This window comes from Arthrobacter sp. Z1-15 (assembly GCF_054792395.1).
Map to the genome: position 1 here is coordinate 3,768,283 of NZ_CP096454.1, position 113,620 is coordinate 3,881,902.

The window sequence follows — 113,620 nt, forward strand, 5'->3', positions numbered from 1 at the left end:
CCATCGTCAGGGTGGTCGCGCCGTCGCCCTCTGCAGCCGTGAGGGTGACCTGGATGCCGCCGGTCTCCTGCAGCGACGCCGCGTGGGTGCCGCCGCAGGGAATGCTCACCGTGCCCTCCGGCAGGTCCACGCTCCACCGCCGGAGATCCGTCAGCCGGCCGCCGTCGCACTCGATACGGACTTCCGCCCCCGTTGCCGTCCAGTCGGCCAGGAGCGCATTGATACCCGCCTCCACCGCCGGGAGGTCTTCCAGCAGCACCTCCGGCCGGAAACCCTTGCGGCGCAGCGACTTGCCGAGCCGGTAGACGTCAACGGAACCGTGCTCCGTAATCGTGGAGGTCTCGATCGCCAGCGCGTCGAAGTTCGGATTGCCGGCCGCATCCGGCAGGACATCTTTTTTCCAGGCTCCGGCCAGCTGCCGGTTCAGTGCAAGGGAAGCGAGGTGGCACGCGGTGTGCCCGGCGGAAAGCGCGGCCCGGTACGCCGGATCCACTTCGATCCGCACCGGGTCCCCTTCCTGCACTGCCGCTCCGGCCGGCAGCACATGCGCAACCGCGAAAATCCATCCCTCCGTACCCTTCTTCACCGGGATATCGGCTCCCAGGAACAGAGACGTTCCGTCGGTGGCGGCCACGACGGCGTCCTGCACGTCGTACGCACTGCCCGCGGCTGTTTGCAGCACGGCGCGGTCGGCGCCCTGGTCCGGCCAGGCGGCATCCACGGGATGGACCGCCGTGGTGTCCAGCAGGACCGCCCGGGTACCGTCGGGAAGGTCCTGAACGTGCAGGACCTCACCGGTGGATTCCACGGCTCCGGAGGGATAGGTAACTGTTGTATCTTCGGTAGGAAGGCTCACAAGCCCACCCTACCCACTGATTCCGACCTGGCATCGTGACGGCCGTCACTGGATTCTTCATCCGGGCCCACATGGGGGTACAGTTCTAAGTACGACGCGGGGTGGAGCAGTTCGGTAGCTCGCTGGGCTCATAACCCAGAGGTCGCAAGTTCAAATCTTGCCCCCGCAACTCAAATGAAATCCCGATCCGGGTCACCGGATCGGGATTTTTTGTGTTCGCGCATCGATCATCCCCGCGCTCGGCCGGCTCCGTGTAGCCTGTGGCCATGAGTCTCAAACGCCGCGCCCTCCTGCTTGCCGGCATACCGGTCCTTGTGATGACGGCCATCGGCAGTGCGCTGTATGCCCAGGGCGATCCCGACGACGGCCGCAGCACCATAGCCGCGGGTGTGATCATCGGAGCCGTGGCCGGAGCGAGCACCATCTACCAGTTGGAGCGCTGGCCGCTGTGGCGGCAGTCCGCAGTCCACTTCGCCCTGATGGCCGTGACGGTGCTGCCGGCGCTGTTCCTCAGCGGCTGGTTTCCGGTGGGCGGGCCCGCAGACGCACTGAAGGTAGTCGGCATGTTCCTCACCGTCGGAGCGGTCCTGTGGAGCGCCCTGTTCCTGATCATCCGCCAGCTGGAGCGCCGGGCTGCGGCGAACACTGCCAAGGCCCCGGCCTCAGCGCCTTGAATGCGGCGATACTCCCGCGCAGGGGTGGATTTCACTCCCGCCCACCCCTGAGGATGGTCATCTGAACAGTGCGAGGAGGAAACATGAAATCTGTTGCCGATCAGAGCGTCGCCGAGCTGGGTGGACGCCTCAGCGTCCTCTCCCGTCAGAAGAGCGACCATGTGCAGTTGGACGGCCTGCTGCACCGCTTGCGTACGTCCTCGCACGAGGAGCAGCTGCCCGTGCTCATCGACCTCTACCGCCTCGTCTTCCCCCATGCGTTCGCCGAGGAGTCGGTGCTCTGGCCGGTGATGCGCCGCGTGCTGCCCGACGGTGAGGAGCTGACCCTCCAAGTGGAGCAGGAGCATCAGGAGGTGAATGAGCTCGTCACCGCCCTCGAGCGGCTCGAACTCGACTCGCAGGAGCGCCAAGCCGCGCTCGAGAGGTTGGACGAGGTGCTCCGGGAAGACGTCAGGGACGAGGAGGATGAGCTCTTCCCGCGTCTCCAGGAGCGGGTATCTGTGATCCGGCTCAGGCTCCTCGGGCTCGCGTGGGAGCTGGTGAGCCGGATCGCTCCGACGAGGGCACATCCCGTCGTTGCCCGGCGTCCGCCGGGCAACGTGATCGCCGCCCTGCCGCTGTCAATTCTCGACCGAACCCGGGACCGCCTCGACGTGATCCGGATGCGCGGTGGCGGCCCGGCGGAGGGCGCACTGCACACCGCCACCGTTGCTTTGACGCGGGCCGCTCACGCCGTCGAGCACCACCCCGCGATGCGCCGGGGTGAGGACCCGTCGACGCGCGTTCTTTCAAAACCGCGCATGCCGTGGGGCCTGCTTGGCGCGGGGGTACTGGTCGTTGTCGCGGTCTCCATCGCTTTGGCCCGCCGACGGCGCTGCTGAGTTACCCGTGCCTCCTTAGGCCGGGATGGCATGGTGCTGTAGCCACATTTCCAGGACTCCGAGTTGCCACAGCAGGTTGTTTCCGCCGGGGCTGAAATTCGTGTTGGGTGCTGCGAGCAGACTCTCCACATAGTCCGGACGAAAGAGCCCGCGCTGCTTGGCTTCGGGCGCGTGGAGTGCATCGCCGACGGCCGACAGCAGGGGCTCGGCAAGATATTTCAGCGGCGGCACCGGAAAGTACCCCTTCGGGCGGTCAATAATGGAGGGCGGCAGCACCTTCCGGGCAATATCCTTGAGGATGCCCTTTCCACCCTGAGTTGCCTTCAGCTCCGGAGGGCACTGTGCGGCCAGTTCGACGACGTCCTGATCGAGGAACGGGACGCGGGCTTCCAGCCCCCATGCCATTGTCATGCTGTCCACCCGTTTCACGGGATCATCAACCAGCAGCAGGTGTGTGTCGAGCCTCAGCACGGCGTCAAGCGCCGTTTCGGCTCCCGGCGCAGCCATATGTGCTTCGAGCAGGGAACGGCTGACATCCGAATCGCAGAGCCATTCCGGCTCGACGATGTCGGACATCTGGTCATGCGTGCGGTCGAGAAACGCCCCTTGGAAAGTCTCGAGGGCGCTGGCCCGGGCGGCAGAGCCGGCTGGCAGGTGATAGGCATACCCGGCGAAAACCTCGTCGGCACCCTGCCCCGACTGCACTGTTTTGACATGCTCAGACACCGCTTTCGACAACAGATAGAAGCCCGTAACGTCCTGCGTGCCCATCGGCTCCGTCATGGCGCCGATGGTGTCGCCCACCGCCGGCACGATCTCGTTGCTGTCGATCCGGATGCGGCGGTGATCGGTTCCGTAGGCGGCAGCCACAAGATTTGAATACCGGAATTCGTCCCCCTCTTCCCCGCCTGCACTGTCGAAGCCGATGCTAAACGTGCTCACAGGCTGCTGCCCGAGTTCGGCGAGCAGAGCCACGATCAGGCTGGAGTCGACTCCGCCCGACAGCAGGACCCCTACCGGAACATCGGACACGAGCCGGCGCCGGACCGCGGTCCTCAACGCTGCGTGAATCGCATCCTGCCAGTCCTCGGCCGCCCACCCCGCGGTGGCCGGCGTACGGATATAGTCGGGCTTCCAGTACACCCGGTCACGCCTGCTGCCGTCAGGGGCGATCACGCTCACGGTTGCCGGGGGCAACTTGCGGATTCCCCGCAGGATGGTGCGGGGAGCGGGCACGATCGAATGCCAGCTCAGATAATGATGGAGAGCAACTTCGTCTACGGCGGTGTCGATTCCACCGCCGGCCACAAGGGCAGGGAGGGTGGAAGCGAACCGCAGGCGGCCTGGAAGTTCAGCCAGATACAACGGCTTGATGCCGAGCCGGTCTCTGGCCAGGACGACGCGGCCGTGCTGCTCATCGACGATGGCGACGGCGAACATTCCGACCAGGTGGTCCACGAAGTCCTCGCCCCAGCGTGCGTAGGCCTTCAGGATCACCTCGGTGTCACTGGTGGAGGAAAAGGCATAGTCCGCACCCAGTTCCGCACGCAGCTCGGGGTAGTTGTAGATGCACCCGTTGAAGACGATGGTGAGACCACGTTGCGGATCATGCATGGGCTGAGCCCCGGCGTCCGAGAGATCAATAACCGTCAGGCGGCGGTGGCCAAGGGCAGTCCAGCCATTGGTCCAGCCCCCTCCGCCGTCGGGCCCCCTCGGCTCCATAACCTCGGTCATCCGCGCTACCGGACCCCGGTCAGCCTCATACCCGTGGAAGGCTATCTCTCCGGCAATTCCACACATCCGCTGCACTTCCTTTCGCCGGGTGCGCGGGTGCGCACCGAGTGTTTGCCGTGCTGCCGTACCCGGTCTGTCAGCCTGGCTGCCGGCCTGCCCGGGCACTGGGCTTCCGGGCGAGTCAGGACCAATCACTGTAGTTATGGGCGATGCGGGCCAACGGCTGCGGGCGGACATCCCTCGGCGCTGCCTCAGGGAACTCCGCGATGCTGCCCCTGGCCAGGTTCGTGATGCGCACGGCATCGCTGACCACGTCACTGAGGTCCCCGCACTGCAGTGAGGCCCGTTGCCTGTGGCATCCCGTTCCACGGGCAATGACCTGACGCAGGAGGGATTCGGTGATCTCCGCGTCACCCATGTCGGCGAGGGCAGGGCGGACGTACCGGAGCAATGCCAAGGCGACAGTCGAGGCATCCTGAGGAACATCAGTGACCGGATGAAGGAGATTGTCATCCATGCCGAACCTGCTGGCACGCCAGTATGCCAGGCGCAGCTTTGCCGCCGGCATCGGCCGCGGCGGAATGCCCCGGCGCCACTCACGTGCGGCCGTCTCCACCAGTCCGCGCGTCAGAAGCGCCAAGAGAACGGCGTCATCCGAGTAAAGGCAGACGTCGCCGACTCGAATCTCCACTGTCGGATGGTTATGGCTCAACCGCGCGTCAAAATATATCTGGCCGAGGTCGAGAGGAACCGCACAATCAAGAAGGCTCTCGACGAGCGCATGGTAGTTCTCGGCAGTGCCGAAGACCTCCGACGGCCCTGCCATGGGCCACCGGCTCCACGCCTGCCACCTGTAACTGGAGTAACCGGTGTCAGTCCCGTTCCAGAAAGGGGAGTTGCTGGAGAGGGCGATCAGCACGGGCAGCCACACACGGATCCTGTCGAGAACTGCCACTCCTTCGTCATCGTCTTCAACGCTGACATGGACGTGGCAGCCACAGGTCAGCTGTTCCTTCGAGGTGATCGCGAACCGGAGGTCCATCTCCTCGTAACGGGTACCTCTTGTGCAAGCTGGCAGGGCGGGCCGGGGCGACGTGGCAAGTGCCGCTGCCCTCGCTCCCGCGCGCATGGCCGCATTGTCGGTCATCGCCCTGCAGTGCGCCACATCCAAGGCGAGGTCGCGGGCGTTGTCGTGCGGTCGGGTACCGGTCTCGATCTGCTCCTGCTTGATCTCGCGGGTTATGCGGTCATCGACTCCCAGGTCGAACACCGCCTGACCGAGGGGAAGCGGCGTACCGTCCGCTGGATCTACCAGGAGGAACTCCTCCTCAACTCCGAAAGTCCTCATAGCAAGGCCTCGCGGTCCGCGGGCAAAAGACATTCTCCGGTGCAGGCCGATTGGTGAATAGGAGTGATCATCAGTAGCTCCTAGATGAAACTGACACTGGCTGCTGCTTAACCGAGGTGCCGTCCTGTAATACTAAGCCTGCTTATTACCCTAGGCAAACGTTACCTGCGCCCGAAAGGGGTCTGTGTAAGAACAGACCCAGCACCTGGCGCGAGTGGGTTGCCCGGCGGTGACTCGCTCTGGCTCTTCGTCAAGAATGTGGCACCCTTCGCTGCAGGAGCTTGAGTCTAAAGTGGCCGCGCTGCTCGCACCGGTCTCAGCTCAGAACACCCTTCAACGGGGTCGGCGAGCCGGTTACGGTGCGGGCGGGAAGCCGTCTCTGGGCCACCAGACCGGCAGCAGGTGGCGCAGCGAGCCCAAACGCGCCTCGACGTCGTCGTCAGCGCTCGCCACCCACTCCCCGAACCAGGAAGCGTAGCCGCCGCCGAGGAAGGCGGCTGTGGCGTCAAAGTCCAGGGGCACCGGCGGCACACCGTGAGCGTGCCAAACGTGCAGCGCCAACAGGATCCGCACCTTCAGCTGGTCGGCCAGGATCCCCAGGAAGGCCTCGGTGGCAAAAAGCGTCCGGTAGACACGTTCCTCGGCCTTGGTGTGCTGCAGGATCTGCCGGATGGACTCGACGTACAGGTCTCCGATCTCCGCGACGGTCCGGCCCGTTCCGCGCTGGTCCAGCTCCACAGTGCCCAGCCGGTCCACGACGCCGGCGTACACCGATGCGGCAAAGTCAAAGATGTTGCGGTAATGACCGTAGAAGGTGGTGCGGTGCACCTCAGCCTGCCTGCACAGTGCTGCCACGCTGATCTCCGCCAAGTCGTGCTCCCGCAGCAGTTCCCAGAGTCCGGCCTCCAGAGCTTCCCGGGTACGGGCCGTCCGCGGCTCATCAGGGGGTGAGCGCCGCAGGGGCGTAGTTTTGTCCGTTCCAGGCATGGAACTCATCTTCTCAGATACACGGAAGGGCCCCGCCGAAGCGAAGCCCTTCCGTGCTGCGGCGCCGGGGGACGCCGCAAACTTACAGATGTAGCTGGCCCTAGTGGTTGGCCAGGCCGGCTGTTTCGCCTCCGTCAACAATGAATTCGGCGCCGGTGGAGAAGCTGGAATCGTCACTGGCCAGGAAGAGGACGGTCCGGGAGACTTCCTGCGCCTCGCCCATGCGGTGCAGGGCGACGTGGTTCATGGGGTTTTCCATGCCTTCGGTCATCGGAGTCTTGATGACGCCGGGGTGGACCGAGTTGACGCGGATGCCGTACTTGCCCAGATCCAGGGCAACGGACTTGGTCAGCCCGCGGACGGCGTACTTGGTGGCGGTGTAGCCCGGCAGCTCCACAAATCCCTGCAGGCCGGCGGTGGAGGAAATGTTGATGATCGAACCGCCCTTGGATTCCTTCAGCGCCGGGATGGCGGCCTTGATGCCCAGGAACACGCCGTTGAGGTTGATGTTCACAATGCTGTTCCACTGCTCGAACGTGTAGTCCTCAATGTGCCCGAAGTTGGCGATGCCGGCATTGTTGACCAGCACGTCCAGCCCGCCGAACTCGGTGACTGCGGTCTGCACAGCGGCGTTCCAGTCCTCGGCCCTGGTGACGTCCAGGTGTACGTAGCGGGCGTTGTCGCCGAGCTCCTCGGCGGTCTTCCTGCCGTCTTCATCGAGAATGTCGCCGATGACGACCTTGGCACCTTCGGCCACCAGCAGCCGGGCATGCGAGGCGCCCATGCCCCGTGCGCCGCCGCTGATTAGTGCCACTTTGCCGCTTACGCGTTCCATACCGCTTCTCCTTCAGATAAGTATGATCCTGACTTATTCAACACCTGTAGAAGAAGTATCGATGCCCCGAAAGCCATAAATGTGACGGGAGAGACAGTTGCTGGATTTCACGGCCCTCGCCCGGGCGGGGCGGTCATGCGGCACCGGGAAAGCCGTCACGCGGCCACCACGGCGGAAGGAGATGCGGCAGCGACGCCAGCTGCGCTTCGACGTCGTCATCCTCGCCGGCAGCCCACTGCTCGAACCAGGAAGCGTAGGCGCCGCCCAAAAAGGCCGCCACGGTATCCAGGTCAAGGCCGGGCACCAGCCCGTGCGCGTCCCACACGTCCAGAGCCAGGCGGAACCGGCACCTGAGCCCGTCCGCGAGCACTCCCGGAAAGGAGCCGGTGGAAAACAAGGCCCGGTAGACCCGCTGTTCGGACCGGATGTGCCGCAGAATGTGGCGGACAGCGTCGACGTAAAGGATGCCCACCTCTTCTCGGCTGAGCCCGTCCCCGTCAAGATCGACGTCAACCGCACCCAGCTTGTCCACAGCCCCCGCGTAGAAGGAAGCCGCGAAATCGAAGATGCTGCGGTGGTGGCCGTAAAACGTAGTGCGGTGCACTCCCGCCCTGCGGCAGAGCGCAGCAACACTGATGTCCGACAACTCATGGTCGCGCAGCAGTTCCCAAAGCCCGGATTCCAAGGCTTCCCGTGTGCGTACAGTCCGCGGTTCCCCGTCCGCGGGACGGTCCGTTCGGAACGGCGTTTCCGGTGCTGGCATGGGTTCCATCCTCTCAGATACACGGAAGGGCCCCGCCGAAGCGGAGCCCTTCCATGCCGCGGCGCTGGGGGACGCCGCGGGGATGGTGTTCTTGGTTATTCAACACCTGTAGAAGAGACTCTAGCGGAGAATACCCTTCGGAGCACAAACCGCTGCCGGGGCGTGTCGCCGTGAGCTGCGGTCAGCCTGCTTCAGCGGGCCTCGCCCGGTGCCGCGGAGGCAGCGGAATGATGGGCGAAGTCCGCTGCTGATACTGCAGATAGCCCGGATGCCGGGCCCGGGAAATACTCTCGGTAAAAACCGTGGATCCGGCAAAGAGCAGGGTCAGCAGCACGGCACCCAGGACGGTCCAGTGGAACCAGTTCCCGGTGGCCGCAACGGCAAAGCCGTAAAATAGCCACCACTGCGCCTGCTCAAAGAAGAAATTGGGATGACGGGAAAAGCGGAAGAGCCCGGTCTGCAGGAAATCGGGGCGCGGAGTGCGGCCCGCCCTGCGCTCGGCGGCCTTCCACTGGTGAAAGTCCCATTGCTGCTGGTCGGCAACGCTCTCGCCCGCCAGAGCGACGGCAAACAGGACGGCCAGGATCCAGTCCCCCGTGTTCAGCGGGCCGGGATTCCGGTAGACCGTGAGGGCCGGAAGCGTCATCAGGAAGATGATGACGTTCTGATAGACGCTGATAAACAGGAGATTGAAGAGGGCGAACTGCCACGGTTTCAGCCGTTTTTTCAGGATCCCCCACCGGTAATCCTCGCCGCCGGGCGCATAACCGCCCTTTCGCGCAAAGTTAAAGGTCAGCCGGGCTCCCCAAAGCGTCACCAGCACGGCCATCAGCACCGGGCGCCCCTCAAAACCCGCCGCTGCCGCGAAAACCCACACATAGGCCACGGGCGCCACCGACCAGATGCGGTCGGTCCAGGAGTACTCGCGGGTGACGAGGGACAGCACCCACGTTCCGGCGGTGACGGCGGCGAAAATCCACAGGCAGACCATGACCGGGTTCATGTTTGGAGAATACGCGCGCGGGACACGGCGGGGAAAGCTGCAGGACCCGTGGACCCGTGAACCGCCGCAACCTCAAACCTTCCCTGCGGGCGCGCCTGCTAGCCTAGCCGGACCGGCAGTTGGGGGCTGCAGGCGCATCTGGCCCCGCCGCCGCTTCAATGCAGCGAAAGGGATCAGCATGCAGTCAGGACGCCGTCGACCTCGTCAGGACCCGTTGAGCCGGCGACCCCTGCGGCCCGGAGCAAAGCGGTCCGGCACAAAGCGGCCCGGCAGGCCGCATCCCGCGGCGGCTGCGGCCGCCGCCTTGCTGATCGTTCTGACCGCCTGCAGCGGTGCCGGCGCGCAGGAGGACGCCGCAGCAGACCCGACCGGCACCGCAGGCACCACCGCCCCGGCCACCCTGCCTTCCGCCGTCGCGCTGCCTGACACCCCGGTGGGACTTCAGGCGCAGTGGGTCCTGGACCTGATTAATGCCGAAACGGCGGTGGAAGGCGACGGATTCGAGGCAAACTTCGCCGCAGTTATTCTGCAGGACCTGCCCGCCGGGGAACTGGCGAAAGTTCTGGAGCAGGTGCGTTCGGAGGGACCGTGGACTCCGGCGAAGGTGGACGCAGTCGCCGGGCAGGGCGTTTTCACGCTGAGCGGCAGCACCGGTGAGCTGGTGGACCTGCAGCTGTCCGTTGATGAGGCCGGCCTGATCAACGGTATTTTCTTCGGTCCCGGCACTCCCGCCCGCACACCGGCTGCCGGCTGGGAGGAGTTGAAGTCCAGTGTTTCCGCGCTGCCGGAGGGCACCGGGCTGGCGGTCTTCCGCGTGGCGGACGGTTCCGCAGTTGTGGACATCGATTCAGCGGCAAGCAAGCCGCTGGGCTCGATCTTCAAGCTCTATGTGCTGACCGCGGTCACGGACGCCGTGGCTGCGGGCACCCTGGGCTGGGACAGCCCGCTCACGGTCACCGATGACCTGCGCAGCCTGCCTTCCGGGGACCTTCAGGACGCTCCCGCCGGCACCGCAGTCACTGTCCGCGAAGCGGCCCTGAAGATGATTTCCATCAGCGACAACACGGCCACGGATCTGCTGATCAACGCAGTGGGCCGCGATGCGGTGGAGCAGGCGCTCTTCGACACGGGCCATTCCGACCCGGACCGCAACCGGCCGTTCCTCACCACCCGGGAGCTGTTCCAGCTTGGCTGGGGCGTGGAGGAGTCACTGCGCGGGCAGTGGGCGGAAGCCGACGTCGAGGGTCGCCGGGCGCTGCTGGAGAACCTCCCGAAGGGGGTGCTGGATATTCCTGCCGAGGCGGTCTCGACGGCGGTCTGGCAGCAGGGCCTGGACTGGTTTGGCACAGCTGATGACGTGATGCGGGTGCATTTGGCCCTGCAGGAGCGGGCCGGGACGGAAGCCGGAGCACCGCTGCGCGAGATTCTTGGTACCAACAACGGTCTGGGACTGGAGGTCGGCGGCGACTTGAGTTACATCGCGTTCAAGGGCGGCAGCGCCCCGGGTGTGATGGCAGGATCCTGGTACCTGGAGCGCAGTGACGGTGAACGGTTTGTCGTGGTGCAGCAGGGAGTCAGCGATACGCCGGAAGACGTGGCCAATGCCGGGGCTTTTTTTGGTCCGGCGCAGGACGCCGTCACCCTGCTGGCAGCCGAGGCCGGCAAGTGAGCCGGGGCCGGGGCTTACCGACGGCGGCCGGAAGCGCCGGCGGGTGACTTCCGTACTGCTGCGGCCCTGGCAGCAGGCCGACGCCGGAGCCCTGGCGGCCGCTTACCGGGACAGTGCCGATTTGGAGCGGCAATTGCGTGCGGACGCCGCAACAGCCGACGGCGCGGAGCGCATCATCCGGAAGGATCTGGGCTGGGATCCGCAGACCGCGTGCAATCTGGCCATCCTGTGGGACGGCACGGCCGTGGGTAATGCCGGCATCAGCAGCATCGACGTCCGGCACGGCACCGCCTGGACGTACTACTGGCTGGCCGGGGCGGCGCGGGGCAGGGGGCTAGCGGCGCGGGCCGTTGCGTCCCTGGCGCACTGGGCGTTCGCCGAACTGCAGCTGCACCGCCTGGAGCTGGGCCACCGGACCAACAACCCGGCGTCCTGCAAGGTGGCGGAATCCGCCGGTTTTGCTGCAGAAGGAATCCAGCGCGAAAAGCTGCGGTACGGCACCGGCCGCTTCGATGTGGAAATCCACGCTCGGCTGGCCACCGACCCGGTTCCGGAGCTGCAGCGGATCGACCTGCAGCTTCCCTGAGCAGGGAGCTGCAGCCCTGCGCCGCGCTGCCCGCGGCAGCGGCAGCGGGCCCTGCGCCCCCAGGACAGCGCGGCAGTACGGGCTAGTGGTTCGCCGTGTTCCGGGCAGCAAGCGCGTTGAAGAGCGAGGCGGCCGTCGCAGCATGTCCAACCGTGACTGTCAGGCTCTTCCCGCCGCAACCGTGTACCCGGAGCGCTTCGCCGTTGCGGAAGATCAGACCAACGGAGCCCGCTCCGCCAACCCGGATCCCCCACCCGAGAAACTCCGCGGGACCGCGCACAGTAATCACCTCGGCAGTTGCCCCCCGGCCGGCCGGAACATGGAACCGCCCCAGGCCGAGCAGCGTGGTGCAGGTCAGCCCGCGGCTATCGACCGTAACAGTCCACCGTCCGGTGACGATCCCGAGCGCCAGAAGGACCGCTCCGGGAACAGCCAGGAACCAGAGCGGCGTAGCCAGCCCGAGGATGAGCAGGGCCAAACCCGGAATGCCTCCGCCCAATAGGCACACCCAGGCGGTGGCTGCGGTGGTCCAGACGGCGCGCTCCCCCGGAGCCAGATCCAGCGCCGGTACCGGAACACCGGCAGAATCCGGTGCTGCCAGCGGCCGGCTGCCGGCGACGACGGCGGCCAGCAGGCCGTAGGCGAGGCTCAGGAGAGCAACAAGTGCCGTCGAGGAACGCGGATCCGGCGCCTGCAGCGGATCGGCAAGGCCCACCTGGCCGCTGAGCATCGCGGGGAGGGCTGCGGCAAGGAAGACGGCGACACCGGACAGAACACCAACGGACAGCCGGCGGCCCCACCCGGCCAACCTGCCGGACCACTTCAGCACCGCCAAGACGAACAACACCGCTGCAGCCGGAACGGCCAGGGACAGCATGCTGAGCCATAAAGGACTGACCGTAGTGACCCCGCCCGTGGACCAGTTCCACTGCTGGGCCACATCCGCGGGAAGCCGTGTGCTCCATCCTGCGACCACTGCGAGCGCACCCAGCAGCACGGCTGCGCTCGGCAGGAAAACCCCCAGCCAGAACCGGGGGTCCGGGTCTTCCTGCATGCGGGGGCCGGAAAGGTGGGTCGTCATACGGCGGTTTCCTTTTCAAGGCGTTGGCGGAAGAGAGCAAGGATCGTTTCGGCGGACAGTCCAAGTCCGGCCAGCTGTGAAGCGGCGTCATCGAGGATGTGCAGCGCGTGGTCCCGGACGGCAGGGGCGGGGGCAATGACAACCGCTCCCCGTCCCCGCCGCAGCTCAATAAGTCCCTGGCTGCGCAGGTCCTGGTACGCATGCAGGACGGTATGCAGGCTTACTCCCAGTGACTCCCCGAGAGCTTTCGCGGCGGGCAGCCGTTCGCCGTTGGCGAGCGAGCCGTCCAAGATGCCCTGCCGAACGGCTAACGCACCATCCGGAGAACGGGAATATCGTGCGCCGTCGGGCTGCCGGCCACCTGCGCACCGTCGGGGCGGAACCCGTTGCGCCGGTAAAAGGCCTGTGCCCGCGGGTTCTCGGCTGCCACCCACAGCTGTGCGGGGCCCTCCCCCGCCACCGCCTCCAGAAGCGCCTGCCCGACGCCGGTGCCGTGGTGCGAAGCCAGGACGTAGAGCATGAACAACTGCCGTTCCCGCACCGGGGGAAAGGCCGAATGTTCCTGTACCGAGGAAGGCCCGGCCATGGCCAGGCCGACCAGCTCCCCGCCGGCCTCCGCCAGCGCGCTGCTTCGCAGCGGGGAGTCCCCGGCTGAGATACGCTCCCACAGCGGAACGAGCGACGCAGCGGTGAAACCGTCCCAGAAACTGCCGTCCACCTGTCCGGTGTACGTTTCCGTCCAGCAGCGGTGGTGCACACCTGCGAGCGCGGGCGCGTCAGCGGCTGTCGGCGTCCTCAGGGTGAAGTTCATGGGCGGAAGCCTACCGGGATCCTCAGGGCCGGGCTTCGGGAGCGCCGGGACCGCTTTCGTCCTCCGGGTCCTGCATCAGGTCCACGGCCAGGGACGCGAGCGCTACAGCGAGGGCCATCCAGTATCGGGGTGCGGGTACGCGGTGCTTCAGCAGCCAGCGTTCCAGCCGCTCGTCCAGGCGAAGTGACAGCACCTGGATGCCGCATACGACAACTCCGGCACCCACGGCAATCAGGGCGCGCACCGCAGGCGGACGGGCGAAAAGCGGACCCTTTTCCGCGCCGGCGGAACCGCCGTCGCCCACTGTAATCAGGCCGCGCACCGCGGGCGGCTGAACGAAAAGCGAGTCCGGCTCCGCGCCGGAGGAACCGTCGTCGCCGGCTCCGGTGCCGGCTGCGGTGCCGTGCAGGTTCCGGCCGGCCGGCCGGAACAGCACGGCAGCCAGTCCGCCAACAGCGAGGGTCCCCGGGACCACAACAAAGGCACGGCGAAGCTGCGGAGACCAGTCAGCCGGTCGAAGGAGCGTGAAGGCTCCGGAAATTGCGGACACGGTCAGCGACAGGGGCAGGTTCTTCATGCCCCCACGGTACTGGACCCGGTCTCCGGGCCGGCGGACGGCAGCAGCTCGACATCCCGGCACACGGACAGCCTGCCGGCGGCAGCTGCCGTCCCGACACTGAGACCAACAAGGGCTCCGAACGCGTCGAACCCGAAGACCGCCCACAACAGTGCGGAGGGCACCGCGAAAAACACGGCCATATGAATCCATTGCCGGCGCACGGGGCGCAGCAGCAGCCCCAGCACCAGGCCCACGGGAATACCTACCAGCAGCGAAAGCCCGCCAAACATGGTCATCGCAAACAGCCACATACCGAAGGGGTTGACCTCCGATCCCGATTGTTTCGGTTCCTGCAGGAGCAGGACCACGTACAGCACCGTCCAGGCCGCCAGCCACAGCCCTGCGGCAACGGCCAGTCCTTTAAACAGGCCGTAGTTGCCCAGCACCACCCGGACTTTTCCGGCCGACCCCGTCGGTTGCTCCTGCATTCCGCCCCCCCTTGCCCTGCACCGAGCCTAGCCGCACCCTGTTCTGCGCTGTTCTGCGCTGTTCTCCGCTGTTCTCCGCTGTTCCGTGCTGTTCCGTGCTGTTCCGCCACCCTCCGCCCCCTCAGCCCCCGCCCGCGGTCATGCTTCCGGCGCGCCGGCCCGCGGCCCGGGATCGTAAAGGGTGCCGCTGCGGAACCGGTCGCTGAAGTTGCCCAGTGCAAATTCGCGCAGGTCGTAATCACCGGTCAAATGTCCGGCGGCGGCCACCTGCAGGGACAGGGACGCCCGGTGCAGCTGCGCACGCGCCACAAGTTCGGCGTCGGCAATGTCCGCGACGGCGGCTGCACCGAACGCACCGACCAGCGGGGCCAGGTCCATGGCCGGATCCCCCAGGCAGGCGTTGTCAAAATCCACCAGACCGGAGATTTCCGAGCCGGCCCAGAGCACGTTGTGCAGACCGAAATCTCCATGCACGACGCCGGGCGGCACCAGTGCTTCCGCCGCCAGGACCTCCGCGACCACCCGGGTTGCCGCTCGGATTTCGCGGGGAGCCAATCCCGCCGTGATTCCCGCGACGACGGCCGGCCAGTTCCCCGCGCCGCACCACTGCCGCACCGGAGGGAGCACGCCCCCGGAGGGTGGAACCGCGGCGGCCAGGGCCGCGAGCACCTGCTGCAACGGAACCCGCACTGTTTCCCAGCGTTCCAGGGGCCGGTGCTCCCCCGGAACAAAGCCGTTGAACTGCGCTGACCAGCCCTCCCCGTGGAATGGTTCACGCAGCACGGCAGGGATTCGGAACGGCAGTGCCGCCGCGGTGAAGGCCGCCAGGTTAGCCGTTTCGGTGCGGGTTCTCTCCGCGTGCCCGGTCCCGAACGCCACACGCACGACGGCGGAGTCCCCCAGCACCGCGACGCGGTGGAACGCCCCGCTCCGGAACTCCGCCCTGTTCCAGTCCAGGTCCGGCCAGAGGGACTGCAGCCCGGCCCAAAACTCGGCCACCGGGTCTTTTCCGTCCCCGATGCCGGCGGCAGCGACCGGTTACTCCTGCTCGCCGGTGAGGCTGACCTCAAGCCGGCCGTTCACAACCCTGGTGCGGAAGGCAGGCTGCGGAGCAGTTGCCGGCCCGTGCACCACTTCGCCGCTGCGTACGGAGAAGGTGCTGCCGTGCCAGGGACAGACCACGCACAGCTCTCCCTTGGCTTCCTGAAGATGGCCCTCGTGCAGGGGACCGCCCAAATGGGAGCAGGTATCTGCCAGCACGGAGATGTCCGGCGGCAATCCGCCGTCGGCCTGCCGGAGAACCAACAGGGGAACGCTGCCAAGCGCGGCTGACTTCAGCTGGCCCGGCGGGAAACTCTCCACCGGCCCCAGGGAGTGCCACCCCTCGGGGACTTCCTCCGGCAGGTCCTCATTGCGGTTGACTCCGGCACCCTGCCGGTAGGAGAGGTGTCCGCCCAGGAACCCGCCAACCCCCGAAATGCCGAGTCCGGTGAAGGCCAGGATCTTACCCCGGCCGTGATGCCCGCCTTTGCGGGCCAGCCACGACCCCAGGAACAAGGCGGTGGCAACCGCGTTGGCGCCCTGGTGCACGACGCCGGTCCGCTGCTCCATGGTGTCGAGCTGGGAAAAGTCGGTGACTCCGGTCAGGGCAGTGGGCACCGCGGTCACCACCCCCAGTCCCACGAGGGTTTGGGCTGCGCGCTGATTGCCGGGCAGCACGTCCAGGACCGCGGCGGAGACCCAGGCTCCCAGCGGCACAATCACCATGAGGGGATGCAGCGGATGTCCCAGCGGCACGCCGTGCAGCGCATCTTTTACCTGCGGCCACGGCAGCGCCTTGCGTACCAGACGGGACACCGTTCCGGCGGCGGGATCGAGCCACGCTGCCCTCTCGAGCTTGTCGGCGACGGTGACCAAAGGCAGACGTGGCATGGCGCTCTCCTCAGACGGGCTGCTGGTGCTCACCAGAGTAGCCATGCTCCCGCACAGGCACCACAGTAAAGGCCGCCGCTGCTTCCGGCGCGGAGTCCTTTGGCGGGGCGGGAGCGGAGACGGCCGGCCCGGCCCGGCATACTGGCCACCAGCCGGTATCGGCAAAAGGGCGGTGCGGGTGCTGCCGGAAACAAGCAGTCAGGAGCAGAAATGGGACATGTGGGTTCGTATGTGTGGGAACTGCGCCAAAAAGTGGGCTCCCGACAGCTGCTGCTGCCCGGGGCCCAGGTCCTGGTCCTGCGGGCTGACGGCGCCGCACTCCTGCAGCGCCGGGCCGACAACGGAGTCTGGGAGCTTCCCGCCGGGGCCTGCGAACCCGGCCAGAGCTTCGCCGGAGCCGCTGCTGCCGAGCTGTTCGAAGAGACGGGCATCCGGGCGGATCCCGCCGAGCTGGTGGCCTTCGCGAGTCTTTCCGATCCTCAGCTGCATCAGTTGGAGTATCCCAACGGTGACCGGGTGCATGCGTTCGCCCTGTGCTTCGTTCTGGAGGGGTGGCAAGGAACGGTGAGACCGGAGGAAGCCGAAGTCGACGAGATCGGTTTCTTTCCCCTGACACGGGTTCCGGCGCCCACCCATCCGCCGACGCTCGAAGTGCTCCGGCTGTTTGAGTTGTTCCGGCAGACGGGCGCATTCCAGGCCCGGTGAGAGTCAGTAGCGGCTGTGCGGCTGTGCGGCGGGAGGGCCGGGAGGGTAAGGCAGACTGGGGGCATGACTTCGGGGGACGAGACAACAACCATGTTCCGCACTCGCATGCCGGTCCGGTACCGGCTGATCCTGGGCCTTCTGGGACTGATCAGCGCAGCCGGAACAGTTGCTGCAGCCCTGGACGCGGACCCGGCGGTCCTCTGGGTTGGCGCCTTCATAGTGCTCATTTTCGTGCCCGTCCTGCTGATGACCGCCAGGATTACCGTGGGTGGGAAGGGCATGGAAATCCGGGTGGCCGGAATGTTCTCCACGGAGATTCCCTACCGGGAGATCACCGCCGTCTCCGCCGGGCCGGACACCGGGATCCGGGAGGGCATGGGACTGCGCATCCTTCCGGACGGAACCGGATATCTGGTGGGCGGGCCGTCGGTGCGGATCGACTGCGGTTACACGGCCGTTCTGGTCTCCTGCCGTGAGGCTGAGCGGCTCCTCGCCTGCCTGGCACCGCACGTGAATTCCGTTCCCGGGCGCTAGCGGGAGACACGCACTTAACCGGCGGTGCCGCCCTCCTCCGCAGCGGAGAAGGACGGCACCAGAGCGTTCAGCGGGCCCAGCCGGGATCAGCGGGTGGCGGCGCCGTCGTGCGCACCGCGGGCAGTTCCCGCAGGCGGTGCAGCCGCCGTGCCGGAATCGCCGTCGGCGTCCGCACCCTCGACATGCGGGTGGCGGCGCTCCAGCGACGCGCCCTCCACATCGACGTCGGGCAGGATCTTGTCCAGCCACTTCGGCAGCCACCAGGCTTTGTCGCCGGCCAGGTGCATCAGCGCGGGGATCAGCAGCATGCGCACCACGAAGGCATCCAGGAGGACGCCGAAGGCCAGCGCAAAGCCGATGGGCCGGATCATGGTGCTGTGCGAGAAGATGAAACCGCCAAACACTGCGGCCATAATGATCGCCGCGGCCGTGACCACCGAGCGGCCCGCACGGACGCCCTGGGCGACGGCGAGCCGTGCCGGCGCCCCGTGGGCGTAGGCCTCGCGCATTCCCGAGCCCAGGAAGAGCATGTAGTCCATGGCCAGCCCGAAGAGGATACCCACCAGGATGGTCGGCAGGAAGCTCAGGATCGGGCCGGGGGTCTCCACACCGAAGACGGCGGAGAGCCAGCCCCACTGGTAGATCGCGACCACTCCGCCGAGGGCGGCGAAGTAGGACAGGATGAAGCCGAGCGTGGCAATGACCGGAACAAAGATGGACCGGAAGACCAGGATCAGGATGAGCAGCGAGAGTCCCACCACCACGCCGAGGTAGACCGGCAGCGCGTCGGACAGCTTGTCCGAGATGTCGATGTTTCCGCTGGCGGAGCCGGCTACGCCGATCTCGTACTCACCGTTCAGCGGAGACATATCCCGGAGCGTATGCACGAGGGTCTCGGTGGATTCGCTGGTGGGGCCTTCCTTGGGGATGACCTGGAAGGCGGATACGGTCCAGTCCTCGGAGGATCCGATGGGAGCAACCGCAGCCACGTCCTCCTGGTCGAAGATGGTGCGGGCAATCTCGGCCTGGGCGGCCAGTGATTCCTCTTCGGTGGAGGCATCGGGTACCTCCGCCACCACCAGCAGCGTGCCGTTCTGGCCCTCGCCGAACTTCTCGGAGACGGCAGCGTAGGCCTGGTACTGGCTGGAGTCGTGTGCTTCGGCGGAGCCGTCCGGCAGGTTCTGGCGCAGGTCCAGCGCCGGGATGGCGATCAGCAGCAGACCGGCGATTGCGGCAACCACGGTCAGGACCGCACGGCCCGTGCCCATGGCCTTGGCCTTTACGGTCTCCGGGCGTCCGGTGCCTGCTGCGGCAGCTTCGGTGTGAGCGTCAAGGGCAGCACGTTCCTTGCGGCTGAGCACGCGCATGCCGGCGATCTTCAGCAGTGCCGGGGTGAGGGTGACGGCGATCAGCACGGCGACGGCAACGCAGGCGGCGCCCACGGTGCCCATCAGGCCCAGGAAGGGGATGCCCGTGATGTTCAGGGCCAGCAGGGCGATGAACACGGTGGCGCCGGCAAAAACCACGGCATTGCCGGAGGTGCCGTTCGCCAGCGCGATGGATTCCTGCAGGCTGTACCCGGCCTTGAGCTGGCGCCGGTGCCGGTTGACGATGAACAGCGCATAGTCGATCCCCACGGCGAGGCCGAGCATCAGCCCGAGGATGGGGGTGATCGAAGCCATCTCGACGACGCCGGAGAAGGCCAGCGCGCCCAGCGCGCCGATACCGACGCCGATCAGCGCGGTCAGCAGGGGCAGGCCGGCAGCAACCAGGCTGCCGAGCATGACCACCAGGACGACGGCGGCGACCACCAGACCAACGACCTCGCCGATTCCGAAGAGGTTCGGGACGGCGGCGGAGATGTCGGCGGAGTAGTTCACCTTCACTCCGTCAATCGGCGAGTCTTCGAAGGCTGCCACGAGGGCGTCCTTGGTTTCCTGCGTGATTTCCATCTGGGTTTCGCTGAAGACCACGTTCAGTACAGCGGCGCTGCCGTCTTCGGAGACGGTGCGGATCTCCTTGGCCATCTCCAGCAGCTCGGCACCCTGCTCCGCGGGCAGAGCCTGCGCCTCTAGGTCCTCGGCTCCTGCATCGAGTTCGGCGCGGCCGGCGTCCAGCTGTGCCTGCCGGGCATCCAGCTCAGCGAGCATCTGGGCCGGCGCTCCGGCAGCCTCAGCCTGCGCGCGGGCCTCATCCAACTGGGCCTGGCCGGCGTCGAGCTGGGCCCGGGCCTCCTCCAGCTGGGCGCGGCCGGCGTCAATCTGTGCCTGGCCTTCGGCCAGCTGCTGTGCCTGCGCAGCCCGCTCCGCCTCGGTGGCAAACGGGTCGACGACGGCTTCCACGCCGTCGAGCTCCGCGGCCTTGGTGACCAGCGCGGAGATTTCCTGCTGCTGCTCGGGCGTGAAGCTCGAGCCGTCCTCGGTCTGGACTATGACTGACCCCGACCCGCCGGAGGCCTGCGGGAGTTTCTCCTGCAGGCGCTCGGTGACCTGGGTGGTGGGGGTATCCGGGATGGAGAACGCGGTTGCGAGCGTGCCGCCGAAGAGCGCGAAGGCTCCTCCACAAAGCACGAGCACTGCGATCCAGGCCGCAAGCACGGTGCGCGCCCTGCGCGCAGCCGCCCGACCTAGTCGGTAGAGGAATTCAGCCATGAGAGTCCTAACAGGGGGTGGGGAGGGAAATTTAAGGTGGCGGAGCTAGGCGGTATCCCGGGCGGGAAGTTCGGCGCAGTGTCCGTACCGGACGGCTTCAATCAGCCTCTCCAGCTGGCGGGACCAGACCTGCCGGGACTCGGGCGTGTCCACGGCGCCCGTTTCGGCGGCCCAGTGGTGGTAGAGGACCCCGACGCCGCCGGCGAGGGAGCCGACCAGCAGGTGCAGGTCCAGCTTGTCGGCGTCCGGGCGGCGGAGGAGGACGGCGGCGAGCAGGAGGTTGCTCACTTCGGTGAACACCCGCAGCGTCATCAGCGCCTGTCGGGGCGACGGCTGCGCGGCGGGGCGGCCAAGCACCCGGGTCAGGTAGGCCAGCGGCGCAACGAGGTCCGCCGCGCGGAGCACAGCCGCCATTTCGTCCATCATCGAGGCATTCGTGCCGTCACCGACGGGAACGTCCGCCAGTCCTTCTATGACGGATCCGAGGGCGTCACTGCACACTTCGACAACCACGTCGTCCAGGGAGGAGAAGTGGTTGAAGACGGTACGGCGTGACACGTCTGCCCGTTCGGCCAGCTCCTCGACGGTGAAGTCGGTGCCGGACCGTTCGTCCATCAGCGCGGCTGCGGCATCCACGATGGCCTGCCGGTGGCGGTTTTTGAGGGCAGCGCGTCGGTCGGTGGCGGGTTCTGGAAGCACACTCCTACACTAAGTGCACTGATGCACTTAGTGCAATTTGGTTTCCGGTCCGTCCGGAAGCAGGACGGTAAAGACGGACCCCTCCCCCAGGCTGCTGCGGAATGTCAGGCTCCCGCCGTGCAGTTCCACAATGTTCTTCGTAATGGCCAGGCCCAGGCCGGCCCCCGGCACGGCGGCAGTAAGCGCACTGCGGGAGCGGAAGAACTTGGTGAAGACCTTTTCCTGCTCCTCGGGCGACATTCCCCTGCCGGTATCCTCCACTTCCAGCAGGAGAGACAGCCCGTCGCGCCGCAGCCGGACCATTATGGTCCCGCCGTCGGGCGAATACTTCACCGCGTTGGACAACAGGTTCTCAACCACCTCCCCCATCCGCCGGGGGTCCACCTCTGCGGGAGCGGAATCGGGAACATCAAGGGAGATCTTCACGCCGCCGGCAGCCGCGCGCGGAGCAGCGGAGAGAACGCCCGCGCGCACAATCGCCGCCACATCAACATTCTTCCGTTCCAGTTTCTTGGTTCCCGACGCCACGGACAGCAGATCGGACACCAGCCCCAAAAGACGTTCGGCGTTACGCATTGCCACGGAGAGCGAGGCGCTCACATGCTCCGGCAGGTCGTCAGTGTCCAGGGCCAGGTCAAGGTAGCCCAGGATGGAGGTCAGCGGCGTGCGCAGTTCGTGGGATACGTTCGCCACGAACTCATCCTGCGCTGCGACGGCACGCACGAGCCGGGTGACGTCGGAAAAGGACAGGACAGAGCCGGAGACTCCGCGCGCTCCGCCCACCGGCCGGGCCGAGACGCTCACCGCCATCTGGTGCTCTCCCGTCCCAATCCACAACACTTCATCCGTGAAGGTTTCGCCGGCGGCTGCGCGCCGGATTGGCAGTTTCTCCGGCGGCAGGGGCGTGACGCGGTCCGCGCCGAATGCGGCCAGCGCGTCCAAATTTCCCGGTCCGCCGGCAATCCTCTGCCAGCTGCCGGCCAGATGCGAGTTCATCAAAATCGTGGTGCCCTCTCCGTCCACGACCAACAGCCCGACGTCGGCGGTGTTGAGCACCGTTTCCAGCAGTGCCTCCCGTTCCCGGCTCAGCAGGAGGTTCTCCTGCAGGATCCGGTCCTTGGCCTCCAGCGCGTGCTGCTTCTGCCGCAGCCGCTCCTCCGCTGCGGCCCGGGCAGCTTCTGCCGCCTCAGCTTTGCGCAGGGCAGCGGTCAGCTCGCGTTCGAACCGGGTGCGCTTGGGTGCACTGAAAAACGTGAGGCGGTCGAGGCAGGCGCCCTCGCCGTCCGCTGTGCTGTCCCGGGTGCTGTCCCGGACGCCGGACACCAGCATCGGAAGAAGATCACCGCCGGCGCCGGTGAGGGTAAGGGCCATTTCGTCGAAGCAGCCGGTCACTTCTAGCTGCACCATCGCGAATGATGTGTAGAGCACCCGGTCGGCCGCGGGCATCAGTTCGAGCAGGCTTGTACCGATGATCTCTTTACGGGAGAGCTGAAGCCAGCGGGCCAGGGTCTCGTTGACGTCCAGGACGGTGCCGTCCGTCCCGGTGACGAGATAGCCCGACGGTGCGGCGTGGAAGTGCGCCGCATAGTCCTGCGTGCCGGCTGGCCGGGTGCCGCCGTTGTCCGGGGTATCGTGACTGTGCATTTCAGGGAAGGACATGGGTGGAGCGGAACAGGTAGTGAAGAACGGCCTCGGCGGTTTCCCGGGGTGCACTGACGTGGGGCATGTTGCCTTTGGCATTGAGGTGGACGAGTACGCTGCTGGCCAGGTTCTCGTGGAGGTAGCGGGAGGCGGCGGCCGGGGTCAGCGGATCTCCCGGTGTTTGCAGCAGCAGGACGGGGATCTGCACCGCGGGCAGCAAATGGCGGATATCGGTTTCCAGGGACAACTGCAGGAAGTCCCGGACATACTCCGGATGGAGCCGGCAGATTGCGGCGGTGAGCTCTTCGGCCAGGACCGATCCGGGCGCCTGTCCCGTCATGGGCGGTGCCATGGCCGCCGCCCACAGCGGAAAGTTCAGGGTGACAGCTTCGAGGATTTTTTCAATGTCTCCGGCTGACAGGCCGCCGGCGTACCTGTCACCCGGTATGTTGCGGTAACACGCGGAAGCTCCAATGAGCGCCAGCCGCGTGATCCTGGCGTTACCGGCGGCCGCGGCCGCGATGCCCATCATCCCCGCCACTGTGTGGCCCACCAGCGTGACTTCCCGCAGGTCCAGGGCGTCCAAGATGCCGGTCAAATCTTCCAAGTAGCCGTCCAGGGACGAGTATTTTTCGGCTGAATACGCGGATATATCTGCACCTCCGGTCCCCGCATGATCGAAGAGGACAAGCCGGCACTCCTGCAGAAACGGGAGAATCCGGTGCCACACCACTTGATCGCACCCGAATCCCTGGGCCAGCATCAGTACCGGACCGTCGGACGGGCCCACGAGGCGGACATTGTTTCTGGCCAGGATATTGTCGCGCTCCACGGCCTTCAGTTGCCGGATCCGGTTGCGGTGCCGCGGCGGCTCGCGCCCGGAACTGCCGGGATACGGAAACGAGGGAAAAGGGAAGGTGAATAAGCACTGTAGAACATAAGGGAGACCTTTGGTGCAGAGAAAGGACGAACAGGCATTTACCGGTTCCGGCGGAACGAAGGCTACGGCGTTGTGCGGCTCCAATCGAAATCTAACAGAAAAGGAACCAGCCAGAAGACAGGGCTGCTGCTCCGGAGACTTCCCGCAGAAGCTTTTCCTGCTTTCCGGTGCAGATGAATGTCAGGCATTACGCGTCCTATCAGGGACGACGCACCTGACCTGATGAATTCGCGGAAGCCGGAAGTCCCGGCAAGAATGCATTTGGGTGATTAACGGCACCTCTTTCCCTCCGGGCAGCGGTGCCTAGGAATAAAAGTCCGCAGATAGAGCACGGAATGGCAGCGGGGACCGGTGTCGAACCGTGCCGCCCTTTCAGCGGAGCAGTTCCAGTCCGAGAAGAAAGATATCCGCGGATTTGGCGTGCGCTGCCCGCATCACCTGTGCAAGGGTGGGAAGAAGCAGAAGACTCACCCCTGAGGGGTGAGTCTTGCCACCGGCGTCCGCCGACGTCCGCCATCGACAGGAGCAGCACATGAGTGACCAGGACCAGAGCGTCAACCCCGGCTCCGATGCAATGACCAACAATCTTGCCGGGACACGGGACGAGTTCAATGACGAAGTGACAGCCCGCCTTGTCGAGGAAGCCAAGTCCGAGAAACGCGAGGAAGAGCGCGAGGAGCAGCCGGCCCTGAAGGTGGACGAGGACAGCCCGGCCTCCGACGCCGAGGCCTCCTCCTAACAGCCCCGCGGAAAACCGCTTCCCGGAAAGCAGTCCCGGCCGAATACTTACTAAGCGCACTGTCCTTTTGGGCCCGGCCTTCTTATTCTGGGATTAACCGAAGCGGGTTAATTCCCAAGCGAAGGAGACTCCCATGAGCACCAGCGCAGGAGCAGCCGGCCAGCCGGCCCGCAGGCCAAACCGGGGGGCCGCAGGGCAGCCCGGACAACGGGCTGACAACACCGGCGGACGTGACGGCACGGAGAGCCGTGAGCAGATTGTCGGCCGGGAGAAGGACCAGTTCGGCGGGGTGAAGATTGGTTCGGCGTTTTTTGGCTGGCTCGCCGCCGCGGGAACCACGGTTCTCCTGAGTGCGATTGCCACCGCCTTTGGTGCCGCCCTCATCGCCAATAACGTGGACGTGGCCGGGGAGGCCACGGCGAATCCGGAAGGTGCCGGCATTACGGGCGTCATCATCCTGATGGTGATCCTTTTTGTCGCCTATTTCTGCGGCGGGTACGTAGCAGGACGAATGGCCCGGTTCAACGGAGTCAAGCAGGGTGTCGCCGTGTGGGCCTGGGGTATTGTCATCGCCGTCGTGCTGGCGCTCATCGGTGCCATCGCCGGCAGCCAGCTGAACATCAACGCACAGCTCAACACCTATCCGCAGCTTTCCGGGGACAATACCGCGGCTGCCATCATCTCCGCCGTCATTGCTGCGCTGGTGGCACTCGGCGGTGCCATTTTGGGAGGGCTGGCAGGCATGCGCTTCCACCGGCGTGTTGATAAGGCCGGGCTCGGCACCTAACCGGCATGCGCACCCCTTCGAACCTGCACCGCACTCGGCCCCCGGCTGCCCTCCCTGCGGTCAGGCTCCCGTGAAGGCACGCTCCCTCCCGCCCTGGGTGAGGCGGACCGGCATCGAGGTTGCCGGGTGGATGCTGATCGTCCTCGGACTGGCAGCTCTTGTCCTGCCCGGCCCGGGGCTCCTGGCCCTCGTTGCCGGGCTGGCGGTGCTCTCGCTTCGCTACCGGTGGGCCAGCCGCTTTCTGCGCCCTGTTCGAGCCAAAGCCTTTGAAACGGCAGAAAAAGGCGTGGAGACCTGGCCGCGTATCAGCGCCAGCGTGATCGGAGCGCTCTCCCTCATGGCGGTCGGAATTGTCTGGGGAGTCTGGGCCAGGACGCCGGACTGGTGGCCCTACAGCGACGCACTGTGGCTGCCCGGCGGCTGGGGTACCGGAGCCGGACTGATCATCTCAGGGCTGATTGCCTTGGGCATGATTGTTTACAGCTGCCGCAAATTCAGGGGAAAGGCCAGCCGAGTTCCGCAAAGAGAGGGATCCCCGGTAAGACGATTCAGTGTGATCAGGCGCTCTGGCCGGACCTCAGGACGGCATTGAGCGACTGCAGCGCCGAAGCGGCAGCATCCAGTGCCCTGCCTTCTTCGTCACTCAACCCGGCGAGACCGCTCCGAATCGGCCCGGCCCAGGCGTCTTCGATCGCTTCATCCTGGGCCAGCGCCTCGTCGGTTGGAACCAGCCGGCTGATCCGCCGGTCGGCGGGACTGCTTTCCCTCGTGACGAGACCGCGCTCCGTCAGGACGCGGACGGCGGCACTGGTGTTGCTCTGCTTAAGAGCCATGCGGCGCGAGAGTTCAGTGACCGTCAGTCCGGGTGCCTCCAGAATGTGCTTCAGCACCGCCAGTTCCGTAGAGGCCAGCGGATCGATGCCCGTGACGTCGGGGATGCGCCGGTGAATGGTCCAGGCAAGGTCGCGAAGCAGCACGGCCACTTCACGCTGTCGGGCCGCGGTATCGCTCTCATCCTTCATGGGCTCATCCTAACGCATATGTTGACATATATATGTCCGCATATGTATAGTGAACGGCTCCCGAACCGTCTAGGAAAGTTCCCATGCCCGATTCCACCGCCACTCCCCCTTCCATCGTGCGCCGCACCAGCGGACAACTCATCCTCCTCCTGGCCCTGCTGACCGCCGTCGGCCCCCTGTCGATTGACCTCTACCTGCCCGCGTTCCCGGGCATGGCTGGAGACCTCAACACCACCGCCGCGGGCATTCAGCTCACCATGACCACCTTCCTGGTGGGCCTGGGCCTCGGTCAGCTGTTTATTGGCCCGCTGTCAGACGGCATCGGACGCCGTAAACCTTTGCTGATCGGCACCTTTGTCTGTGCCGCAGCCAGCGCCTTCTGTGCAGTTGCCCCCACGGTTGAGATGCTCGCCTCGGCGCGCTTCCTCCAGGGGCTCGGCGGCGCCGCCGGCGTCGTTCTTGCCCGCGCCATTGTTTCGGACACCGCCCGCGGCGCCGCAGCTGCCAAGCTGCTGGGCGTTTTGACCATCATTTGTGTCATTGCCCCCGTCATCGCACCGCTGGCCGGCGGCGCAATCATCGCGGCTGCCGGCTGGCGCGCTGTGTTCTGGATCCTGGCCGTGCTTGTACTGGTCCTCTTCATCTGGGGCATTTTCGGCGCCAAAGAAACCATGGCACCGGAAGACCGCAACCACGGAGGCATCAAGACGACGCTGCACGTGGCCAAAGAAGTCCTGAGCAACCGGAACTACACCGGATATCTGCTGACCTTCTGCTTTGCCTTTGCCGGACTGTTCGCTTACATCTCCGCATCTCCGTTTGTCATCCAAAACATCATGGGACTATCCGAAACCCGGTTCTCACTGATTTTTGCGATGAACGCCCTGTGCATCACCATCGTGAGCGTTATCGCTGCGGCGCTTGCGGGCAAGGTTTCCTACCGCCGAATGATTGCCATCGGCTTGGTTGTCGCCGTGCTGGCCGCCGCCGGACTGCTCATTTTCGCCCTCAACGACACCCCGATGGTTCCCATGCTGGTCCTGTTCGCCGTGTTCCAGGGCTCACTCGGGTTCATCTTCGGCAACGCCACGGCACTGGCCCTCGATGAAGCCGGCCACCACGCCGGTACGGGTTCCGCCTTCCTGGGGTGCCTGCAGTACGTGCTGGCGGCCGCCGTCGCACCGATTGTCGGCCTGGGCGGAGAGGACACTGCCGTCCCCATGGGCATAGCCATGGTTGTCTTTGCGGTCCTGGCAGCGATTTCCTACCTGACCCTGACTCGGAAATCCACGGCCGTTCCCGTCGGCACGGAGCACGACAGCCGCTTGCGTGAAGAGACCCCACAGCCGGTTTCCCGCGCCTAGCAGCAACCGGCACAACCGGGAAATATCCGCGCCTCAGCCGCGGCCGCACCGCCTTCTGCTTCCGGACGCCCCGCATCCGGAAGCAGAGGCACCCACGGCTCAGGTGCCTCTCCGGAACCGTTTCTACGCATCGCCGCTAGGCGCACAAAGCGCAGGTGCATGGATGCACAGGCTGTATGCCGACGGCTCTTCCGAGACTAAAGCTGGTCGCTTCAAAGAGCAGGTCCAGGAACTCGGGAACTGTGCCCGCCCGCGGGCAGTAGCGCGAAGATGCGAGGATCGGAGGAAGGGGGTAGACCCGATCCGCATCGAGGTCCCGGAAGTCCAGTGCCATATCGGCGGCCAGCGCCTTGGACAGTATGTCTTCGGCGGCCGGACTCATGGTCCTCCGGTTGGAAACGCGGTCAATTTTGGGCTGGATCCGGGTGCCCCATGCGTCCAGATGGACGCGCAGCACGAATTCCAGCGCCAGCATATCCACTTCATGCAGCGACGGGCCGTCCGTCCACGACACATCGATGGTTGCAATGTCGTAGGCAACCATCGGCACCGCTTGGAACTGCACGCCGGGGAAGGCCTCCGCCAGGAAGGCGCGAAGGTGCTCCGCGACGTCACATGGCCACGGGTGTTCCATCATGTGCCCTTCCCTGACCGCGCGCGGTCATTGGGACAGGTGCGGTCCCGGGTCGGTCCTGTCCGCCCGGACTATCATTTGCCGCGGTCCGCAACGGGATTGTCGCCGACCACAACGAATCAGACTCTATGTCCATCGGAGTGCGTTCCGCCAGAGTGCAGCCGGGGTTATTTTGCTCCCGTCGCACGGTGTCCCGGGGCGCCCCCTGTTCTCCACTTAATACCCGAAATTCCTGCAGGTGCAACTAGTAACTCGGTTTCCGAAGGGTTTTACCGGGACCTCTGGTATTCACGGCGTGTCTGCTGGAAGTATATGAGCCTGACGGCATCACCCAGACGTCGGAAGAAAATCAGCATCCACACCGCACCTTCTACAGTCTTCACCTTCACGGGGGCAGCCTTCCAGATCCCCACGCTGCAGAGGCTGCCGATACATGAACTATTCCCCCCAAACACCCAGTCTTCCCGCTTCCGCCGCAGCAGATTCCACCGGCGGTTCGCGGCAGCGAGGGCAGCACAGTACTTCGGTTTTCACTTCTTCATGGCCGGATGTCATCGGCCGGCCTGACCCCAACGGGAGGGACCTCGTATGAGCCAGTTAGCTGCGGCACAACCCACCAAGCCGCTAACGCCAGGAGCCGAATGGTGGTCTCTGACCATCCAACCCACTGAAAAAGATGTTTGTGATGCTGTCATCGGAGAGGTCGTTACTCCGCTGGCAGCGCAGGCCCGATCGTGGGGTGCACAGCGATGGTTCCATACCCGCTGCATGGACCCGGCTCATCCCTATATACAGGTCCGCATCCTCGGTGCGCCGCGGGTCCTGGACCGCCTGGAATCTCTGATGCGCGCACTGGTGGACCAGTCGGCTCCCAATCTGGGAGAGCTCCAGACCTCGGAGTACCGCGAAGAGCCCATTCCCAGCCGCTGGGATTACGGTCAGGTTTCCGCAAGGGCTGAGTCTGATCTGGCGAAATACGGCGGAGCGGACGGTTTGGCGCTGGCAGAGGAAGTCTTCGAGCTGTCCTCCGATCTGGCCGCCTGGGCCACGTCCCGGTTCCCCAAGGCGAACAGCCGTTCCTCGCTGGCAGCGCTTCTCCTTTTTGATGCCAGCTATGCCATGATGCGCGGACCGCGGTCGCCGGTCTGGGCGGACCGGAGGGCCATCTCGTGGGATTACTACTGGGACAGCCATCTCCGCAGCTGCACCGCGGCTTCCGGCCCGCAAGCGGCGCACATGCGCAATGCACTGACCTCGCAGTTGGCGCCACGTATTCTGCCCGCACACCGGCTGATGGCCGCCACCGCCTCGGAACCGGCTGTGGATAACTGGCGCAAACGCTGGTCCCGTGCCATCGACACGTATTTGTACCGGGCAGACAAAGTCCGGGCCAGCCGCAGCGCCCAACAGCTCACGGTTTACCAAAGCCGCCTGATGCTGAATCGTTTGGGCATTTCCGTCCGGGGCGAGGCCGGTTTGGGGCTGTACGCGCGATCCTGGAGCAAGGAACGGGAAGCTGACTTCCTGAAGATGGCGCCGTAGGGCTTCCTGCACAGGTTCCACACCCGGCGCGGGTGCGGAACCTGTGCAGGAAAACTGCACGCGGGTGCATGTCCCATGGCTTCGGCGGGCGGTGATGACATTGCCCGCCGGGAAACCCGTTTAACCGCGTCAATCACGCCTACACTCGGTTAATGGCGGCAATCCTCAGCGGAACCTCAGTGGCTTCAGAGCTTCAGCAGCTCATCCTTGAGACTGAAAGCATGGAGCAGTTCCTGGAGGCCTTCGCCCAACACGCGGCCGGGCTGTTCAGCGATGCGGCCCTCCTTCTGTGCGGCGTCACCCTCAAACGCGGAAGACATGCGGCAACCGTGGCCAGCAGCAGCGCTGCGGCCAAGGAGCTTGACGAAGTCCAATACGGTTTCGGTCAGGGTCCCTGCCTGCACACGGCGTTGACGGGAGACACCACGCTGGTGGCTGACACGCGGACCGATCCCCGCTGGCCGGCGTACTTCGATGCAATTCAAGACCGGGGCTACTACTCTATTCTGGCCGTCCCCCTTGTCGTGGGCGACGACGGCGGAGCTGCACTTGATTTGTACGCCCGGGAAACCGGGGTGTTCGACGACGAAATGACGCGCCGCGTCCAGGATTACGCCGCCGAGGCCACTGCCACCCTGCAGGTCGCTGTTCAAATTGCCGCCTACCGGGAAATTAATGAGGACCTGCGCGCGGCCATGCGGTCCCGGACGGCAATCGACGTCGCGGTCGGCATTGTCGCCGGCCAGAACCGCTGCACCCAGGAGCAGGCCTTTTCCATACTCCGCCGCGCCTCCAGCAACCAGAATTTGAAGCTCCGCAGCCTGGCTGAACGTGTGGTGGAGTCGGTCACCGCCGCCAAGGTCAAAACTCACTTCATCGAGTAAGCCGGGTGCCGCCCGATCCGCTGCCGGCCCGGCCTTCAGCGTCCTTTCAGGTGGATTGGTAATACTAATAGGGCAACGCGAGGGGCGCTTCCGGAAGTGAGACCACCGGAGGCGCCCCGCTTTGTTGATCCGGCCGTCGCTGCTGCAACATCTTTTACCGGCAACCCGGGGTGCCGGCGGGTTTCGCTAGGACGCAGAATCCGGTGCCGGGACCGCTGCCGGGACCGGCTGCGGCAGCTCCCGGTCCTCCCCGGACGGCGGCGCGAATCCGTTGTCCGCTTCCGGTTCTTTTCCGGAAACAGCGGCGTTGGCCGAGGTCAGCGACTGATCCCGCAGGTACCGCAGCACCACAATGGTGACGGCGGTTGCCGGAACCGCCAGGAAGGCCCCCACGATTCCGAAAAGGGTGCTGCCCACCGTAACGGACCCGAGGACGACGGCGGGGTGGAGTTTCAGTGTCTTGCCCACGAGGAAGGGCTGCAGGATGTTTGACTCCAACTGCTGAACCACCAGGACGATGCCCAGCACGACGAGCGCGGTTACCCACCCGTGGGAGACCAGGGTCACGAGTGTTGCCAGGATTCCGGTTGCCACCGCCCCGACGATGGGGATGAAGCTGGCGAAGAAGATCAGGACCATCAGTGCCAGCGCGAGCGGAACATCCAGCAGCAGCAGTGCCAGCCCAATGAACACGGCGTCGGCCAGTGCCACGGTGGCTTGAGCCAGGATATAGGCCGACAGGGTCTGCCATGCCTCCTCGGACACCCGGACCGCGTGGACAAACGCCCGGTTGTTGGTCCAGCGGCTGGCCCAGGGCAGGAATTTGTCCCCGTCCTTCAGGCAGAAGAACGTGAACACCAGGGTCAGCAGGAATACCACGGTGATTGAGGTGACAGTTCCCAGCCCTGCGGTAATTCCCGAGACAATATCGCTGCTGTGCTCGCGGATCTGGGCAACGCCGGCGTCGAGCAGTTCATTGAAATCGACGGTTTGGACGGCGAAGGGCAGGCCGGCGACAAAATCCGTCAGATCTTCCAGATTCCGCCCGGCCATCCGCGCGAGTTCCTTCGAACCTGACGAGATGGAGGGCAGCACCAGCACGGTCACAGCGGCAATGGCGGCCAGCAGCCCCAGCAGCGACAGAAGGGCGGCCAGCGCCTTGGGAAGCACCTTGCGGAGCACCCGGTTGACGGGCCAGAGGATGGATGAAAGGAGGAGTGCCAGCAGCCCCGGAAGCGCAACCGACCACAGCGAGCGGATGGTGAACCAGAGCACCACCAGGCCGGCCAGGACAATCAGTCCGCGGGCTACCCACACGGACGATGCAACCAGTCCCCGGGCAAAGGTTCCGCGCGGCTTGAGGCCTGCCGCCCTTCCGGACGTACCTGCCTCCGCGGAGGAACGGTCGGTGGAGCCGGCCGCTGCCGGTGAGGATATGGAATCGGTCGTGTTCACCGTTCCATCTTGCCTCACCGGGGCAGGTAACTATTCAGCGAACTGCGGCTGCCCTTCGATGAACACCCAGTCCCGCTCCTCGAGGATGGGTTCCATCACAGGCCCGCCGGCCTCGGCTATCCGGTCCTGTATTTTTCCCGGAATCCCTTCGTCCCGGAGATTCTCCCGTAGCCACGTCTTGGCCGATCCGTCGAGATACGGCCACCAGCGCTCAATCTGGATGGGTTGCATAACGCCCCCTTTAATCTGCGGTAGATCCACGGTGCCACCGCTGTCCGGACGGCGCAAGGGGGCTACGGAGTACCGGCGGCAGCAGACCCCTAGGGCATGGTGGTGATGCTGTCGATCGCCGTGCGGGCCTGCTCCGCCAGGGTTGCCGGGATCGGGGCGCTCTTGGCGGCGTCCTCCGAGGCGGCCTGGCCCTCGTCGCTGACCACATAATTTCCGAAGGTCTTTACCAGTTCAACGGTGCTCGGATCCTCGTAGGCGCTGCAGAAAATCTGGTAGGAAACCAGGACCAGCGGGTAGGCTCCGGGGACCGTGGTGGTTCGGTCCAGATGGAGGGCAATGTCATTGGGCGCGCGGTCCGGAACGCGTTTCGCCTGCTCGACGGCGATCGAGGCCCCGTCCGCACTAATCGGAACGTACTCCTCGCCCACCAGGAGGTTGACGGTGCCCATGGAGTCATCGATGACCGAATCGTCGGCATAGGTCACGGCGCCTTCGGTGCGGGTCACGGTGCTGACGACGCCGGAGTTGCCCTGCGCATTTTCACCCGCCAGGCCGCCGGGCCAGGTTCCCGACGGACCGTCCGGCCAAGCCTCCGGAGCCGCTTCATGCAGGTACTCCGTGAAATTCTCGGTGGTGCCGGAATCATCGGCGCGGCTCACCGGCGTGACCGGCGTGTCCGGGAGCTCGATTCCGGGATTCTGGTTGGCGATGGCCGGATCATTCCAGGTCTTGACCTCGCCGCGGAAAATCGCGGCAATGGTTGCTGCGTCCAGGTTCAGGGAATCGATGCCCGGCAGATTGAAGGCGACGGCGATGGGCGAGATGTAGGCAGGTATATCCAGGGCCCCGCCCGGACCGCACACTTCCTTGGCTTCCGCGATTTCTTCGTCCTGGAGATAGGCGTCAGAGCCGGCGAAGTTGACCGCCCCGGCCAGCAGGGCGCTGCGCCCGGCACCGGAACCGTCCGGCGAGTACTGCAGCTGGACGTTCGGATGCAGAATCCCGAATCCCGCGATCCAGGCGTCCATCGCCGGACCCTGGGCGCTGGAACCGGAACCGGAGAGAATGCCGGACAGGGTGGAGGTGCTGTTCTCCGCAGCCTCGCGCTGCTCAGCCCCCAGCGGATAATCGGAGCCGCAGGCAGACAATGCCAGGGCGGCGGCGGCAACCAGTGCAAGGGCACGGACGGGACGGGGTTTGGGCACGGAGGCGGTCCTTCCGGGGACTGTGGCTGGTGGGCACTTCGGGCTGCCCGCGGGCTCCGGAGAACACCGGTTGCCCCTTCAAGGCTAGCCGCCGTTCCCGGTCCTCCGCCAACTCAAAGCTCCGCCCGGCCTTGGCCGGGTGCACCCGAGGTGAAAGGATGGGCCCCACCCGGTGCATAAGGAGTAATTGTGCTCATCACTGCCGCCGTTTTCGCCGTCGTTGCTGCGGGCATCCACCTGTATATCTTCGTCTTGGAGTCCCTGCGGTGGACCGCTCCGTCCACCATGGCCGTGTTCCGGGTTGCCTCCCCGCAGGATGCTGCGGCTACGCAGGCACTGGCCTACAACCAGGGGTTCTACAACCTGTTCCTGGCTGTCGGCATTCTGCTGGGAGTTGTCCTGCTCGGTGCCGGCAGCAGAGTGGCGGGGCTTACCCTGATGAGTTTCGCGTCAGCCTCAATGGTGCTGGCGGCACTGGTCCTGGTTGCCAGCAACCGCAGCATGATCCGTCCGGCGCTGATCCAGGGCGTTGCGCCCGCAGTCTGCCTCGCGTTTACCCTGCTCGGCGCTTAACGCATTGCTAGGCCATTCCGGTCATCCGCAGCGTGATGTTGATCCTGCCGCCGGCCAGTCCGCACTCCGGATCGGCGGTGCCGGGCAAGGTCTTGGGCACGCCGTGGTAAGCGAACCGGGACGGGCCGCCGAAAACGAACAGATCACCGGAATTGAGCTCAATATCGGTGTAGGGACGGGTCCGGGTTGAAGTATTCCCAAAACGGAATATGCAGCTGTCGCCAATACTCAGCGACACTACGGGGGCGCTGGACTTCTCATCCTTGTCCTGATGCATTCCCATGCGGGCACCGTGCGCGTAGTAGTTGATCAGCGCGGTGTCGGGGGTGTAGTCCTCGGGTTGCCAAAGGTCCGGCGCATAGCCCGGCTCGCCCTCCTTGGCATATGCCTCGGCCACGGCGCGCCGGCCCAGCCGGATCAGCCAGTCCGGGACGTCGGCAACCCTCCCGCCACCGGCGTCGTCCGCGGTGCGCGTGTATTTGTAGGGCTGCCAGTGCCAGCCCAGGCACACTGTCTGCACGGACATTGGATGTCCGCCCGGCAGAACCGCCGCCCGCATCGGGACCGGACCGACGGCCCACTGCCGGCAGGCGGCCACGATTTCGCGCTGCGCCGCCGGGTCAAGCCACCCGGGAACGTGCACTGCCCCGGGTCCGGGCTCCGTCCGGTTCGGCGGAAAAAGCGTCCCGGTCATGCGGCGGCCTCCAGATCCAGGAGCAGGCGTTTGGCGTCGGATCCCCCGCGGTAGTTCCCCGTGGTTCCATCCGAACGCACTACTCGGTGGCAGGGCACGACGACGGGCAGCGGGTTCAGCGCACAGGCCGTCCCCACTGCCCGGACCGCTCCCGGGCTCCCCGCCAGGGAGGCGAGCGCGGAGTAGGTGGCGGTGGAGCCGTACCCGATATCCGGCAGATGCTCGACGACGGACCGGCGGAAGCCGGCGGTCAGCTGCAGGTCCAGCGGAAGGTCGAAGGAGCGGCGGGTGCCGGAAAAGTATTCCCCGATCTGGGCGGCGGCGTCCTGCAGCCGCCCGGGGGCGTTCAGGATCCGCGGGCTGATACGCGCGGCAAGCGTAGCGAGCACCGCGCTGTGGTCCTCGCAGGCAAAGGCCACCCGGACCAAGCCGGCCGGGGTGGCGGCCAGGAGCAGCTCGCCCACCGGCGTGCCGATCACGGTGTAGGCCACGTCCAGGATTCCGGCCCCGGCCGCAGCAGCGGCCAGCCGGGCCTGCAGCCGCAGCAGCGTATCGCCGTCGGCCGGCGCGGGCGGCAGCAGCAGGTCCGGCGGAAGGGTTCGTTCCGGCGGCAGGGTTCGTTCCAGAGGCAGGGTCATCGGGAATCCTCCAGGTTCAGGGCTCGCAGTTTTTTCATGCCGTCCGCCGCCGACCGGCGGCAGGCTGCCTCGGTGCCGCCGAGGAGCACAGCCACCTGTGCATAGGGCAGTCCGCCCAGATGGTGGTACGCCAAGGCTTCGCGCTGGCGCTGCGGCAGCGTTTTCAGCGCCGCCCAGAGCGGGTCGTTCTCATCGATGCTGCCGCTGGCTTCCCGGCCGTCACGGTGCGCCGCGCGGTCCGGTCCGCCCCTCTCCCCCCGTGCCGGCAGCTCTGCGACCGGAACCGGCCGGCGCGCGGCCGCACGGTGCAGGTCGATCGCCTTGCGCTTGGCGATGGTGACCAGCCAGGCCTGGACGTTGGCATCCGGGGCCAGGCCGGGGTAGGCGCGCAGGGCCGCCAGGAAAGTCTCGGACCAGGCGTCTTCCGCGTCCTGCGGCCCCAGCACGGCGCGGCACACCCGCAGCACGGCCGGCCCGTGTTCCCTGACAATGGCTTCGAACGGTTTCACTTCCACACCCGGTAGACGTTTCCGGGAGCGGTTTTGTGAGCTCCCGGCTTTCGCTCCCATGCTCTCACCCGAAGGGGCCGGCTGCCCGGCCCCGGGCCGGAGTCTTCCCCGCCGGCGGATGCCCCGGGCAGTCTGCCCTCAGAACAGGGCGGCCTGGGCCCGGCGCGGATCCTCCAGCCCCAGCAGGAAGTGCTTGCGGTCCAGTCCGCCGGCGTATCCGGTGAGCGCGCCCGCTGCTCCCACCACCCGGTGGCAGGGAATGATAATCGAGACCGGGTTCCTGGCGTTGGCCGCCCCCACCGCCTGCGCGAGGTTCCGGTCCCCCAGCTGCCGCGCCAGGTCGCCGTAGGAACGCGTTTGTCCGTATGGGATCTCCTGCAGGAGCGCCCAGACCCGCTGCCGGAAGGGATTGCCCGCCGGCGCGAGGGGCACATCGAACTCCCGGCGCTCCCCGGCAAAGTACTCGCCCAGCTGGACCTGGGCCCGGGCAAGGACGGCGGCGGTGACGCTGCCGCCGCCGGGCTCCACCCGGGCGCCGAGCAGCTCCACCGCCGGAGCGCGTTTGTGCTTTTCCATGTAGACCGCGGTGAGCTCCCCGCCGTCGGCCACCAGTGTCAGGAGGCCGATCGGCGAGGCAATTACGGTGTGCGCGGCGGTCATGGTCCCGAGCGTAACCCGTTCAGCCCCCGAGCTGTCCGCTGAGGCGGGAGCGGATCGCGTCGGAGGAGTCGTTCAGTCCGGTGATCCGAACCGTCTTGCCGTGGGTCCGGTATTTCTCGGTAATGGAATCCAGGGCCGCCACGGTGGAGGCATCCCAGACATGGGATCCGCTCATGTCGATCAGTACCTGCTCCGGATCCAGCGCGTAGTCGAACTGCGTGTACAGGTCATTGGAGGAGGCAAAAAACAGCTCGCCCTCCACCGCGTAGGTGACCGCGGCGCCGTCGTCGTCCACTGTGCGCCGGACGGTGACAAAGTGCGCCACCCGGCGGGCGAAGAGCACCATCGCCGCCAGCACGCCCACTGCGACGCCGATTGCCAGGTTGTGCGTCATCACCACCACGGCCACGGTGATCACCATGACCGAGGTTTCGGACTTGGGCATGCGCTTCAGCGTGGACGGGCGGATGCTGTGCCAGTCGAACGTCGCGATGGAAACGTAGATCATCACAGCGACCAGCGCCGCCATCGGAATCAGCGCCACCACATCCCCGAGGACGACCACGAGCAGCAGCAGGAAAACGCCGGCCAGGAAGGTGGAGATCCGGGTCCGGGCACCGGAGGCCTTCACATTCATCATGGTCTGCCCGACGACGGCGCAGCCGCCCATGCCGCCGAAGAAACCGGTGACGATGTTCGCCACGCCCTGGCCCCAGGACTCGCGCACCTTGGAGGACCGGGTGTCCGTGATGTCATCCACGAGCTTGGCGGTCAGCAGTGATTCCAGCAGGCCCACAAAGGCCATGGCCACCGCATACGGCGCGATAATCCGAAGGGTCTCCAGCGTCAGCGGAACGTCCGGAAACAGCAGGGACGGCAGGGACTGGGGCAGCTCGCCCTTGTCCCCCACCGTCGGCACATTCCAGCCCATGAGCACTGCCGCGGCGGTCAGGACGACGATCGCCACCAGCGGGGCGGGCACCGCCGTCGTCAGCCTGGGCAGGCCGAAGACAATGAACAGCCCGACGGCGGTGATCGGGTACACCAGCCAGGGCACGCCCAGCAGTTCGGGAACCTGGGAGGAGAACACCAGGATGGCCAGCGCATTGACGAAGCCGACCATGACCGAGCGGGGGATGAAGCGCATCAGCTTTGCCACCCCGGCCACGGCCAGCAGGATCTGGAAGATGCCTGCAAGGATCACGGTGGGGACCAGGTACTGCGCGCCGTATTCGGCCACCACCGGGGCGATGACGAGCGCGACGGCGCCCGTAGCCGCGGAGATCATGGCGGGGCGTCCGCCCACGAACGCAATGGTGACGGCCATCGTGAAGGAGGCGAACAGCCCCACCCGCGGGTCCACGCCGGCGATGACGGAAAACGCGATGGCTTCCGGAATCAGGGCAAGGGCTACAACCAGACCGGCCAGCGCCTCCGTCTTGAGGCGGCGCGGAGACTTCAGGGTGCCCAGCACTGACTGCCGGGCGGCAGGGGTCAGGACAGGTGCCGGGGAAGAAGGCATGGAGGTTTCCTTAAGATTTTTCGATGGTGGGTCCGTACCGCCGGGTGGAACACCGGGGCGTCATACGGCTCCGGTTCCAGATTACTCCCGGCAATTCGGCGCGGCTGCCCACGCGGTCTCCTCCTTTAGCCCCTAGACCATAAACAGGCTCAGGACCCACACCGCGGCAAATCCGGCAACACCCTGGACGGCCGTGGCCGGGGTAAGCGTCCGGTAGGCCGTCGCCGTCGGGATCCGGCTGAACTGGGACACCACCCAGAAATACGAATCATTGGCGTGCGAGACGACCATGGCGCCGGCGCCGATCGCCAGCACCGCCAGCACAGGGCCGGCGCCCGATGCCAGGCCGAGCGGCTCCAGCAGCGGCAGCAGCATGGCCGACGTCGTGACCATCGCCACGGTGGAGGATCCCTGCGCCGTTTTCAGGGCCGCCGAAATCAGGAACGGCACCGCGATGCCCAGCCCCAGGGTGGCCAGGTTGTCGGAGAGGAAGCCGGTGATGGCACTCTTGCCCAGGACGCCGCCGAAGGCCGCACCGGCGCTGGTGATGAGGAGGATCGGTGCCGCCAGCAGGATCGAGTCGGAAATCTGGGTGTTGAAAGAGGCGAGCTTGCCCTTGCCGCGCAGCAGGAACACTGCCGCCACGAGGCCCAGTGCCAGTGCCACGACGGGAGTACCAATGAAGACCACTGTCTCCGCGAAGCCGCCTTCCCCGAAAGGCTCGCCGGGAAGCTTGGCGATCGATGACAGGCAGATGAGCAGAATCGGCAGCAGGATCGGCAGGAAGGCCATGAAGCCGCTCGGCAGCTTTCCGTACGCAGCCCGCAATTCCTCGTAGCTGACTTCCGCTTCCTCCGCGGGAACCGGAAGCAGCTCGACGTCCTTCTTCAGGAACCTGTTCGCATAAAGCAGGGCGGCGCCGGCTGAAACTGCCGCCACCACAAGGCCCAGGCCGATCAACAGCCCCAGATCATTGACGACGTTCAGGTTTGACGCCGCAGCAAGCGGTCCGGGCGTAGGCGGGACCATGGTGTGCGTGGCGTACAGGCCGGTCATCAGCGCTATGGACATGGCGACCAGCGATACCTTGGCGCGTTCTGCCATGGCCTTTTTGAGCGAGTTCAGAATGATGTACCCGGAATCGCAGAAGACGGGAATGGAGACAATGTAGCCAATAATGCTCATGGTCAGCGTCGGGAACCGAGTTCCCAGTATTTTGATCAGGGCGTCTGCCATGGAGATTGCCCCGCCGGACCGCTCCAGGATCACGCCGATCATTGTGCCGAAGAGAATCACCAGGCCAATGTTGCCCATGGTGTTGCCAAACGCCGTCGTGATTGTCGGGATAATCTCCCCGACCGGCAGGCGGAAAGCGAAGGCGCCGATAAAGGCGGCCCCCAGAAGAGCGAGGAACGGGGAAATTTTGAACTTGGCAGTGACGGCAACGATGCCGGCCACAAGCAGCAGCAATATGAGCAGGTCGATCATGGTTTTCCTTTAAGGGAGAAATTCCGCTGTTTCCGGCCGGGCAAATCATAGAGAATCACGGATTCCCTTTATCGCGAAAAACCCGCACCGGCTCATTGACCAATAAGGCGCCGCCGACCGCGGTTCCGGGTGAAACTGCCCGGCACATTTCCGGCGCCCGGTCGCAGGCCTGCTCCCGGCTCCGCCGTTTCCGGAGCCGGAGGGCGAAGAAAAAAGCGAGCGTCCACGGTGCCCGCTGCGCCTTCCGCCGGGCTACACTGCTCACATACCGCTCAGTATGTGATGCTGCTCACTCTCCGGCCGCTGCCGGTGCGCACTGCTGCCCGCACGTTCCAGGTCTGATCAAAGGAGATCTTCATGCAAAACCTCGCCGGCATTCTGACCGAGACGGCCGCCCGGCTTCCGGACAGCACGGTCCTGAAACTGGACGACACAAAAATTACCTACGGGGCCCTGGACGCCATGAGCGCACGGGTGGCGGGGGTGCTCCGCGACCACGGCATTGCACGGGGAGAACGGGTGGCGCTGATCATGCCCAACATCCCGCAGATGGCGTTCGTCTATTACGGAGTGCTCCGCTACGGCGCCGTGGTGGTGCCGATGAACCCGCTGCTGAAGGCCCGGGAAGTTGCCTACCACCTCTCCGATTCCGGGGCGCGGCTGGTTTTCGCGTGGGAGGGCATCCTGTCCGAAGCACTGGGCGGCGCCGAAGAAGCCGGCGGTGTTCCCGTCATTCCCGTGGACGGCGGAGCATTCATGCAACTGCTTGCCGAAACGGACCCGGAGCCCGGGGTGGAGGAGGTGGACGGCGAGGATGTCGCCGTCATTCTCTACACCTCGGGCACTACCGGGCGCCCAAAGGGCGCAGCGCTGACCCACAACAATCTGCGCAGCAACGCAGATATCTCGCGGAAGCTGCTGCACACCCTGGAATCCGACGTGATCTTCGGCGGCCTGCCGTTCTTCCACGTGTTCGGCCAGACGTCGGCTCTGAACTCCGCGGTGATGGTCGGAGCCTCGATCAGCCTGCTGCCGCGGTTCGACGCGGGCAAGGCCCTGGAAATCATCCAACGCGACGGCGTGACCATCTTCGAGGGCGTGCCGACGATGTACGTGGGCATGCTGCGCCATCCGGACCTGGCCGCCACCGACGTGTCCACGCTCCGCGGCGCCATTACGGGCGGCTCAGCCATGCCGCTGGAAGTGCTGCACGAGTTTGAGCGGGTTTTCAAGACCCAGCTGCTGGAAGGCTACGGCTTGTCCGAAACATCACCGGTGGTCTCCTTCAACCTGCCGGGGCCGGGCCGCATGGCCGGTTCCATCGGCAAGCCGGTGGAGGGCATGGAAGTGCGGATCGTGGATCCGGAGGGCGCGGAGGTTCCGACGGGCGACGTCGGCGAGCTCGCCGTGCGCGGCACGGGCGTCATGAAGGGGTACTGGAACAACCCGGAAGCGACGCAGGCCGCCATTCCGGACGGCTGGTTCCGCAGCGGGGATCTGGCCCGCGCCGACGAGGCGGGCAACCTGTACATCGTGGACCGCAAGAAGGACGTCATCCTGCGCGGCGGCTACAACGTGTATCCGCGGGAGGTCGAGGAAGTCCTGTACGAGCATCCGGCCGTTGCCGAGGCAGCGGTGATCGGGGTGCCTGATGAACTCCACGGCGAGGAAATCGTTGCAGTGGTGGGCCTGAAGGAGGACATCCTGCCGGGTGACGGCGCCGGCCGCGAGTCGCTGCTGCAGGAAATTCGCGACTTCGCCAAGGAGCGGCTGGCGGCCTACAAGTATCCGCGCCGCGTCGTCCTCACCGACGCCCTCCCCAAGGGCCCGACCGGAAAAATCCTCAAGCGCGAAATCCGCGTGGATGCCTCACCGAGCGAGGAGGCACCTGCGGACCGGGTGGAACAGACCGAGCCGCAGGGCTAGGACCGCGGTCCGGGCCGGCAGCGTCCCGGACCGCTCAGGCGGGTAAGGCCGCAGCCGGCGTCGCTTAGGCGGCGTCGCTTAGGCGGCGTCGCTTAGGCGGCGTCGCTTAGGCGGCGTCGCTTAGGCGGTGGGGCCGGGCTCGCCGGGGACTTCGCCCGGCAGCCCGGCCCGTTTGTCGGCGCGCACCAGGACCAGGCCCAGAACAATCAGTGCGCCTCCGACCAGCTGGATCGGGCGCGGCAGTTCCGCCAGCAGCAGCCAGGCCCAGAGGACGGCGAAGAGCACCTCGGTCAGGGACACAAAGGACGCCACCCTTGAGCCGAGCCTGCGGGCCGCCACGATTCCGGTGACGTAGGCGAGAACCGTGGAAAACAGCACGAGTCCGGCCAGCGGCACCCACCAGGAGGTGACCCTGCCGGCCAGCACAACGTCGTCGGTGCTGAAACCGGTGGGCAGCACCCCGGCGACACCGAGCACCAGCATGGTCACTGCCCCCACCAGCATCCCGCCGGTGGCCAGTACCAGCGGGGGCAGGGAATCGTTCTGGCGGGCAGTAATAAAGAAGTAGATGGCCAGGCAGACCGCGGCCGCCAAGCCCCACATCACGCCGATCGGATCCACCCGCACGTCCCCGGTCACGTCGAGCACGAGCACCAGGCCGGCGATGGCGGCAACCGCACCCCCGACCGTCTTCCCTCCGGGCCGGCGCCTTGTGGACACCCAGATCCACAGCACCATCAGCACCGGCGCCAGGAATTCCAGCAGCAGGGCGACTCCAACGGACAGGCGCTCCACGGCATTGAAGTAGAAGAACTGACAGCCGGCCACTCCAATAAAGCCGAACGCCAGCAGGGTTTTCCAGTTGTCCCTCACCTGGTGCCAGCGCCCGTGCAGCGCCACCACGGCGGGAACCAGCAGCACCAGGGCGGCGCCTCCCATACGCACTGCAACGGCAGTGGTGGAGGTCCAGCCGGTTTCCAGCAGGGACTTGGCGAAGGAGCCGGAGAGTCCAAAAACCGCCGACGAGAAAAGTGCCACGGCCAGTGCGGACGTTCCCCGTCCGGCATGACCGCTGGATCTCCCGACCGGGCGAACCTGCCTGGGTACGGAGCGACTCATGGCACCTCCAAGGACCGTCATTGCCTGTCCCGCAGGACCTGTCAGGTTCATTCTGCGCCAACGGACCTTACACTGGGAAGACCGAAGGAAAAGATGTCAGGGGTCACCATGGCTTTTACACATGACACGGAGATTGCCCTGCAGGCAGTTGCCGGCTTAATCAACACCGGAGTGGACCACGTGGATCGGCTGCTCACTGTCGCGGATCTCGATGACTTCCTGACGGAGCAGGGCTTCAGCGGCTCGCGCACCCACACCACGGGTGAACTCCGGGCAGTGCGCCACCTGCGCTCCCGCCTGCACCAGCTCTGGACGGCAGACGAGGAAGGGCTTGCGGCCGGAGCAAACCAGCTCCTGCGCAACGCACGCGCCTTCCCGCAGGTGGTCCGTCATGACGGATGGGACTGGCATCTGCACTGCACCTCGCCGGCGGCGCCGCTTGAGGACCGGATGGCCACCGAAGCAGCCATGGCCTTTGCCGATGCCCTCCGCGGCGGCGAGCTTGACCGGCTGGGGACCTGTGCTGCGCCGGATTGCGACGCCGTCCTCCTGGACCTGACGAGAAACCGGTCCAAGCGCTACTGCGACACGGGTAACTGCGCCAATCGGGAACATGTCCGCTCCTACCGCAGCAGGCAGGCGGAGTTGCGGCATCCGGACGGCAAAACTCCTAAGCCCTCTTGTTAGTTACCTCACCTGCCGTTATGCTCTGGGAGAGTTTCGTCTGCCTTCTCGGCGGACGGCCATTCCACTCAGTCTCGACTCTGCATGTTCCGGCCCAGGTCTACACCTGTGCCCTCTGCGGGGATGGGGTCTGTGCCAGTACATAAATGGGGGTTTCAATGCAGGACAACACAAGCGCGTTTTACAAACGCGTTGGCGCGCTAGGCGCCGCAACAGCACTGGCGGTGAGCGGAGCATTCATTGCTTCCCCGGCCATCGCTTCACCGACAGGAGAGCCGGACGCCACGTCCGCAGATGCTCCCGTCACCACAGCCACTGAGGCCCCGGCCAGCGAACCCGCCGTTGACGAAACTGTCACCGGGGAAGCCACCGAAGAAGCCGGCACGCTTCCTCCCGGCCTGGCTGAAGCACTCCTCCGCGACCTGGGCATGACGGTCGAAGAGTTTGAGGCAGCCGGAGAACTTGGCAAGAAGGCAGCGGATGCCCTTCCCGAGCTCCAGGCCACCGAAGGCTTCGTTGGCATCGCCATTGAAGACGCACAGATTGTCATCACCGGTTCCGGTGAGGCCCTCGAGGCCCTGGCCCTGAAGCTGGACGCCACTCTGGTGGCTCCCGCCGAAGAGGCGGAGGTCACGGAGGCTCCCGCCGACGAAGCCACCGACGCTCCGAGCGCCGAGGCAACCGAAGCCGCCGAGAAGCCGGCAGCAGAGGAAGAAACTGCCGCTCCGATGGCACTCCCCTCCAACCACGGCGACGCAATTGCCGCCATCCGCGCCGACTACATCGCGAACGTGGGTGTACAGGGTCTGCAGTCCATTCTCTGGGACGGCAACAGCTACGTCATCAGCGTGGACCAGACTGCAACCATCGGTGATTCGGTACTGGCCAAGAGCCTGGCCGACGTGACCGGAACTCCGGCCCAAGCCATCGCGGACAAGTACCAGGGCGTTCGGATTGCGAACTCCTCGGGCACGCCCACGTCCGTCGAGGACGTTGTCAGTGGCCAGGGTTATGCCAGCCCGATGGGCGGCGGTTCCTACGCCCTTTGCTCCATCGGTTTCAACGGCTTCAACGCAGCGGGAGATCCCGCTGTCATCACCGCGGGCCACTGCGCGCAGGACGGCGCCGTCAAGGAGGCCGTGCTGACGGACCCCTCGGGCGACGAAGCCAGCGGCAGCGACAACTTCGACCTGGGGAATGACCTGGGAACATGGGGCTTCTCGCAGTTTGGCGGACCGAACAACACCCCGGTCAATCTCGAGACAGGTGAAAACGTCGGCACCGATATCGCTGCCATCGACGGAATCAACTCTGAGCTGGACCTGCTGCCCGAGGTTACGCAGTGGGCTGACGCCACGGACCTCACCGCAACCACCACCAAGATCACCGGAACCGTCGACGCAGTCGTCGGTGCCCCGGTCTGCAAGTCCGGCCGCACCACCGGCTGGAGCTGCGGCGAGGTCACCGGAATCGGCGAATTCCCCGTCGGCGGCCACAACATGGCAACTAATCCCGACGATGTCCGCGGTGTGAAGGGCTTCGAGTCCACTCTGACCGTAAACGCTGCATCGGGTGACTCCGGCGGACCCACGATCTCCGGAAGCAGCGCCATGGGCATCAACAGCGCCGTTGGCGACCGCGAGGGCGTTGCCCGTATGTTCTCCACCTCTCTGTCTGACGGCCTGGGCTACTTGGGCGGTTACTCCGTTGCAGTCTTCGTTGATGCTCCGCAGCTGACCTCGCACGAGGACAAGGGCACCGTCCTGACGGACGCAGCCATCACCGGAACGGCCCCCGCCGGCAGCATCGTCAAGCTCACCCGCGGCGATGACACCATTGACCTGGACGTTGTCGACGGTGCCTGGAGCTTCCCCGCTCCCACCACTGTTCCTGAAGACGGAAAGCTTGCGTTCACGGTTCAGGCTGTCAACGGCTACAACAAGTCCACGGCTGCTTCCTACGAGCTGACCGTCAAGAATGCTCCGCTGGCCGCTCCGGTCATCACAACTCCTGCCAACGGTGCAGCCATTGCTGATTCAGTTGCAGCCATCACGGGCACCGGCGCCGTGGATGCAGACGTCAAGCTGAGCGTCACGGGAACGGCCTCGGGCTCTGCCGTTGACGAAGTAGCGATCAATGAGACCGTCACGGTCAACGCCGACGGAACCTGGGAACTCAAGCTCAACGACGCCCTCACCTACGGCACCTACACCGTAACCGCTGTGCAGGACGGCATTGCCGGCAAGGAGGCCTCCCCCGAGGCGGTTTCCACGTTCTCCGTCATCCTCGAGAAGGCCGTCATCACCTCGATCACCGAGGGACAGGACTTCGCTGAGGGCGAGAACCCGCGCGACATCTCCGGTACCGGCACCGCCGGCGCCAAGGTTGCTGTCACCATCGGTGAGACCACCCTTTCCGCAACCGTTGGTGACAACGGCGACTGGAAGGTCACTGGCGTCCCGGTCCTGGCACCCGGAGCCTTCACTGTCTCGGCCGTGCAGACCCTCGACGGTGCAACCTCTGAGGCAACCGTTATGAACTTCACGGTTACCGCGGTAGTCGTTGAAGAGGCGGCTCCTCCCGTAGTGCCCCCGGCCCCGGCCCCGGACAACAACGGTGACGGCCTGCCCGACACCGGTGCTGCCGGCATGGGTCTGTTCGCCGGAGCAGGTGCCCTGCTCACCGCCGGCGGAATCAGCGCCCTGCTGATCAACCGCCGCCGCCAGCTGCAGGACGCGTAATCTGCAGTTAGCTGAACATCACTGAAGCGGGTCCTGGTCTTGTACCGGGGCCCGCTTTGGTATTACGTGCATACTGGATCGATATTCAGGAGGCTCCATGTCCCCGCTACTCCGACCAAACAGCCGTACCGCCGAAAAATCGTCACTTCCGTTCCTGCCCCGGGCGAGACGTGCTGCGGCCCCCGAGGCGATCACGGCTCTTTCCCTGGCCGCCCTGCTGGCCGTCAGCGGCTGCGGACAGGACGCCCAGTCACCGGGAGCCCAGTCGCCGGACGCCGGTTCCTCTTCATCAGCCGAAACGCCGGGTGCAGCCGTAACAAGCCCGCCGGACACCCAAACCGGTCCCGGAAGCGCACCGACAAACGAGGGAGCAGCGACGCCGTCGGCTCCGGACCCGGCATCACTATCGGAGGACCGCATGACCGAACTCCTACAGCTCCACACCCAGTTGAGAGCCGACCTCGGCGCCGCCTACTCCGACGCATGGATCGAGGGCGGCCAGCTCCACGTCGCCGTCACCACGCCGGAGGCCGAAGCAGTAGTCTCCGGAGCGGGCGCCGTTCCGGCCAAGACCCAGTTCAGTGAGCAGCAGCTCCGCGAGGCAGCCGATGCCTTTAAGGCCTGGCTCGGTACCGATGCGGCTCCGCAGGTGCAGCTGCACTGGCTCGGAACGAGCGGGCGCACCGGAAGCATCACCGTCCGGGTACCCCCCGAGCAGGTCCAGCCGCTGACCGATGCCGTAGCGCAGCAGCGGCCCACCGGGGATGTGCTGGTCATTGTGGAAGAATCCAGCGGTCCGGCAACCCCCCTCGGAACAAACGCCCCCTAAAGGGTCCGCAACGGGCCAGGAGCTGTCCGGGCTTCGGGTGCGCTGCCTAGACTTGGGGGCGTCGAGCAGACGGCACACCGGCCTCTCCCCAGGACCCGCCCATGGACCAGAAGCTGCAGAACCTCCTGTATTCCCTGCCAACCCGGACCGCCTGGATCATTGCCGGCAGCTGCGCCGCCTTCTGGCTCCTGTGCCTGACCGGCGTCCTGACCCCGCCGATCTCCGCGCCGCCGAACATCACGCTGTTCTGGTTCTACGCCATGCTCATGCTGGTGCTGGCCTCCGGCCTTGCCGTGATCGGTGCCGCCGCCGTCCTGGTGCTGAAGCGCGGCGGCAGGGCCGGAGCCGGCGCCCATGCACACATGCCGGCTGCGGCTGCCGGCCCGGCTGCTGCGGCCGCGGCACCAGATCCGGGGTCGGTGCCCGGTGCTGAGTCCGTTCGCGCACCCGGCCGCATCCCGGCGGAAACCGACGACGGCGGTGCGGACCAGCTTGCCGGGCTTAGCCGCATACTCGATGACCCGGGGAACCTTGCAGGACGGGAGGCCCAAGTTGCCGCGGCTTCCGCCCCGGCCCCTGAACCGGCTGCTTCAGAGCCGGCACCTTCCCCGGGATCTCCCGCGCCCCGTCGTCCCGCCCAGGTGCAGGCTGCCACCAAGCGCAAGCGCCGCAAACGGCGCTGACTTCTCCGGCAGCTGCGCCGCCGGATCCCACGCCCGGCTTCCGGAAGAAGCCGCGTATACCTTCTGCTCAGCCGAGAAGTAAAGCCCTTCTTTTGAGATTTCTCACCACAACTCTTGATAACTACAGGTGCTTCTGTTTTCCTGAGGTAGCGGTCCAGCAGGGGGCTACGTAGGAACGACGAAATGCTGCCCCATGACGCCTCCTGAGTCCGATGCCCTAGCCCATTTCACCAAAGCCCGCAGTGCCCGCGGCGATCTGCAGCAGGCCCTCCACAATGAACTGGTGCTGCAGCACCGCGACCTCGCAGACAGCGTCGCCGCCGCCTACAGCGGCCCGGGCCGCGACCGCGCAGACCTCCGGCAGGTGGCCTACATCGGGCTCATCAAAGCCGTAAAGCGGTTTGATCCAGCCGTCGGGCGGCACTTTCCCGCATTCGCCGTCCCCACTATCCACGGGGAAATCAAACGCTACCTGCGGGACCTGTCCTGGGTGGTGCGCCCGCCGCGCGAGGTGCAGGACCTGCGCACCACCATCGCCAAGGTCTATCCGTCCCTGACCCAGCGGCTGGTGCGCGAACCCTCCCTGCCGGAACTTGCCCGGGAGCTCGGGCATGACGAAAAAACGGTGTCGGAAGCGTTGAACTGCCAAAGCAGCCTGCAGCCGGACTCCCTCGATGCTCCCTTTGAGGGCGGCTACCTGGCCGATGTCCACGGAAGCATCGACAACCGGCTCGAGCAGGCGGAGAACCTGGTAATCCTCGCAGAAGCCATCCGCACGCTGGATGACAGCGAAAAGGACCTGCTCACCCGCCGTTACTTTCATGAGGAGCCCCAACACGTCATCGGCGAGCGCCTGGGGATGACCCAGATGCAGGTGTCCCGCAGACTGGCCAAAATCCTCGTCAAGCTCCAGCACGAAATCCTTGGCCGGCCCGTCCCGGCCAAGGCCGCGGCCAAATCCCGGGCGGGGTCGGGGCTGACCTCGTCCGGAGCCGGACCCGAGGCAGTGAGTGCCTAGGTGGAATCCCCTGACCGCCTAGAGAACCTCCAGCTTTTCGGCGGCCGCGAGCACATCCTCCACCGACACAGCCAGCAGTGCGGGGTCCGGCTCAACGGCAAAGGTGTCCCCCAGACGCCGGCTCTCATCCGTCAGGGTTATGTGCGGGCCTTCCGGAGGACCCCACTCCGCCACGGGTGCCGGACCGAAAATCACCACGGACGGACGCGCATAGGCCGAGGCCAGGTGCGCTGCCCCGGTATCGGCGGACACAACCAGGGAGGCCCCTGCGACGGCGGCCGCAAACTCATCCAGTCCCAGCTGCCCTGCGGCCACGGCAGCGGCCGGAAGGCCAGCCAGCTCCGCAACGGCCAGCGCCCGGGGGCGTTCACCGCCGCTGCCGGTAAACAGCACCTCATGCCCGGCCCGGTGCAGCTCGGCGGCTACTGCGGCAAACCGTTCCACCGGCCAGAGCCGGCTGCCGTAGGCGGCACCCACGTGAATGACGGCCGCTCCCGGTGCCGGGCTGGGCGAGGCCGGAGGCAGCAGCAGATAGTCCAGCGGGTCCGCCGGAACGCCGTGCCAGGTCATCAGGTCCGCCCAGCGTTCCCGCTCGTGGACCCCGTCCCGCCAGCAGGGTCCGGGCAGCCCCGGGGCGGCATGGCCGAGCAGGCGGCGCGGCATCAGGGCCTCCAGCCGCCCGGTGCTTTCCGGACCGCTGCCGTGCAGGTTCACCGCCACGTCAATCCGTCCCGGCTCCAGCGGAATCGGAACGTCCAGGCCGTGCAGCGGCAGCAGCGCATCCACGCTGCCCACCAGCTTCACCACCGGCAGCAGCCACTCCTGGGCCGCGTAGAAGATGAAATGGTCCGGAAAGGCCCTGCGCAGCGCCCGCAGCGCCGGAACCGCCACCAGCAGGTCCCCCAGTTTCAGGGCCCGCAGGGCCAGGAGTTCCGGCTGCCCTTTGTTTGCGCTGCCCTGTTCCATTCCAGTCCTCCCGCCGGTGCCTCGCCCCGCCGTCCGGAACGAATGGACATCATCCTGCCAGAGAGCCGCCTTCAGGCTAAGCGAAGCGCGGAGAAGGAGAAGAAGTACGGGCAAAAGTGTTTAGGTCCGATACGGATGGGGAACAAGTTCCGTATGGGACCTCTGAATTCCGACGCACCGCGCGCCGTGCTCTTTGACCGGGACGGCACGCTGGTCCGTGATGTCCCGTACAACGGCAACCCCGACCTGGTGGATCCGTTTCCGCAGGCAGCGGACGTCCTGAGGCAGCTGCGCCGCAACGGCATCCGCACCGGAGTCATCACCAACCAGTCCGGCGTGGCCCGCGGGCTGCTTACCCCTTCCCAGGTGGCGGCCGTCAACTCCCGGATCCAGCAGCTGCTCGGCCGGTTCGATGTCTGGGAGATCTGCCCGCACGGGCCCGGGGACGGATGCTCCTGCCGCAAGCCGCAGCCGGGCATGATTCACAGTGCCTGTGCCCGCCTGGGCCTGCAGCCCAACGAGGTGGCCGTGATCGGGGACATCGGAGCGGACATGGAGGCGGCGGAAGCGGCCGGCGCTCGATCCGTACTCGTACCGACGCCCGTCACCCGCCCCGAGGAAACTGCCGCCGCGCCGCTGGTGGCCCGGGACTTGGCCGGCGCCGTCGCGCTGCTGCTGGAGGGCTCGTGAGCCGCGGGGTCCTGGTGGCCCGCCTGGACAGCGCAGGAGACGTCCTGCTCGCCGGTCCGGCGGTTCGCGCCGTTGCCGCGGACCCGCAGACCCGGGTCACCCTGCTGTGCGGGCCGCAGGGCGCCGACGCCGGGCGCCTCCTGCCCGGTGCCGACGACGTCCTGACGTGGACGGCCCCCTGGATTACCCACCCGGCCCCTCCGGTGACCGCCGCGGCCCTCGCAAGCCTGGAGCAAGACGTGCGCAGCGCAGGGATTGACGAAGCCGTGATCCTCACGTCCTTCCACCAGTCCCCGCTGCCGCTGGCCCTGGTGCTGCGCCTGGCCGGCGTGCCCCGGATCACCGGGGCCTCCGTCGACTATGCCGGTTCGCTCCTGGACATCCGCCTGCGGCCCGGCGAGGACTTCCCGGAAGACCAGCCCGAGGCCGAGCGCGCCCTGCAGATCGCGGCGGCGGCCGGGTACCGGCTTCCCGACGACGACGACGGACGCCTGCGCCTGCGCGGCACCGCCGACGTCGGGCATCTGGTGGGCGACGGGCCCTACGTTGTGGTGCATCCCGGCGCCGCTGTTCAGGCCCGGGCCTGGCCGGCCCTGCACCATACGGCCGCAGTGGAGCTCCTGACCGCCGCCGGTCACCGGGTTCTCGTGACCGGCGGTCCGGGCGAAACCCGGCTGACGGCCACCGTTGCCGGCGTTGCCGGCGTGGATCTGGGCGGACGCACCGACCTGCGCTCCCTGGCCGGCGTGCTGGCCGGGGCCTCCGCCGTCGTCGTCGGGAACACCGGCCCGGCGCACCTGGCGGCGGCGGTCGGAACCCCAGTGGTCAGCCTCTTTGCCCCGGTGGTTCCGGCCGTCCGGTGGGCGCCGTACCGGGTGCCCCTGGAGCTGCTGGGCGACCAGAACGCACCCTGCCGGCTCAGCCGGGCCCGCGACTGCCCCGTGCCGGGACACCCCTGCCTTTCCGGCGTAACGCCGGAACAGGTTGTGGAGGCCGTGCACCGCTTAACCACCGGCGTTGCTTCTTTGGGAACGCGCAGAGAAACGAGGACTGCATGAGGATCCTGCTTTGGCATGTGCACGGCGGCTGGATGGAAGCCTTCGTCCGCGGGCCGCATGAGTACATTCTTCCGGTGATGCCGGAGGGCGGCCCGTGGGGGCTGGGCAGGGGCGGGCGGAACTGGCCGGCTTCGGCCGTCGAATGTGCCCCCGGGGACCTGCGCGACGCCGGAATCGACGCCGTCGTGCTCCAGCGCCCGGAGGAACTCGCCGCCTGCGAGCGCCTGCTCGGACGGCGCCCGGGCCGCGATCTGCCGGCCGTGTACCTGGAACACAACACTCCGCGCGGCAGTGTGCCTTCCGCCACCCATCCGCTGGGTTCCCAGAGCAGCATCCCCATTGTCCACGTCAGCCATTTCAACGAGCTCTTCTGGGACAGCGGCCGCGCTCCCGTGCGGGTCATCGAGCACGGCATCCCGGACCCGGGCTACCGGTACACCGGTGAACGCGACCAGCTGGGCGTTGTCATCAACGAGCCGGTGCGCCGCTGGCGGGTCACCGGCACCGATTTGCTGCCGCGCTTCGCCCGCGCCGCCCGGCTGGAAGTGTTCGGCATGGGGACCGAGGGACTAGCCGCGGCCACCGGCCTGGGCCCGGATGAACTTACTGCCCGGGGAGACCTGCCGGCGGACGTCCTGCATTCCGAGCTGAGCAGGTGCCGTGCCTACGTCCATCCCATGCGCTGGACGTCGCTGGGACTGTCCCTGCTCGAAGCCATGCACCTGGGCCTGCCGGTCCTGGCCCTGGCCGCCACCGAAGCCGTGCGGGCTGTTCCCCCGGAGGCCGGCGCAATCTCGACCAGTGTCGATGAGCTGGTGCAAACTGCAGCGGACCTGCTCAGCGACCCCGCGGAAGCGCGGAAGCGGGGCCGGGCGGCGCGGGAATTCGCCCTGCAGCATTACGGCCTCGCAGCCTTCCTGGCCGCGTGGGACACCACGCTCTCGGACATCACCACCCGGAGCAGCAGGGTTCCCGTGCTGAGCCATCCGGTAACCACCGGAGAACTGCCGCTGCAGCGGCGAACAGAACTGTCAGGAGCTGCCGGAGGGGGAATGCAGTGAAAATCTCAATGGTGTCCGAGCACGCCAGTCCGCTGGCCGCACTGGGCGGCGTGGATGCCGGCGGGCAGAACGTGCACGTTGCGGCGCTGTCGGTGGCGCTGGCCCGCCGCGGGCATTCCGTGCGCGTCTATACCCGCCGCGATGATCCGGGCCTGCCCGCGGTGGTTCCGGTGCGCGACGGGCTGGAGGTGGTGCACGTGGACGCAGGACCGGCCCGGGCACTGCCCAAGGATGTCCTGCTGCCCTACATGCGGGAACTGGCCGAAGGCATCTCCGCCGACTGGGGGACGGCACCCCCGGACGTGGTGCACGCGCACTTCTGGATGTCGGGAGTCGCGGCCCTGGAGGCGGCCCGCCGGGTCGAGGCGCCGGGGTACCCCGTTCCGGTGCTGCAAACCTTCCATGCCCTGGGCACCGTGAAGAAACGCCACCAGGGAACCGAAGACACCAGCCCGCCGCAGCGCACCTGGCTGGAACCTTCCGTGGGGCGCACCGCGGACCGGGTGATCGCCACCTGCTCGGATGAGGTGTTTGAACTCAAGGCGATGGGCGTGCCCGGGAACCGGATTTCCGTGGCGCCCTGCGGCGTGGACCTGGACCTCTTCGGTTCCGGCGGACCCGCGGAGCCGAAAGGACGGCGTTTCCGGATTGCCGCCGTCGGCCGGCTGGTTCCGCGCAAAGGCGTGGATTTGGCGGTGCAGGCACTGGCGCTGCTGGCCGAAGGCGGCCTCAGCGACGTCGAGCTCCTGATCGTGGGCGGCGCCTCGGACTCCGCCGGGCTCGCCTCGGATCCGGAAGCCCAGCGGCTGCTGGCGCTGGCCCGCATCCTCGGTGTGGCGGACCGCGTGGTGCTGCGCGGGCAGGTCCCGCGGGAACAAATGCCGGCGGTGCTGAGAAGCGCCGATGCCGTGGTGTGCGCCCCCTGGTACGAACCGTTCGGGATAGTCCCGCTCGAGGCCATGGCCTGCGGCGTGCCGGTGGTGGCTTCCGCGGTCGGCGGGCTGATTGACACGGTGGTTCACGGCAAAACCGGCCTGCACGTGCCTCCCCGCGATCCGGTGGCCCTGGCCGCGGCACTGGCGGAGCTGCTGCGCAACCCGGAGTATTCCCGCCGTCTTGGTGCTGCCGGCCGGCAGCGGGCCCGGGCGCGGTATTCGTGGGACCGGGTGGCAGCAGACACTGAAAAGGCCTACCAGGTGGCGGTGGACCGCATGGCACCTGCCCGGCAGGGCAGCCTGCAGCCGCTGGGAGGGAAGGCGCTGTGAAACCCAAACCTCCGGAAGCCGCAGCCGGAACTCTGCTGGCAGACGTGCAGCCCGCCCCCGCTCCCCCGGCACAGGCAACCCGGCAGCCAACCCCGCCAACCCCGCCGGCGCCGACGCAGCCAGCACAGTCAGCGGCGTCAGCGGCGTCAGCGGCGTCAGCGGCGTCAGCGGCGTCAGCACAGCAGTCAGCCCACCGGGCGGTCCTTGCGCACCTGTCCGATCTGCGGCCGGCGGTCGCCTCGCTCGAGGCGCAGGCACCGAGGCTCACCGGCTGGGGCGTGGAGCTCGCCGTCCGCCTCCTGGCCGGACACCGGCTGCTTGCCGCCGGCAACGGCGGCTCGGCGGCGGAGGCCCAGCATTTAACGGCGGAGCTGGTGGGCAGGTTCGACGGCGAACGGCGGCCGTTCTCCGCCATTGCCCTGCACGCGGAAACGTCAGCGGTGACGGCCATTGCCAATGACTACGGGTTTGACCAGCTCTACGCGCGGCAGGTGCTGGGCCACGGACGCCGCGGCGACGTGCTGATCCTGCTCTCCACAAGCGGCAGGAGCCCCAATTTGCTGCGCGCCGCGGAGACGGCGCGCACCGAGGGCATCACCACCTGGGCCCTGACCGGCCGCGGACCGAATCCGCTCAGCGAGGCCTGCGACGACGCCGTCAGTATCGACGCGCAGGCGGCCAACGCGCAGGAGGCCCACCTCATTGCCCTGCACGCCGTGTGCCGGGCCTTCGACGCCGAGGTTTTCCGCCGCGGCGGAAAGGAGCAACCGTGAAAATCGTGGTGGTTGGCGACGTTCTGCTGGACACTGACATCACCGGCAGCGCGCAGCGGCTCTCCCCTGACGCCCCGGTTCCGGTGGTTGATGTGGACAGCATCCGCAAGCGCGCCGGCGGGGCTGGCCTGGTGGCCCGGATGCTGGCCCGCGACGGCCTCGATGTGGCCCTGGTGACGGTACTGTCCGACGACGGCGCTGCCGCGGATCTGCGCGGTGCCCTCACCGGCATAACCGTAACCGCCGGCCCCTCCGGAGCACCCACACCGGTGAAGACCCGGATCCGCGCCGATGCCCAGGCCGTAGTGCGCTTCGACGAAGGCTGCTCCCCTCCGCCGGCACCTGCGGTGACCCCTGAGATGCTGTCCGTCCTGTCCGGCGCCGATGCGGTGGTCGTGGCGGATTACGGCCGCGGGCTGACCGGCAATCCGGAGCTGCGCAGCGCCCTGGAGGCGCTGGCGGGGCGGGTGCCGGTGGTCTGGGACCCGCACCCGGCCGGCGCCGACCCGGTGCCCGGCGTTGCCGCCGTGACCCCGAACCTGCCGGAAGCGCTGAGCAGCGGCGGCGGGGGCGGGACAGGCGGAATTCCGGCAGCCCTGCACGCCGCGGAAGTGCTGCTGGGGCGCTGGCGGAGCCGGTCAGTGGTGGTGACCCTCGGTTCCCTCGGGGCGCTCGTCCTGCCCGCCGACGGCCTGCCGCAGGTGATCCCCGCTCCGGAGGTGCCCGCCGGAGATGCCTGCGGCGCCGGTGACCGGTTCGCCGCAACCCTGGCCCTGGCCCTGGCCCGCGGAACCGCACTGGAGCCCGCCGCGGAACAGGCGGTGCAGGCAGCCGCCGGTTTCCTCGCCGCCGGCGGAGTGGCCGCCCTGCACCGGGAAAAAGCGCCCGTGCAGCTGCACAGCGGCAGCCTCGATGCCCTCTCGGCCGCCCGCACGGTGCGCGAGCGCGGCGGAACAGTGGTGGCCACCGGCGGATGTTTCGACCTGCTCCACGCCGGGCACGCCCGAACATTGTCCGCCGCCCGCAGGCTGGGCGACTGCCTGATCGTGGTCCTGAATTCCGACAGCTCCGTCCGGCGGCTCAAGGGCGAGCAGCGTCCCATCATTGGCCAGGCGGACCGCGCTGAACTGCTGCTGTCGCTGGGCTGCGTGGACGGTGTCCTGGTCTTCGAGGAAGATACCCCCGAGGCGGCGCTGGAGCGGCTCCGGCCGGACATCTGGGTCAAGGGCGGGGACTACCGCGAAGACCAGCTGCCGGAGGCCCGGGTGATCAAGGCCTGGGGCGGAGAGACCGTCACCGTCCCGTACCACCCCGCCCGTTCCACCACTGCGCTGGCCGCGGCCCTGGCCCGGGTCGGCTAGCCAGGGTGGGCAAGGCCAGGGTTGGCAAGGCCAGGGTTAGCAAGGCCAGCCCGGCCGGCAGCACCACAGCTTCGGTCCCGGAACGCCGTGGACCCGGACGTACAACCAAAGATGTACAACGAAAGGAAAGACCCATGTCTCTGCAGCTTTCCAACCCTGGACGGGTGCTCATCACCGGCGGCGGCTCCGGCTTAGGCGCCGCCGTTGTCCGGGCGGTAACCGACGCCGGCGGCACCGCCGTCGTACTGGACCGGAACATCAGCACGGTCAGTGCCGCCAAAGCCATTGAAGTGGACGTCTCAGACCGCGCGGCCGTGGAAGCGGCGGTCACCGAGGCCGCCGAATCCCTGGGCGGGCTGGACGCCGTGGTGACCGCGGCGGGCATTGACCGCTGCGGCCGGCTGGAGGACGTTGCGGCCGAAGAATGGGAGAAGGTCATCGGAGTGAACCTGCTCGGCACCGTTTCCGTGGTGCGCGCCGCCCTCCCCTACCTGCTCGAGAGCCACGGCCGGGCAGTGACTGTGGCTTCAAGCCTGGGCATCAAGGCCGTTTCAGACGCCACTGCCTACTGCGCCTCGAAGTTCGGCGTAGTGGGTTTCAGCCGTGCCCTTGCCGCCGAAACCCGCGGCCGGATGGGGGTCACCACCATGATCCCTTCCGGGATGAAGACGAATTTTTTCGACGACCGCACGGAGCAGTACAAGCCGCAGGACGATTCCCGGCTCAACGATCCGATGCGCGTGGCCGAGGCAATTCTCTTCGCCCTGCACCAGCCCCGCGGATGCGAGATCCGCGAGATGGTTATCTGCCACGAGGAGGAGGATTCCTGGCCCTGATCCGGTGATGGCCCGCCCGGCGCCCCGGACACTCTGCTAGGCGGGCGGCGCCGCCCGCAGCTCGGCCACGTCTGCGTACACGGCCTCCGGGTCAACAGCGGCCACAAACGAATCATCATGGGGGCAGCGTTCCGCCGTCCAGCCGACCTGGGTGACATCGGCTCCGCAAACCGGGCAGGCGGAAACCCAGGACATGTGCACCCGGTGGCGGGTGCGGCCCATGGCGCCGGCATTGATCGCATTTCCGAACCAGTAGATACCCACTGTCGGCGTGCCCACAGCCTGGGCCAGGTGCCGGGGTCCGCTGTCATTCCCGATCATCACGGCGCTCGCCTTGAGCAGGGCCGCCAGGGTGCCGATATCCAGCTTTCCGGCCACTGAGCCGATGTCGGCCCCGGGCCCGGCGGCCGCCAGGCCCAGCGCGGTAATGTGTTCGGCGAGCTCCCGGTCGCCGTCGTCGCCCACCACCAGAACCCGGCAACCGTCGGCGGCGGCCCGCACCGCCAGTGCTGCAAAGGCCGACGCCGGCCAGCGGCGGCGGGGATCGGTGGCGCCCGGGTGGAGGGTCACCAGGTCCCGGTCCGGGGCCACAAAGGCCGCGGCCTTCTCTTCCTCCGCGGAGAGGACCTCCAGCTGCGGCTCCAGGGAGACGGGAACCGCCCCCGCCAGGCCCGCCACTTCCAGCGCCCGCAGAATCTCGTGCTGGTAGTAAACGTACGGAATGGTGCGTTCCAGGGGTGCCGCGTCGGGAGTCCGGGTGCCAACCGTATGGGCCGCACCCAGTTGCAGGAGGAAAGGATTGGAATTGCGGCCGCCTCCGTGCACCTGGACGGCCAGGTCGAAGCTGCGGGCACGCATGGAATCCATAAACGCCGCCAGCGCTGCAGGATCCTCCGGGCCCGGCCGGATGCCCGGGGCGACAGGCAGCACCTCCACGCGGTGCACCGGGCCCGGCCGTCCCGCCAGCAGCGCCGCATGCAGCGGCGTGCCCAGCAGCGTGATCTCGGCCTCCGGGTAGGCGGCGGCAAGAGCGTCCAGCGCCGGCATGGCAAACATCAGGTCCCCCAGTCCGCCGCCGCGCAGCACAACGATCCGGGCCACTCCCGGAAACTGCTCCAGCACCGGCCCGACACCGCGGCGCACGCCCCGTTCCTCCGGCAAGCCGTTCCCAGTTCCTCTTTCCACCATTTACAGTCCCTTCCCGGATCTCGTCGGAGCGCCTTTGCCATGCCGCCGCAGCCCCGGCCGGCCGTTGCGGCCGCTGCGGCGAGCTGCCGCCACCCTGCCGGCGGCTGTTTCTCTGGCCCCACCCTAGGGCCTGGCCCGGCCGATCCCAACCGCAGGACGCGAGGAAAAATCTTCCGCTGCCGATCCGTGTGAACCGCGGCCAAACGGGTAGGAACCCTACACACGAAGTTGCCGCGTATCCGATCCCGAGGAGTTCCATGTCAGCCAGCGTCGCCTCCGCCCCTTCCTCCGTCAGCACGGATTCCCCGGTTGGCCGGGTGGCAGTGCGCAATCCTTCCGACGGCACACTGGTGGGGGAATTGGACGCGGCGGGCCTGGAGGAGGTCCGCGCTGCCGTCCGGGCAGCCCGGGCGGCCTGTCCCGGGTGGGCAGCCACCGACCCGGCCGTGCGCGGCCAGGCCCTGCGGGCAGCGGCGGCCGCCGTGGCTGCGCATGCCAGCGAGCTCGCGGACCTGAACAACCGCGAAACCGGAAAGCCCGTGGAGGAAGCGCTCGGCGGCGTGGCCGCCGGCGTCGCCACCCTGGAGCAGTACGCCGAACTGGGACCGGTGCACCGCGGGCTGAGCCTGCGCGGCTCGGTGCTGGCAGCGGACTACACCGTCACCGAACCGCGCGGCGTTGCAGTGCTGCTCACCCCGTGGAATGACCCGGTGGCGGTGGCGGCCGGCCTGATCGGCGCGGCGCTGGTGACCGGAAACGCCGTCATCCACAAGCCCAGCGAACGTTCCCCGCATACCGGGGCGCTGCTCGGGTACCTGCTCTCGCCGTTTTTCCCGCCGGGTGTCATGGCCACCCTCACCGGCGGCGCCGAAACAGGTTCCCTGCTGAGCATGGAGACCGGCGTCGATGTGCTGGCCCATGTGGGTTCCAGTTCCTCCGGAGCGCGGATCGCCCGTGCCGGCGCGCTCACCGGGGCGCACGTGATCCGGGAAAACGGCGGCAATGATCCGCTCCTGATTGATGCCGGAGTGGACCCGGAATGGGCAGCCGGGCAGGCGGCCCTCGGGGCGTTCAGCAACAGCGGCCAGATCTGCACCGCCGTCGAGCGCATCTATGTGCACCGCGACGTCGCCGATGCGTTTTGCGAGGCCCTGGTCGGCGAGGCCCGCCGCCGCAACCTGGACGCCGCGCAGGCGCCGCTGGTGGATGAACGGCTGCGGACCGCGGTGCATGCGCAGGTCACCGAAGCCGTCCGCGACGGCGCGGTGCTGGCCGAAGGAGGCGTCGTCCCGCCCGGGCCCGGCGCCCACTACCCGGCCACCGTGCTGTTGAACTGCACGCAGCAGATGGCGGTGTTCACGGAGGAGACTTTCGGCCCGGTTGCGCCCGTGCAGGTGGTGGACAGCTTCGACGAAGGGCTGGCACTGGCGGCCGGGGACAGATTCGGTTTGGCCGCCACGGTCCTCACACCGCTCATCGATTCCGCGCACCGCGCCGTGGCTGCCCTGCCGGTGGGAACGGTAAAAATCAACGCGGTGTTCGGCGGCGCACCGGGCGGCTCGGCGCAGCCCCGCGGGGAGAGCGGCAGCGGATTCGGGTACGGTCCGGAACTGCTGGACGAATTCAGTCTGGTCAAGGTTGTCCACGTGGGCATCCCGCAGATGCCGGGGCAAAAGTGAGGAGCCCGCAGGACCTGGCGGGGCTGCGCAGCCTGGCGCCGTGGCTGCCCGGCCTCCTTGCCGGGAAAGCACCGCGCATCGCCGTGGTCGGGGACGTCATGCTGGACGGCTGGTGGTCCGGAACCACGGACCGGTTCTGCCGCGAAGCACCCGCGCCGGTGGTGGACATCGAACGCCGGGACTACTCCCCGGGCGGAGCAGCCAACACTGCAATGAACCTGCAATCCCTCGGCGCCCGGGTACGGTTGGCCGGGCTGGTGGGCGAGGACGAACCCGGACGGCGGCTGCGGGGCCTCCTCGCCGCCGCCGGCATCGACCTGCAGCACCTGCAGTCCCATCCGGCCGCCCGCACCGCCACCAAATACCGCGTCCAGGCCGGCGAGCAGGTCCTGCTGCGGATGGACGACGGCGGGAGTCCGGTTCCGGCCGAGGCGGAGGAACACCTGGCGGGATCCCTGGATGCATGGCTGGAGGACACGGACGCCGTGGTGGTCTGCGACTACGGGACGGGCCTGCTGCACGGGATGCTGCGGGACGCACTGGTTGCCGCACGCGGCAGCAGGTTCACCGTGGTCGACGCGCACGATCCGGCTCTCTGGGCCGGGCTGGCCGCCGACGTCGTCACCCCCAACGCGCAGGAAGCGGCCCGGCTGCTGGACATCACGCTGCAGCCGGAGGCGGACCGCGCCGAACAGTTCATGGGGCGCGGCCGGGAGCTGCTGCACGCTGCCGGCGCCGGATCCGCCGTCGTTACCCTGGACCGCGAGGGCACTGTCCTTCTCGCGGGGGACGGCACTGTGCACCGGACCTGGGCCCGCCCGGCCGCGGAGAAACACGCGTCCGGGGCAGGCGACACCTTTGTGGCATGCCTGACCCTGGCCCGGGCAGCCGGGCTCCCGCTGAGCACGGCAGCGGATTTGGCGCAGAATGCCGCCGACATTGTGGTTCAGCGCGCCGGAACCTCCGTCTGCACCACGGCGGACCTGACGCTGCATCTCACCGCCCTGGCCGACACGGCGCTGCCGCCGGGGGAACTGGGTGAACGCGTGGCTGCGGACCGGGCAGCCGGCAAGCGGATAGTGCTCACCAACGGCTGCTTTGACGTGCTGCACCGCGGGCACACCCGCTATCTGCAGCAGGCCAAGGCCCTGGGTGACGTCCTCGTGGTCGCACTGAACGGCGATGATTCGGTGACCCGCCTGAAGGGGCCGGACCGGCCGATCAATCCGGTCCATGACCGCGCCGGAGTCATCGCTGCGCTGAGCTGCGTCGATTACGTAACCGTCTTCGACACCGACACTCCAATTCCGCTGATTGAGGCACTGCGCCCGGACATCTATGCCAAGGGCGGCGACTACTCCCCCGAAATGCTGCAGGAAACTCCGGTGGTGAGGGCGCTTGGCGGCCAGGTGCGGATCCTGGACTATGTGGCGGACCATTCCACCAGCGCCGTCGTGCAGCGGATCCAGGCATCGTCGCTGCGGCCGGGCAACCCCCGGCAGCAGGTGGACGCTGAGCAGGCAGTGGGCCGCGGTCCCGCCGCAACCGCCGGCCAGGAGGAAGCGGGGGGCGGGCCGTGAGCCGGAAATGGTCCGGTGAATGGGGGCTGGACGACGACGGCGGCGACGTTGACGGTGTCGGGTCGGGCGAGTCGGTTGGGTCGGTTGGGTCGGTTGGGCACGCCGCTGACAAGGGAACGGGCGGCCGGCAGGTTTCCCTGCAGGTCCTGATCCCGACCCGGGACCGCGCGGCGGAATTGGCCGTTACCCTGGCCGGGCTCGCAGCCCAGGACGGTCCCTCTTTCGGTGTTGTGGTCAGCGACCAAAGTCCCGGACCGCCGTCCTGGGAGCATCCGGCGGCGGCCGCAATGGTTCGGGTGCTCCGTGCCCAGGGACGCCCGGTGCGGCTGGAGCGGAACCTGCCGGCGCGCGGCCTGGCACAGCAGCGCCAGCATTTGCTGGACCTGGCCGAAGCGCCGCTGGTGCTCTACCTGGACAACGACGTGTGGCTGGAGCCGGATATGCTGCGGCGGATGGCCGGGGCGCTGGCGGAGGCGGGCTGCGGGTTTGTCGGCGCAGCAGTACAGGGCCTGTCCTACCTGCGGGACCGACGGCCCCGCGAGCAGGAATCCTTTGAGCCGTGGTCCGGGCCGGTCCTGCCGGAGCGGATCCGCCGCGGCGGGCCGGGATTCAACCGCTGGCCGCTGCACAACGCCGCGAACCTTACCCACCTCGCCGCGCGCCTGGATGTTCCTGCCGGTTCCTGGCAGCTCTACAAGGTGGCCTGGGTGGGGGCCTGCGTGCTCTTTGACCGCCGGAAACTCGTGGACTGCGGAGGATTCGAGTTTTGGCAGGACCTGCCGCCGGGGCATTCCGGCGAAGATGTTGCCGCGCAATGGCAGGTCATGGAGAAGTACGGCGGTGCGGGTTTGGTTCCGTCCGGCGCCGTGCACCTGGAATCGCCCACAACGGTCCGGGACCGTTCCACAGACGCTGCCGAGCAGATGTTCGGACAGTGAGCAAAGCTGCATACAACACCAAACCGAAGGAGCATCATGGCTGACAAACCAAGCCCGATCGACATTCAGAAGGCATTGGGCGGAATGGATTACCCGGCGTCCAAGGACGAGATCGTGAAGAAGGCCCAGGACTCCAAGGCTGATTCCTCGGTGCTGGATGCGCTGGAAGGCCTGCCCGAACGCCAGTATGACGCCCCGACCGACGTCAGCAAGGAAATCTTCGACTGATGCCGCGGCAGCTGCTGCCCTGCGGACCGGCTGCTTAGGCCGTCGGGTCCGTGGGGCGGGAGTCCGTGGTGCGGGGGTCACTGTCGGCTGCGCCGGGAGCAGTACCGTCCGCGTCAGGCGTGGCACCGGGGCCGCCCACGCTGCCCGCGCCGCCGGGAATCTTGGCCGAGCTGCGGTTGACTCCGGACCCTTCGCTGAGGTGGTCCGGATTGGGCTTTTCCGTCATCAGCAGCAGTGAGCACACCAGCAGCGAGACGATAAAGGCGATGCCGGCGGCGGTAAAGGCCAGGTCCAGCCGCAGTTCTTTGTCCGCGCCGCCTGTGGCGAAGATCATGGTGGCGACGCCCGCAACGACAGCCAGGACGGCTGAAAAAATGAGCGGGGCCTTCACGGAGTTCCGCTTTTGCGGCCCACCGGATGAGCTGTTCGCCACTGTCTTTCCTCCTGCTGCGTTGGTGTTCACGGGTTCTACAGTACGTAGAACCCGGAGTTGTTCAGTTTACGGCTTTTCCCGGGCTCCCGCTGCCGGGTGTGATCCCGCCTGCGACCGGGCGTCCCAGCGGGCACCCAGTCCGGAGGTGGCCAGCACTACGGCAATAATGATTGCCGAGCCGCCGGAGACGCCCAGCATCGCGTGCGCGCCCAGGCCCATGACCTGCACGGCGACGAGAATGGCGGCGGTTCCCAGGCTCACCGCTCCGGTGATCAGCCAGTCCCGCGCGGGGAGGAAGGCACTCCGGGCCTTTGCCCAGAGGAAGAGCTCCACGGCCCCTCCCACCAGCAGCGCGGCTCCGGCCGCGGCGCAGAAGGCCTCAACCGAGCGGAGCGCGAGGACGGCGAGGCCGGCCACGGCGTACACGCCGGCTTCAAGGAGCTGCAGGGTGCGCACCCGGGCCTGGGCACGGATGCCGGCCAGCACGGCCATCCGCCATACGGCGGCGGCGGTAAACAGCAGATAGAGTCCGCCCGCGAACGAGAGCACGTTCAAGCCCGGAGACTGCCAGAAGACGGTCAGGATGCCGAAGGCTGCCGCTGCGGCCGAGCGCAGGAGGATGGGTACCCACGGGGTTCCGTGGTTCGAATCTCCCACTGCTGAGCCTCCGCTTTTCGATAACGAGTTGTCTGGCCGGTTGGCCACCAACCAGCTTAGTCGCTTGCGGCGCCCGGCGCCGCCCCGGTGACCATCCAGGCATCCTGCCTGATCCGCAAGGTCAGCGTGACCGCCCGCGCACTCATGTAGCCGAGGGCAAAGGCCGCCCACAGCCAGGCAATACCCTCCGGGCCGGCCAGGTCAGAGACCCGGACCCACCACAGCAGCGGAAGGTAGGCCAGCAGGTTCAGCACTCCGGTGAGGGCCAGATAGCGGGCATCGCCGGCGCCGATGAGCACCCCGTCCAGCACAAACACCAGCCCGCAGATCGGCTGCGAGGCTGCCAGCACCCACAGGCCGGCGGTCAGCGCGGACTGGACACCGGCGTCGGGCGTGAAGATCCAGCCGGCGAAGGGCGCAGCCGCGGCCAGCAGCAGGCCGGTGATGACCCCGAAGCCCACACCCCACCGGACCATCCGCCGGGTCAGTTCTCTGGCCAGCGACCGGTTTCCCGCGCCCAGTTCCTTGCCGATAAGTGCCTGCGCGGCGATCGCCAGGGCATCCAGGGCGAAGGCCAGGAACGTGAAGACTGTCATCACCAGCTGGTGGGCGGCCAGGGACTGCGGACCCTGCGCCGTGGCAACCAGCACCGCGGCCAGCACGGCCACGCGCAGGCTCAGCGTGCGCAGCATGAGCCAGGAGCCAACATGCGCGGTGGCGAGGATCCCCGCCGGAGAAGGGCGCAGCGTCACTCCGGCCCGCCGGGCCATCCGACCCACCAGCACCAGATAGACCGCCGCCATCCCCCACTGCGTGATGCTGGTGCCCAGTGCGGAGCCGGCCACGGACAGGTTGAAGCCGTAGACCAGCAGGTAGTTCAGGCCAATGTTCACGCCAAAGCCGATCCCGGCCACGGCCAGCGGGGTGCGCGTGTCCTGCAGCCCGCGCAGCACCCCGGTCGCGGCCAGGACCACCAGCATGGCGGTCAGCCCCGGCATCGAATACTGCAGGTAGTCCACCGCATACCGGTGCACCTCTCCGGTGGCCCCCAGGGCGGACGCCAGCCACGGTGCGGAGAGGATGCCGGCTGTGGAGAGCAGCACGCCCAGGATCAGCGCCAGGCCAATCCCGTCGCGGCCGGCTGCCACCGCCTCCCGGTGCCGGTCACCGCCCAGGAATCGCGCCACGGTCCCGGTGGTCGAATAGGCAAGGAACACCATGAGGCCGACGGCGGTCTGCAGCACGGTGGATGCCAGCCCCACTCCGGCGAGCTGGTTGACGCCCAGATGTCCCACAATGGCGGAATCAGCGATCAGGAACAGCGGTTCGGCGATGAGCGCACCCAGCGCCGGAACGGCCAGTGCCAGGATGCGGCGGCCCAGGGCCGGGCTGGAAGTCTGCGATGAAGAAGTGCCCACGGTTCCAGCCTACGGTTTTTCGAGCGCGGGACTGGCCGGGGCGGCACCGGACTCCGGAGTGAGCACCGCGGCGGCTGCGGCTGCGGCCGCCGCCAGCAGCAGTCCCACAAAGGCGCTGAGCCCGGCCCAGCCCCATAGCTGGAAGAAAAAGCCTCCGGTCCAGCCGAGCACGCTGGAGCCCGCGTAATAGAACAGGTTGTACAGGGATGAGGCCTGGGCGCGGCCCTCGGTGGCCAGGAAGGGCGCCCAGCCGGACGCGATGGAGTGCGCGGCGAAAAAGCCTCCGGTGAACACCACCAGTCCGGTTATCACGGCCGGAAGCCAGGGAGCCAGCGTCAGCGCCAGCCCGGCGGCCATGACTGCTGTTGAACCCAGCAGGACGGTCCGGCGACCGCCGTGGGCGGAGAGCCGGCCGGCGAGGGTTCCGGCCGCCCGGGAGGACCAGGTGCCGGCGAGATACGCCAGGAACAGGAAGCCGGCAACGCTCTGCGGCAGTGAAAACGGTGCCTCACCCAGCCGGAATCCCAGATAGTTGTACACGGCCACGAACCCGCCCATCAACAGGAATGCCTGCAGGTACAGGCCTGCCTGCCGCGGATCGCGCAGCTGGGCCAGCAGCCGCCCGCCGAGGCCCGGGCCGGGATCGGAGCGCCGCAGCGGCGAGAACCCCTGCTGCTTTGGTGCCGTCAGCAGAAACACCACGGCGGCCGCTGCGGCGAGGAGACTGACAACGCCGACGCCGATCCGCCAGTTGGCGACCTCGCTCATCGGAGCAGCCACGATGCGCCCCGCCAGGCCCCCGATGGTGGTGCCCGATACGTAGCTTCCCGCGGCGACGGCGGCATGTACCCGGGAGACCTCCTCGCTCAGGTAGGCCAGGGCGACGGCGGGGATTCCGCCCATCGCGGCGCCCTCGATAAAGCGCAGCACCAGCAGCGCGGGCAGGCTGGGGCTGAACGGAACCGCCAGGCCCAGGACGACGGCGGCCAGGATCGCCAGCCGCATCACCGGAAGCCGGCCAAAGCGGTCAGCGGCGGCAGACCAGGGAATCACCGCCGCGGCCAGGCCCAGTGTGGCCGCGGAAACCGTCAGGGCTGCGGAGGAGGCGGAGATCTCCAGGTCCGCAGCGAGACCGGGCAGTACCCCCTGCAGTGAATACAGCTGGGCGAAGGTGGCCATGCCGGCGGCGGCCAGGCCGATGAGCACGCCGCGGTACCCGCGGCTGCCTTTGGCATGCCCGGTCCACGGCTCCCCGCTGCTGTTCACCCCTGCTCTCCCGTACGCACAGTAGAACTCTAGGGCGTCCTCCCGGCTTTCCCGGAGTCGGCGCCGGGATCGGCGGCGGGATTGCCGGCGGGATTGCCGGCGGGATTGCCGGCGGCCGCAGCGAGCTCCGACTCCAGATTCCGCCGTGCCGGTTCTTCCCAGCGCGCCCGGGCTGCGGCAGTGGAGAAGATGGGTTCCAGGGCAAGCAGCCCGCGAACCACCCGCCGTCGCCCGGACGCGAACTGCGCATCATCCAGGTGCCGGTACTCGCGGCGAACGTCGGACAGGTAGCGTGCATAGGCTGCCGGTTCCCGGGCCAGCACGGCCAGGTCCGCATCGCACAACACCTGGGCGGCGGAGTCACCGGCCGCGGGATCATGCCCCGCCGTCACCCGGATCAGCCGCTGCACTTCGCGGATTTCCGACACCGGAACCCCCGCCTCGGCCAGCAGGGCTGCGGCCAGGCGGGCCGATTGTTCCTCGTCGTCGGGAGCGCCCCGGTACACGGCGTCGTGGAACCAGGCGGCGAGGAGGAGCGGGCGCGGCGGCGGTCCGTCCCACAGCAGTTCCACCGCTTCCAGGACCGCGAGCAGGTGCCGCCGGTCATGGTACCGGCGGTCCGGTTCGCCCCAGCGGTTCAAAAGCTCCGCGCCCAGCTCCCGGTTCCCCGGCAGCAGAGCCTCCCACCGGGTGAGCAGCGGATGCACCAGCGAAGCGCTGCGCTCCCGGGCCTTGATCCGCAAACCGCTGCGGATCAGCAGGCGCACCAGGGTGCCGCCGTCGACCTCCACGGCTCCCCGGGCCACCAGATCCCGGTAGCGGCGGGCCGGAACGTCGTAATGGTCCAGATCAAACGCACGGAAAGCTATTCCGGCATCCGCAGCGAAGCTGTGCAGCTCGGCCAGCGAGGTGTCGGACACCAAGTGGGAGAACACGGTGTTGTGCGCCGGCCACCGCGGCGGGTCAATGTAAATCATCGGGCAGGTCCCCGGTGCAGCAGGAAAGACATTCCTTATACCTACCGGAGAGAAGGAAGTATTTCCATGCGGCTCCGGCAACGGGGCCTTGTCCGCAGGCGCGGGGCGTGGTCGAATGTTCGCATGAAAAACGGGGACACCGCGGTCCTGGCCATCGGCACCAAGAAGGGCCTGTGGCTGGCCGAGAGCGCCGACCGCCAAGCATGGAATGTCACCGGTCCGCACTTCCTGATGGACGAGGTCGCCTCCCTGGCGATCGACACGCGCGGCGGTACGCCCCGGATCCTGGCCGGCATCATGAACTGGCACTGGGGCCCCTGCGTGGTGCACTCCGATGACCGCGGCGCCACCTGGAGCGAACCGGAGGACGGCGCCGTCAGGTTCCCCGAGGACACCGGCGAGGCACTGGCCCGGGTCTGGCAGCTGCAGCCCGACAGCGACGCGCGGCCCGGGGTGGTGTGGGCCGGTGCCGAGCCCATCTCCGTGTGGAAGTCCACGGACGGCGGCGAACACTTCGAAATGAACCGGCCGTTCTGGGACCACCCGCACCGGAGCGAGTGGGGCGCCGGCTTCGGCGGCGCGGCTGCCCACACGGTGCTGCCGAGCCCGGCGGACGACAGCGTGCACGTCGCCATCAGCGCGGCAGGGGTGTACCGCACGGACGACGGCGGCGCCTCCTGGGCGCCCCGCAACAACGGCATCAGCGCCTACTTCCTGCCCGATCCCCATCCTGAGTTTGGCCAGTGCGTGCACAAGGCAGCCCGTGACGCCGGCGACCCCCGCCGGCTCTACGCGCAGAATCACCACGGCGTGTACCGCTCCGACGACTCCGGAGACTCCTGGGTTTCGATTGCCGAAGGGCTACCGGCCGACTTCGGCTTTGTCATGCTGGCCCACCCCACCCGGCCCGGCACCATCTGGACCATTCCCCTGAAGGCCGACGGCGAGCGGATCCCGCCGGACGGCCATCCGGCGGTCTACCGAAGCACCGATGCCGGCGGAACCTGGACACGGCTGGACCGCGGCCTGCCCGAGACGGACTTCAACGCCGTGCTCCGCGATGCAGCCGCCGTAGATAACGGGGAACCTGCGGGCGTGTACTTCGGCACCCGCGGAGGCCAGGTGTTCGCCAGTGCCGACGAGGGCGACACCTTCTCGCTGGTGGCGGGAAACCTGCCGGATGTGCTGTGCGTCCGGGCCGGAATTGTTTCCGCGGAGCCGGAGCCGGCCTGATGACTGCGCAACCCGTGCGCCTGGTGCTGCCGGCGGCGCTGTCCACCGCCGCAGAAGGGCACCGCGAGCTGCACCGCGCCGCCGGGACAGGCCTCACCGCAGCCGGGCTGCTGGACGGCCTTGCGGTGGACTACCCGCGTCTGGAGCGCCGCATCCGGGACGAGGCCGGCCAGCTGCGCCGCTACGTCAACGTTTACATCGACGGCGAGGAACTGCGTGCCCTCGACGGGCTGGCAAGCACGGTGCCCCCGGGAGCCGAAGTCCTGATCCTGCAATCCATTGCCGGAGGGTAGCCCTCTCCGAAGCCGGTCCGTCAGGCGCCTGCCCCGGGATGCGCGGGCGAAGGATAAGCACGGCAGGGGTTAACGACACAACAGGCACTAAGACACAGCAGACATTAAAAACAGCAGGCACCCCGCCGGTCAGCGGGACGCCTGCTGTTCACGGAACCCGCGGTTCGGCGGGACTCCTCTGTTGTCTTTCCTGATCCGGTGGTTAGGCCGGCAGCTGCAGCACGTGGCCGGTGAAGATCAGGTCGGGGTGGATGACCGTGTCGGCGTTGGCGTTGTACAGCGCCTCCCAGCCACCCTCGATGCCCAGCTTCTCGGCGATGATGGACAGGGTGTCACCGGACTGGATGGTGTAGGTTTCACCGCTCAGCGCCGGGGCCGGGGTCTGTACCGGAGCCGGAGTCTGCACCGGTGCCGGTGCAGCAACCTGGGCCTCAGGCAGGACCTGGGTCTGCGGCACTACGGCTTCCGGAGCAGCCTGGGGCTGCGGTGCGGCGTAGGTCTCGGCCGGGACAGTTTCCTGGACCGGTGCTTCCGGGACGTACTGCTGCGTCGTTTCCGGTGCCACATATTCCTGAGCGGCCGGCGGTGCGACGTATTCCTGGGTGGCCTGCGGGGTCACCGTCTGGCTCTGGGCGCTCACCGAACCGGCACCGCCGGACAGGCCCAGCTTGGCGGAGCAGGCGGGCCAGGCTCCCCAGCCCTGGCCGGCAAGTACGCGTTCGGCCACGGCGATCTGCTGTTCACGGCTGGCGGACGTGGGATCGCCCTGCCCGCCAAAGGCGGCCCAGGTGCTCGGCGTGAACTGCAGTCCGCCGGAGAACCCGTTTCCGGTATTGATGCTCCAGTTACCACCGCTTTCGCACTGTGCCAGTGCATCCCATGTACTCGCGTCGGCAGCCTGGGACGGTACTGCGGTCAGGGCGAGGCCTGCACCTGAGATGGCTGCAACAGCAAGTCCCCGGCGCACGTTTCGGCTGATCTTAGACTTGGTCATTAGTGTGGCTGCTCCCAGGGTCCACCGGCGTTCCACCCCTCCCGGGGCTTCTCTACGCTGCCGCCAACCCATGAAATATCGAGGGCATGGTTACGGTGCCTGACGAAGTGGCGACATCTGGTGGCTCGCGGCACCGAGCGTGCGGCTGCACCTGGAACGGCGCCAGCCTGGTCGCCGGACATCTATTTGGTCCGGCCGGGGGTCCGGTCTTTCCCGAACCGTTAACCACGGTAAGGGACGTCTTGCCTACACTCCAAACGAATCCAAATTGGTATCTATCACACTCAATCGTTACCGTTTCGATACCCGCGGGAACAAGCCAATCTGCTATAAGGCCGGCGGCCGGCTGTGCGAAAGCTCATCTCCGGTGCCGCCCCGCCTTGTGGACAGCCGCTGACGCCGGGTCTAGGGTTTGTCCACGTGCTCACATTCTTCAATGCGTTAAAGCGCATTCTTGTCGGGCGTCCGTACGGCAATGAACGGCTCTCGCGCACTCTCCTGCCCAAGCGCATCGCCCTTCCCGTATATGCGTCCGATGCCCTGTCATCAGCGGCTTACGCTCCTGATGAAATCCTGCTGACCCTGGCACTGGCCGGAGTGACCGCCGTAACCCTCTCACCCTGGGTTGGCCTGGCGGTCATTGTGGTCCTCCTGACGGTCGTGGCCTCCTATCGGCAGAATGTGCATGCGTATCCGTCCGGCGGCGGAGATTATGAGATTGCCAGCAGCAATCTCGGCAAGCCGGCGGGATTGACGGTGGCATCCGCCCTGCTGGTCGACTACGTCCTCACGGTCGCGGTATCCATGTCCTCGGCCTCCCACTACCTCATAACGGCGGTACCCGCGCTCAACGGCATGCAGGCACCAATAGCAGCCGTCGGCGTCGCCGTCCTGGTCCTGGTGAATCTGCGGGGCATCCGTGAAGCCGGCGCATTGTTTGCCGTGCCCACTTACCTGTTCATGGCCTCGGTGCTCGGCATGTGCGCCTTCGGAGCATTCCAGGCAGCCGCCGGAACCCTGGGCGATTCGCCCTCCGCTGCTTTTGACCTCGTTCCCGAGTCCGGGCTGGACAGCGGGCTGGTGGGCCTGGCCGGAGCGTTCCTGCTGCTGCGCGCCTTCTCCTCGGGTGCCGCGGCGCTGACCGGGGTGGAGGCCATCAGCAACGGCGTGCCGACGTTCCGCAAACCCAAGAGCACCAATGCGGCTACAACGCTGCTGCTGCTGGGCGTCGTGTCCGCGTCCATGCTGGCCGGGATCCTGTCCCTGGCCAGCGCCACCGAGGTCCGGGTGGTCCAGGACCCGGAAACCCAGCTGACCCTGAACGGCAGCCCTGTGGGTCAGGACTACGTGCAGCACCCGGTTATCAGCCAGCTGGCGGAAACTGTCTTCGGCGACGGGAGCATTCCCTTCTACATTGTGGTGGCAGCCACCGGGCTGATCCTGGTGTTCGCCTCGAACACTGCATTCAACGGTTTCCCGGTACTCGCCTCCATCCTGGCGAAGGACGGTTTCCTGCCCCGGCAGATGCGCACCCGCGGCGACCGCCTGGCGTTCAGCAACGGCATCATTGCCCTGGGGCTGGGAGCCCTGGCGCTGATATTCGTCTTCGACGCCGATGTCACCCGGCTGATCCAGCTCTACATCGTTGGTGTCTTCGTGTCCTTCACCGCCAGCCAGCTGGGAATGATCCGGCACTGGACCGGCAAGCTGCGGACCGAACGCAGCCGTGAAGTCCGGCACCGGATGCAGCGGTCACGGGCCATCAACGCCGTCGGTTTTGGCATGACCGCACTGGTGCTGCTGATCGTCCTCGTCACCAAGTTCACCCACGGAGCGTGGATAGCCCTGCTGGCGATGGGCGGGCTGTACCTGCTGATGTTCACCATCAGGGCACATTACGACTCCGTGGCCCGGGAGCTCTCCGTCGAGGACGACCACCGCGGGCTGGCCCTCCCTTCCCGGGTGAACGCGGTCATCCTGGTGTCAAAGGTGCACAAGCCTGCCCTGCGGGCGCTGGCCTACGCCAGGGCGTCCCGGCCCTCCAGCCTCAACGCCATCATCGTGGACATCGACCCGGAGGACACCGAGCGCGTGATGGAAGAGTGGGAGCGGATGCAGATCCCGGTGCCGCTGACCGTGCTGTCCTCGCCCTACCGGGAGACCGTCTCCCCCGTTCTCGACTATTTGCGCGAGGCCCGGCGCACTGCCCCGCGCGAACTGTTTGTGGTCTACATCCCCGAGTACGTCGTCGGGCGCTGGTGGGAGCAGCTGGTGCACAACCAAACGGCGCTGCGGATCAAGGCGCGGCTGCACTTTGAGCCCGGCATCATGGTCGCCAGCGTTCCCTGGCAGCTTGCCTCCAGCCGCGACCGCGACGCCGCCCCGACGCCGGGCTCCGGGCTCTGACCCGCGATTTCACTCCGGCGTGCAGCGCCGACCGCCGGCAGACCGCTAGAGACTGAACCGCCGGCCGCCCCACCGCCGGCGAAACCACCGGTCGTGGCTGGCCACCACCACCGTTCCGGGGTACGAGTCGATGGCCTGCTCCAGCTCCTCGGCGAGGGACAGCGCCAGGTGGTTGGTCGGCTCGTCGAGCAGCAGCAGCTGCGGCGGTTCGGCCACCAGCGCAGCCAGGGCCACGCGGCGCCGCTGGCCCGGCGACAGCTCTCCCATGGGCTGTTCCTCCTCGTCCGGGCGCAGCAGCCCGAGTTCGGCCAGCGGAGGCGCCTCCTCCGGGCGGGCCAGCCGGGAGCGGTAGGCAGCCGCGGCCGGGAGTGCCGGATCAGGCCAGCGGTCCTCCTGCAGGAGCAGGCCAACGCTGAGCGCCGGCGCATGCCGGACATCACCGGTGTCAGCCGCGAGCGAGCCGGCCAGCACCGCGAGCAGCGTCGATTTGCCTGCCCCGTTGCGGCCTTCCACGAGGATCCGCTCCCCGCTCTCCACGACCAGGTCGACCGGACACAGCCGTCCGTCCACCCCTGCGCCCCTCAGGACCAGGATCTGCGTTCCGTCTGTAACCGGGGAAAATCCGTCCACTGCGCGGGCGGAGGGGAGTCCACGGAAAACCAGCGGCTGCCGGGGCTCCGGAACCGCCGTCCGGTCCAGCTCCGCCAGTCCCCGCAGCGCCGACCGCACCCGCCCTCCCACGGTCTTCGCAGCCCTGTCGCTGTAGAACTTTTTGGCACCCCGGATCTCGGTTCCGGGAATCGTGGTGTGAAAAATGTTCCGCCCGTCGACGTCGGCGATGCGCCGCAGCCTCTCCCGCTCCGCTTCCTGCGTTTCCCACGCTTCACGCCAGCGCCCGCGGGCAGCGGACCGTGCGGCCAGGTAGTCCGTGTACCCGCCGGTGTAGCGCCGGCCCTGCACTGACGGGCCGGCGTAGCTCTCCGCTCCGGATGCAGGATCAAGGTCAACCAGTTCAGTGGCAACGGCATCCAGGAACCATCGGTCGTGGCTGGCCATCAGCAGCGGGCCCTGCCGGGCGCGGAGTTCGGCGGCCAGGTAGGCGACGGCGTCGTCGTCGAGGTGGTTTGTAGGTTCATCCAAAAGCAGCGCAGCCGGGCGCCCGAGCAACAGTGCAGCCAGGGCCAGACGGCGCCGCTGGCCGCCGGACAGGCTGTGCACCGGCCGGTCCCGTTCCAGACCGGCCAGGCTCAGGCCCGCGAGGACCTCGCTGATCCGGGCGTCCAGTGCCCAGAGGCCGGAGTGTTCGGCCTCCGTCAGGGCGGCGTCGTAAGCATCGGCGACCGACACATCCTCCGGCACCACGGCGAGCCGGCCGCCCAGGTCCTCCAGGAGGATGCCGAGCCCGCGGACGGGAGCGACGGCCGCCTCAAGCACGTCAGCCAGCGTTGCCCCGGGCACGGGAAGGAGTTCCTGCCGCAGGAAGCCAAGCGATGCAGGCCGGACAACGGACCCCGCGTCCGGGGTCAGCACCCCGGCGGCGATCAGCAGCAGGGTTGATTTTCCGGATCCGTTTTCCCCAATCAGAGCGGTGCGGTTTCCTGGGGAAACGGAAAACGTGACGTCCGTGAGCACCCGGCGGCCTGGGTAGCCGAGGCTGACCGCTTCAAGCCGCAGGTGGCTGCCGCTCGCGGCACGCGGGACGGAACCCGGCCTGGAATCAGTTCGCGGCGGGAAACCGGGAGCCGCGGAATCTGCGCGGGAGGGGGTGCGGGAAGGGGTGGGGCGTGAGGCGGCCATGGGAATCCTACTGTCCTGGAAGCTGCCGCCCGCCGGGCACGTCGGGCACCGCCGGCCCGCACGCGTACAGGGGGGCGGTGCCAGCCTCTGGCGGGCGCGGAACAATCAGGAAATCAGCATGGGTCCGATGCTAGTTTTTCCGGTCCGCAACGGCAACCCGGGTCGACCGCAGCCGACCGCACGCCGGCCCGGCTCAGGCCCCGGGCTGTTCCGGAACGGGCAGTCCCCGCCCGGCGAGGACGGACCGGTAGGCATACTCGGTCAGGCGGCCTTCACCGCGGGCCTGTTCCACGGCGTCGAAGGACCGCGGCCCGGGGCCGTCGCTGTAGGGGAAGTGGATCAGCTCGGCAACGAGTTCCCATTCTTCGGCAATGCTGTCGATCAGCTCGCCGGGTGTTTCATCCTGGCCAGGGCCTCCGCCCAGCACGGTCCATGAGTCTTGGGGAACGCGGTAGGCCTCCAGCCGGTCCAGATCCGCTTCGAGTTCTTCAAGGGTGCTGTATTCCGTTTGCGCCTCGGGCGGAACTGACCCGTCCGCCGTCGCGAGCTGGCTGACGAATCCGGTTTCCAGGGGGTAGACGGAGGTTGGCACCGGTTCGCCTTCCTCCAGGTAGGCGGGCAGCTGCGAGGGCATCCAGTACCAGGCATCGCCCTGGTCTGCGCCGCCGGGCTGGCTCCGCTCGCTGATCCAGCCGCGGACCGTGAGCAGCGCTTCCCCCTCGTCGCTGACAAACGCGGGGGTGTTGCCGAAGAGCAGATTTGTTTCGTGCTCCGTGCGGCGGGCCTGCTTCTTCTTGGCTGCTGCCTTCTTGCGGGGCTTGGACTTGGGCACGGAATACTCCTCGGGACGAGCTGGTCAGGGGGCGGCTGGCGAAGAACCCTGGGGTGCAGACCGGCACTGACAATTCTAGTCGCCAGGCCCGGGGCGTCCCGCAGCCTCCCCCGGCAGCGGGACTAGAAGCCTGAGCCGCCTTCAACCGCCATGTTGGAGAAGCGGGAGTAATGGCCCTGGAAACCCACGGTAATGGTCTTGGTGGGGCCGTTACGGTGCTTGGCGACGATCACGTCGGCTTCACCGGCACGCGGGGATTCCTTGTCGTAGATGTCCTCGCGGTGCAGCAGGATCACCATGTCGGCGTCCTGCTCGATCGAGCCGGATTCACGAAGGTCCGAAATCATCGGCTTCTTATCGGTTCGCTGCTCGGACCCGCGGTTCAGCTGGGACAGGGCGATGACGGGGACTTCGAGTTCCTTGGCCAGCAGCTTCAGGGCACGGGAGAACTCGGACACTTCCTGCTGGCGTGATTCGACTTTCTTGCCGGAGGACATCAGCTGAAGGTAGTCGAGGACCACGAGCTTCAGGTCGTGCCGCTGCTTCAGCCGCCGGCACTTGGCGCGGATTTCCATCAGGGACATGTTCGGGCTGTCATCGATGAACAGCGGCGCCTCGTTCATCCGACCCATGGTGGTGGCAATCTTGCCCCACTGCTCATCCTTGATGGTTCCCTTGCGCAGGTCCTGCAGCGCGATCGTGGCCTCGGCGGAGAGCAGGCGCATGGCAATTTCGTTGCGGCCCATTTCCAGCGAGAAGAAGACCGTGGTCATGTTGTTCCTAATGGCGGCGGAGCGGGCGAAGTCCAGGGCGAAGGTGGACTTGCCGACGGCGGGCCGGGCGGCGATGACGATCATCTGACCCGGGTGGAGTCCCTGGGTCAGTTCATCGAGTTCATAGAAGCCGGTGGGCACGCCGGTCATGCCCTCGCCCTTGTGCTGGGCGGCTTCGATTTCATCTACGGTGCCCTCGATGATGTCCTTCAGGGGAACGTAGTCTTCAGCGGTGCGGCGCTCCGCGACGGCGAAAACCTCGGCCTGGGCGGCGTTCACGATGTCGTCGACCTCCATGCCGTCGCCCGAGTACCCCAGCTGCACAATCTTGGTGCCTGCATCAACCAGGCGGCGCAGCACGGCCCGCTCGCGCACGATCTCCGCGTAGAAGCCGGCATTGGCCGCCGTAGGCACCGACTGGATCAGCGTGTGAAGGTAGGCAGGCCCGCCGATGCGGCCGATCTCGCCGCGTTTGGTGAGCTCATCGGAGATGGTGACGGCGTCAGCCGGCTCGCCGCGGCCGTACAGGTCAATAATGGCTTCAAAAATGGATTCGTGCGCGGGGCGGTAGAAGTCGACCCCGCGGAGAACCTCGACCACGTCTGCGATTGCATCCTTGGAGAGCATCATGCCGCCCAGGACTGACTGCTCGGCAACCAAATCCTGCGGCGGAGTGCGCGCGAAGTCGGAGCCCGAACTGGATGCCGGCGCGTCAGTATGCGTGAGCGACACTGTGTAACCCTTTCCCAAGGTACTGCTGTGGTGCGATCCCTGCCCGGTGGCAGCTGATTCAGGTCTATCCCGCCGCGGTGACACTTTGGGTGCGGCGGCTGCCGTTGAAGTGCGGCACCGTCCCAGTGACGGGCATGGAGTCGATTAGAAGGGATTCACCCGCAACCGTAGCCCTCAAACTCCCTGCCCCCAAACGAGTTATCCACAGGCCTTGTGGACAAGGTGTTCATAACTGGGCGTGTCTTGTGCACAGGTTGGGCATAAGGGTGTGGATAAACTATTATTTTCTAGGCAAACAGCGCTCTGACTAGGGGAAACATTTTTCCACACCTGTGTATAGAGACTATTTTTTTCCAACATTCACCCCCTGCTTGCAGGTTGACAGATGGCTGCAGGGCGCCTATGGGGGCTAGTTATCCCCGATTTCCACAGCTGATATCCACAGCGGCCCGGAGAGGGGTGTGGATAATGCGGATCGGACCTGCCCCGGGTCCGCCGGACCCGGGAATCCTGCTCATACACCCCTGTGCGGGACGTGGAGCACGCAAAAGCGCCCTCCGCCTATAACGGCGAAGGGCGCTTCTTACACGCCGGGAGGCGTGCAGGTGTCCGTACTAGCTGGCTACGACGTTGAGGTCGATGACAGCAGCTACGTCGTCGTGCAGACGAACGTTGGCCTGGAAGGAACCAACCGACTTGATGTGCGTCGGCAGTTCAACCTTGCGCTTGTCGATGGTGCCGAGACCGGCAGCTTCGACGGCAGCAGCAACATCGGCGGCCTTGACGGTTCCGAAGAGGCGTCCGGACTCGCCGGCCTTGACGGTCAGCGTGACCGGCTTGGCGGAGAGTGCAGCTGCCTGCTTCTGAGCATCTTCCAGGGAAGCGTGCTCGCGGGCGGCGCGGGCAGCCTTGATGGACTCAACCTGCTTCTCGCCACCCTTGGTCCAGGTCAGTGCGAAGCCGCGGGGCAGAAGGAAGTTACGTGCGTAACCGTCCTTTACCTCGATGACGTCGCCGGCAGCGCCGAGACCGGTTACTTCGTGGGTCAGAATGAGCTTTGCCATGAGTTAGGGTTCCTTTCCTTAGCCGCGGCCAGCGCCGGAGTACGGCAGGAGAGCAACTTCACGGGCATTCTTGATTGCCTGTGCAATTTTGCGCTGTTCCTGCACGGTTACGCCAGTTACGCGACGGGCGCGGATCTTTCCGCGGTCGGAAATGAACTTGCGCAGCAATGCTACGTCCTTGTAGTCGATGACAGTGATGTCAGCGGCCTTCAAGGGATTGGACTTTGGTTTGGGCTTGCGAAGTTCAGCCTTAGCCATCGTGGAGCTCCTTATGTCTAGTGGAGCCCGTGGATCATTCCACGGGATGGGCTCGACGGCGAATGCCGTCTGAGGTTGCGCCCGAAGGCGCAGGGGTGGAGAGAAGCACGTTCCCCGCAGGGGAGGCGCCGCTCTCCGGTCGAGATTTAGAAGGGCGGATCGTTGGAATCCGGTCCGTTGCCCCAGCCGCCGGCGTTTCCGCCGCCTGCGGGAGCACCCCAGGGGTCATTGGCCGGTGCAGCCTGAGGCTGCTGCTGGCCTCCGCCCCATGCAGGGTTGGAATTGCCGCCGAAGCCGCTGTTTCCGGAGTTTCCGCTGTTGCCGCCAAAGCCGCCGCCGCCACCGCCGGAGCGCTGGGTGCGGGTGACCTTCGCGGAAGCGTACCGAAGCGAGGGGCCGATCTCGTCGACCTCAAGCTCCATGACGGTGCGCTTTTCGCCCTCTTTGGTTTCATACGAACGCGACTTCAGGCGGCCCTGGCAAACAACACGCGTCCCCTTGGTCAGGGATTCGGCCACGTTCTCAGCGGCTTCGCGCCAGACAGATGCCCGGAGGAACAGCGTTTCGCCGTCTTTCCAGTCATTTGACGTGCGGTCGAAGGTCCGCGGAGTCGAGGCAATGGTGAAATTGGCCACTGCCGAACCTGACGGCGTGAACCGGAGTTCCGGATCATTCGTTAGGTTGCCGACGACGGTAATAGTTGTCTCGCCTGCCATGTTGCCTCCTGATATCGGTTTGGTTTGCAGAAATTACTCTGCGGAAACCTTTGCAGCTTCAGCCTTAGCGGCCTTCTTGGCATCCTTCTTCGAGATCTTCTGCTCTTCCGGGCGGATGATCTTGGTGCGCATGATGGTCTCGTTCAGGCTCAGCTGGCGGTCAAGCTCAGCGGCAGCTGCAGGCGTCGCGGTGAAGTTAACCACTGCGTAGATGCCTTCAGCCTTCTTCTGGATTTCGTAGGCGAGGCGGCGACGGCCCCAGATGTCGACCTTGTCGATGGTTCCACCATCGTTGCGGACAACATTGAGGAACTTATCGAGCGAAGGCTCGACTGTACGCTCTTCTACCTCGGGGTCGATGATAACCATCAGTTCATAAGCACGCATTTGTGAACCCACCTCCTTTGGGCTATACGGTCACGGCATTTCCGTAACAGGAGGTTCTTTTGCGTTGTCGTCCCGCGGGATCTGGGTGACCAGGCAGCGGGAAAGCCGTCGACATTGCCGACAGCACAGACTTAGCTAGTCTACCGGACGCTGGAAGGTGCTCCGGACAGGGTGGAACCCGAAACCGGGACGCAGCCCGCAGTGGCCGGCCCGTCCCGGTCCTCTTCTCGTGCCCGCCCGCCCGGGTCACCCGGTGAAAAACACTTCGCTCACCTTCGCCAGATGGTAGGGATCCTGCACCCCAGCCATTTCGCGGGCTGAATGCATGGACAGCAGGGGAATGCCGACGTCGACGGTGCGGATGCCCAGCCGGGTGGCGGTCAGGGGTCCGATCGTGGAGCCGCACGGCATCGAGTTGTGCGAGACAAACTGCTGGTACGGAATGTTGGCCTGCCGGCACAGCCCGGCCCAGCGTGCGGCACCGGGTGCGTCGGTGGTGTAGCGCTGGTTGGCGTTGATCTTCAGCAGCGGTCCGCCGTTGAGGACGGGGTGGTTCGCCGGGTCGTGGCGCTCGGCGTAGTTCGGATGCACGGCGTGCCCGGCGTCGGCGGAAATGCAGAACGAGCCTGCGAACGCCCGCTGCCGGTCCAGGGCGGATCCGCCCAGGCCGCCGGAAATCCGGTTCAGTACATCCTCCAGGAACGGTCCGGCCGCTCCGGAGCGGCTGCCGCTGCCAACCTCCTCATGGTCGAAGGCTGCCAGCACCGCGATGGAGCCGTCCGTCTTCGTTTCGGCCGCCGCAATCAATGCCGCCAGTCCGGCATGCACCGAGGAGAGGTTGTCGAGCCTGCCGGAGGCGAAGAATTCATTGTCGGCGCCGAAGGTCCGGGGTTCCTGCGTATCCGCCGCCACGATGTCATATCCGCCCACCTGGTCGGCCGACAGGCCGGCGCGTGCAGCCAGCAGCTCCAGCAGGTCAGCGGTGGAGGGGTCACCGAGCCCCCAGACCGGGTTCATGTGCTGCTGCTTGTCGAGTTTCAGGCCCTCGTTGACCGCCCGGTCCAGGTGGATGGCCAGCTGCGGAAAGCGCAGCAGCGGACCGGTTTCCACCAGGTGCTCCTCGCCGTCCATGGTGACCAGGCGACCGGCGAGCTGCAGTTCACGGTCAAGCCAGGAGTTGAGCAGGGGTCCGCCGTAAACTTCGACGCCAGCCTGGAGCCATCCCAGCCGGCCGGTGGTGGGCCGCGGCTTGAGTTTGAAGGACGGCGAGTCGGTGTGCGTGCCCAGAATCGAGAACCCGGTTCCGGGGCCGGCCCCCTGCGGAACAATCCACGCGATCAGGGCGCCGTCCCGCACCACATGGTATTTTCCGGGCTCCGCCGGCCAGTCCAGGCTTTCGTCGAGTTCTGTAAACCCGGCGGCAGCGAGACGGCGCGCGCCCTCGCGGGCCGCGTGGAAGCTGGAGGGAGAGGCGCTGACGAAAGCACCGAGGTCGTGGATGTGATCCGTTGCATCAGACATACTCCGATTCAACCAGAGCCGGCTCCGCGCACGTAATAGCTGCCCGGAACCCGGGACAACCGGAGTGTTAAACGCGGAAACTCCCCGCTGTGGAGGAGTTTCCGCCCCGTAACGGGTGTCCGGCAAAGGAGGCTGCGGCCGTTCTTCCGCCGCCTCCTTCACCGAAGAATGGAGTCCCTAGACGTCGCGGCGTTTGGCCACGAGCAGGGAGATGATGAGCAGCGCCACGGCCCAGGCAGCCATGACCAGGCCGCCCTCCAGCGGATTGAGCTGCCCGGCGGTCTCGGCCGGGAACATCAGCATTCGATCCCCGGCGTTGGTGGGCAGGAAGCGGGCGGCATCAGGAATCCAGTCAGCGAGCCCCTGAATGAGGTTCACGATGATGACGGGAAAGACGAAGAACAGTCCGATGGCCGTCACGACGCCGCCGGCGGTGTTGCGCAGGAGCGTGCCGATGGCCATGGAGATCACGGCAATGAACGCCAGATAGGTTCCGGTGTTCAGGATGGAGCGCAGTACGCCCTCGTTAGTCAGTGCAAAGTCCAGATCTTCGGCACCAAGGATTGGCTGGGCAATGAAGTAGGAGATGAACGCCGCGCCGGCACCGAGGATAAACGCGATCAGGGCAATGACCAGGTTCTTGGCCAGCAGGGCAGGGATCCGGGTGGGCACGGCAACCATGGTGGACCGGATCATGCCGGTGCCCCACTCCGAGGCGATCAGGACAACCGCCAGCGAGGCGATGAGCAGCTGGCCGAAGATGTACCCGCTGGCAGGTGCCATCAGCGCCTGTTCACGAAGCATCTCCATGCCGCCGCCCATCTGGGCCTGCATCTCCGGGGAAGCATCCGCCATGAAGTCGACCGACACTGCTATCTGCCAGGCATAGAGGGCGCTGAGCCCCACCATGACAATGAGGGTGATGGCCAGGAGGATCACGGTAGAGGGAACGGTGGTGACCTTGATCCATTCCGAACGCAGAATTCGTCCGAAGCTCAGGCCCGAACCGTCCCGGCTCCGGGTGGGAGCCGGTGTTGGTGCTGTCTGGATGCTCATGCTGACTTTCCTCCGCCGCTGGTCAAGGTGGCTTCGGCTGCGGGGGCCGGTGCCTGGGGCTGTTCGATGGCCTGTGACTGGTATTCGACCTGGTCCCGGGTCAGCTCCATGTACGCCTCTTCAAGCGAGGACTGGCGGGGAGTCAGTTCATAGATCAGGATCTGCCGGGCCAGGGCGGCCTCGGCAATGCTGCGTGGTTCCCGGCCGGTGATTTCCAGTAGGTCCGGTTCCAGCTGTGTAAACGAGGTTTCCCGGTTTTCGAGTGCCCGGCGCAGTTCCTCCGGCTGGTCCGTGCGCACAAGCGTGCGGATCTTGTCCTGTCCGGCAATAATCTCGCTGATCGGTGCGTCTGCAATGATCCGGCCCCGCCCAATCACGATCAGGTGGTCCGCAGTGACGGCCATTTCGCTCATCAGGTGCGAGGAGAGGAAAACGGTGCGTCCCTCCGATGCCAGGCCCTTGGCCAGGTTGCGGACCCAGAGGACTCCCTCCGGATCCAGTCCGTTGACCGGTTCGTCGAAGATCAGCGTCTGAGGGTCCCCCAGAAGTGCGACGGCGATACCCAGCCGCTGCCCCATGCCCAGGGAGAAGCCGCCGACCCGCCGCTTCGCCACGGGACCCAGCCCGGTCAGTTCGATGACCTCGTTGACCCGCTTGTTGGAGATGCCGTGGGTGGCGGCCAGCGCGCGCAGGTGGTTGTACGCAGAGCGCTTGGTGTGCACGGCCTTTGCATCGAGCAGTGCACCGACTTCATGCAGGGGTGCCTTGTGCTGTTTGTAGGGTTTTCCGTTGACAGTGACGGCACCGCCTGTGGGCCGGTCCAGGCCCACGATCATGCGCATGGTGGTTGATTTTCCGGCGCCGTTTGGGCCAAGAAAGCCGGTGACCTTGCCCGGCTGGACAGTAAAGGAAACGTCGTCAACGGCAATTTTGGCGCCGTAGCGTTTCGAGAGGCCGTGTGCCTCGATCATGGTGATCCTTACATTTGGGCGGACGTGAAACCTGGGGGGCTTCCTCCACCCTAGGGGAGAGCACGATCGCAGACACCGTCCCAGAGGATGAGTTCGGTACTTTTCCGGGTCCTCCCCCAGGATGACTCAGGGATGACCCTGACTCTGTTCAGGCGTGCGCCGCCACGGTCAGATGTCCCGCTTCTTGAGAACGACGACGGCGCCTGCCAGCAGCACCACGGCCCAGCCGGCAAGAATGAGACCGCCTTCGGCCTGGTTGAATGCCTCCGGGGCTACTCGGGTGGCCACCAGTGCGGAAGAGGCGCTGCTGGGCAGGAAGCGTTCGGCGTCCACCACCCAATCCGCCAGGCCTGAAAGCAGCCCGGTAATAATCGGCAGCACAAAAAGCGCTCCAACCAGGGTCACCACTCCCCCGGCCGTGCTGCGCAGCAGGGCACCGATGGCCACGCCCATGACCGCGATCAGTGCCAGCACCGTGCCGGTATTGATGATGGAGGGCAGCACCCCCTCCGCATCCAGCCCGAAATCAAGATCGGACCCGGACAGTATCGGCTGCGCCACCAGATAAGTGACGAAGGCTGCCAGGACGCCCAGGATGAAGGAAATGACCGCAATCACCAGGGTCTTGGCCAGCAGCGCCGGCGTGCGGGTGGGTACGGCCACCATGGTGGAGCGGATCATGCCGGTGGTGTACTCGGATCCAATCAGCACCACCGCCAGCGCGGCGATCAGCAGCTGGCCGAAGGGCAGCCCGGATGCCGGGATGTCATAGGCCAGGCTCTGCGCTGATGTGCCGAAACCTCCGGGCGGGCCAGCCGCCGGGTCATTCACCAGCTGTACCGTTCCCCAGGCAACCAGGGCGCCCAGCCCAACCATCACCGCGAAGCTCACTGCCAGCAGGATGACGGTGGAGGGCACGGTGGCGGTCTTGATCAATTCGGAGCGCAGCACGCGCGGAAAGGTGATCCGACGGGATCCGGAAGTGCGGGGCTCCTGCGCGGCGGGGGCTGCTGCTGCACTCATGCCTGTTGTCCTTCCTCGGCCGGGAGGGAATCGGATGATGGGTTGATGTGGCGTGACTGGTACTCGACCTCTCCGCCGGTCAACTCCATGTAGGCGTCCTCCAAGGAGACCTGCTGCGGGGTGAGTTCCGTCAGGAGGATTCCAAGGGAACTTGCTGTTTCCGCAATGCTCCTGGACGTCAGGCCCAGAATCTCCAGCTGATCCGCCGCCGGTCGGCGCACTTCCACTCCGGGCGAGCCGACGGCGGCAGCCAAGCCGGCGGCGTCGTCGGTGCGCACCAGGACACGCTCCTGCTGGCTCCCGGCCAGCACTTCCCCGATGGGGGCATCGGCCAGAACCCGGCCGCGGCCGATTACGATCAGGTGATCGGCGGTCACCGCCATCTCGCTCATCAGATGGGAGGAGATGAAGACGGTACGGCCTTCAGCTGCCAGTCCCCGGACCAGGAAGCGTACCCATTTCACGCCTTCCGGATCCAGTCCGTTGACGGGCTCATCCAGGATCAGGGTGTGCGGGTCCCCCAGCAGTGCGACGGCGATGCCCAGCCGCTGCCCCATGCCCAGCGAATACCCGCCGACCCTTTTCCGCGCCGCCGATCCAAGGCCCGTGAGTTCGATGACTTCGTTGACGCGGGCGGAGGAAATGCCTTCGGTGGCGGCGAGTGCCCGCAGATGGTTGTAGGCAGTGCGTTTGGGGTGGACTGCCTTCGCCTCCAGCAGGGCACCCACCTCGTGCAGGGGGGACCGGTGCCCGGCATACGGTTTTCCGTTGACCGTCACCGTCCCGCCGGTGGGATGGTCCAGCCCAACGATCATCCTCATGGTCGTTGATTTTCCGGCACCGTTCGGTCCAAGGAATCCGGTGACCTTGCCCGGCGGGACCGAAAAGGTAACGCCGTCGACGGCGGTTTTCTCGCCAAAGCGTTTGGTGAGTTCGCGTGCCTCAATCATGGTGTGTCCTCACACTTGGTGTCTCCATCTTGGGGCCTGGGGTTCCTAGCGGGAACTCACCGACTCGAATTTGCGCACCGCCAGCGGAACAAACACCAGCAGCATCACCACCGATCCGATCAGCACGGTTGCCACCGCATGCTGCATGGGCCAGGTGTCCGGAACAGGAGTGTTGCCGAGGTTGCCGAACAGCTCCCGTGCCGCCTGGACCAGGGCAGAGACCGGGTTCCACTCGGCAAAGATCCGCAGCGGCGTCGGCAGCGTGGAGCTCTGAACAAACGCGTTGGAGATGAAGGTGATGGGAAACAGGATCATGAAGGAGGCATTGTTGATCGTTTCCGGAGTCCGCACGGTCATGCCAAGCAGCGCCATCACCCAGCTGAACGCGTAGGAGAAGAGCAGCAGCAGCCCCACCGCCGCCAGGAAGGAGGCAAAGGAGGTGTTGACCCGCCACCCCACCAGCAGTCCCGTGGCCATCATGATGAGCATGGAAATGGCGTTGAGCACCAGGTCCGAGTTGGTCCGTCCGATCAGCACCGCCGACGGGCTCATGGGCAGGGTGCGGAACCGGTCCACAATCCCCTCCTTCAGGTCCTGGGCCATTGCCGCACCGGAGAACGTGGAACCGAACACCACGGTCTGGGCAAAGATGCCTGCCATCAGGTACTGCGTATAGTCCGTGCCGGCCACGGAGATCGATCCTCCGTACACCTGGCTGAACAGCAGCACGAACATGATCGGCTGCAGGACGGCAAAAATGATCATGTCCGGCGAGCGCTTGATCTTGATCAGGTTCCGCCAGGTCACGGTCCAGCCGTCGGCGGCCCAGTTTGCTGCGGCTGCCCTGCCGCCGGTCCTTACGGCGGGCAGCCGGGTGGTTGCGGCGCTCATCGGCGGGCTCCTTCCCTGTCCTGTGCGCCTTCCGGGGCGCCGGACGCCGGTTCCTCTTCGGCCGGACGGCCGGTGAGCTGCAGGAAGACATCATCGAGCGTGGGACGGCGGATGCCGGCGTCGTGCAGCGCAATGTCCCGGGACTGCAGGTCCGCGAGGACAAGCTGCAGCGACGCCGGTCCGTTCTGGACCGTTACCTCCAGGCTCCGGCCGTCATCGGCGGTGTGCGGCTGGCCGGCGCCGTGGCGGGCCAGGACGGCCCTGGCCGCGGCGGCGTCGCTGGCATCCACCAGTGCCACGGCGACGCTGTGGCCGCCGATCAGCGACTTGAGCTGGTCCGAGGTGCCTTCGGCAATGACGGCCCCGCGGTCGATAACGGCAACGGTGTCCGCCAGCTGGTCGGCTTCCTCCAGATACTGGGTGGTCAGCAGCAGCGTGGTGCCCGCCGCCACGAGGTCCTTGATGACCTGCCACAGGGCCAGGCGGCTGCGGGGGTCAAGGCCGGTGGTCGGCTCGTCCAGGAACAGGACCCGGGGACTGTTCACCAGCGCTCCGGCCAGGTCCAGGCGCCTGCGCATGCCGCCGGAATAGCCCTTGACCGGCCGGTTTCCGGCATCGGTCAGCTCGAACATGTCAATGAGCTCGGCGGCACGTTCCCGGGCCTGCCGGTCCGGGAGGTGGTACAGCCGTCCCACCATCCGCAGGTTTTCCGTGCCGGTCAGGTTCTCGTCCACTGCCGCGTACTGGCCGGAAACGCCGATGATCCGGCGGACTTCCTTGGGGCTGTCCAGCACGTCGATGCCGTCAATGGTGAGGACGCCGGCGTCGGGCTTGATCAGGGTGGTGAGGACCTTGACGGCGGTGGTTTTCCCGGCGCCGTTGGGGCCCAGCAGGGCCATGACCGTGCCTTCGGGGACCGCGATGTCCAAGCCGTCCAGTGCGTGCACCGGCCCGGACTTCGATTTGTAGGTCTTGCTGACTCCGTGCGCCTCAATCAGCGGTGAACCGGAACCGCGGCTGCGGGCAGGAGGGGTTGGGGAAGTGAACATTGGTCGAAGATAGACCCGGCACTCCTGCTCCGGTACCCCTATTGCGGACACATGCGGTCCGCTGGTTGTGCTCCCGGGTGAGTGGCCCGGCTATTGCCGCCGGCTGTTGCCGCCGGCGCTACGGAGCGGCCTCCGGAACCTTTTTCTGCTCGGCGGCAGCGGGGGCCACCAGGATGGACAGCAGCATGGCGGCTCCCACCAGCAGGAGCGCATTGCGGACGCCCCACAGCTCGCCGACGAAACCCAGCACCGGCGGGCCCACGAAGAAGGCCATGTAGCCGATCGTGGAAACGACCGAGACGCGGCTGGCCGCGCGGGCCGGGTCCTCGCCGGCGGCGGACATGCCCATCGGGAAGCCCAGGGCCGCCCCGATTCCCCACAGGACGGCGCCGATGCCGGCGAGCACCAGGTTCGGCGCCAGGACAAAGAGCAGGAGCCCGGCCAGTGACGCACTCATGCAGATCCTCAGTGCAGGCACCCGGCCCAGCCGGTCGATCAGGCGCGCGCCGAACCAGCGGGTGGCGGTCATCGCGGCCACAAAAACGCCGAACATGACGGCTCCGGCGGTTTCGCTCGCGCCGAGACCGTCAACGGTGGCTTTCGCCACCCAGTCGTTGGCGGCTCCTTCGGTCAGGGCGGCACCCAGGACCACCACCCCGATCAGCAGCGTGCGGCCTTCCTTCCAGGCAGCGAAGCGCGACGGCGGAGCAGCGGCGCCGCCGCCGTCGTCGTGCACGGGCACCGGATCCGGCAGGAAGTTCCGCGGCACGGCCAGGACCAGCACCGTAGCGATCACCAGGATGCCCACCAGATGCAGGGACAGGGAGATGCCGGCCGCCGAAAGCACCGCCCCAACCATCGCGCCCACAAAAGCCCCGCCGCTGAAGGCGGCATGGAACTTGGGCATCACCGTACGGCGGAGGTGGCGCTCCACCTCGGCACCCTCCAGGTTCATGGCCACGTCCCACAGCCCGATCCCGGCGCCGAACAGCAGCAGTCCGCCGGCTGCCAGGGGAATGTTGGGCCACCACAGGGATGCCGCAATAATCAGTGACGCGGCCGACGTCATCAGTCCGCCGGCGCGCACGGCGCCGTCGGTGCCGATCCGCTGCGCCACGGACCCGGCCAGCGGAAGGGAGCACACTGATCCCACGGCGGAAAAGAGCAGCAGCACTCCGACGCCGGCAGCGCCGATGCCGAGGGATTCGGCTGCCGCGGGAATCCGCGCGGCCCAGCTGGCGAAAATGAGGCCGTTGAGGCCGAAGATGACGAAGACGGATATCAGGGCACGGTCCAGGGAGCTCTTCACGCCTCCAGTTTGCAGGGATTGGCCCCGCAAAGGGAAACCTGGCCCGGTCACACTGGCGCCGGACGAAATGCGCAGCGGCCTACCGGGCGCGGACCACCCTTTTCTCGTCCCAGACCGGGGTCTCGGATTCGTAGACCTTGCCGTCGGAGCCGAACACCAGGAACCGGTCGAAGCTGCGGGCGAACCAGCGGTCGTGGGTGACAGCCAGCACCGTTCCTTCAAACGCGTCGATGGCCTTTTCCAGGGCTTCGGCCGAATGCAGGTCCAGGTTGTCGGTTGGTTCATCCAGCAGCAGCAGGGTGGCGCCGGAGAGCTCCAGCAGCAGGATCTGCAGGCGGGCCTGCTGTCCGCCGGAAAGCGAATCGTATTTCTGCTCCGAGGAGGCAGCCAGCCCGTAGCGGTCCAGGGCCCCGGCCGCAGCTTCGCGGCCCAGCCCGGAGCGGTGGTCATCACCGCGGTGCAGAATGTCCAGCAGGGTTTTGCCAAGCAGGTCCGGACGCATCATGGTTTGCGCGAAGAACCCCGGGCGGATCCGGGCGCCGAGCTTCACCGAGCCCTCATGCGGCACCGGGGCTTTTTCCACCTCGGAGACGGGCTCGTGTTCCTTTTCCGGATCCGTACCGCCCGCGGCCAGCAGCCGCAGGAAGTGGGACTTGCCGGAACCGTTGGACCCGAGCACGCCCACCCGGTCGCCGAACCAGATTTCAGTGCTGAAGGGCTTCATCAAGCCTGTCAGTTCCAGCTTCTGCGCGACGACGGCGCGCTTGGCGGTCCGCCCGCCGCGCAGCCGCATCTTCACGTTCTGCTCGATCGGCAGCGCCTCGGGCGGACCGGCCTCGAGGAACTTCGCCAGCCGGGTCTGCGCGGCCTGGTAGCGGTTGGCCATGTCGGAGCGGAACGCAGCCTTGTTCTTGTACATGTTGACGAGTTCCTTGAGCTTCAGGTGCTCCTCGTCCCAGCGCCGGCGCAGTTCCTCGAACCGGGCGTTGCGGTCCTCGCGGGCCGTGACGTAGCTGCTGAAACCCCCGCCGTGGATCCAGGCCGAGGCCCCGTTAATGCCCGGCTCCAGGGTGACGATGCGGGTGGCGGCGTTGTCCAGCAGCTCCCGGTCGTGGCTGACGAACAGCACCGACTTCTTGGATTCGGCCAGCTTGCCTTCCAGCCAGCGCTTGCCCGGAACGTCCAGATAGTTGTCCGGCTCATCCAGCAGCAGCAGGTCATCGGGGCCCGAGAAGAGGGCCTCCAGAACCAGGCGCTTCTGCTCGCCGCCGGAGAGGGTGGAGGCCTTGCGGTACTGGGCGCGGTCAAAGGGCATGCCGAGCGCGGCCATGGTGACCTCGTCCCACACGGTTTCCTGCTCATACCCGCCGGCGTCGCCCCAGTCGGCAATGGCCGTGGCGTAGCGCATCTGGGTGGGCTCGTCGTCGTGCTCCATCATGGCCAGCTCGGCGTCGTCCACCGCCTTGGCCGCGGCGGCGAGCGCGGGCGGCGCGGCGGAAACCAGCAGGTCCCGCACCGTGCTGTCATCGCGGACCTGGCCTACGAACTGCCGCATGATGCCCATGGATCCGGACTTGGCCACGGTGCCCTCATCGGCCTTGATGTCCTCGGCAATAATCCGCAGCAGCGTGGTCTTTCCGGTGCCGTTGGGGCCGATCAGGGCAGTCTTGTGCCCCTCTCCCACCTTGAAGCTGACGCCGTTGAGCAGCTGCCGGCCGTCGGAAAGGAAATAGTCAATGTTGGATACGTCGAGGTGAGCCACCCTCCCATCCTCCCATCCGCCGGCGGCGCCGCAGCCGTCCGCATGGACACAGGGCGCGCACGTCTGCCTACGATGAAGGTCCGCAATCACGGGTCCAACCATCAGGAGCACAGATGATCTTTATTACCGTCAAGTTCAACGTCAAGCCCGAATGGGTCGACCGCTGGCCGGAGCTGACCGCTGATTTCACCGCCGCCACCCGTGCCGAGCCGGGCAACCTGTGGTTCGACTGGTCGCGCAGCCTGGAGAACCCCAACGAATTTGTCCTGGTCGAAGCCTTCAAGGACGACGCCGCTGCCGCCCACGTCCAGAGCGACCACTTCCAGCAGGCCATGAAGGACATGGTGCAGGCGCTGGTGGAGACTCCCAAGATCATCAACACGACGATCGACGGCGAAGAGTGGTCCCGGATGGGCGAGCTGACCGTCGACTAGTTTGCCGGCAGCTCACCGGCCGGCCTTCACGGGCCGGCCGGGCGCTACTTGGTGTCGAGGCTGTACCCGGCGCGGGTCAGGATCTCCCGCAGGTCCACCACGGTCTGCTCGTCGATGTCCTTCCCCCGGGGCGGCTCAAGGATATCGGTCTGGCCGGCGAGCGTGACTTCGTATTTGCCGTTGTGTTCCCGGGTGGTGTCAGCCACCGCCTCCAGCAGGGACACCACGTTCTTCCATTCGATGTTTGAGCTCGTGGGATGGCGCAGGATCTTTTCCAGCGTGTCCCGGTGGTGATTGTTCAGGTGTTCGGTCATAACAAACCTCCTGAACCCAGTTCCCCATGCCGGAGCCGGGAGCGCAAGGGACGAAGGCTCCCGCTCCCGGCCGGGGCGCTCAGTTGCCGGCAGGACGCAGGAACGCCGCTATCCGCGCGGGCACCAGATGTTCCACGTGCCCTGCCATCGTGCGGGATCCCGCCTCAATCAGCAGCCCCCACGCCGCCATCACCAGGAAGGTCCAGGGAGCGGGTCCAACGGTGCCGAAGCCGGTTCCGCCCCCGCCGCCGGCGGATGTCTGGCCGGCCAGCACGACGCCGAGAACGGATACGGCTGCCCCGGCGAGACCGAAGACCAGCGGCAGGGTCAGCCAGGAGGTGCGCCGGCCCGCCGGGTCCGGCAGCCGATCCCGGTCCCGGTCCCGTGCGAGGAACCAGGCCACGGACGCCGCGGCGGCCAGCAGAAGGGTCAGGACGCCCGCTGCCGCGCTGGCCCACATGGGCAGGTCACCGATGGACCCGGGAAGGTTGGCGGCCGCCGGCAGCCCCTGTTCCGTCACGGTGGAGAGATGGCCCAGGCCGTAGGACCACGCCGCCGCGGTGGGCAGCCACAGCGGTGATGCGAAAGCCACGGCTGTGCCGCCCTTGACCAGGGCCGTGACCACCAGTGCCGTTCCGGTGACTGCCGTATAAACCAGGTAATGGCCGGCGGCCACCCGCAGCGCCGGCCGGACTCCGGGCAGGGACCGTTCCGTCCGGGTGATCCAGCGCGGGACCGTTCCGGTCCCGTGTTTCCGCCCGGCCCAGCCGGCAAAGGTGCCGAGCAGCACCGCACCTGCCACGAGGCTCGGTGAAGCCGCGGTCAGGAACATAGCCCCGGCTTCGGTGTCCTCCCGCAGCGAGACCAGCAGGCTCAACAGGACTGAAACGGCAGCCAGGCTCAGCCCGGTCAGGGCGGAATACAGCCACCGGTGCCATTCCGAGCTCAGGGGCTGCCTTCGTTCGGCCCGGCGGCCCAGCTGCCACAGGGAAGCAGCCGCCACCGCGGTGAGGAGCAGGGGAAGAGCACCGGCCCAGAGGCTGACCAGCGGGGCGGGAAGGTCCGCGTACCCGGCCGCCGAGACGGTCAGGACCGGGGTTCCGCCCAGAGCCATGGCAGCCAGGAAAAACGGATAGATCAACAGCGCTGACGGACCGTCCAGCCGGGCGCCCATGTTGCCGGCGGAATCGTTCATGCCGTTGAGCGCTCCGGTCCCGCCCAGGAAGAATCCCAGGACCAGCAGTGCCATCGTCACCAGCGCGGCGCCCAGCGTCAGCCCGTAGGCATACAGCGCCGACTGCACCGCCAGCAACCACTGCGGGTGCTGGCGGCCGCGCTCGGCAGGCGGAGCAAGGGTGTCCGGGTGCCCCGGAAACCCCTTGTCCTGGTTTTCCATGTGTCCATTCCCCCTGCAGAGCGTTGGCTGCTGTGCGCCGGACTTAAACATACAAGGTGCCGGCCCCCTCGCCTGCGCCCACGCATGGAGGTGACGTCCCCTAACCGCGGGTCAGCTGCCCGGGCTCAGGTCCGGCACCTCCATGCCGTGATCCCGGCGCAGGGCCAGTTCGGCCGCATGCCGGCCGCCCATGCCGTGGACGCCGGGTCCGGGCGGGGTGGACGCGGAACAGAGGTAGACGCCCGGAAGCGGCGTCTGCCAGGGGTTCACCGCGGGCACTGGCCGCGCCGCCATTTGCCGCAGGTTCACGGCGCCGCCGCCGAAGTCGCCGCCCACATAGTTTTCGTTGTAGCGCTCCAGGCCCGCCGCCGTCGTCACCTGCGAGCGCACGACGGCGTCCCGGAACCCCGGGGCGAAGCGTTCGATCTGCGCGGTGACGGCCTCGGTCATGTCCGTGTCGGAGCCGGCGGGGACATGGCAGTAAGTCCAGAGGACGTGGCGGCCCGCGGGCGCCCGGGAAGAATCAAAGCTGCTGGGCTGGGAGAGGAGCACGTAGGGCCGGTCCGGATGACGCCCTGCGGCCACCTGGGCTTCGGCCCGTGCCAGCTCGGCGCGGGTCCCGCCCAGGTGGACCGTGCCTGCCCCGCCAACCTCCCCGTTGGCCCACGGCACCGGCCCGGAAAGAATGAAGTCCACCTTGCAGGCAGCGTTGCCGTAGCGGAAGCGCTCCAGGGCCCGGGCATACGGGCGCGGCAGCTCCGGCCCGGCCAGGTCCAGCAGGGTGGCCGGGGAAACGTCGAGCAGGACGGTCTTCGAATCGCGCAGTTCCTTCAGGGAAGCCACCCGGTGCCCGGTCACCAGTTCACCGCCGTGGGCCTGCAGGTCCGCGACCATGGCATCGGCTATCGCCTGCGAGCCTCCCTCGGGAATCGGCCAGCCCACGGTGTGCGCCAGCAGCGACAGCAGCAGCCCGCCGCCGGCCGAAGGCAGCGAAGGCATCCGCCCCACCGGGTGCGCGGCAACACCGGTCAGGAGAGCCGGGGCTTTCTCACCGGAGAACCGCCGGTTCCACAACCGGGTGCCCTGCTCCAGGGCTGCACGTCCGAAGGCCAGCGCCGCCGCCGGTTCGCGGTACCCGCGGACGAGCGGAGACATCAGCAGCTTCGTGATGTCTTCGCTGCGCTCCGTCAGGGGCAGCATCAGCCGGCGGAAAGCCGGGCCGTCAGCACCCAGGCCCTCCGCGGTGCGGTCCAAATCCCGGTAGGCCAGGCCCGCCTCGCCGCCGTCGAGGGGGTGGGCATAGGAAACATCCGGAACAGTGAGCCGGATCCGGTCCCCCAACCCAAACTCGCGGAAAAAGGGCGAAGCAAGAGCCATGGGATGAACGGCTGAACAGACGTCGTACCGGTAGCCCGGTTCCAGCAGTTCCTTGGTCCGGCTCCCGCCGCCGGCCGTGGGGCCTGCTTCAAAGACCCGCACCGACAACCCGGCACGGGCCATGATGACCGCCGCTGCCAGTCCGTTGGGTCCCGCTCCTACCACCGAAACGTCCGTCATGAATCTCCTGCTTTCTGGGCCGCCGCCTGCGCCGCGGGCGGAGCGGAAACAGCCCGCCCGTGCCTGCGGCCAAGCCGGAACCGGTCCGGTGCGTGGTCAAAGGGTCCGCCCTGGGGATCGTCCACGTCGAGCCGGCGGACCGGATCCCGTGCGGGGGTCAGGATATCGGAGACCACCCGCGCCATCAGCCAGGCGGTGGCCGCCATGTGTCCGGCCACGGCCCAGACGTAATATGCCGCGTCGATGTTGTTGCGGGGGTCTCCCCCTGAGGTCAGGGCCCCCAGATACATCCATACCGCCCACCAGTGCATCACCTCGAAGAACTGCCAGACCAAAAAGTCCGTCCATCGCGGCCGGGCGAGGGCCGCCAGCGGAATCAGCCACAGGACAAACTGGGGCGAGTACACCTTGTTGGTGAGCACAAACGCCGCCACGATCAGGAAGGCCAGCTGTGCCAGCCGGGGCCGGCGGGGTGCCGCGAGCGCCAGCACGGCTATTCCGGCGCAGGCGGCGGCGAAAAGGAAATACGCCCCGAAATTGATGAACTCCGGTCCCGCCTCGGCGCGTCCGGTCCGTTCGGCAATCAGGTTCCAGGCAAACCACCCCGAGGAGAACCCCGCCGGACGCTCGCCGGTGAAGGCGAGGAAGTATTTCCAGCCGGTGAAGTCGGTGATCATGAAGGGAACGTTGACAACAAGCCAGGCTGCGGCCGCCCCGGCGAAGGCCTGGCCGGCCGGCCGCAGCCGCATCGTCCGCAGGGCCAGGACCAGCACCGCGCCCAGGATCAGCACCGGATACAGTTTCAGCGCCGTGCCCAGTCCCAGGAAGACTCCGGCCAGGACGGGACGGCTGCGGGCAAAGGCGAGCATGCCAAGGGTGGCCAGGAGCACGGCCCAGATGTCCCAGTTGATATAGACGGAGAGGATCATCGCCGGGGCCAGCGCCACCATTGCCGCGTCCCAGGGCCGCCGGTTGGTCATGCGCAGCGTCGCCGCCACGGTGGCGATCCAGGCCAGGGCAGCGAGCGCGGCGTTAATGTCGAAGTAGGCCAGCGCCCGTTCCGGCGCGGCGCCTCCGCCCGGGACCAGCAACGCCACTGCTCCGGCCAGCAGTCCCAGCAGGACCGGATATTCAAAGGGGGCGCCCGGTGTCAGGAAGGGAAACACCCCGTCGGCCAGGCCCCGCGTGTCAAACAGCACCGGCCAGTCCGAATAGCAGGCCCGGCAGAAGTGCTCCGGCGTGGACCAGCCGCCGACGCGGCAGGGGTTTTTCACGACCAGGGCCAGCAAAGCCGCGGCGGTCGTAAGAAGAATCAGTACCCGCTCCACGGTGAAAAACCCCGGCGTCACGATCCCCGGGGCCGTGTGCCGGCCCAGCGGGCCGCCGATGGCTGCGGTCAGGTTCCTGAGCAGCGGATCGTTGCGGCTGGGGACCACTATGCGCAGTGGCCGCCGTCGGGGCTTGGGCTCCATGCTTACCAGTATGACGCGGCGATCGCGAGGGCTGCCTCCGCCCGCGCGGCGTTCCTGTGATGGTTCACACAGACACGGCACGTTGAGGCCGTAGACTGGGCCGGTCTTGCCGCGTCCGGCGCGGCAACGGAAAAATGTTTGTCTTCAAAGGAGAACCGTGGCAAAGAACCCCATTCGGGTCGCAATCGTCGGTGTTGGAAACTGCGCAGCGTCGCTGGTCCAGGGCGTCCAGTACTACCGCGACGCCGACCCGGACCTGACCGTTCCGGGCCTGATGCACGTGAAGTTCGGCGACTACCACGTCAATGACGTGCAGTTCGTGGCGGCCTTCGACGTGGACGGCAAAAAAGTCGGGCTGGACCTGGCCGAGGCCATCGGAGCCAGCGAGAACAACACCATCAAGATTGCCGACGTCCCGGAAACGGGTGTCACCGTACAGCGCGGCCACACCCTGGACGGACTGGGCAAGTACTACCGGGAAACCATCGTTGAGTCCGACGCGGAGCCGGTGGACATTGTCGCCGCGCTGCGGGACAACAAGGTCGATGTCATGGTCTGCTACCTGCCCGTGGGCTCCGAGCAGGCCGCGAAGTTCTACGCCCAGTGCGCCATCGACGCCGGGGTCGGCTTCGTCAACGCCCTGCCGGTGTTCATTGCCGGCACCAAGGAATGGGCCGATAAATTCACGGCCGCCGGAGTTCCCATCATCGGCGACGACATCAAGAGCCAGATCGGCGCCACCATCACCCACCGGGTGATGGCCAAGCTGTTCGAGGACCGCGGCGTCATCCTGGACCGCACCTACCAGCTCAACGTCGGCGGGAACATGGACTTCAAGAACATGCTCGAGCGCGAGCGGCTGGAGTCCAAGAAGATTTCCAAGACCCAGGCCGTCACCTCCAACACTTCGGCGGACCTGAAGGCCGACGACGTCCACATTGGTCCCTCCGACTACGTGGCCTGGCTGGATGACCGCAAGTGGGCCTTCGTCCGCCTCGAGGGACGCAACTTCGGCGACGCTCCGGTGTCGCTGGAATACAAGCTCGAAGTGTGGGACTCCCCCAACTCCGCCGGAGTGATCATCGACGCGATCCGCGCCGCCAAGATCGCCCTGGACCGCGGCGTCGGCGGGCCGATCCTCTCGGCTTCAAGCTATTTCATGAAGTCTCCGCCGGAGCAGTACAACGATGACATTGCCAAGGAAAAGGTGGAGCAGTTCATCCGCGGCGAGGTAGAGCGCTAACCTCCCCTCCCCTCCCCCGCGAGACGGCAGAAAGTGCGCTTCCCAGACCCGGGAAGGGCACTTTCTGCCATCTCGGCAACGGGGCAGGCCGGGGCTCCGTGGAGCGGGGACCGCCGGCAGCTTAGGACAGGCCCTGCGGCGTGCCGTCCGCCGCGACATCCATGCGCATGGCTGCGGGAACTTTCGGCAGCCCGGGCATGGTCATTACCGCCCCGGTGAGCGCGACGACGAAGCCGGCGCCGGTTTTGAGGATCAGGTCCCGCACGTGCACGGTGAAACCCGTCGGCGCGCCGAGCAGCGAAGCGTTGTCGGAGAACGAGTACTGGGTCTTGGCCATGCACACCGGCAGGCCGTCCCAGCCCCCGGCCTTGATCTCCTGAAGCCGGCGCAGCGCCGGAAGTGAGAATTCGACGTCGTCCGCTCCGTAGATTTCCCGGACCACGGTCCGGATTTTCTCCTCCACCGGCAGCTCCAGCGAATACAGGTACCGGAAGTCCGAGGGCTTTTCCAGTGCGGTGCGGACCGCAGCTGCCAGCGCATCTCCGCCGGATCCTCCTCCGCCCTGCGCCCAGACGTCAGCGGCGGCGGCGGCCACGCCCTGGGCTGCGCACCAGTCCAGCAGCCACTGGATTTCCTCCGGTGTGTCAGTGCTGAAGACGTTGACGGCCACCACCGGATCCAGGCCGAATTTCCTGATGTTCCCGATGTGCCGGCGCAGGTTGGCCGTCCCTGCCTCCAGCGCTTCCGGATTCGCCTTGTCCAGCTCGTCCCGGGGTACCCCGCCGTGCATTTTCAGGGCGCGGACCGTGGCCACCAGGACGACGGCGTCGGGCGCCACATCCGCGGCCCGTGCCGCAATGTCCATGTACTTTTCGGCTCCCAGATCCGCACCGAATCCCGCCTCGGTGACCACCACGTCTGCGACGTTCCGCGCCAGGTCGGTGGCAATGACGGAGTTGCAGCCGTGGGCAATGTTGGCGAACGGACCGCCGTGAATCAGGGCCGGCGTGCCGGCGATGGTCTGCACCAGATTCGGCTTGATCGCGTCCCTGAGCAGCAGCGCCAGCGCCCCCTGAACGCCGAGGTCCCGCACCGTCACCGGCTGCCGGTCATAGGTGTACCCCACGGTAATCCGGGCCAGCCGCTCCTTGAGGTCGGGGAGGTCGCGGGCGAGGCAGAACACGGCCATGATCTCGGACGCAACCGTGATGTCGAAGCCGTCCTGGCGCGGGGTGCCCTCCGCCGGTCCGCCCAGGCCAATCACGATGTTCCGCAGCGAGCGGTCGTTCATGTCCATCACCCGGCGGAAGATGATCCTGCGCGGGTCGATGCCCAGCTCATTGCCCTGGTAAATGGAGTTGTCCAGCAGCGCCGTCAGGGCGTTGTTGGCCGTGGTGATCGCATGGAAATCCCCGGTGAAGTGAAGGTTGATGTCTTCCATCGGCACCACCTGGGAGTAACCGCCGCCGGTGGCACCGCCCTTCAGCCCCAGCACGGGTCCCAGGGAGGGCTCCCGCAGTGCAATAACCGTGCTGACTCCCGCTTTGGCCAGCGCATCGCCGAGGCCGACAGTGACGGTGGACTTGCCTTCACCGGCAGGAGTGGGACTCATCGCGGTAACCAGCACCACCCTGCCCCGGGTGCTGCGGGGAGGTACAAGCAGCGGATCAACCTTGGCCTTGTAGCGCCCGTACAGTTCCAGGGCCTCTTCGGGAATGCCGGCGGCGCGCGCCACCTCGGTGACGGGTTTCATCACCGCCCGGCGGGAAATCTCCAAATCGCTGGACATGTCTGCGGCTGTGCGCATCTCTGCAATCCTTCCGGGGCCCCTCGCCGGTATCCCGTCGGCTCCGGCGGGATACCGTCCAAGCTATCAGCGGACGGAGTGCACCGAGAACTGTTCAGCGGCCTGCAGGTAGCTCTGCGCGGTAAGCGAGGCCGTGCGCTTCCAGCCGAAGGCCGAGGCATGCACGGCGGCGCCGTAGCCCAGGGCCCGCCGCAGACCGGCGTCGTCGTACAGCCGCTCCAGTTCCGCCGCCCAGCGGCCGCCGTCGTGCCCGTCCACCAGCAGCCCGGTGCGTCCGTGCCCAACCGCCTTGGGCAGGCCGCCGACGTTGGCAGCCAGCACGGGTGTCCCGCAGGCCTGCGCTTCCAGCGCAACCAGACCGAAGGACTCGCTGAAGGAGGGCACGGCAACGACGTCGGCTGCGCGGAACCAGTCGGCCAGCTCTGCGGCGCCTACGGGCGGATGCAGTGCTACCTGGGCATGCAGCCCCAGGGAATCGATGAGCGGCTGCAGGTTCAGCACCTCGGACCCGCTGCCGGCCCCGAGAATGCTGATCCTCAGGGGAATGTCCGGGCGGCGGGCATGCAGTTCCGCCGCTGCGCGCACCAATACCTGGGGGCCCTTCATCCGCTGAATGCGCCCGGCGAAGACCACGTGGAAGACCTCCCGGGGCACGCCCAGGCGCGCACGGGCGGCCTTGGAATTCCGGTTGGAGAAAATTTGCAGGTCCACGCCCGGAGCCACTACGTCCACCTCGCGGAGATCGGCTCCGTACAGTGTTTCCAGCTCCCCGGCCTCGGTGCTCGTATTGGCAATGAGGCGGGTGGCGCCGTCCACAATTTCCTGCTCCCCGTCAATCCGCACTCGGGGTTCGGGTTTTTCGCCGGGCTGGAGCCGGAGGTTCTTGACCCGCGCCATGGTGTGCATGGTGTGCACCAGCGGCACGTTCCAGGCCCGGGCGACCGCCAGCCCTGCTGTCCCCGACACCCAGTAGTGCGAATGGATGACGTCGAAGCGGCGGCCGGTGGAAAGGGGATGGAGATCGGTAACCCCCTGTGCCAGCTCTGCGGCCAGGCCGGGCAGCGCTTCCTTGGCGATCCGGCGGCGCGGTCCCGCGGCAACATGGCGCACAGTGACACCGGGGACAACTTCCACGGCAGGCTTCTGCAGGGAATCCGAGGCGCGGGTAAAGATCTCGACTTCGACGCCGGCCCGGGCAAGTTCAACTGCCACTGAGCGGACGTAGACGTTCATTCCGCCGGCGTCGCCGGAGCCCGGCTGCTCCAGGGGTGACGTATGCAGCGAGAGCATAGCCACGCGCTTTACCTGAAGCAACAGCACTCCCTTCTTGGCCCGCCGCAGTCCTAGTCCCTTAAGACTTTATAACGCCGCGGGGCAGACCATGGTTTCGGGGCCCGGTTGCCCTGATCACTTCTGCGGCGGCACGCCAAAAGGGGAGTTCGCACAGTACAGCACGAACTCCCCCGGTTTTGTTCCCTGCAGGCAGGGGCTACTTGACGGAACAGGCGTAACGGGCCAGCAGGTGCCACTCCGGGCCCGTCAAGCACGCGTCCAGGCGGGATTGGTGGACCGCCTCGGAACGGGCGAACGAAGCCTGCAGGCGGCTGAGGGCGGCAAACACCCTCCGGGTTTTGGACAGTCCCGGGGCCGCGGGAGCGGACGACGGCGGATGGTTTGACGGTGGATGGTCCGACGGTGGATGGTCCGACAGTGCGGGGCGCAGGGCCGGTGCGGCGGGTTGCGGAAGCGCCGGCGCGTCACGGAAAGGGGACGCGGGCAGGTTGAAAGAAGGCACGATAAACTCCGAAAGAATGGCGCACCTGATTTTGGGTGCACGAAAGTGAGGTAAAAGAAATGAGGCACAAGGTCCCGGCGCAGGAAAGGCGGCACTTATCGCGGCTGCATTATCTTTCCTAAGCAGGCGTGCGGAATCAGCCAATTAGTGCGCGGAATTAATGCGCCGGCATTGACGGGATGTACGCAAAGAGGAAAGAACGCCGAGGTGTGCCGGCAGGACCCCGTCCGGCACCGCCGCCCACATCCGGCACCGAATCCGGTGCGCGGAAGACCGCCGCGGGAATCGCTTCGTGATCCCGGGGGGCTTTAAGGGTATTGGAGGACGTCGGGATGCCGGCCGGCAGAAGCAGCCGCCGAACCAGGCCGCAGAACAGCCGGAGCGGCAGCCGGGCTAGATACCTAGGTGTTGGTGACTAGGTCTCCGGCGACTGGACCTCTAAGTGCCGCTAGGCGCGGCCGGGGCCAAACGCGTAGCCGGTACGTAGTGCCCGCTTGCCCGGCCAGCCGGCCGCAGCGGCCATCCGACGTCCGGTTGGCCGGATTGCCGGCCGTGCAGTCGAAGGGATGGACGTGCGGGCCTGCGGGCAGGCAACCGTCGCGGCAGTGAGGAATACGTGGTTCATAATTACCCCCACCTCCCTTTCTTGAGTGCGTGGACTTGCGGATGAGCCGGCGTGCGGGGAGCACGGGACCGGCGTGGTTTTTCAGTGGTTATTCAGTGGCTCTTCAGTGGTTCTTGAAGGGCTGGTGCGGCCCTGCCGATAAGAATGCCGGGCCGCACTAAAAACATACAACAGGTTTCAGTTCCCTGCCAAGGTTTTTTCTAAACTTCTTTTAATTCTTTTCGTACTAATAGTTCCAGCGCACTATCGCCGGCGTATGTTTGTCCCAGCCCAGGGTGCAGACAGCAGCCGTGCCAAGCACAAAATGCCGGCCCTGGTCAGCCGGAAGCCCGAGCCAGCGGGCAGCAAGGATCCGCAGGAAGTGGCCGTGCGCCACGAGCAGGACCTTCTCCACCGGAGCTGCCTCCGGATCCCGGTCCATCGGTGTTCCGCAGCCGGCCTGCACCTGTGAAATGATCCGGTCGGCCCGCTCCGCCACCTGGTCCAGGGTTTCGCCGTTGGGGACCCCGTTGTTCCAGATGATGTACCCGGGGTTCTCCGCCCGCACCTGGGTGCTCTTGCGGCCCTCGTTGTCTCCGTAATCCCACTCATGGGCATGGGGCAGGATCTGCGGGTTCGGGTGTCCCACCAGCTCGGCGGTCCGCCGGGCGCGGATCAGCGGTGAGGACAGCACGAGGTCAAAGTCGACCTGTCCGATTTTTTCCTTCGCGGCGATGGCCTGCGCCTCGCCCTCCGCGGTCAGGGGAATATCCGTCAGACCGGTGTAGTTTCCCTCGCGGGACCACTCCGTTTCGCCGTGGCGCAGCAGCCACAGGCGCGGCAGCCGCGTTCCTGCCGGCGTCGTATCCGGAACCGCCGGACCGAAGTCCTCAGCGTCGCTCATTTACTTCCTTCCGCTGGTGTGGACGGGTTTTCGTCCGTTCCCATTTTGTCACCGCTGCCAAGGGCTGCTTCATCGCGGCTTTCGGGCTGGTCCGCCCACCAGCTGCGGAGCAGGGCCGCTGCTTCCTCCTGGGAGGAGGGTCCGTTCTCCATGCGTTCTTCCAGCAGGAACCGGTACGCGCGCCCCACCACCGGACCCGGCCGGATGCCCAGCAGCGCCATGATGGCCTCGCCGTCCAGATCCGGGCGGATGGCTGCCAGCTCCTCCTGCTCGGCCAGTGCGGTGATGCGCGCTTCCAGGTCGTCGTAGGCAAAGGCCAGGCGTCCGGCCTTGCGCCGGTTCCGGGTGGTCACGTCGGACCGGGTCAGGCGGTGCAGCCGCTGCAGCAGCGGGCCGGCGTCGTTGACGTAGCGGCGGACGGCGGAATCGGTCCAGCCGGCGTCTCCATACCCGTAGAAGCGCATGTGCAGTTCCACCAGGCGGGACACTGCCTTGATGGTGTCGTTGTCGAAGCGCAGGGCCTTCATCCGTTTGGCCGTGAGCTTGGACCCGACGGCGTCGTGGTGGAGGAAACTCACGGAACCGTTGGGCTCAAAGCGGCGGGTGGCGGGCTTTCCGACGTCGTGCATCAGTGCCGCAAACCGCAGGACGAAGTCCGGGGCGGGAACATCGCCGTCGGGACCGGTCTCGTGGCCGCAGGCCTGGCGGAGTACCGTCAGCGAGTGCTGATAGACGTCCTTGTGCCGGTGGTGCTCGTCAATTTCCAGCTTCAGGGCGGAGACCTCGGGAAGCACGTGCTCGGCGAGGCCGCTTTCCACGAGCAGGTCGATGCCGGTCCAGGGCGCCTTGCCGTTGATCAGCTTGACCAGCTCGTCGCGGACCCGTTCGGCCGAGATGATGGTGATGCGGCCGGCCATGTCCTTCATGGCCGCGAGCACCTCGGGCGCCACCTCCACTTCCAGCTGGGAGGCGAAGCGGGCGGCGCGCATCATCCGCAGCGGATCATCGGAGAACGACGTCGACGGCGCGCCGGGGGTGCGGACGAGCCCCGCCTGCAGGTCCTGCAGCCCGCCGAAGGGATCCACCAGTTCCATGGAGGGCAGCCGCAGGGCCATGGCATTCATGGTGAAGTCACGGCGGAACAGATCGTCTTCGAGCCTGTCCCCGAAGGCCACTTCCGGCTTCCGTGAATCCGGGTCATAGGCGTCCGCCCGGTACGTGGTGATCTCGATCTGGAAGCCGGCCTTGCGCATGCCGATGGTGCCGAAGGCGCGGCCGATTTCCCAGTAGGTGTCACACCAGCGGCGGATGACGGTGATGATGTCGTCCGGCCGGGCGTTGGTGGTGAAATCCAGGTCCGGAGACACGCGTCCGAGAAAGAGGTCGCGCACGGGACCGCCGACGAGCGAGAGCTCGAAGCCGGCGTCCCGGAACAGAGTGCCGAGCTCGCCGACAACAGAGGGAAGGGGAGTCTTCAGAGCCGAACTATCAAAAAGGTGCGCCATAGTGCTTTAAGCCTGCCAGATAAAAAGGTCCGCGGACGCACAGCAGGTCCCCGCCGGGGTCCGGACACGCCGAGGGTTGCCGCGTCCTCTCCGGGCCTCCCTCTGACAGTCATCATCCCCGGACAAAGATCGTTAGAGTGGTCCTATGGCCCATCCCGTACCAAGCGCACCCAAGCGAACCCCGTTGACGGCGTCAACGGGCGGAGCCGGTGCGCATCCGGTACATGCCGCGCTGCCGACAGTGGAAGAGGTTTCCGCCGGTGGAATCGTGGTGGACACTTCCTCCTCCGACCTGCCGGTGGCGATCATTGCCCGGCTCAACCGCGGCGGCCGGCTTGAATGGTGCCTTCCCAAGGGCCACCCCGAGAACGAAGAAGACAGCCGCGAGGCGGCCATCCGGGAAATCGCCGAAGAAACAGGAATCGACGGGCGGATCCTGACCGCCCTGGGCAGCATCGACTATTGGTTTACGGTCAGCGGCCACCGGGTGCACAAAACGGTGCACCATTTTCTGCTCGCCGCCACCGGCGGACACCTCACGATCGAAAACGATCCGGACCATGAGGCCGTGGATGTCGCCTGGGTCCCGCTTGCCGAACTCGGCAAGAAGCTCTCCTTCCCGAACGAACGGCGCATTGCCGACCTCGCCCGGGAGATCCTCCCCCGGTACCTCTAGCTCCCTGCCGCACCGCCTGGTTTAAGCCCCGCGCGCTTGAAGTGAGAACATAGGGACACGATGGCCGAAAACACTATTGCCCCCAGCACGGCGCGTTCAAGCGCCATCATGGCAGCTGGCACCCTGTTGTCCCGCATTCTTGGCCTTGTCCGGACTGCCCTCCTGGCAGTAGCCATCGGAAATGCCGGGCTGGTCACGGACATCTTCAGCTCCGCGAACGTGCTGCCCAACTTCATCTACCTGCTGCTGGCCGGCGGCGTGTTCAATGCCGTCCTGGTTCCGCAGATTATCAAGGCGAGCAAGCGGCCGGACCGGGGCCGGGAGTACATCTCCTCGATCATGACCCTGAGCCTGGTCGGGCTTGCGGCCATTACCCTGCTGGTCACACTGGCGGCTCCGTGGATCCTTCCCCTGGTGACCTTCCTGAACGAGTCCCAGCTTTCCCTGGCCACCACGTTTGCCTACTGGCTCTTCCCGCAGATCTTCTTCTACGGTGCCTACGCGGTTATCGGCCAAACGCTGAACGCCAACGGCCGTTTTGGCGCCTATATGTGGGCTCCGGTGCTCAACAACGTGGTGGCCATTGCCGGCCTGATTGTTTTCATCACGGTGATCGGCCGCCAGGAAACCAACAATTTCTCGCCGGAAAACTGGACATCGTCCGCGACGCTGGTCCTGGCCGGCAGCACCACGCTGGGCATCGTCCTGCAGGCTGTGGTGCTGCTGATCCCGCTGCGGCAGCTGGGATTGGGGCTGCGCCCCAACTTCCGCCTGCGCGGCACCGGCCTGCGGCAGACCGGCAAGGTGGCCAAGTGGACCATCATCACCATGCTGGTGGGCAACGGCGCCTACCTGGTCTACACCAAGGTCGCCACCATCGCCACGGACGCGCGTCCGGACTACGCCGCAATGAATCCGCCGGAGGTCATTGCGGGGCACATGAACCTGGAGACCGCGTCCATGTTCTACATGATTCCGCACTCCGTCATCACGCTCTCCCTGGCCACCGTGCTGTTCAACCAGATGTCCCATGCGTTCACTGAAGGCAACCTGGCCCAGGTCCGGAGCACCATCTCCTCCGGTCTGCGCTCCATCGGCGTGGCCACCATCTTCTGCTCTGCGGTACTGGTGGTGCTGGCCGGTCCGATCAGCATGTGGTTCAGCGGCGGGTCCACGGCGTCGGCCGTCGTCCAGGGCCAGGTGCTGGTGCTGCTGTCAATCAGTGCGCCTTTCCTGAGCGCCACCTTCCTGATGAACCGCGCTTTTTATGCGGACGAAGACGGCAAGACACCCATGATCATGCAGATCATCCTCTCCGTTTTCGGCATCCTGCTGGCTGTCGGGGCCGCTACCCTGCCGGCCAACCGCATTGTCTTCGGGCTGGCCGTTGCCTATTCGCTGGGCAACATCGCGGGCGTGCTGATCAGCCACGTGTTCCTCACCCGGAAACTGGGCAACTACGGTGCGGCCGGGATCTTCGACGTGCATGTCCGCATGACGCTTGCCGCCCTGGGCTGCGCGGCCCTCGGGTCGGCGGCCCTGGGCCTGCTGGGCGGCTACTCGGCCGACGGGTTCGCCTGGCAGTCGCTGACCGGTTCGCTGGTCTCGCTGGTGGCCTGCGGCTCGCTCATGGCCGTGTCCTACTATTTCCTGCTCAGGGTTCTGAAGGTCCGGGAACTGGATGCCTTCCTGGCCCCGGTCATTGCCAAGGTCCGCCGCTAAGCGGAGGCTTTCGGGCTGATCCGGGATCTGCAGGTTCTGAGCACCAGGCACGGGTGCGCCAACTCAGGGTTTGGCAATCCGCGCGGGTAGCATGGGTAATAAGGTATGCGATGGAGTCTCGTCGTTAAGAACAGTCGTTAAGAACAACAGCCATCAAGCAAGCAGCAGATCAGTCCGCAGCATATTGAATAGCAGTAATTGCCGTTTCCATGGGAGGAACACGTGCCACAGCCGGTAGACGCAGGCTCAACTCTGGGGGGCCGCTACAAGGTCACCGCCCAGGTTTTGGCCTCAGCGGAGAACGATCTGGTCCTCGACGGCGTGGACCAGGTACTGAACCGTGCCGTGAGCATCCTCCTCGCCGCGCCCGAGAACACTGCCCAGGTCAGCGCCAGTGCCCGCGAGATCGCCACCGGCGAGCGGGCCAGCAACGTGCAGATCCTGGATCTGGGCGTCAGCGACGGCCGCACCTACCTGGTCACCAACAACGCCAACGCCGCGGATCTGCTGGACCTGGTCATCGAACGCGATGCTCCGTTTGTTGAACCCTTCTTCACCGATACCCTCGGCTCCGAGATCTTCGGAATGCCCCGCTCCCGCGAGCCGGAAACCGAGGATGAGGACCGGTACGTTGACGAGCCCGCGGAACGCGCTCCCCGCAAGCCGCTGATCTCCGGCCGCCCCCTCCCCAAGCTCCCCAAGTTCGGCCGGGCCGGTGCAGCGGCAGGCGCCGGCGGCACCCTCTCTGCAGCCGAGGAAACTGCTGCAGCCCGTGACCTGGAATTCGGCGGCGCAGGGGATGCGCCCGCCGAGGCAGCCACCGGAGCGGCCAACATGCCGCCTCCCCCGGCCTCCCGGCCCGTCTCCGGCCAGGCCAAGGCTCCGGCCACCGGCCAGACCCCCAAGGTTTCGCGCTGGACGGAAACCGACTACGAGCCGGAGCAGACCCCGGTTGAGGACGCCGGCGCAGTGTCCGCGCCGGCCCGCAACACCCCCGACAGCGGCACCGGAAGGCCGCCCTCCAATTTCCCGAAGTCCGCTGTTGCCTCCAGCGCTGCCGCTTCCGGCGGCGCCGGGGACGGCGAGGACTACGAGGACTATGAGGACGACGACGATTCCTCCGGCGGACGCCGCACCCTTGGCCGGGTGCTGGTGGGCGCTGTCCTGACGCTGGTTCTGGTTGCTGCCGTCGTCGTGGCGGTCAGCACACTGGGCAGGGTCAGTAACGGCCCGGAGGCCGGTGCCACAACCGAGCCCACGGTGTCGGCTCCCGCACCGGCAGAGGCCCCGCCCGCCGACGCACCGGCCCCGGCTGCGGCCGCACCGGTGCCGGCGGGAATCAGCCGCCTGGTACCTGCGAATCCTGCGCTCGACGCAGAAAACGACGGCGCGCTGCCCCAGATCCTGGACGGCAACCCGGCCACCTACTGGTCCAGCTACGTCTACGCCAACGACACCTTCGGCGGTTACGCGCCCAACCTCGCGCTCGTCGTCGAGCTGGAGGAAGAGTCGGCTGTCAACAAGATTGACATCAGCCAGCTCAACGGCACCGGCGGCAGCTTCTCCGTGCTGCTCAACGACTCCCCGAGCCTGGACGGTGCCGTCCCGGTGGCCGAGAGCGGCTTCACCGGCCCGACCACCAGCTTCCAGGTGCCCAAGGTGGACGGCGAAGCGGCTACGGCCAAGTACGTGATCGTGAACTTCACGCAGCTGCCCCGCCTGAGCGGCGGACTCCAGGCCGCCTATCCCTGGGGCCTGCGGATCGCGGAGATCAACGTCTCCTAGGAGATAACCCGTGCCGGCGCCCTCCCTGCCGCTCCCAGGCCGGGAGCGCAGGAAGGATGGGGGCGCGGGCACCCCGGAGCGGGGCACTGCCGTGTCCGGCAAGCCCTGTCCGGAATAAGCTGAAGGCTGTAACGGTTGTGCCCACTGATCCCGGAGTCAGTAAAGGGCGTCATGGCTTATCTGTATTACTGCCGGATCGAGAGAGTTTTCAACAGGAAGAGGAACACTTAACCGTGAGCATCGAAACCCCCGCAGCCGCCGACGGCGTCCGCGACGTCATCATTGTCGGTTCCGGTCCGTCCGGTTACACCGCGGCTGTTTACACTGCCCGCGCCAACCTCAAGCCGCTGCTGATCGCCAGCTCCGTCACAGCCGGCGGTGAACTGATGAACACCACCGACGTGGAGAATTTCCCCGGCTTCCCCGAAGGCGTCATGGGGCCTGACCTCATGGCCCAGTTCGAGAAGCAGGCCGCCCGGTTCGGCACCGAGATCCTCTTTGAAGATGTCACCAGCGTCGAGCTGGAGGGCGACATCAAGAAGGTGACCATCGGCACCGGTGAAACCTTCCTGGCGCGCGCCGTGATCATCTCCACAGGCTCCGCCTACCGCGAACTCGGCCTGGAGGATGAAAAGCGCCTTTCCGGCCGCGGCGTCAGCTGGTGTGCCACCTGCGACGGGTTCTTCTTCAAGGGCCAGGACATCGCCGTCATCGGCGGCGGTGACTCCGCCCTCGAGGAGGCCCTGTTCCTGACCAAGTTCGCCGCCACCGTCACCGTGGTCCACCGCCGCAGCACCCTGCGCGCCTCCAAGATCATGCAGGACCGGGCCCTGTCCCACGAAAAGATCCGCTTTGTCTGGGACTCCGAGGTCGTGGGAATCCACGGCGAGGACAAGGTCACCGGGCTGCGTCTGCGCAGCACCGTCGACGGCGCCGAATCGGACCTCCCCGTTACCGGTGTCTTTGTGGCCATCGGCAACGACCCGCGTACCGACCTGGTCAAGGACCAGCTGGAGCTGACCGCCGAGGGCACCATCGCCGTCGCCGGTCGCACGTCCAAGACCTCGCTGCCCGGCGTCTTCGCTGCCGGCGATGTTATTGACCCCACCTACCGCCAGGCGATTACCGCCTCGGGTTCGGGCTGTGTGGCGGCCATCGACGTCGAGCACTATCTGGCCGATCTCGGCGACGCCGTCGAGACTGCCGCGGAAGTTCCGACGCCGCCGGCAGAAGCCGTATCCGAACACGCAGCCCTCTAAGAACCAGAACCTGTTAGGAGCAACAACATGAGCAACGCAAAAGATGTAACCGACGCTTCCTTTGGAGCCGATGTCCTCACTGCAGACAAGCCCGTAATCGTGGATTTCTGGGCGGAATGGTGCGGCCCGTGCCGCATGCTCTCCCCCATCCTCGACGACATTGCCGCGCAGTACGCCGACAAGGTGGACGTCGTGAAGGTCAACGTGGATGACAACCCGGCCATCGCCGCCAAGTACGGCATCACGTCCATTCCCGCCGTGTACGTTTTCAAGGGCGGCGAGGTGGCTGCCACGTCCATCGGCGCCAAGCCCAAGCAGGTCCTTGAGCAGGAATTCGCGGCGTTCCTGAAGTAAAGACAGAGATTATGCACTCGGCAGGAGAAACCCTGCGGAGAATGGATGCCGGCCGGCACGTAGTATCGCTTCGTGAAGCGTTGCTGCGTGCCGGCATCTCCATGTCCTACCTGGCTCCGGACTCCGTCAACAACCCCACCCTTTTCGACGACCACGTCGACGCCGCCGTCCGCTCCTTCCAGCAGAGCCGCGGCCTCATTGTCGACGGCGTCGCCGGCCCGGATACCCTGCGCGCCCTGGCCGACGCGCAGTACCGGTTCGGAGACCGCACCTTGGCCTTCAGTGAAGGCGAACCTGCCGCGCGCGGAGACGACGTCGCCGAACTGCAGCGGCACCTCTCCCACCTGGGGTTCTACTACGGCCATATCGACGGTGAGTTCAGTGTGCGCACCCGCTATGCCGTGGCCGAGCTGCAGCAAAACCTGGGCATCCCCGTCAGCGGCATCTGCGATGCAGCCACCATGCAGGCAATGGCCCGGGTCAACCGCGCCATTACGCCGAGCCAGGCCTTCGCGCTGCGTGACTACGAGCGGCTCGACCGCTCCACCACGGCGCTGCGCGGCCGCCTGATCGCGCTGAGCACGGGCCGGTCGGAGCTGGCCTCGCCGCACGCCGTCGAACGCCTGACATCCGAGCCGTTGACCGAGGCTCTGGTCGCTGCCGACATCGGCCGGCGCGTGGAGCGGATTTTGCGGGAGTTCGGTGCCCGCGTTGTCACCCGCTCCTCCGCAGCCGGTCCCAACCCCGGCGGCGAACGGGTACCCAGCCTCAATCTGGACCTTCACTGCGACTGGCTGGACCAGCAGGCAGCCTCCGGAATTGCTGCGTTTTACTGGGGTCTGCCCGGGACGGGCGAGCCGCGTTCGCCCATCGGCCACCGTGCCGCCATTCTCCTGATGAAGGAACTGGCAGTGCGCACGGGAATGGACAGCCTGGGCGTGCACGGACGGACCTGGGACACCCTGAAGCTCTCCGGCATCCCCTCCGTCGGCCTGGATCTTGGCTACCTGAGTAACAGGAGCGACGCGGAACGGCTCGCTGATCCCGTCTTCCGCCAGACGGTCGCCGATGCCATCGTGATCGGCATCCAGCGGCTTTACCTGCTTGAAGAGGAAGACCAGCCCACCGGCACTCTGGCGCTGGACGACGTCATCCGGTTCAACCCCATGGAAGAGCCGGAGGAACGGCGCGTAGCCGGACTCTAGGCTCCTCCACCCTCGCCAGCGGCAGCGGCGGCATCCCCGACAGGGGGTGCCGCCGCTGCTGTTTCGGCGTGGAATTCGTTTCTTGGACACGGCCGGTACGCCGGCTCCACTACTTGTCTTTGCCGCCCGCCCAGCCGTACTGCTAGGTGCCTGCCGCGAGTTACCACCAGGAGAACCGGTAGCCGTTACGCAGGCCGCACGGCGGCCGTTTTCCTAGCCTGAACTCGTCGATCCGACACCAAAGTCCATGCACGAGGCTGCGGAGCATCAGAGCAGCGAACACCCGCCCCGCTTCGGACCGCAGGCTGGACTTGCCCGCCACTGCCTCCATCAGCGGCGGATATCCCTGCCCTCCGGCAGGGGCTCGGTCGACGCCCTTCATGCGGATCCTTCCCCATGATCGATGCCCATTTCTTTGACCAGACAAGGGGGGTCCGGCCGTGACCCTACAAGAAGCACCTCTGCCTTTGCCGGAAATTGCTGTGGCCGGCGTACCCGGCGCCGAGCTTCCGGGCCCCGAGCTTCCGGGCCCCGAGCTTGCGGGCGCCCCTGGGGTTGCGGCATCCGCCGCTGTCCGCTTCGACTTCGACGTCGCGGTCGTGGGTATGGGGTACGTCGGCCTGCCCACATAGACGTCAGCGACCAGCGCCTGCAGACCATCAGGGACGGGCGGGCCGACCTCCTGGAGGCGGACCGTGACCGGCTGGACCAGGCCCTCGTCGACCCCGCCTTCGAACTGACGTCCGATTCCAGGCGTCTCTCCTCGGCCGCCGCCGTCGTTATTGCCGTTCCCACCCCGGTTGACCACCACCTGGTGCCGGATCTTTCCATCCTGCGCAGCGCCTGCGCCGGAGTAGTATCGCGTGCCGTGCCCGGACAGCTCCTGGTGCTGACCTCCACCAGCTATGTGGGCAGCACCCGGGACCTGCTGGTGCAGCCCCTGAAGGAACGCGGGCTGTACCCGGGGACTGATCTGCACGTGGCCTTCAGCCCGGAACGCATCAACCCCGGGGTCAGCGACTTCAGCCAAGAGGAAGTCCCCCGGGTGGTCGGCGGCATCACTGCAGCATGCGGCCACCGTGCAGAGTCGCTGTTGGGCAAGTATGTTCCCAGGGTCCACCTGGTTCCCACGGCGGAAGCAGCTGAAATGACCAAACTGCTCGAGAACACCTTCCGGGCGGTGAACATTGCCCTGGCAAATGAATTCGCGGACATCTGCGGTGCGCTGGATATTTCGGTCATGGATGTCATCGATGCTGCGGCTACCAAGCCCTTCGGATTCATGCGCTTCAATCCCGGCCCAGGAGTAGGGGGTCACTGCATTCCCTGCGACCCCCACTACCTCCTCTGGCAGCTGCGCAGCAACCGGCTGCATGCGCCTGTCATCGAACAGGCCATGCAGGTTATCGCTGCCCGGCCGCGCCGCGTGGTGGACCGGACCCGGAAGATGCTCTCCGACCGGAAGCAAGGGCTCTTCGGAGCCCGCATCCTGGTTGCCGGCGTCGCCTACAAGCCCGATGTGGAGGACGTGCGTGAATCCCCTGCTCTGGAAATCTTGGCCGGTCTCATGGACGAGGGGGCAACAGTTGCCTACACCGATCCCCTGATCCGGCAGATCCGCAGCGGAGACACCGTACTGGACTCGGTGACTGATCCTGCAGCTTTCGCCCCGGACCTCGTCATCATGCATACCGGCCACACCGGGTTCGATCTGGGCTGGCTTTCCTCCGTGCCGGCCGTCCTGGACACCACCTACAGGCTTCCGGCCGCCGACAACGTACAGCTGCTCTGACTATCAACCGCACCATTTCTTCGTAGGGAAAACACCACATGAAAACAGCTATAACCGGCGGCGCCGGCTTCATCGGCAGCCACCTCACCGAGTACCTCCTTGCCGCGGGTGACGAGGTCGCCGTCCTGGATGATCTTTCCACCGGTTCACTGGAGAACCTCCGCGGAGTCCTGGACCACCCCCGTTTCCGTTTTGTGGAGGGGACCATCCTGGACCGTGCCGCCGTCGACAGTGTGGTTGCCGGCGCCGACCGGGTCTTCCATCTGGCAGCGGCAGTCGGCGTCAAACTCATCGTTGAAGATCCGCTGACCAGCCTGCGCACCAACATCCACGGCACGGAAGTGGTTCTGGACGCCACCCTGGCCGCCGGCGCCGTCCTGCTGCTCGCCTCCACCTCCGAGGTGTACGGCAAAAACACTTCCGATTCCCTCTCGGAGGAAGCTGACCGGATCCTGGGTTCGGCACTGAAATCCCGCTGGACCTATGCCGCGGCCAAGGGCATCGATGAAGCCTTCGCCTATGCCTACTGGAAACAATACGGCCTGCGCGCCGCGATAGTCCGTCTGTTTAACACGGTTGGTCCCCGCCAGACCGGACGCTACGGAATGGTGGTTCCCAACTTGGTGGGCCAGGCACAGCGCGGCGAACCGCTGACGGTTTTCGGTGACGGCCAGCAGACCCGGTGCTTCTCCTACGTGGCGGACGTAGTGCCGGCGCTAGTTCGCCTGGCAGAACATCCGGATGCCTACGGAAAGGCCTTCAATCTGGGCGGCACGCAGGAGGTCTCCATCCTTGACCTTGCCAAGCGCGTCGTGCAACTCCTGGACAGCCCCAGCACGATCAGCCTTATCCCGTACGAGCAGGCCTACGCGTCCGGATACGAAGACATGCGCCGCCGCGTGCCGGACAATACCAAGGCCCGCGATCTGGTGGGCTTCAACCCGACGACCACCATCGACCAGATCATCGCGAACGTGGCCACTGGTTCCCCGGCGGGAATGGTTCGAAACAGCACGTCGCCCCAACTCGCCGGAGCGTAGGCAGCCGGCAGTCAGGCCGCCCTGTCAGAGAGAAGGAACCGAACCATGGGAACCAAGCGCCACCCCTCCGGCTCCCGTTCCGGACTGCATCTCCCCGCCCACCGGAAGCCGAAACGTTCCCTGCAGAACTTTGCTGCACTGCTGGTTCTTGCGTTGCCGGTGTCCTTCCTGCTCTTCGGCGGGCAATGGCTTGCAGCAGCCGGCTTGGGGCCCGACGACGGTACCCGGGACCAAGTCGAGGCGGTGGATCCCGAGGCCGAGGAGAAGTTGCGGGCGGCAAAGGAGGAAGCCGCGGCACGGGAGGCAGTCGCCGCCGAACGCAGGGCGGCGGCAGCGATCGCCGTTCCTGCGTACAACCCGCTGGATCCCATGGCTGTCACCCCCGGGCAGACCGTGGTGTCGCTGACCTTTGACGACGGCTTCAGCGGGCAGGCCGCGGCCGCAGAGATACTCAGCGCGGCCGGCCTCAAAGGCACCTTCTATTTGAACTCGGGCCTGCTGGATGAACCCGGTTCCCTAACCCTGCGCCAGGCCAAGGAGGTTGCCGTGGCGGGTCACGAGGTTGCCGGCCATACCTTCTCCCACCCGGACATCGACACGCTTGACCTCGACGAGGCCAAGCGGGAAATCTGCCAGGACCGGGTGAATCTGCTGGGCCTGGGCTTCGAGGTCACCAATTTTGCCTATCCGTTCGCCTCCGGTGCTGCGGTGAAATCCCTGGTCCGGGAATGCGGCTACAACAGCGGGCGAGGCCTCGGCGGCACCTACAGCGAAGGGTGCCTGAACTGTCCGCCCCAAGAGTCCCTCCGACCCGCCGACCCCAACCTGTTGAAAGCACCGCGGCAGGTGGAAAGGGACTGGACCCTTGCCGATCTGCAGGAGGAAGTAACGTCGGCCGAGGCAGAGGGTGGCTGGGTCATCCTGACGTTCCACGGACTGTGTCCCTATGAGTGCGACTGGATCGACATTGACGAACAGCTCTTCACCGAATTTGCCGCGTGGCTGGCCCAGCGGACAACAACGGAAAACACCGTTGTCCGGACTGTCCAGGAAGTAATCGGCGGACCCAAGGCCCCGCCAGTGGAGGGACCGGCCGCCCAGCCTGCACCACCGGGACAAAACGGCATCAGGAATCCTGATCTGGAACAGTGGACTGACAAGGCTCCCACCTGCTGGATCCAGGCAGGCTACGGCAGCAACCAGGCCGAATTCATCAGAGATGCGGGGATTTCCGGCAGCACCGGCTCCCGGACCACCATCCGGAGGTATCAGGACGGCGATGCCAAACTGACGCCCAAGCAGGATCTTGGAGCCTGCGCCCCTGCCGTGGAGGCAGGCCGCTCCTACTCACTGCGGGCGTGGTACACCTCCGACGTCCGCACCCAGTTCAGCGTGCACTACCGGGACAACACGGGCGAGTGGCACTTCTGGGTTGCCAGTCCCTTCCTTGAGCCCAGCGCGGATTTCGCCCCGGCAGAGTGGACTACCCCCGCGGTGCCGGAAGGGGCAGTAGCTCTGAGCTTCGGCCTCGCCATCAGCAGTGAGGGCTACATAGTCACCGACGATTATGGACTGTACGACGCCGAGTCCGCTCCCCCTGCCCCGGCCCGCCCAGGCGCACCAGCCAGCGGCAACACCACACAGCCACCAGGACAAGGGAACGGCACCGGATGACGATGGCAAAGAACCTGACGATCTCCGCTGTTGCGGCAATCCTTCTGGCCGGGGCCGGCTGCGCTCCGAACAGCACCGGCGGCAGCGCCGGCGAGGAGCCGGCTGCTGAGAAGTACCCCTGGCACACGAACATCGTGGCAACCACCTTTTGGGTTGGCGAAATCCACGACCCGAACGCTGCGGACGGCAGCCAGGAGCGTTCCGCCTATGACAGCTTCTGGCTGGAGAGCTACGGCGGCTGTGATGGCAAGGTCATCGATGGCAGTTGTGAAACCGAAGAGCGAACCGAAGAGGAAAGCTGGCTGCCGCGGAATATGACACCGCTGGAAAACCCCTTCTACCTTGACCTGCCGTTCGACGATGTTAA

At 66.7% G+C, this 113,620-nt stretch carries 108 protein-coding genes and 1 tRNA gene (2 of these 109 running past the window's edge); 47 read left to right on the forward strand and 62 right to left on the reverse strand.

All coding sequences use genetic code 11. The features are described from left to right. Positions 1–856, reverse strand: partial view of an alanyl-tRNA editing protein gene (locus M1D40_RS17525; RefSeq protein WP_461169670.1) — the 5' portion only. The gene continues 29 nt to the left of window position 1, outside the view; only the first 856 of its 885 coding nucleotides appear in the window; its start codon is at positions 854–856; its stop codon lies off the left edge, out of view. Between the two features lie 95 nt (positions 857–951). Between M1D40_RS17525 and M1D40_RS17530 the strand changes: the two genes are divergently transcribed. The 3 genes from M1D40_RS17530 to M1D40_RS17540 all read left to right on the forward strand — a co-directional run bounded on the left by M1D40_RS17530 (position 952) and on the right by M1D40_RS17540 (position 2,411). Then, positions 952–1,025 (forward strand) — tRNA-Met (locus M1D40_RS17530). A gap of 97 nt (positions 1,026–1,122) precedes the next feature. Then, positions 1,123–1,530, forward strand: a complete 408-nt coding sequence (locus M1D40_RS17535) for a DUF3021 domain-containing protein (protein WP_461169671.1) — start codon at positions 1,123–1,125, stop codon at positions 1,528–1,530. Between the two features lie 83 nt (positions 1,531–1,613). Continuing rightward, positions 1,614–2,411 (forward strand): hemerythrin domain-containing protein, encoded by a 798-nt coding sequence (locus M1D40_RS17540; protein WP_461169672.1) that lies wholly within the window; start codon positions 1,614–1,616, stop codon positions 2,409–2,411. 15 nt (positions 2,412–2,426) lie between these two features. On the opposite strand, the gene M1D40_RS17545 is transcribed toward M1D40_RS17540, so the two are convergent. From M1D40_RS17545 to M1D40_RS17570, 6 genes are all read right to left on the reverse strand, one after another. Then, a complete protein-coding gene (locus M1D40_RS17545; RefSeq protein WP_461169673.1) occupies positions 2,427–4,211 on the reverse strand; it encodes an N-acetylglutaminylglutamine amidotransferase in 1,785 nt (594 codons plus the stop codon). 115 nt (positions 4,212–4,326) lie between these two features. Next, positions 4,327–5,493, reverse strand: a complete 1,167-nt coding sequence (locus M1D40_RS17550) for a glutamate--cysteine ligase (RefSeq protein WP_461169674.1) — start codon at positions 5,491–5,493, stop codon at positions 4,327–4,329. Positions 5,494–5,847: 354 nt separating this feature from the next. Then, a complete protein-coding gene (locus tag M1D40_RS17555) occupies positions 5,848–6,480 on the reverse strand; it encodes a TetR/AcrR family transcriptional regulator (RefSeq protein ID WP_461169675.1) in 633 nt (210 codons plus the stop codon). A gap of 100 nt (positions 6,481–6,580) precedes the next feature. Further along, the gene (locus M1D40_RS17560) at positions 6,581–7,315 is read right to left on the reverse strand and encodes a glucose 1-dehydrogenase (protein ID WP_461169676.1); all 735 of its coding nucleotides are present in this window, start codon (positions 7,313–7,315) and stop codon (positions 6,581–6,583) included. A 133-nt stretch (positions 7,316–7,448) separates the two neighbouring features. After that, complete coding sequence (locus M1D40_RS17565) at positions 7,449–8,078, reverse strand: TetR/AcrR family transcriptional regulator (protein WP_461169677.1); 630 nt, start codon at positions 8,076–8,078, stop codon at positions 7,449–7,451. A 181-nt stretch (positions 8,079–8,259) separates the two neighbouring features. Next, positions 8,260–9,081 carry a DUF1295 domain-containing protein gene (locus M1D40_RS17570; protein WP_461169678.1) on the reverse strand — a complete coding sequence of 274 codons (822 nt, stop codon included), beginning with the start codon at positions 9,079–9,081 and terminating at the stop codon, positions 8,260–8,262. Between the two features lie 304 nt (positions 9,082–9,385). On the opposite strand from M1D40_RS17570, the gene M1D40_RS17575 reads away from it, so the two are divergent. Continuing rightward, positions 9,386–10,750 carry a Cpe/LpqF family protein gene (locus M1D40_RS17575; RefSeq protein WP_461169679.1) on the forward strand — a complete coding sequence of 455 codons (1,365 nt, stop codon included), beginning with the start codon at positions 9,386–9,388 and terminating at the stop codon, positions 10,748–10,750. A gap of 43 nt (positions 10,751–10,793) precedes the next feature. Then, entirely contained in the window at positions 10,794–11,336 is a 543-nt protein-coding gene (locus M1D40_RS17580) for a GNAT family N-acetyltransferase (RefSeq protein ID WP_461169680.1), read from the forward strand. Between the two features lie 82 nt (positions 11,337–11,418). Here M1D40_RS17580 and M1D40_RS17585 read toward each other — a convergent pair whose 3' ends face one another. The 7 genes from M1D40_RS17585 to M1D40_RS17615 form a co-directional block, all read right to left on the reverse strand. Continuing rightward, positions 11,419–12,417, reverse strand: coding sequence for a serine/threonine-protein kinase (locus M1D40_RS17585; protein ID WP_461169681.1), 999 nt, complete (start codon positions 12,415–12,417; stop codon positions 11,419–11,421). Then, positions 12,414–12,707 carry a GntR family transcriptional regulator gene (locus M1D40_RS17590; RefSeq protein WP_461169682.1) on the reverse strand — a complete coding sequence of 98 codons (294 nt, stop codon included), beginning with the start codon at positions 12,705–12,707 and terminating at the stop codon, positions 12,414–12,416. Before M1D40_RS17590 ends, M1D40_RS17585 begins: the two co-directional genes overlap by 4 nt. A 17-nt stretch (positions 12,708–12,724) precedes the next feature. Beyond that, complete coding sequence (locus M1D40_RS17595; protein ID WP_461169683.1) at positions 12,725–13,228, reverse strand: GNAT family N-acetyltransferase; 504 nt, start codon at positions 13,226–13,228, stop codon at positions 12,725–12,727. Between the two features lie 22 nt (positions 13,229–13,250). After that, positions 13,251–13,805, reverse strand: coding sequence for a hypothetical protein (locus tag M1D40_RS17600; protein WP_461169684.1), 555 nt, complete (start codon positions 13,803–13,805; stop codon positions 13,251–13,253). Beyond that, a complete protein-coding gene (locus M1D40_RS17605; protein WP_461169685.1) occupies positions 13,802–14,275 on the reverse strand; it encodes a hypothetical protein in 474 nt (157 codons plus the stop codon). Before M1D40_RS17605 ends, M1D40_RS17600 begins: the two co-directional genes overlap by 4 nt. A 138-nt stretch (positions 14,276–14,413) precedes the next feature. After that, entirely contained in the window at positions 14,414–15,274 is an 861-nt protein-coding gene (locus M1D40_RS17610; RefSeq protein WP_461169686.1) for a phosphotransferase family protein, read from the reverse strand. Positions 15,275–15,313: 39 nt separating this feature from the next. After that, positions 15,314–16,207 carry a Rieske (2Fe-2S) protein gene (locus tag M1D40_RS17615; protein ID WP_461169687.1) on the reverse strand — a complete coding sequence of 298 codons (894 nt, stop codon included), beginning with the start codon at positions 16,205–16,207 and terminating at the stop codon, positions 15,314–15,316. A gap of 210 nt (positions 16,208–16,417) precedes the next feature. Between M1D40_RS17615 and M1D40_RS17620 the strand changes: the two genes are divergently transcribed. Beyond that, positions 16,418–16,912, forward strand: a complete 495-nt coding sequence (locus M1D40_RS17620) for an NUDIX domain-containing protein (RefSeq protein WP_461169688.1) — start codon at positions 16,418–16,420, stop codon at positions 16,910–16,912. Positions 16,913–16,975: 63 nt separating this feature from the next. After that, positions 16,976–17,446: a hypothetical protein gene (locus M1D40_RS17625; protein WP_461169689.1), complete on the forward strand. Its 471-nt coding sequence runs from the start codon at positions 16,976–16,978 to the stop codon at positions 17,444–17,446. A gap of 86 nt (positions 17,447–17,532) precedes the next feature. On the opposite strand, the gene M1D40_RS17630 is transcribed toward M1D40_RS17625, so the two are convergent. The 4 genes from M1D40_RS17630 to M1D40_RS17645 are packed head-to-tail and all read right to left on the reverse strand — an operon-like array spanning position 17,533 to position 23,269. After that, the gene (locus tag M1D40_RS17630) at positions 17,533–20,097 is read right to left on the reverse strand and encodes an MMPL family transporter (protein WP_341394451.1); all 2,565 of its coding nucleotides are present in this window, start codon (positions 20,095–20,097) and stop codon (positions 17,533–17,535) included. A 45-nt stretch (positions 20,098–20,142) separates the two neighbouring features. Next, positions 20,143–20,796 carry a TetR/AcrR family transcriptional regulator gene (locus tag M1D40_RS17635; RefSeq protein WP_461169690.1) on the reverse strand — a complete coding sequence of 218 codons (654 nt, stop codon included), beginning with the start codon at positions 20,794–20,796 and terminating at the stop codon, positions 20,143–20,145. A 27-nt stretch (positions 20,797–20,823) separates the two neighbouring features. Then, the gene (locus M1D40_RS17640; RefSeq protein ID WP_461169691.1) at positions 20,824–22,455 is read right to left on the reverse strand and encodes a PAS domain-containing sensor histidine kinase; all 1,632 of its coding nucleotides are present in this window, start codon (positions 22,453–22,455) and stop codon (positions 20,824–20,826) included. Beyond that, positions 22,442–23,269 carry an alpha/beta fold hydrolase gene (locus M1D40_RS17645; RefSeq protein ID WP_341394454.1) on the reverse strand — a complete coding sequence of 276 codons (828 nt, stop codon included), beginning with the start codon at positions 23,267–23,269 and terminating at the stop codon, positions 22,442–22,444. Before M1D40_RS17645 ends, M1D40_RS17640 begins: the two co-directional genes overlap by 14 nt. Positions 23,270–23,909: 640 nt before the next feature. Between M1D40_RS17645 and M1D40_RS17650 the strand changes: the two genes are divergently transcribed. The 3 genes from M1D40_RS17650 (at position 23,910) to M1D40_RS17660 (ending at position 25,495) form a co-directional block, all read left to right on the forward strand. Next, positions 23,910–24,116 (forward strand): hypothetical protein, encoded by a 207-nt coding sequence (locus M1D40_RS17650; RefSeq protein WP_461169692.1) that lies wholly within the window; start codon positions 23,910–23,912, stop codon positions 24,114–24,116. Positions 24,117–24,249: 133 nt separating this feature from the next. Continuing rightward, positions 24,250–24,903 (forward strand): hypothetical protein, encoded by a 654-nt coding sequence (locus tag M1D40_RS17655; protein WP_341394456.1) that lies wholly within the window; start codon positions 24,250–24,252, stop codon positions 24,901–24,903. 70 nt (positions 24,904–24,973) lie between these two features. After that, on the forward strand, positions 24,974–25,495 hold the full coding sequence (locus M1D40_RS17660; protein WP_461169693.1) for a PGPGW domain-containing protein: 522 nt from the start codon (positions 24,974–24,976) through the stop codon (positions 25,493–25,495). Here the strand turns inward: M1D40_RS17660 and M1D40_RS17665 are convergent. Then, positions 25,461–25,925, reverse strand: a complete 465-nt coding sequence (locus M1D40_RS17665) for a MarR family winged helix-turn-helix transcriptional regulator (RefSeq protein WP_341394458.1) — start codon at positions 25,923–25,925, stop codon at positions 25,461–25,463. The two genes, M1D40_RS17660 and M1D40_RS17665, sit on opposite strands and share 35 nt — an antisense overlap. Positions 25,926–26,008: 83 nt before the next feature. Here M1D40_RS17665 and M1D40_RS17670 point away from each other — a divergent pair, with 83 nt between their 5' ends. After that, positions 26,009–27,289, forward strand: coding sequence for a multidrug effflux MFS transporter (locus M1D40_RS17670; RefSeq protein WP_461169694.1), 1,281 nt, complete (start codon positions 26,009–26,011; stop codon positions 27,287–27,289). 136 nt (positions 27,290–27,425) lie between these two features. Here the strand turns inward: M1D40_RS17670 and M1D40_RS17675 are convergent, their stop codons facing one another. Beyond that, positions 27,426–27,926, reverse strand: coding sequence for a hypothetical protein (locus M1D40_RS17675; RefSeq protein ID WP_461169695.1), 501 nt, complete (start codon positions 27,924–27,926; stop codon positions 27,426–27,428). A 585-nt stretch (positions 27,927–28,511) separates the two neighbouring features. Here M1D40_RS17675 and M1D40_RS17680 point away from each other — a divergent pair. Together M1D40_RS17680 and M1D40_RS17685 are read left to right on the forward strand one after the other, a co-directional pair. Then, the gene (locus M1D40_RS17680; RefSeq protein ID WP_461169696.1) at positions 28,512–29,465 is read left to right on the forward strand and encodes a lantibiotic dehydratase C-terminal domain-containing protein; all 954 of its coding nucleotides are present in this window, start codon (positions 28,512–28,514) and stop codon (positions 29,463–29,465) included. 152 nt (positions 29,466–29,617) lie between these two features. After that, on the forward strand, positions 29,618–30,349 hold the full coding sequence (locus M1D40_RS17685; protein ID WP_461169697.1) for a GAF and ANTAR domain-containing protein: 732 nt from the start codon (positions 29,618–29,620) through the stop codon (positions 30,347–30,349). Positions 30,350–30,535: 186 nt separating this feature from the next. Here the strand turns inward: M1D40_RS17685 and M1D40_RS17690 are convergent, their stop codons facing one another. From M1D40_RS17690 to pstS, 3 genes are all read right to left on the reverse strand, one after another. Continuing rightward, positions 30,536–31,804: an AI-2E family transporter gene (locus tag M1D40_RS17690; RefSeq protein WP_461169698.1), complete on the reverse strand. Its 1,269-nt coding sequence runs from the start codon at positions 31,802–31,804 to the stop codon at positions 30,536–30,538. Between the two features lie 30 nt (positions 31,805–31,834). Then, positions 31,835–32,035: a hypothetical protein gene (locus M1D40_RS17695; protein WP_341394464.1), complete on the reverse strand. Its 201-nt coding sequence runs from the start codon at positions 32,033–32,035 to the stop codon at positions 31,835–31,837. 89 nt (positions 32,036–32,124) lie between these two features. Then, entirely contained in the window at positions 32,125–33,240 is a 1,116-nt protein-coding gene (gene pstS / locus M1D40_RS17700; protein WP_461169699.1) for a phosphate ABC transporter substrate-binding protein PstS, read from the reverse strand. A gap of 189 nt (positions 33,241–33,429) precedes the next feature. Between pstS and M1D40_RS17705 the strand changes: the two genes are divergently transcribed. Continuing rightward, positions 33,430–33,813 carry a DUF1304 domain-containing protein gene (locus tag M1D40_RS17705; protein ID WP_341394466.1) on the forward strand — a complete coding sequence of 128 codons (384 nt, stop codon included), beginning with the start codon at positions 33,430–33,432 and terminating at the stop codon, positions 33,811–33,813. A 7-nt stretch (positions 33,814–33,820) separates the two neighbouring features. On the opposite strand, the gene M1D40_RS17710 is transcribed toward M1D40_RS17705, so the two are convergent. From M1D40_RS17710 to M1D40_RS17735, 6 genes are all read right to left on the reverse strand, one after another. Then, the gene (locus M1D40_RS17710; RefSeq protein ID WP_341394467.1) at positions 33,821–34,507 is read right to left on the reverse strand and encodes an alpha-ketoglutarate-dependent dioxygenase AlkB family protein; all 687 of its coding nucleotides are present in this window, start codon (positions 34,505–34,507) and stop codon (positions 33,821–33,823) included. Beyond that, on the reverse strand, positions 34,504–35,145 hold the full coding sequence (locus tag M1D40_RS17715) for a methylated-DNA--[protein]-cysteine S-methyltransferase (RefSeq protein ID WP_461169700.1): 642 nt from the start codon (positions 35,143–35,145) through the stop codon (positions 34,504–34,506). Before M1D40_RS17715 ends, M1D40_RS17710 begins: the two co-directional genes overlap by 4 nt. Further along, positions 35,142–35,654, reverse strand: a complete 513-nt coding sequence (locus tag M1D40_RS17720; protein ID WP_341394469.1) for an RNA polymerase sigma factor — start codon at positions 35,652–35,654, stop codon at positions 35,142–35,144. Before M1D40_RS17720 ends, M1D40_RS17715 begins: the two co-directional genes overlap by 4 nt. A 138-nt stretch (positions 35,655–35,792) precedes the next feature. Next, a complete protein-coding gene (locus tag M1D40_RS17725; protein WP_341394470.1) occupies positions 35,793–36,314 on the reverse strand; it encodes a methylated-DNA--[protein]-cysteine S-methyltransferase in 522 nt (173 codons plus the stop codon). Between the two features lie 19 nt (positions 36,315–36,333). Further along, positions 36,334–37,836, reverse strand: coding sequence for a SulP family inorganic anion transporter (locus tag M1D40_RS17730; RefSeq protein WP_461169701.1), 1,503 nt, complete (start codon positions 37,834–37,836; stop codon positions 36,334–36,336). Between the two features lie 132 nt (positions 37,837–37,968). Continuing rightward, on the reverse strand, positions 37,969–39,324 hold the full coding sequence (locus M1D40_RS17735; protein WP_341394472.1) for a GntP family permease: 1,356 nt from the start codon (positions 39,322–39,324) through the stop codon (positions 37,969–37,971). 357 nt (positions 39,325–39,681) lie between these two features. Between M1D40_RS17735 and M1D40_RS17740 the strand changes: the two genes are divergently transcribed. Then, positions 39,682–41,250, forward strand: a complete 1,569-nt coding sequence (locus tag M1D40_RS17740; RefSeq protein ID WP_341394473.1) for a long-chain-fatty-acid--CoA ligase — start codon at positions 39,682–39,684, stop codon at positions 41,248–41,250. A gap of 120 nt (positions 41,251–41,370) precedes the next feature. Here M1D40_RS17740 and M1D40_RS17745 read toward each other — a convergent pair whose 3' ends face one another. Continuing rightward, positions 41,371–42,369: an EamA family transporter gene (locus tag M1D40_RS17745; RefSeq protein WP_461169702.1), complete on the reverse strand. Its 999-nt coding sequence runs from the start codon at positions 42,367–42,369 to the stop codon at positions 41,371–41,373. A 108-nt stretch (positions 42,370–42,477) separates the two neighbouring features. On the opposite strand from M1D40_RS17745, the gene M1D40_RS17750 reads away from it, so the two are divergent. From M1D40_RS17750 to M1D40_RS17770, 5 genes are all read left to right on the forward strand, one after another. Continuing rightward, positions 42,478–43,056 carry a CGNR zinc finger domain-containing protein gene (locus M1D40_RS17750; RefSeq protein WP_461169703.1) on the forward strand — a complete coding sequence of 193 codons (579 nt, stop codon included), beginning with the start codon at positions 42,478–42,480 and terminating at the stop codon, positions 43,054–43,056. A 155-nt stretch (positions 43,057–43,211) separates the two neighbouring features. After that, entirely contained in the window at positions 43,212–45,794 is a 2,583-nt protein-coding gene (locus M1D40_RS17755; protein ID WP_461169704.1) for a S1 family peptidase, read from the forward strand. 97 nt (positions 45,795–45,891) lie between these two features. Next, entirely contained in the window at positions 45,892–46,623 is a 732-nt protein-coding gene (locus M1D40_RS17760; RefSeq protein WP_341394476.1) for a hypothetical protein, read from the forward strand. A gap of 101 nt (positions 46,624–46,724) precedes the next feature. Further along, on the forward strand, positions 46,725–47,306 hold the full coding sequence (locus M1D40_RS17765; protein ID WP_461169705.1) for a hypothetical protein: 582 nt from the start codon (positions 46,725–46,727) through the stop codon (positions 47,304–47,306). A gap of 193 nt (positions 47,307–47,499) precedes the next feature. Continuing rightward, positions 47,500–48,324, forward strand: coding sequence for a sigma-70 family RNA polymerase sigma factor (locus M1D40_RS17770; RefSeq protein ID WP_461169706.1), 825 nt, complete (start codon positions 47,500–47,502; stop codon positions 48,322–48,324). Between the two features lie 18 nt (positions 48,325–48,342). Here the strand turns inward: M1D40_RS17770 and M1D40_RS17775 are convergent, their stop codons facing one another. Continuing rightward, positions 48,343–49,290, reverse strand: a complete 948-nt coding sequence (locus M1D40_RS17775) for a glycosyltransferase family 9 protein (RefSeq protein WP_461169707.1) — start codon at positions 49,288–49,290, stop codon at positions 48,343–48,345. Positions 49,291–49,443: 153 nt separating this feature from the next. Between M1D40_RS17775 and M1D40_RS17780 the strand changes: the two genes are divergently transcribed. From M1D40_RS17780 to M1D40_RS17810, 7 genes are all read left to right on the forward strand, one after another. After that, positions 49,444–49,980, forward strand: a complete 537-nt coding sequence (locus M1D40_RS17780) for a D-glycero-alpha-D-manno-heptose-1,7-bisphosphate 7-phosphatase (protein WP_461169708.1) — start codon at positions 49,444–49,446, stop codon at positions 49,978–49,980. Further along, entirely contained in the window at positions 49,977–51,038 is a 1,062-nt protein-coding gene (locus tag M1D40_RS17785) for a glycosyltransferase family 9 protein (protein WP_341394481.1), read from the forward strand. The genes M1D40_RS17780 and M1D40_RS17785 overlap by 4 nt, the downstream gene beginning before the upstream one ends. Further along, the gene (locus tag M1D40_RS17790; protein ID WP_461169709.1) at positions 51,035–52,099 is read left to right on the forward strand and encodes a glycosyltransferase; all 1,065 of its coding nucleotides are present in this window, start codon (positions 51,035–51,037) and stop codon (positions 52,097–52,099) included. The genes M1D40_RS17785 and M1D40_RS17790 overlap by 4 nt, the downstream gene beginning before the upstream one ends. Continuing rightward, positions 52,096–53,364: a glycosyltransferase gene (locus tag M1D40_RS17795; RefSeq protein ID WP_461169710.1), complete on the forward strand. Its 1,269-nt coding sequence runs from the start codon at positions 52,096–52,098 to the stop codon at positions 53,362–53,364. Before M1D40_RS17790 ends, M1D40_RS17795 begins: the two co-directional genes overlap by 4 nt. Further along, a complete protein-coding gene (locus M1D40_RS17800; protein ID WP_461169711.1) occupies positions 53,361–54,137 on the forward strand; it encodes a D-sedoheptulose-7-phosphate isomerase in 777 nt (258 codons plus the stop codon). The genes M1D40_RS17795 and M1D40_RS17800 overlap by 4 nt, the downstream gene beginning before the upstream one ends. Further along, entirely contained in the window at positions 54,134–55,498 is a 1,365-nt protein-coding gene (locus M1D40_RS17805) for a PfkB family carbohydrate kinase (protein WP_461169712.1), read from the forward strand. Before M1D40_RS17800 ends, M1D40_RS17805 begins: the two co-directional genes overlap by 4 nt. Positions 55,499–55,632: 134 nt before the next feature. Then, positions 55,633–56,334: an SDR family oxidoreductase gene (locus M1D40_RS17810; RefSeq protein WP_461169713.1), complete on the forward strand. Its 702-nt coding sequence runs from the start codon at positions 55,633–55,635 to the stop codon at positions 56,332–56,334. 36 nt (positions 56,335–56,370) lie between these two features. Here the strand turns inward: M1D40_RS17810 and M1D40_RS17815 are convergent, their stop codons facing one another. Beyond that, positions 56,371–57,477: a glycosyltransferase family 9 protein gene (locus M1D40_RS17815; protein WP_461169714.1), complete on the reverse strand. Its 1,107-nt coding sequence runs from the start codon at positions 57,475–57,477 to the stop codon at positions 56,371–56,373. A 302-nt stretch (positions 57,478–57,779) separates the two neighbouring features. Here M1D40_RS17815 and M1D40_RS17820 point away from each other — a divergent pair, with 302 nt between their 5' ends. From M1D40_RS17820 to M1D40_RS17835, 4 genes are read left to right on the forward strand one after another with little or no spacing between them, the layout of a single operon-like run. Further along, positions 57,780–59,201, forward strand: a complete 1,422-nt coding sequence (locus tag M1D40_RS17820; protein ID WP_461169715.1) for an aldehyde dehydrogenase family protein — start codon at positions 57,780–57,782, stop codon at positions 59,199–59,201. Continuing rightward, the gene (rfaE2, locus tag M1D40_RS17825) at positions 59,198–60,781 is read left to right on the forward strand and encodes a D-glycero-beta-D-manno-heptose 1-phosphate adenylyltransferase (protein ID WP_461169716.1); all 1,584 of its coding nucleotides are present in this window, start codon (positions 59,198–59,200) and stop codon (positions 60,779–60,781) included. The genes M1D40_RS17820 and rfaE2 overlap by 4 nt, the downstream gene beginning before the upstream one ends. Next, entirely contained in the window at positions 60,778–61,719 is a 942-nt protein-coding gene (locus tag M1D40_RS17830; protein WP_461169717.1) for a glycosyltransferase family 2 protein, read from the forward strand. The genes rfaE2 and M1D40_RS17830 overlap by 4 nt, the downstream gene beginning before the upstream one ends. A gap of 36 nt (positions 61,720–61,755) precedes the next feature. Then, on the forward strand, positions 61,756–61,947 hold the full coding sequence (locus M1D40_RS17835; protein WP_461169718.1) for a DUF2795 domain-containing protein: 192 nt from the start codon (positions 61,756–61,758) through the stop codon (positions 61,945–61,947). Between the two features lie 34 nt (positions 61,948–61,981). Here the strand turns inward: M1D40_RS17835 and M1D40_RS17840 are convergent, their stop codons facing one another. From M1D40_RS17840 to M1D40_RS17860, 5 genes are all read right to left on the reverse strand, one after another. Further along, the gene (locus M1D40_RS17840) at positions 61,982–62,338 is read right to left on the reverse strand and encodes a hypothetical protein (RefSeq protein WP_461169719.1); all 357 of its coding nucleotides are present in this window, start codon (positions 62,336–62,338) and stop codon (positions 61,982–61,984) included. Between the two features lie 108 nt (positions 62,339–62,446). Further along, on the reverse strand, positions 62,447–63,037 hold the full coding sequence (locus tag M1D40_RS17845) for a hypothetical protein (RefSeq protein ID WP_461169720.1): 591 nt from the start codon (positions 63,035–63,037) through the stop codon (positions 62,447–62,449). A 56-nt stretch (positions 63,038–63,093) separates the two neighbouring features. Next, positions 63,094–64,455: an MATE family efflux transporter gene (locus M1D40_RS17850; RefSeq protein WP_461169721.1), complete on the reverse strand. Its 1,362-nt coding sequence runs from the start codon at positions 64,453–64,455 to the stop codon at positions 63,094–63,096. Positions 64,456–64,464: 9 nt separating this feature from the next. Continuing rightward, positions 64,465–65,721, reverse strand: a complete 1,257-nt coding sequence (locus tag M1D40_RS17855; RefSeq protein ID WP_461169722.1) for an MFS transporter — start codon at positions 65,719–65,721, stop codon at positions 64,465–64,467. Between the two features lie 29 nt (positions 65,722–65,750). Next, positions 65,751–66,698: a DUF4031 domain-containing protein gene (locus tag M1D40_RS17860; RefSeq protein ID WP_461169723.1), complete on the reverse strand. Its 948-nt coding sequence runs from the start codon at positions 66,696–66,698 to the stop codon at positions 65,751–65,753. 123 nt (positions 66,699–66,821) lie between these two features. Here M1D40_RS17860 and M1D40_RS17865 point away from each other — a divergent pair, with 123 nt between their 5' ends. Then, entirely contained in the window at positions 66,822–67,931 is a 1,110-nt protein-coding gene (locus M1D40_RS17865) for a WD40/YVTN/BNR-like repeat-containing protein (RefSeq protein ID WP_461169724.1), read from the forward strand. After that, positions 67,931–68,224 carry a MoaD/ThiS family protein gene (locus M1D40_RS17870; protein ID WP_341394497.1) on the forward strand — a complete coding sequence of 98 codons (294 nt, stop codon included), beginning with the start codon at positions 67,931–67,933 and terminating at the stop codon, positions 68,222–68,224. Before M1D40_RS17865 ends, M1D40_RS17870 begins: the two co-directional genes overlap by 1 nt. Positions 68,225–68,426: 202 nt before the next feature. Here M1D40_RS17870 and M1D40_RS17875 read toward each other — a convergent pair whose 3' ends face one another. Then, complete coding sequence (locus M1D40_RS17875) at positions 68,427–69,218, reverse strand: transglycosylase family protein (protein WP_341394498.1); 792 nt, start codon at positions 69,216–69,218, stop codon at positions 68,427–68,429. A 420-nt stretch (positions 69,219–69,638) separates the two neighbouring features. On the opposite strand from M1D40_RS17875, the gene M1D40_RS17880 reads away from it, so the two are divergent. Beyond that, positions 69,639–71,624 carry an APC family permease gene (locus M1D40_RS17880; protein ID WP_341394499.1) on the forward strand — a complete coding sequence of 662 codons (1,986 nt, stop codon included), beginning with the start codon at positions 69,639–69,641 and terminating at the stop codon, positions 71,622–71,624. A gap of 45 nt (positions 71,625–71,669) precedes the next feature. Here the strand turns inward: M1D40_RS17880 and M1D40_RS17885 are convergent, their stop codons facing one another. The 16 genes from M1D40_RS17885 to M1D40_RS17960 all read right to left on the reverse strand — a co-directional run bounded on the left by M1D40_RS17885 (position 71,670) and on the right by M1D40_RS17960 (position 88,715). Continuing rightward, positions 71,670–73,421, reverse strand: coding sequence for an ABC-F family ATP-binding cassette domain-containing protein (locus tag M1D40_RS17885; protein WP_461169725.1), 1,752 nt, complete (start codon positions 73,419–73,421; stop codon positions 71,670–71,672). A gap of 193 nt (positions 73,422–73,614) precedes the next feature. Beyond that, positions 73,615–74,253, reverse strand: a complete 639-nt coding sequence (locus M1D40_RS17890) for a hypothetical protein (protein WP_461169726.1) — start codon at positions 74,251–74,253, stop codon at positions 73,615–73,617. Positions 74,254–74,375: 122 nt separating this feature from the next. Further along, a complete protein-coding gene (dnaB, locus tag M1D40_RS17895; RefSeq protein ID WP_461169727.1) occupies positions 74,376–75,758 on the reverse strand; it encodes a replicative DNA helicase in 1,383 nt (460 codons plus the stop codon). 614 nt (positions 75,759–76,372) lie between these two features. Next, entirely contained in the window at positions 76,373–76,822 is a 450-nt protein-coding gene (rplI, locus tag M1D40_RS17900; protein WP_227890903.1) for a 50S ribosomal protein L9, read from the reverse strand. Between the two features lie 18 nt (positions 76,823–76,840). Then, the gene (rpsR, locus tag M1D40_RS17905) at positions 76,841–77,080 is read right to left on the reverse strand and encodes a 30S ribosomal protein S18 (protein WP_003800144.1); all 240 of its coding nucleotides are present in this window, start codon (positions 77,078–77,080) and stop codon (positions 76,841–76,843) included. Between the two features lie 146 nt (positions 77,081–77,226). Next, positions 77,227–77,796 carry a single-stranded DNA-binding protein gene (locus M1D40_RS17910; RefSeq protein ID WP_461169728.1) on the reverse strand — a complete coding sequence of 190 codons (570 nt, stop codon included), beginning with the start codon at positions 77,794–77,796 and terminating at the stop codon, positions 77,227–77,229. Between the two features lie 33 nt (positions 77,797–77,829). Then, positions 77,830–78,183 (reverse strand): 30S ribosomal protein S6, encoded by a 354-nt coding sequence (gene rpsF / locus M1D40_RS17915; protein WP_152220935.1) that lies wholly within the window; start codon positions 78,181–78,183, stop codon positions 77,830–77,832. Between the two features lie 246 nt (positions 78,184–78,429). Continuing rightward, the gene (locus M1D40_RS17920; RefSeq protein WP_461169729.1) at positions 78,430–79,704 is read right to left on the reverse strand and encodes a M18 family aminopeptidase; all 1,275 of its coding nucleotides are present in this window, start codon (positions 79,702–79,704) and stop codon (positions 78,430–78,432) included. Between the two features lie 177 nt (positions 79,705–79,881). Beyond that, positions 79,882–80,760, reverse strand: coding sequence for an ABC transporter permease (locus tag M1D40_RS17925; protein ID WP_461169730.1), 879 nt, complete (start codon positions 80,758–80,760; stop codon positions 79,882–79,884). Further along, complete coding sequence (locus M1D40_RS17930) at positions 80,757–81,731, reverse strand: ABC transporter ATP-binding protein (RefSeq protein ID WP_152220929.1); 975 nt, start codon at positions 81,729–81,731, stop codon at positions 80,757–80,759. Before M1D40_RS17930 ends, M1D40_RS17925 begins: the two co-directional genes overlap by 4 nt. A 168-nt stretch (positions 81,732–81,899) precedes the next feature. Beyond that, a complete protein-coding gene (locus tag M1D40_RS17935; protein WP_461169731.1) occupies positions 81,900–82,754 on the reverse strand; it encodes an ABC transporter permease in 855 nt (284 codons plus the stop codon). Beyond that, the gene (locus M1D40_RS17940) at positions 82,751–83,704 is read right to left on the reverse strand and encodes an ABC transporter ATP-binding protein (RefSeq protein WP_341394513.1); all 954 of its coding nucleotides are present in this window, start codon (positions 83,702–83,704) and stop codon (positions 82,751–82,753) included. The genes M1D40_RS17935 and M1D40_RS17940 overlap by 4 nt, the downstream gene beginning before the upstream one ends. Before the next feature lie 45 nt (positions 83,705–83,749). After that, a complete protein-coding gene (locus tag M1D40_RS17945; protein WP_341394514.1) occupies positions 83,750–84,595 on the reverse strand; it encodes an ABC transporter permease in 846 nt (281 codons plus the stop codon). After that, on the reverse strand, positions 84,592–85,644 hold the full coding sequence (locus M1D40_RS17950) for an ATP-binding cassette domain-containing protein (RefSeq protein ID WP_461169732.1): 1,053 nt from the start codon (positions 85,642–85,644) through the stop codon (positions 84,592–84,594). The genes M1D40_RS17945 and M1D40_RS17950 overlap by 4 nt, the downstream gene beginning before the upstream one ends. 118 nt (positions 85,645–85,762) lie before the next feature. Beyond that, positions 85,763–86,953: an MFS transporter gene (locus M1D40_RS17955; protein ID WP_341394516.1), complete on the reverse strand. Its 1,191-nt coding sequence runs from the start codon at positions 86,951–86,953 to the stop codon at positions 85,763–85,765. Positions 86,954–87,032: 79 nt separating this feature from the next. Continuing rightward, entirely contained in the window at positions 87,033–88,715 is a 1,683-nt protein-coding gene (locus M1D40_RS17960) for an ATP-binding cassette domain-containing protein (protein WP_461169733.1), read from the reverse strand. Between the two features lie 113 nt (positions 88,716–88,828). Between M1D40_RS17960 and M1D40_RS17965 the strand changes: the two genes are divergently transcribed. Then, entirely contained in the window at positions 88,829–89,149 is a 321-nt protein-coding gene (locus M1D40_RS17965) for a putative quinol monooxygenase (RefSeq protein ID WP_341394518.1), read from the forward strand. A gap of 44 nt (positions 89,150–89,193) precedes the next feature. Here the strand turns inward: M1D40_RS17965 and M1D40_RS17970 are convergent, their stop codons facing one another. From M1D40_RS17970 to M1D40_RS17985, 4 genes are all read right to left on the reverse strand, one after another. Beyond that, positions 89,194–89,463, reverse strand: coding sequence for a hypothetical protein (locus M1D40_RS17970; RefSeq protein ID WP_341394519.1), 270 nt, complete (start codon positions 89,461–89,463; stop codon positions 89,194–89,196). Positions 89,464–89,542: 79 nt separating this feature from the next. Continuing rightward, a complete protein-coding gene (locus M1D40_RS17975) occupies positions 89,543–90,859 on the reverse strand; it encodes a hypothetical protein (RefSeq protein WP_461169734.1) in 1,317 nt (438 codons plus the stop codon). 111 nt (positions 90,860–90,970) lie between these two features. Continuing rightward, the gene (locus M1D40_RS17980) at positions 90,971–92,416 is read right to left on the reverse strand and encodes a phytoene desaturase family protein (RefSeq protein WP_461169735.1); all 1,446 of its coding nucleotides are present in this window, start codon (positions 92,414–92,416) and stop codon (positions 90,971–90,973) included. Beyond that, positions 92,413–93,888, reverse strand: a complete 1,476-nt coding sequence (locus M1D40_RS17985; RefSeq protein WP_461169736.1) for a glycosyltransferase family 87 protein — start codon at positions 93,886–93,888, stop codon at positions 92,413–92,415. Before M1D40_RS17985 ends, M1D40_RS17980 begins: the two co-directional genes overlap by 4 nt. Before the next feature lie 157 nt (positions 93,889–94,045). Between M1D40_RS17985 and M1D40_RS17990 the strand changes: the two genes are divergently transcribed. Continuing rightward, the gene (locus M1D40_RS17990; RefSeq protein ID WP_461169737.1) at positions 94,046–95,131 is read left to right on the forward strand and encodes an inositol-3-phosphate synthase; all 1,086 of its coding nucleotides are present in this window, start codon (positions 94,046–94,048) and stop codon (positions 95,129–95,131) included. A gap of 121 nt (positions 95,132–95,252) precedes the next feature. Here the strand turns inward: M1D40_RS17990 and M1D40_RS17995 are convergent, their stop codons facing one another. The 4 genes from M1D40_RS17995 to M1D40_RS18010 form a co-directional block, all read right to left on the reverse strand. Further along, a complete protein-coding gene (locus M1D40_RS17995; protein ID WP_341394524.1) occupies positions 95,253–96,938 on the reverse strand; it encodes a formate--tetrahydrofolate ligase in 1,686 nt (561 codons plus the stop codon). A 66-nt stretch (positions 96,939–97,004) separates the two neighbouring features. After that, positions 97,005–98,252 carry a D-inositol-3-phosphate glycosyltransferase gene (gene mshA / locus M1D40_RS18000; protein ID WP_461169738.1) on the reverse strand — a complete coding sequence of 416 codons (1,248 nt, stop codon included), beginning with the start codon at positions 98,250–98,252 and terminating at the stop codon, positions 97,005–97,007. Positions 98,253–99,584: 1,332 nt separating this feature from the next. Then, positions 99,585–100,241 carry a histidine phosphatase family protein gene (locus tag M1D40_RS18005; RefSeq protein WP_341394526.1) on the reverse strand — a complete coding sequence of 219 codons (657 nt, stop codon included), beginning with the start codon at positions 100,239–100,241 and terminating at the stop codon, positions 99,585–99,587. Continuing rightward, positions 100,238–101,746: a CCA tRNA nucleotidyltransferase gene (locus M1D40_RS18010; RefSeq protein WP_461169739.1), complete on the reverse strand. Its 1,509-nt coding sequence runs from the start codon at positions 101,744–101,746 to the stop codon at positions 100,238–100,240. Before M1D40_RS18010 ends, M1D40_RS18005 begins: the two co-directional genes overlap by 4 nt. 145 nt (positions 101,747–101,891) lie before the next feature. Between M1D40_RS18010 and M1D40_RS18015 the strand changes: the two genes are divergently transcribed. The 11 genes from M1D40_RS18015 to M1D40_RS18065 form a co-directional block, all read left to right on the forward strand. Continuing rightward, positions 101,892–102,422: an NUDIX hydrolase gene (locus M1D40_RS18015; protein ID WP_461169740.1), complete on the forward strand. Its 531-nt coding sequence runs from the start codon at positions 101,892–101,894 to the stop codon at positions 102,420–102,422. Positions 102,423–102,482: 60 nt separating this feature from the next. Beyond that, positions 102,483–104,144, forward strand: coding sequence for a murein biosynthesis integral membrane protein MurJ (murJ, locus tag M1D40_RS18020; protein ID WP_461169741.1), 1,662 nt, complete (start codon positions 102,483–102,485; stop codon positions 104,142–104,144). Between the two features lie 222 nt (positions 104,145–104,366). Further along, the gene (locus M1D40_RS18025; protein WP_461169742.1) at positions 104,367–105,929 is read left to right on the forward strand and encodes an ABC transporter substrate-binding protein; all 1,563 of its coding nucleotides are present in this window, start codon (positions 104,367–104,369) and stop codon (positions 105,927–105,929) included. A gap of 239 nt (positions 105,930–106,168) precedes the next feature. After that, on the forward strand, positions 106,169–107,188 hold the full coding sequence (gene trxB, locus M1D40_RS18030) for a thioredoxin-disulfide reductase (RefSeq protein WP_445818910.1): 1,020 nt from the start codon (positions 106,169–106,171) through the stop codon (positions 107,186–107,188). A gap of 27 nt (positions 107,189–107,215) precedes the next feature. Beyond that, the gene (trxA, locus tag M1D40_RS18035; RefSeq protein WP_341394532.1) at positions 107,216–107,542 is read left to right on the forward strand and encodes a thioredoxin; all 327 of its coding nucleotides are present in this window, start codon (positions 107,216–107,218) and stop codon (positions 107,540–107,542) included. A gap of 11 nt (positions 107,543–107,553) precedes the next feature. Continuing rightward, a complete protein-coding gene (locus M1D40_RS18040) occupies positions 107,554–108,747 on the forward strand; it encodes a peptidoglycan-binding protein (protein ID WP_341394533.1) in 1,194 nt (397 codons plus the stop codon). 440 nt (positions 108,748–109,187) lie between these two features. Continuing rightward, complete coding sequence (locus M1D40_RS18045) at positions 109,188–109,379, forward strand: hypothetical protein (protein ID WP_461171092.1); 192 nt, start codon at positions 109,188–109,190, stop codon at positions 109,377–109,379. A 50-nt stretch (positions 109,380–109,429) separates the two neighbouring features. Then, positions 109,430–110,539 carry a nucleotide sugar dehydrogenase gene (locus M1D40_RS18050; RefSeq protein ID WP_461171085.1) on the forward strand — a complete coding sequence of 370 codons (1,110 nt, stop codon included), beginning with the start codon at positions 109,430–109,432 and terminating at the stop codon, positions 110,537–110,539. 38 nt (positions 110,540–110,577) lie between these two features. Continuing rightward, positions 110,578–111,579: an NAD-dependent epimerase/dehydratase family protein gene (locus M1D40_RS18055; RefSeq protein ID WP_341394536.1), complete on the forward strand. Its 1,002-nt coding sequence runs from the start codon at positions 110,578–110,580 to the stop codon at positions 111,577–111,579. A gap of 45 nt (positions 111,580–111,624) precedes the next feature. Beyond that, positions 111,625–113,253 carry a polysaccharide deacetylase family protein gene (locus M1D40_RS18060; protein ID WP_461169743.1) on the forward strand — a complete coding sequence of 543 codons (1,629 nt, stop codon included), beginning with the start codon at positions 111,625–111,627 and terminating at the stop codon, positions 113,251–113,253. After that, positions 113,250–113,620: the beginning of a hypothetical protein gene (locus tag M1D40_RS18065; RefSeq protein WP_461169744.1), read on the forward strand. 397 nt of this gene lie beyond the right edge of the window; 371 of the gene's 768 nt are visible here — the first part of the coding sequence; its start codon is at positions 113,250–113,252; its stop codon lies off the right edge, out of view. The genes M1D40_RS18060 and M1D40_RS18065 overlap by 4 nt, the downstream gene beginning before the upstream one ends.

What these genes read in the sequence shown, in the direction of transcription:
- M1D40_RS17535 (WP_461169671.1), top strand. Translation starts at nt 1,123, where the DNA reads ATGAGTCTCAAACGCCGCGCCCTCCTGCTTGCCGGCATACCGGTCCTT.
- M1D40_RS17540 (WP_461169672.1), top strand. Translation starts at nt 1,614, where the DNA reads ATGAAATCTGTTGCCGATCAGAGCGTCGCCGAGCTGGGTGGACGCCTC.
- M1D40_RS17545 (WP_461169673.1), bottom strand. Translation starts at nt 4,211, where the DNA reads ATGTGTGGAATTGCCGGAGAGATAGCCTTCCACGGGTATGAGGCTGAC.
- M1D40_RS17550 (WP_461169674.1), bottom strand. Translation starts at nt 5,493, where the DNA reads ATGAGGACTTTCGGAGTTGAGGAGGAGTTCCTCCTGGTAGATCCAGCG.
- M1D40_RS17555 (WP_461169675.1), bottom strand. Translation starts at nt 6,480, where the DNA reads ATGCCTGGAACGGACAAAACTACGCCCCTGCGGCGCTCACCCCCTGAT.
- M1D40_RS17560 (WP_461169676.1), bottom strand. Translation starts at nt 7,315, where the DNA reads ATGGAACGCGTAAGCGGCAAAGTGGCACTAATCAGCGGCGGCGCACGG.
- M1D40_RS17565 (WP_461169677.1), bottom strand. Translation starts at nt 8,078, where the DNA reads ATGCCAGCACCGGAAACGCCGTTCCGAACGGACCGTCCCGCGGACGGG.
- M1D40_RS17570 (WP_461169678.1), bottom strand. Translation starts at nt 9,081, where the DNA reads ATGAACCCGGTCATGGTCTGCCTGTGGATTTTCGCCGCCGTCACCGCC.
- M1D40_RS17585 (WP_461169681.1), bottom strand. Translation starts at nt 12,417, where the DNA reads ATGACGACCCACCTTTCCGGCCCCCGCATGCAGGAAGACCCGGACCCC.
- M1D40_RS17595 (WP_461169683.1), bottom strand. Translation starts at nt 13,228, where the DNA reads ATGAACTTCACCCTGAGGACGCCGACAGCCGCTGACGCGCCCGCGCTC.
- M1D40_RS17600 (WP_461169684.1), bottom strand. Translation starts at nt 13,805, where the DNA reads ATGAAGAACCTGCCCCTGTCGCTGACCGTGTCCGCAATTTCCGGAGCC.
- M1D40_RS17605 (WP_461169685.1), bottom strand. Translation starts at nt 14,275, where the DNA reads ATGCAGGAGCAACCGACGGGGTCGGCCGGAAAAGTCCGGGTGGTGCTG.
- M1D40_RS17615 (WP_461169687.1), bottom strand. Translation starts at nt 16,207, where the DNA reads ATGCCACGTCTGCCTTTGGTCACCGTCGCCGACAAGCTCGAGAGGGCA.
- M1D40_RS17620 (WP_461169688.1), top strand. Translation starts at nt 16,418, where the DNA reads ATGGGACATGTGGGTTCGTATGTGTGGGAACTGCGCCAAAAAGTGGGC.
- M1D40_RS17625 (WP_461169689.1), top strand. Translation starts at nt 16,976, where the DNA reads ATGACTTCGGGGGACGAGACAACAACCATGTTCCGCACTCGCATGCCG.
- M1D40_RS17630 (WP_341394451.1), bottom strand. Translation starts at nt 20,097, where the DNA reads ATGGCTGAATTCCTCTACCGACTAGGTCGGGCGGCTGCGCGCAGGGCG.
- M1D40_RS17640 (WP_461169691.1), bottom strand. Translation starts at nt 22,455, where the DNA reads ATGTCCTTCCCTGAAATGCACAGTCACGATACCCCGGACAACGGCGGC.
- M1D40_RS17650 (WP_461169692.1), top strand. Translation starts at nt 23,910, where the DNA reads ATGAGTGACCAGGACCAGAGCGTCAACCCCGGCTCCGATGCAATGACC.
- M1D40_RS17655 (WP_341394456.1), top strand. Translation starts at nt 24,250, where the DNA reads ATGAGCACCAGCGCAGGAGCAGCCGGCCAGCCGGCCCGCAGGCCAAAC.
- M1D40_RS17665 (WP_341394458.1), bottom strand. Translation starts at nt 25,925, where the DNA reads ATGAAGGATGAGAGCGATACCGCGGCCCGACAGCGTGAAGTGGCCGTG.
- M1D40_RS17670 (WP_461169694.1), top strand. Translation starts at nt 26,009, where the DNA reads ATGCCCGATTCCACCGCCACTCCCCCTTCCATCGTGCGCCGCACCAGC.
- M1D40_RS17675 (WP_461169695.1), bottom strand. Translation starts at nt 27,926, where the DNA reads ATGATGGAACACCCGTGGCCATGTGACGTCGCGGAGCACCTTCGCGCC.
- M1D40_RS17680 (WP_461169696.1), top strand. Translation starts at nt 28,512, where the DNA reads ATGAGCCAGTTAGCTGCGGCACAACCCACCAAGCCGCTAACGCCAGGA.
- M1D40_RS17685 (WP_461169697.1), top strand. Translation starts at nt 29,618, where the DNA reads ATGGCGGCAATCCTCAGCGGAACCTCAGTGGCTTCAGAGCTTCAGCAG.
- M1D40_RS17695 (WP_341394464.1), bottom strand. Translation starts at nt 32,035, where the DNA reads ATGCAACCCATCCAGATTGAGCGCTGGTGGCCGTATCTCGACGGATCG.
- M1D40_RS17710 (WP_341394467.1), bottom strand. Translation starts at nt 34,507, where the DNA reads ATGACCGGGACGCTTTTTCCGCCGAACCGGACGGAGCCCGGACCCGGG.
- M1D40_RS17715 (WP_461169700.1), bottom strand. Translation starts at nt 35,145, where the DNA reads ATGACCCTGCCTCTGGAACGAACCCTGCCGCCGGAACGAACCCTTCCG.
- M1D40_RS17725 (WP_341394470.1), bottom strand. Translation starts at nt 36,314, where the DNA reads ATGACCGCCGCGCACACCGTAATTGCCTCGCCGATCGGCCTCCTGACA.
- M1D40_RS17730 (WP_461169701.1), bottom strand. Translation starts at nt 37,836, where the DNA reads ATGCCTTCTTCCCCGGCACCTGTCCTGACCCCTGCCGCCCGGCAGTCA.
- M1D40_RS17735 (WP_341394472.1), bottom strand. Translation starts at nt 39,324, where the DNA reads ATGATCGACCTGCTCATATTGCTGCTGCTTGTGGCCGGCATCGTTGCC.
- M1D40_RS17740 (WP_341394473.1), top strand. Translation starts at nt 39,682, where the DNA reads ATGCAAAACCTCGCCGGCATTCTGACCGAGACGGCCGCCCGGCTTCCG.
- M1D40_RS17745 (WP_461169702.1), bottom strand. Translation starts at nt 42,369, where the DNA reads ATGAGTCGCTCCGTACCCAGGCAGGTTCGCCCGGTCGGGAGATCCAGC.
- M1D40_RS17750 (WP_461169703.1), top strand. Translation starts at nt 42,478, where the DNA reads ATGGCTTTTACACATGACACGGAGATTGCCCTGCAGGCAGTTGCCGGC.
- M1D40_RS17755 (WP_461169704.1), top strand. Translation starts at nt 43,212, where the DNA reads ATGCAGGACAACACAAGCGCGTTTTACAAACGCGTTGGCGCGCTAGGC.
- M1D40_RS17760 (WP_341394476.1), top strand. Translation starts at nt 45,892, where the DNA reads ATGTCCCCGCTACTCCGACCAAACAGCCGTACCGCCGAAAAATCGTCA.
- M1D40_RS17765 (WP_461169705.1), top strand. Translation starts at nt 46,725, where the DNA reads ATGGACCAGAAGCTGCAGAACCTCCTGTATTCCCTGCCAACCCGGACC.
- M1D40_RS17770 (WP_461169706.1), top strand. Translation starts at nt 47,500, where the DNA reads ATGACGCCTCCTGAGTCCGATGCCCTAGCCCATTTCACCAAAGCCCGC.
- M1D40_RS17775 (WP_461169707.1), bottom strand. Translation starts at nt 49,290, where the DNA reads ATGGAACAGGGCAGCGCAAACAAAGGGCAGCCGGAACTCCTGGCCCTG.
- M1D40_RS17780 (WP_461169708.1), top strand. Translation starts at nt 49,444, where the DNA reads ATGGGACCTCTGAATTCCGACGCACCGCGCGCCGTGCTCTTTGACCGG.
- M1D40_RS17790 (WP_461169709.1), top strand. Translation starts at nt 51,035, where the DNA reads ATGAGGATCCTGCTTTGGCATGTGCACGGCGGCTGGATGGAAGCCTTC.
- M1D40_RS17810 (WP_461169713.1), top strand. Translation starts at nt 55,633, where the DNA reads ATGTCTCTGCAGCTTTCCAACCCTGGACGGGTGCTCATCACCGGCGGC.
- M1D40_RS17820 (WP_461169715.1), top strand. Translation starts at nt 57,780, where the DNA reads ATGTCAGCCAGCGTCGCCTCCGCCCCTTCCTCCGTCAGCACGGATTCC.
- M1D40_RS17835 (WP_461169718.1), top strand. Translation starts at nt 61,756, where the DNA reads ATGGCTGACAAACCAAGCCCGATCGACATTCAGAAGGCATTGGGCGGA.
- M1D40_RS17860 (WP_461169723.1), bottom strand. Translation starts at nt 66,698, where the DNA reads ATGATTTACATTGACCCGCCGCGGTGGCCGGCGCACAACACCGTGTTC.
- M1D40_RS17865 (WP_461169724.1), top strand. Translation starts at nt 66,822, where the DNA reads ATGAAAAACGGGGACACCGCGGTCCTGGCCATCGGCACCAAGAAGGGC.
- M1D40_RS17870 (WP_341394497.1), top strand. Translation starts at nt 67,931, where the DNA reads ATGACTGCGCAACCCGTGCGCCTGGTGCTGCCGGCGGCGCTGTCCACC.
- M1D40_RS17875 (WP_341394498.1), bottom strand. Translation starts at nt 69,218, where the DNA reads ATGACCAAGTCTAAGATCAGCCGAAACGTGCGCCGGGGACTTGCTGTT.
- M1D40_RS17885 (WP_461169725.1), bottom strand. Translation starts at nt 73,421, where the DNA reads ATGGCCGCCTCACGCCCCACCCCTTCCCGCACCCCCTCCCGCGCAGAT.
- rplI (WP_227890903.1), bottom strand. Translation starts at nt 76,822, where the DNA reads ATGGCAAAGCTCATTCTGACCCACGAAGTAACCGGTCTCGGCGCTGCC.
- rpsR (WP_003800144.1), bottom strand. Translation starts at nt 77,080, where the DNA reads ATGGCTAAGGCTGAACTTCGCAAGCCCAAACCAAAGTCCAATCCCTTG.
- M1D40_RS17910 (WP_461169728.1), bottom strand. Translation starts at nt 77,796, where the DNA reads ATGGCAGGCGAGACAACTATTACCGTCGTCGGCAACCTAACGAATGAT.
- rpsF (WP_152220935.1), bottom strand. Translation starts at nt 78,183, where the DNA reads ATGCGTGCTTATGAACTGATGGTTATCATCGACCCCGAGGTAGAAGAG.
- M1D40_RS17920 (WP_461169729.1), bottom strand. Translation starts at nt 79,704, where the DNA reads ATGTCTGATGCAACGGATCACATCCACGACCTCGGTGCTTTCGTCAGC.
- M1D40_RS17925 (WP_461169730.1), bottom strand. Translation starts at nt 80,760, where the DNA reads ATGAGCATCCAGACAGCACCAACACCGGCTCCCACCCGGAGCCGGGAC.
- M1D40_RS17930 (WP_152220929.1), bottom strand. Translation starts at nt 81,731, where the DNA reads ATGATCGAGGCACACGGCCTCTCGAAACGCTACGGCGCCAAAATTGCC.
- M1D40_RS17935 (WP_461169731.1), bottom strand. Translation starts at nt 82,754, where the DNA reads ATGAGTGCAGCAGCAGCCCCCGCCGCGCAGGAGCCCCGCACTTCCGGA.
- M1D40_RS17940 (WP_341394513.1), bottom strand. Translation starts at nt 83,704, where the DNA reads ATGATTGAGGCACGCGAACTCACCAAACGCTTTGGCGAGAAAACCGCC.
- M1D40_RS17945 (WP_341394514.1), bottom strand. Translation starts at nt 84,595, where the DNA reads ATGAGCGCCGCAACCACCCGGCTGCCCGCCGTAAGGACCGGCGGCAGG.
- M1D40_RS17950 (WP_461169732.1), bottom strand. Translation starts at nt 85,644, where the DNA reads ATGTTCACTTCCCCAACCCCTCCTGCCCGCAGCCGCGGTTCCGGTTCA.
- M1D40_RS17965 (WP_341394518.1), top strand. Translation starts at nt 88,829, where the DNA reads ATGATCTTTATTACCGTCAAGTTCAACGTCAAGCCCGAATGGGTCGAC.
- M1D40_RS17970 (WP_341394519.1), bottom strand. Translation starts at nt 89,463, where the DNA reads ATGACCGAACACCTGAACAATCACCACCGGGACACGCTGGAAAAGATC.
- M1D40_RS17975 (WP_461169734.1), bottom strand. Translation starts at nt 90,859, where the DNA reads ATGGAAAACCAGGACAAGGGGTTTCCGGGGCACCCGGACACCCTTGCT.
- M1D40_RS17980 (WP_461169735.1), bottom strand. Translation starts at nt 92,416, where the DNA reads ATGACGGACGTTTCGGTGGTAGGAGCGGGACCCAACGGACTGGCAGCG.
- M1D40_RS17985 (WP_461169736.1), bottom strand. Translation starts at nt 93,888, where the DNA reads ATGGAGCCCAAGCCCCGACGGCGGCCACTGCGCATAGTGGTCCCCAGC.
- M1D40_RS17995 (WP_341394524.1), bottom strand. Translation starts at nt 96,938, where the DNA reads ATGCGCACAGCCGCAGACATGTCCAGCGATTTGGAGATTTCCCGCCGG.
- M1D40_RS18005 (WP_341394526.1), bottom strand. Translation starts at nt 100,241, where the DNA reads ATGAGCGACGCTGAGGACTTCGGTCCGGCGGTTCCGGATACGACGCCG.
- M1D40_RS18010 (WP_461169739.1), bottom strand. Translation starts at nt 101,746, where the DNA reads ATGGCGCACCTTTTTGATAGTTCGGCTCTGAAGACTCCCCTTCCCTCT.
- M1D40_RS18015 (WP_461169740.1), top strand. Translation starts at nt 101,892, where the DNA reads ATGGCCCATCCCGTACCAAGCGCACCCAAGCGAACCCCGTTGACGGCG.
- murJ (WP_461169741.1), top strand. Translation starts at nt 102,483, where the DNA reads ATGGCCGAAAACACTATTGCCCCCAGCACGGCGCGTTCAAGCGCCATC.
- trxA (WP_341394532.1), top strand. Translation starts at nt 107,216, where the DNA reads ATGAGCAACGCAAAAGATGTAACCGACGCTTCCTTTGGAGCCGATGTC.
- M1D40_RS18040 (WP_341394533.1), top strand. Translation starts at nt 107,554, where the DNA reads ATGCACTCGGCAGGAGAAACCCTGCGGAGAATGGATGCCGGCCGGCAC.
- M1D40_RS18055 (WP_341394536.1), top strand. Translation starts at nt 110,578, where the DNA reads ATGAAAACAGCTATAACCGGCGGCGCCGGCTTCATCGGCAGCCACCTC.
- M1D40_RS18060 (WP_461169743.1), top strand. Translation starts at nt 111,625, where the DNA reads ATGGGAACCAAGCGCCACCCCTCCGGCTCCCGTTCCGGACTGCATCTC.